Source organism: Embleya scabrispora DSM 41855 (genome assembly GCF_000372745.1).
GTDB classification, from domain to species: Bacteria; Actinomycetota; Actinomycetes; order Streptomycetales; family Streptomycetaceae; genus Embleya; species Embleya scabrispora.
In genome coordinates this window covers 1-113610 of the sequence record NZ_KB889664.1, presented here as the reverse complement: position 1 = coordinate 113610, position 113610 = coordinate 1, and the positions used below count along the sequence as shown (strand labels likewise).

The window sequence follows — 113610 nt, the reverse complement described above, 5'->3', positions numbered from 1 at the left end:
AGGCCGTGCCGCCGCCGTGGGTACCGGGTCGGGACGCAGCGGCGGTCCGGCCGGCCGGTGGGTGTGTGTCGATGCGGGTCCGGAGGGCATGTGATGACGTCGAAGGTGGGTACCACCGCGCGCGATACGTCGTGGCCGTCGCCGCGGGAGCGAGCCGATCGCGGGAGGGCCGCGCGGGCGAAGACCCCTCGGTCCAGTCATGGCGAGTACGCGCCGGATCGGCGGCGGCCGGATCCGGTGGATGTGATCGAGGCGCAGTCGGCGGCGCGGGTACCGGAGTTGGTGCCGATTCGCTATGGGCGCATGTCGGAGTCGCCGTTTCGGTTCTATCGGGGTGCCGCCGCGATCATGGCCGGCGATCTCGCGAATACGCCGGCCTCGGGACTTCGGACGCAGTTGTGCGGTGACGCGCACATGTTGAATTTCCGGCTGTTGGCCTCGCCCGAGCGGCTCCTGCTCTTCGATCTGAACGACTTCGACGAGACCTTGCCCGGCCCGTGGGAGTGGGATGTGAAGCGGTTGGCCACGAGCCTGGTCATCGCGGGGAGGGAGAACGGCTTCTCCACTCGGGAGCGAGCGGACGTGGTGCGCGCGACCGTGCGCTCTTATCGGGAGGGGATGCGCCGGTTCGCCGGGATGGGCAACCTGGACGTGTGGTACGCCAAGGCCGATGCGGACCTGCTCCAGGCGTTGGCATCGGGGCAGTTGCACAAGCGTGGGCGCAGGCAGGTATCCCGGGCGCTGGCCAAGGCGCGTAAGCGGGACAGCCTTCAGGCGTTCGGCAAGCTCACCCGCGAAATCGACGGCCGGCCGCGGATCGTCTCGTCGCCGCCGCTGATCACTCCGCTGTCCGAGCTGTTCCCCGACGGGCGGCACAGCGAGTTGCAGAAGCGGCTCGACAAGCTGATCGATCGGTATCGGAGCACGTTGCGAACGGATCGTCGTCATCTGCTCGGTGAGTACACCGTGGTGGACATGGCCCGCAAGGTGGTCGGCGTCGGCAGCGTCGGAACCCGTTGTTGGATCGTGCTGCTGCTGGGACGGGACGGCGGGGACCCGCTGTTCCTCCAGGCCAAGGAGGCCGACGCGTCGGTGTTGGCGGCGCACGCGGGCGCGAGCGAGTACCCGACGCAGGGAGAGCGGGTGGTCGCGGGTCAGCGCCTGATGCAGGCCGCGGGCGACATGCTTCTGGGCTGGGTACGCCAGGATGGCATCGACGGCCGGGAACGCGACTTCTACGTACGCCAGTTGCGCGACGGGAAGGGCGTCGCGGAGCCTTCGCTGATGGTTCCGCGAGGCATGCGCCTGTTCGGCGAGTTGTGCGGCGTGACGCTGGCCCGCGCGCACGCCAGGTCCGGGGATCGGATCGCGATCGCGGCCTACCTGGGCCGAGGTGATGCGTTCGACCGGGCACTGACGAGCTTCGCGGAGGCATACGCCGACCAGAACGAACACGACCACGCGGCCCTGCTGGACGCGGTGAAGTCGGGCCGGGTGGCCGCCCAGGACGCGTAACGGCCACGCTCCGGTCGCGGGCCCGGCACGGTGGGTCTGCCGGGGGCGTCGGCCGGCACCGGGACACCCTGGTCGGTTCGCGAGCCGAGACGCCGCCGCCCCTGCCATCCCGGGGGACGGCAGGGGCGGCGGCCGGCCGGGCCTGGTGGACGGTGTGGGCTATTCCTTGGCTCCGACCGCGTCGATCGGTTCCACGCGCAGGAGGCGTCGGGTGACCGGGGCGACCGAGAGGGGGGCCAGGAGCAGGGCGGCGGCGCTGATTTCGAGGAGCAGCGGGATCGGGATGTACGGGGTGCTCTCGCCGAAGGCGCCCTTGCCGAACGGGACGAGGGTGATCATCGCGATGGTCAGGCCGAGGACGAGGCCGATGACGCCGACCAGGACGGCCTCGCCGCGCATCACGCCGCGCACCTGGGCGTGGGTGCTGCCGATCATGCGCATGAGGCCGAGTTCGCGGCGTCGGGCGACGGTGGACACGATCATGGTGTTGACCGCGGCGATGGTGGCGAAGCCGGCCAGGATGACGAGCATCACCTGGTTGGTCCACTTGTTGGTTTCCCGGGCCTGGTCGCGTTCGGCGGCGTATCCGGCGCGATCGGAGACCGTGGCGGCGGGGTGTTGCCCGGTGACCTCGGCGAGCGCGGTGTCCACGGCGGCGGGGTCGGCCCCGTCGGCGAAGCGCACGAGCAGGCGGCCGTCCATGGCGGCGTCGACGTGGTGTTCCACGGTGGCGCGCGGGAGGGTGACCGCGGCGGTGCCCAGGCCGCGGTCGTAGGTGGCCACGAGCATCGGCTTGATCCTGGTGCCGTCGCCGAGGCGCATCTCGATGGGCTTGCCGACGCGTGCCTTGACCGCGTCGGCGGTGAGCCGGTCCATGGCGACCGCGCCGCCGGGGGGCTGCGCCGCGCCGGGGCGCAGGGCTTCGATGCCGCCCTTGCGGATGCCGAGGTCGAGGACCTTGGCGAGGTCGCTGTCGGTGCCGCCGACGGCCTGGGTGGGGTACTTCTCGAGCGCGTCGGAGGTGGCCATGACCACGCTGGTGGTCAGGATCGAGGTGACCGCGTCGACCCCGGGGATGCGGGCGACGTCGCCGGCGGCGCGGGCGGGGAATCCGGGGCCGGTGACCACGCGGTCGGCGGTCAGGGCGGCCTTGGACTGCTTTTCGCTGTAGTGGTCCTGGGCGGCGAACATGAACATCAGCGTGGTCGCGAAGGCGACGGTGAGGGTGATCGGGGTGATCGCGGAGGCGAGTCGGCGCGAATTGGTGCGGGCGTTGTCGAAAGCGAGTTGCCCGGGGGCGCCGAACAGCCGCAGGACGACCCCGGTGAGCTGGACGAACAGGTGCGCGACGAGTGGGCCGAGCAGTCCGATGCCCAGCATGAAGAGCATGATCACGCCGCTGGCCGCCGCGACCGCCTGGTCACCGCTGACCTTCATCGCGACGCCGGAGAGAACGCCGGCGCCGGCAACGGCGACGATGCCCAGGACGAGGCGGAACCAGCCCACACGGGCCCGTTCGATGCCGGCTTCGCCCAGTGCCTCGGTGGGCTTGGTGCGAGCACTGGCTCGGGCGGCCAGGAGTCCGGCAAGGACTGCGGAGAGGATGCCGGCGCCGACTGCGGCGAGCATCGGGATCGGGCCGATCGAGAGGGTCACGCCGTTCTCGACCATGCCGCGGTCGATCATCTGGTCGAACCACACCCGGGCGAGCAGTGTCCCGGGCAGCAGTCCGATCAGACCGGCGACCAGGGCCACACATCCGGCCTCGGTGGCGATCATCCGGCGGATCTGCCAGGGCGTGGCGCCCACGGCGCGCAGGAGGGCGAAGTCGCGGCGGCGCTGCGCCACGGACAGCGAGGTGGCGCCGGCGACGACGAAGATGGAGACCATCGCGACGACGCCGCCGAAGGATCCGCCGACCGCGGTGAGCATGACCTTGGTATCGCCCAGGCCGGGGTGGTCGACCTCGCCACGCCCGTCGCCGGTGCGGACCTTGACGTCGGCGTCTTTGAGAACCTTGCGCAGGTCGCCGGCGACCTTGCCGGTGGAGGCGCCGTCGGCGAGGAGTACGCCGAATGCGGTCACCTTGCCGGGGTTGCCGGCGAGTTTGCCCGCCTCGGCGTCGGCGACGTACAGGTGGGCTCCCCGGCCCGGGACCACCGCCGCGACCTTGAGGGTTGTCTCCCCCGAGGGGGTGGTCACGCGCAGCGTGCCCCCGGGGGCGATGCCGTTGCCGGCGCGGGCGGCGGCGTCGGTGGTCAGAACCGCCTCGCCGGCCCGTGGGGCCGTGCCGCCCTGGGGGGTGCCGGCCAGGCGGGCGGCGGACCAGGGATGGGCTTCGAGGACGGCGGTGGGGGTCTGTGCGGGGAAGGTGAGATCGGGCAGGACGGTGGCCACCCCGGGTACGGCGGCGATGCGCGAGGCGAGCCCGGCGTCGATGCGCGAGCGCTCGGGCAGCGCGATGGAGACCTCCTCCTTGTCCTCTCCGCTGCCGAAGGTCTTGTGCACGCTGTTCTGACCCGCGACCACGATCGGCGTGTCCGCGTAGCGGCCCGGCGGCACGTGGGCGCGCAGGCCGCTTTCGAGGAAGATCCCGCACATCGTCACCAACGTGGCGGCGAACAGCAGCGCGATGAAGGAGCCGGCGAAGGAGGCGGGCCGAAACCGCACGGAGGTGCGCGCCAGCCCGTTGGTGCGCGGCATCAGGCGGCCCGCCCCTGCGCTCGGGCCGGCTGCGACAGGGCGACCATGCGGGCGGCGACCGCTTCGGGAGTGGGCGCGTGCAGGTGGCCGGCGAGGTGGCCGGCGGCGAGGAAGACGACGCGGTCGGCGTAGGAGGCGGCGACCGGGTCGTGGGTGACCATGACGATGGTGGCGCCGCTCTCGTCGACGGACCGGCGCAGCAGCGAGAGCACGTCGCCGGCGGTGGTGGTGTCCAGCGCCCCGGTGGGCTCGTCGGCGAACAGCACGTCGGGGCGGGTGACCAGGGCGCGGGCGATCGCGACACGTTGTTGCTGGCCGCCGGAGAGCTGGGCGGGGCGGCGGTTGGCGTGCTCGTGCAGGCCGACCATCGCCAGTACCTCCGCGGCGCGGCGGCGGTCGGCGCGTTCGCCGGCCAGGCGCAGCGGGAGCAGCACGTTCTTCTCCACGGTGAGCGAGGGCAGCAGGTTGAACGCCTGGAAGACGAAGCCCAGCCGGGTTCGGCGCAACCGGGTGAGTTGGTTCTCGTTCATCGCGGTGAGGTCGTCGTCGCCGAGCAGCACGCGGCCCGAGCCGGGCTTGTCGAGTCCGGCGGCGCAGTGCAGGAAGGTGCTCTTGCCGGAGCCGGAGGGGCCCATGACGGCGGTGAAGGTGCCCTTGGGGATCTGCAGATCGACGCCGCGCAGGGCGTGTACCGTCTCCGCGCCGCTCCCGTAGGTCTTCACGACCCCTTCGAGCCGTACGGCGGGCGCGCCGCCGGCCGCGGGCGCCGGGCGGGTCGGCTGCACGGGGTGCACGGCATGCGCGGGGTGGTCGGCGTAGGTCGGGTGTCCCGGGTGCGCGGAGTAGTCCGGGCCGCCCTGGGGGTGGCCGTGGTGTGCACCGGCGGCGGGTGCGGCCGCGTACGGGAAGGCGGCGGGCTCGCCGGGGTGCGGTGGGAGGTGGTGCGGTCCGGGTCGGTCCGGGCGCGGGGAGGCGGCGGGCCCCGTATTCGCCCGTCGGTCGCCTCGTTTGCCTCGCCCGAACATGGTGCCTCCCGTAGATGTTTCGACCGTCGAGAAATTCGGCGACCACGACGCCTCGGGGTCTGTGCGACGGATGTCCGTGCCGACCCGGGTGCGGGGCGATCCCGCGTTCCGGCAGCGCGGGGCGCCGGTGGCTCGTCGTGGGTCCGGCGGCGCCGAAGTGGCGCGACCGAAGCTGGATTCGGAGACTCGATCGGTGCTCCGAACCGCCCCCGTGCCTTGTGATCACAACTCTGCCAGGGCATTCGGGGCCGGCCGTCGTGCGACGGGACGAGAATTCCGCGCGGAGGCGGTACCGGAGTACCAGTACCGGAGCCTGGGCCACAGGCCGCCCACGGGAGCGGGCCGGGCCAACCTCGCGGCCGGAGGCGGGGAGGTGTTCGGACACGGGGGCGACGAGGATGTGGGCCTGCTCGGGAGGGAGCGACGTACCGGGCGCGGGAACGGCGGTGCCGGCGAAGCGGTCGAACCGCTTCGCCGGCACGTACTCGTCGGTTATGCCCGGACGGCCGGCACGAGGACGTCGTGGCACCAGCGGCGGAAGTCGGTGGGTGCGGATTCCGGGGTACTGGGCGCGTCGATGCCGTAGCAGCCCTGCTCGTTGAGGGCCTGCACCATGTCGGCGAGTCCCTGGGCCCACGCCTCGCTCGCGCCGTATCGCATCGCCATCGCCTTGTAGTCCGCGGTGCCGGTCTGTTGGACGCGGATCGTCCGCTCCAGCACCTCGGAGGCCACCTGCGCCATGCCCTCCGGGGAGAGGTCGTCGGGTCCGACCACCGGGACGTCCTCCTGGCCGGTCCAGGTGTCGTCGAGCAACAACCCGGCCGCGGTGGCGGCGATGTCGCCGGTGGTGCAGGTGCGCAGGACGCGGTCCCGGGTCAGGGCCAGGTGGAACATGCCCGCATCGCGGATCGATGCGACCTGGCCCAGCAGGTTCTCCATCAGGAACGGTGCGCACAACGCCCGGTAGTGCACGCCGGTGGCCGCGATCGCCTCGTCCGCGGCGAGCGATGCCGATATCTGCCCGGCGTTCTCGGCCACGCCGCGGCCCAGGGTGGAGACGGCGACGACCCGCCGGATGCGCCCGCGCCCGATCTCCTCGCACAGCGGCGCGGTGAAGGCGCGGAAGTGGCCCTCCACGCTGTCGGCCCCCGGGGTCGGGGGCACCAGCCAGAACACGCTGTCCGCGTCCGCACACGCCTTGGTCAGCACGGCGGGGTCGGCGTGCGATCCCTGGACGACCTCCACGTGTGCGCGCACTCGCGGGGACAGGCGGGCGGGGTCGCGAACGATCACCCGGATCCCCGCAGGGGTGCGGTCGGGGGCGTCGAGGAGCCGGTCGAGGACCTGTCGGCCGATCTGTCCGGTCGGGGTGGTGACGACGATCATGAACAACTCCGAGGAGGGAGAGGGGAAGGGAAACGGCATGCTGCGCGGGCTGCTTCGAAGGAAGTGGAAGCCTCGCGGGATGACTTCGAGCCTGCCGCGTGCGGCGCCGGAACTGAAGGATCGTCCCGCTCCCGCTTGTTACCCTCAGGGCAATACCGTGGGCGGTACGGGCAAAGCCCCGGCGCCCGACGAACACTCGCGGCCATCCACACCATTCGCGGACACCCCACGACACCGACCGACACTCCGACGAACACGCCACGCCCCCGACGACCACCGAACGGACGGTCCCGAGCATGGAATCCCGCCCGCTGCGCTACTTCGTCGCCGTCGCCGAGGAACTCAACTTCGCGCGCGCCGCCCAGCGACTGGGCATCTCCGCACCGCCGTTGTCCCGCGCGATCCGCCGCCTGGAGAGCGAACTGGGCGTCACCCTCTTCGAGCGAACCACCCACAACGTGACGCTGACCCCGGCCGGCACCGTGCTTCTCGCCGAGGCGCGGATCGCCCTGGACGCCCTCCTGGCCGCCGGGCGCCGGGCCCAGCGCGCCGCCGATCCGGAGCCGAAACTGGTCCTGGCCGTCAAGGCCGACGGCGACGCGGGCCTTCTCGAGCCGATCCTGGACCGCTACGCCCGCGAGCCCGGCGCCGTACCGCTCGCCGTCCGGCTGTGCGGGTGGCACGAACAACCGCGGCTCCTGCGCTGCGGCGAGGCCGATGTGGCCCTGGTCCACGAGCCGTTCGACCGCACCGGCCTGGACGCCGAGACGCTGACCGCCGAACCGCGCGTGGTCGCCCTCGCCGCCGGCCACCCACTCGCCGACCGCGACCACCTCTCCCTCGCCGACCTCGGCCTGCACGCCGGCGAGCTGCACCGCTTCCTCGACGAGATCCGCCGGGAGACGCGTGACCTGGCCCAACTCCTCGCCCTGGTCGGCCTGGGCCGCGTGGCTCCCCTGCTCCCCGCCTCCGTCGCCACCCGCTACCCGCGCTCGGGCGTCGTCTACCGCCCGGTCGCGGACGCTCCTCCCGCGATCCTCGCCATCGCCTGGCCCCGGCAGTCCCGCTCCACCGCGACCGCCGCCCTCATCCGCACCGCCACCGCGACGGCCGCCACCATCGGCGACCGGCCGGCCGATCAGGGCTGACACCCAACGCGGCTGCCGAGACGAGTGGTTGCGGAATCCTCGACCCTCGCGTTCGAGCGGCCCGGCGGCGAAGGAGCGGTGCGGGCGGGCGCGGCGGGGCTCAGAGCCCGAGGTCTACCACGGGACGGTCTCGCCGTGGCGGTCCAGGAACTGCAAACCGGGGGCGCCGATCTGCGCTTCGAGGACGTCGACGACCGCCGGGATGCTCTCCTGGGGGATCAGTGGCGCGTCGAATCCGCCGAGCCGAGTCCGGTTGTGGCCGGGGTCGATCAGCAGCTTGGTGTGTCCGTCGTCGGCATGGCGGGTGGTGTAACTGCGCATCAGCTGGTTGAGCGCCGCCTTGCTGGCCTTGTAGAGCTCGTAGCCGTCCTCGGTGTTGCGCGAGATGCTGCCCTGGTCGGACGACATGACCGCGACGGTCCCGCCGGGCGCGACGAGTCCGCGAAGGGCCTCGACGGCACGCAGCGGGCTCAGCGCGTTGGTGATCATCACCTCGGTGAACATGTCGGTCGGGACCTGCCCGATGGGCAGATTGCCTCGGTCGATCGCGGCGTTGACGAAGAGCAGGTCGAGTCGACGGCCGTCCAGGCGCTCGCGCAGAGCGGACAGCTCCGCGGGGCTCGTCATCTCCAACGACTCGATCTCCAGCCGTCCGTTCCAGGTATCGGCACTCGCCTGCAACTCGCCGCCGCCTCGGCGCGTCGTGGCGATGACCTGCCAACCGCGTCGGGCGAGTTCGTCGACGAGGACGAGCCCCAATCCTTGAGAGGCTCCGATGACCAGGGCTTGGCGGTCGGACGTGACGGACACGGGAACTCCTTCGTGGTGGGGGGACTCAGTCTAGACGAGTCGTTGCGTCTAGACTAAAGCATGAGGGGCGGCGGCGGGTATCGTGTTTCCCATGTCCGTCACGAGTTCTCAGCCCCGCCGGCCGCACTCCGGCAGCCGGCGCGACGAGGCCGCACGTCTGGCCGTGCTTCATGCCGCGGACGATCTGCTCGCCGAACACGGCTTCGGCGCACTGACCGTCGAGGCGATCGCACGCCGTGCCGGCGTCGCCAAGCAGACGATCTACCGGTGGTGGCCCTCGAAGGTCGAGATCCTCCTCGACACGCTCATCGAAGACAGCACCAAAAGCCTCCCCGTCCCGACGGACAAGCCCACGGCGGAGAGCATCCGCGGCTACCTGCGCCGCTTCGCGCGATTCCTCACCCGCGACCCTGCCGGCAAGGTCCTGCTCGCGCTCATCGCCGAGGCACAGCACGACCCCGAAACGGCGAAGAGCTTGCACAAGCGCTATCTCGATCCACGCCGGCAGCAGGAGCGCGACATGCTCGCGCGCGCCATCGAGGCCGGCGAGGTCTCGCCCGGCCTCGGCCCCGATGCCACGATCGACGCCCTCGTCGGCCCGATCGTCTATCGCGCCCTGACGGGTGCGAGCATCCCCCGCGGTCTGGTGGACACCCTCGTCGAGGACCTGCTCAGACCCCGCTCGGATTGAGCGCCCACTCGGCCGTGCGCCGGCCCGACACGATCAGGAAAGCGCGAGGCCGCCCGGCGCGGCGGCCGAAAGTGCTCACCGGTCCTCGGCGTAGGGCCTGGTGATGCGTGAGCCGGTCGTGGTTGGCGGCGGCGTACTGCCACAGGTGGGGCGCGCGCGGGGCATCAAGCGTGGGCGGCGGCGGCAAGGAGTCCGACTCCGAGGGCACTTCGGGTGACGACGCACGGGGCGAAGCCGGTGACGCTTCCGGTCGGCGCCTGCTGTGACCGGCCGCCACGGAGCAGTTCGACCAGGTGCTCCGGAACCGGCCGTGGGATCCGTGCTTCGGCCGCGCCGGGGTACCCCGGCCGCTCGTCCATCGGGTCGATCCTGCGGACCACGTCGGTCCCCCGCCCGGGGGATCGGCCCGGCCGCGGAGGCTGATGTGGTCGACCGGCGGGCCGCTGGAGCATGAGTCGTCTCGTTTCCGGACCCGGAGGTCGCCGTGGCCGTCCCCGCAACAGCACGAACGGATCGCAGGAAGGCGTCGCCGAGGCCGGCCCGGTCCGGGTGGTCGCGGCGATGGCCCGGCTGGGCGCCCGGCGCGGCGGCGACGGGGAGCGTGGTGTACGCCGCCGTGCAGGCGACGTGGGCCGTGACCGGAACGACCGTGCCGTGGACCCGGCACACCGCGTACGCACCGCTCGCCCAATGGCTTCTGGCCGGCCTGGCCGTCATCGCCGGCGCCGCCGCCCAGGCCACCCGGCGGCCCCTGCGGGGGCGCGGCCGACGGGTGGTGGGCGGTGTGTTGGTCGTGGCGACGCCGGTGCTCGCGGTGGGCATGCTCGGCCTGCCCGCGTACTTCGTCACCCTGGTGGCGGGCTCGGGCCTGGAGAGCGCCACCGGCCTGGCCCACGAGTTGCTCGGTGCGGCCCTGACCGCCCTCCTGGTGCTCGTCGGCCTGGCCCATCGCCGGCGGTCGGCCGGCGCGTGTGCGCGCTGCGGGCTGCGGCACTCCGGCGGGTACGACGTCGCGCTCGTGCGTCCCGGTGCCTCGACCGCCGCCCGGCGCACCAGGAGGGCGGTTTACCTGCTGATGTGCGGGCTGTTGCCGTGGGCCGTGACCAAGACCGTCTGGACACTGGGCGGCGACGCGTTCGGCATCACGGCGGAGGAGTGGAGGCAGTCCGACTCCGACGGATCGAAGGTGGTGGAGGCGCTCGCCGCGGTGGGCATCGACGTCACCGTGTTGGCGGCGGGTGCCGGCGTCTTCCTGCTGACCGGGCTGCTGTACCCCTGGGGTCAGGTGTTTCCGCGCTGGATACCGGTTCTGCGCGGGCGTCGGGTGCCGCGGTTGCTGCCCCTGCTGCCCGCTTGGTCGACCGGCCTCGGCCTGTCGGTGTACGGGGTCTTCCTGACCGTCTACGCTCCGCTCGCCGCGCTCGGCGTGGTGCCGGCTCCCGAACCCGACGCGGATCTGGGCGCCAGCCGGTCCGACACCCTGTGGTTGGTCGCCTTCGGTGGCCTGGCCTTCGGCGGCCTGGGCCTCGGCCTCCTGACGGCTGCCCGCTCCTATGCCGCCCGAACCCGTCCCGTGTGCGCCACCGCGAATGTCTCGGCGTGAACGCGCCCGGCGCGGAGCTGCTCAGCAACCGCCGCCGGGGCCCTCGCCGACGTACACCGCGAGCTCGCCGTCCTCCGGGTCATAGCGGTCGGACAGTCCCTCGAAGCGCAATCCCGCCTTCTCGGCGACCCGCGACGACGCGACGTTGGCGGGGTCGATCAGCGCGACCAACCGCGGCAGGCGGTGGGCACGCGCATGGGAGATCGCGGCCTTGGCGATCTCCGTCGCGTAGCCCTTGCCCCAATGCGCCGCCGCGAGATGCCAGCCGATCTCGTACTCGTCGTCCCGATCACGGAACGGCCGTACGAACACGTCGCCGACGAAGGTCTCGGACCCGGATGCGCCGTCCGCGGCGAGGACCGCCCAGAAGCCGCAGCCGACACCGTGCCCGCTCACCGCACGCCAGCCGGGGATGTCCTGCGCGATGACCGCGAGGTCGGCGGGCGACTCGTCCCCGGTGAAGCGCGTCACCGCGGGGTCGGCCCACATCGCGAATGCCGCCGGGGCGTCGCCTTCCTCGAACTGCCTTGCGTACAACCGGGAACTGCGAAACACCACGGGCCCTCGGGGTGCCCTCACCGCGACCATGCGGGCAGTGTAATTGTCCTGTCTCGACAAGGCTGACGTAGCCGCTCGCGCCCGAGCCGGGGTGCGTCTGGTGGAGTGAGACAGCTTGGCTCCGAATCGTCCCGACGATCGTGACGCAGGTCGGGCCACGGGCTTGTCCAACGATACGACGCGGCTGTTCGGCCTGGTCGGGGTGGAGGTGGTCGGCGTCGAGGTCGGCGCCGACGACACTCGCCGAACCCTGATCTAGATGCATAAAGGATTCATATAAATCTGCTATGTTTCAGCCATGAGTCGCCGAGACGCCGCGCACGACGCTTCCGATGCCATCGGGTCAGCCCTCTACGGTCTGGCCACGAGGGCCGTGAGACGCCTTCCCCGCGACATGAGCCTGACGTCCGCCGCCACCTTGGCCACCCTGGACAAGACCGGCCCGCGACGGATCACCGATCTGGCGGTGGCCGAGGGCGTCACCCAGCCCGCGATGACCGTCCTGGTCCGGGTGATGGAGGAATCCGGGCTGGTCGAGCGGAAGGGCGATCCGTCCGACAAGCGGGTCACGCTGGTGTGCCTGACCGAGGCCGGCGCGTCGTACGTCCGGACGCGACGCCAGGCGGGCGTCGACGCGTACGCGCGGTTGATCGACGAACTCACCGGTGACGAGGTCGAGACCTTGGCAGCAGCCCTTCCGGCGCTGCTGCATCTGGCGGAGCTCGAAAGCCACGCCCGAGGGGAGTCGGACCGGTGACCGCGGCCCAGGCTCATGACCAGCCCATGAGCACTGCCCCGATACGTTCCGAGGCACGTCTGCTGGTCCCCGCCCTGATGTTCATCGCCCTGGTCGTGGCAGCCGTCGCCAGCCTCGGGACGCCGCTCATCACCAGCGTGGCGACCACGTTCCACGTCTCCCTCGACAGCGCGCAGTGGACGCTGACCATAGCCCTGCTCAGCGGCGCCGTCGCCACACCCGTCCTCGGCCGGCTCGGAGCCGGTCCGCACCGGCGGGCCACGATTCTCGCCACGCTGGCGATCGTCGTCGTCGGCAGCGCGCTCACCGTGCTGCCGCTGCCGTTCGCCTGGCTGCTCGTGGGCAGAGCGGCCCAAGGCGTCGGACTCGGTCTCACGGCGCTGTTGATGGGCGTGGCTCGCGACCATCTTCCCGAGGAGCGCAGCGCGGCCACGATCGCCCTGATCTCAGTGGTCTCCATCATCGGAGCCGGCGTCGGCTACCCGCTGGCCGCGCTGCTCGCCGAGTTCGGCGGACTGCGGGCCGCCTACGGCCTCGGCCTGCTCGTCACCGCCATCGCCTTCGTGACCGCGTGGCGCTCCATGCCCGCAGCTCCCGAAGGCCGCTCCGCGCACGTGAACGTGGCCGGTGCGCTCGTCCTGGCGGGTGGACTGCTCCTCGTCCTGTTCCTGGCCGGCGAGAGGAGCCTGTGGAGCCGACACCTCGCCGTGGCGGTGACCCTTGCCGTCGCCGCCGTAGTCCTGCTCTGCGTCTGGACCGTTTCCGAACTGCGAACCAAGACGCCCCTGGTCGACGTCCGGGCGGTACGGCACCCGGCGGTCGCCGGGGCGAACATCGCCATGTTCGTCGGCGGGAGCGGCATGTACCTCCTGCTCACGCTCATCACCCGCTACGCGCAGACGCCGCGCAGCGCCGGCTACGGCTTCGGACTGACCACCTTCGTGGCGGGGCTGGTCCTCATCCCGTTCTCCGTGCTGGGGTTCGTCGCCGGCAAGCTCACGCCGCGGGTCCGCGAACGGATCGACGGCCCCCTGCTCCTGGCCGGCAGCGCCGCCATCGTCGGCGGCGGGTTCGTCCTGTTCGCCACCGCCCGGTCCAACCTGGCCGAACTGCTCGCGGCCATGGGCGTGCTGGGCTTCGGCGTCGGCAGCTTCTCGGCCGCCATGCCCGGCGTCATCCTGGCCGTCACCCCCAAGAGCGAGACGTCGAGCGCGATGAGCTTCAACTACGTCGTCCGCAGCGTCGGGTACTCCCTGGGCAGCGCCATCGGCGGTCTGGTCCTGGCCACCGGCACCGCCACGGGCCGCCTCTTCCCGAACGACGACGCCTACACGACCGCGGCGCTGGTCGGCGTCGCCGCGATGGCGATCACGACGATGGCCGGCCTCGCCCTCGCCCTCCGACGCTCACCCGAGACCAATCCGATCACGGCCCCAGTCGGTGTGCCGGGCCCGGGCCGGTCGAGTCGAACCGGAAGCTGAGGATCGAAGCCGTCCGACTTCGACGCCCCGGGCGGCCCGTACCGCAGTCTCCTCCCCCGGCGGCGTCAGCCGGAGCAGCCGTCCCCGGCGGTCCTCCGGGTTGTCCTCGCGGGCCACCAGGCCCATCGCCTCCATCCGGTCCACCAGCCGGGTCGCCCTGCCGGTGGTGAGCACGCGTTCCTGGGCCAGGTCCCGCATCGACATACCCGGCGCACCGGCCCGGCCCAGAATCAGATCATGCCCTGCCTGACCTTCGAACCGGAGGCCCGGGCCGCGTGCGGCCGATCTGTCGGGCGAGTTCACCGAGCCGGCACGATCGCCGCATCGGCTGGACGCGAGCGGCCTGCGGATTCCCGACGGCTGGCGCGTACTGATCGACGCGTACGAGCGGGAGGGCCTCGAACTGGTCTCGCACGACCGGCGCTTCGCACAGCCAACGGTCGTCGCGCCACCCCCGCTGCCGACCTCGCCGGCTCAACCGGCGCCGACTCGGGTCGACCCCGCCACATCCGAACCGGCGCCACCGGCCCCGGCCCACGTCGATCCCACCGCATCCGAACCGGCGTGGGCACGGTCCGGCGATCACGACGACGAACTCGTCGATGCCGAACGCCGGTTCGTCGGCCTGTCCCCGACCGGTCGGCAGGCCGCGGCCAAGGCCGGTGGCGCGCCGGCCGTGCTCGTCGTCTACGCCCTGTTGTTGCTCGCGGTCCTGGCCGTGGTCGTCGTCATCGTCGTCGCGGTCGCCCGCGAATGACACCCGGCGGGACCGCTTCCCCGTTCCGCTTCGCGGTTCCCGCCGTCCTCGTCCGTCGATGGATTGCCGCCGGCCTCGGGGGCGCCTGGTCGGCCGGCTATCGCCCGATCGAGCCGGCCGCCTCCTCTTCGGGCAGCGCAGCGGCGGCGTTCGACGCGCGCGGCTTCGGTGTCACGCCGCAGAACGCCGACTCCAGGGTGTCGCCCAGGACCGTGTTCACGGTGCCGTTGTTGGTGGCGTTGGCCACCGAGGTGACGCTGCGTTTGCCGTCACGGGTGGTGAACGCGTAGGTGTAGTAGCCCTGCACGGTACCGGTGTGTCCGTAGACCGAGATGCCGCAGGAGAGGTCCCGTCGGCGCAGGCCCAGCCCGTAGAAGCGGGCGCCCGAGGAATCGCTGGGGGTCATCCGGAGCATCTCCTCCAGGAGATCGGCGCGCAGCAGTCGGCCCCCGAGCAGCGCGGAGACGAACCGGTCGAGGTCGCCCGGGCTGGAGATCATCGCACCGGCGGACTGTGCCCAGGAGACGGTCTGCTCGGTCGAATCGACGAGCGGGGCTCCCGCCTCGTCCGGGGTGAGATAGCCGCGGATCCGCTTCCCGGGAATGGTGGTCTCCGGGTGCACGTACGTGGTGTCCCGCAGGCGCAGGGGGCGGATGATGCGCCGCTCGTACTCCTGCTGCACCGACTGCCCGGTCAGCTTCTCGATGAGGGCGCCGACCACGACGAAGTTGGTGTTGGAGTACTGGTAGGTGGTCCCGGGCACCGCCGTCGCGGAATGGGCGGTGGACAGGTCGATCAGCTCACGGAAGCCGAAGACCTTGTCGCGTACCGCCTCGAACCCGGGGACGGTCCGAGCGAACATGTCGTTCGAGTAGTCCCACAGTCCGCTCCGGTGCGTCAGGAGGTGGCGCACGGTGATCCGGGTGTCCGGCAGGACGCCCGGCAGGTATCGATCGACGGGCGCGTCCAGGTCGACGGTGCCCGAGCCCACCAGTTGCATGAGCACCACGGTGGAGAAGGTCTTGGTCACGCTGCCGATGCGGAAGCGGGCGTCCGTGTCCATGCCCGCGCCGGAGGTGGTGTCGCTCACGCCGGCCGTCGCGCGATGGACGGTGCGGCCGTCGTCGATCCGGGTCATCGCCCCCGGAGCGCCGGCCGCGAGTGTCCGGGTCAGGGCATCGCGCAGTCCCGCCAGGTCCGGCGCGGGCAGCGTGGTCGTGCTCCCCGGCCGGGCGGATGTCCCGGCCTCCGCCCCCGGCGTCTCGGCCGCGGTCGCGGGCCCGGCGGTAACGACCAATGTCAGTAAGGCGGTTGCCGCGGCGGCACGTGTCACCGAAATGCGTCGCAAAGCATGACTCCCATGTTCTCCGGACATTCACGGCCGGGACTTCGACGCCCGCCGAGCGCGCCACGACGCGGCCGAGGCAGCACGAAGCGCACACGATCGATCGCCTGGGCTCACGAAATCCCGTCGACCCGAAGGTAGTCGATCGCATATCGACGCCCGACCACACGACGCGCCGAATCGAAGCCGAAGACGTCAGCGCGCCGACGCCACGCCGGCGACCATGGTCTGCGCCAACGCCCGGGTCGTCGCCGCGTTCACCGCGCCCGCCTGACCGGTGACCAGGGTGTACAGCGCACCGCCGAACAGCGTGATCAGCGTGGCGACGTCCTCACGTGTCGTGTGCAGGCCGAGCGCGCGGTGTTGGTCCAGCGTGAAGTCGACGGCTCCGGCCTTGATGCCGTCCAGTGCCTGTTGCAGGGCCGGGCGGCGGGTCGCCTCCAGGGTGAGTTCGTACACCGCGAGGTAGCGCGCGCGGTGGGCGGTGGCCGAGAACTCCAGCGACGCCCCGATCAGTGCGACGAGGCCGTCCCGGTCGATCGGCCCGAGAACGAGCCCGTGCGCGGCGGCCATGTCCGCCTGATGCAGTTCCACGACGCGCTCGGCGGCGGCGGTCAGGAGCGCGTCGCGGCTGCGGAAGTAGTTCGAGGTGGTACCCGCCGGCAGTCCGACGGCCTCGTCGACGGCGCGGTGGCTGAGGCCGTGCACTCCGGAGCCGGCCAGAACCTCGATCGCACCGTCGGCGATCGCACGCCGTCGTTCGAGGTTGGGTGGGGGTGCCATGCGGGCAGCTTACCAAGGCTCTGATAGTACTATTCACGTAGTGATAACTCGTTTACGAGGAGGCACACGTGAAGGTATTGGTGATCGGGGCCGGCATCGGCGGACTCGCGCTCGCCCGGGCACTGCTCGCGGACGACCACGACGTCACGGTCTTCGAACGCGCTCCCGCCCTGCGAGTCTCCGGCGCCGCACTGACCCTGTGGAGCAACGGCACCGGCGTACTCGCCGACCTGGGTGTGTCCCTGGCCGGCGTCGGCGCACCGATCGACCTGCTCGAACAGCGCGGCTGGGACGGGCGGGTGCTGATGCGCATCGACGTCTCTCGCGCCGCCGACGCCTACGGCCTCCCGCACATCGCGCTGCCCCGTCGCCGCCTGATCGAGCGCCTCGCCGACGAATTGCCGACCGGGACGGTGCTGTTCGACAAGGCGTGCGTGCGGGTCGCGCAGCACGCGGACGGCGTACGGGTCGACTTCGCCGACGGCACCACCGCGACCGGCGACCTGCTCGTCGGCGCGGACGGCCATCGCTCGGTGGTGCGCGACCACCTGTGGGGCGCGGACCCGACCAGGCCGAGCGGATGGGTCACCTGGCAGGGGCTGAGCCGGGTCGACATCGACGTCGCCTCCTCGCGCCGGGGCCTGATGATCGTCGGCCCCGAGGGCATGTGCGGCCTGATGCCCGCGGGCGAAGGGCTGCTCCAATGGTGGTTCGACGTACGCCGGAGGCCGGATGCGGCCCCGGTCACCGACCCGCTCGCCGCGCTCCGCGACACCTTCGCGCACTGGGCCTCCCCCGTACCCGACACGCTCGCCGCCGTGGCGGAGGGGGAGGTGGAGTTCTTCGCGCACTACCGCCACAAGGTCCCTCGCACGTGGGGTCGCGGCCGGGCGACGGTACTGGGCGACGCCGCCCACACGATGCCGCCGACCATGGCTCAGGGCGCCAACCAGGCCCTGGACGACGCCTGGGTCCTGGCCCGGGCGCTACGCCGTACGGCCGACCGCGATCCGGCCCTCGCGATACCCCGGGCCCTGGCCGAGTACGAACGCTCCCGCTCCCCCCGCGCAGCCCTCACCGCCCGACGGGCCGGACCGGAAACCACGAACAAATACCTGCCGACCCTGTTCCGCCTGATGCCCGACCCACTGATCAGCCGCTACTACACCCGCTGGCTGCGCCAGGTCAGCGCCTACCTCTCCGACCGCCCCACCCCGCCCCGATCCCGACCGACAAGGACACCGGCACCGGCACCGGCACCGGGCGGCACGAACGCGTGACCGGGCCGGGCCGGCGAACTCGCGGACCCGCGCCGCCGGGTCCGCGAGTTCGCCGGGCGCGACGACGACCCCGCGCCCCGCTCGGCGCCCCATCGTCCGTGCCCCGCTCGCGGCGCGGGCTGCCCGGGTGTGCTACTGCTCGGGGCGGGCGATGTGCGCCTTGGCGTCGGCGTAGGTGGCGTCGGCGGGCGACTCGGTCGGCGCGTAGACGAGGTGGAGCACGCCGGTCCGGAACGCCTCGGACGAGATCAGCCGCAGCGGGATCGAGGTCTCGCCCTCGTCGAACAGGCGCATGCCCGTGCGCACGGCGATCGGGTGAACCAGCAGATGCAGCTCGTCCAGGAGGCCGGCGGCCAGCAGGCGGCGGACGACCGAGATCGAGCCGCTCACCGTGATGTCCGCGCCCGGCCCGCTCTTCAGGGCGGTGACGGCCGCCACGAGGTCGCCGTCGAGTTGCTCGGAGTTGCGCCACGTGAACGCGAGTTGCCGCCGCGACACAACGATCTTGCGTACATCGCCGAGTGCCTTGGCGAAGCCCGCGTCCTCGCCGCCGGCCGCCTCACGCTCCGGCCACGCCCCAGCGAAGCTGTCGTAGGTCTTGCGGCCGAGCAGGACGGTGTCGGCCGTGTCGAACATCGCGCCGACGGCTGCGCCCATCTCGTCGTCGAAGTACGGGAAGTGCCACTGGTCGGGCGCCTCCACGACCCCGTCGAGGGAAATGAACAGGCCGGCGGTGATCTTCCTCATGACACTCTCCAGATCGATGTCACAGTGGGTGCTCCCGGCGGTGGGTGCCCGCGGTGAGTGAACCCCGTCACCGAATTGGACACCCCCGACGCCCGGAACTCATCGGTGGCACGCAGACGCATGCGCGCGCCACCGTGCGGCCCCGGTGCGGATGGGTGGGCCACCGCCGCGAGGCCCGCGCGTCGGCAGCCGTCAGCCGCCTCGCGGTCGCGTCGTGTCGGCCAGTCGGCGGCCTGCGGCAAGGTAGCGGGTGGTCACGCGGTGCTGGATCGCTCGGGCGGCGGGGCTGCCCAGGTACGACCACCACGTGCCGGGGCGGCTGAAGGCGCGGACGGTGAACCACACGACGTCGTCCGGGTCGCGGTCGACCACGAACGCCTCCTCGCCCGACTCGGGATGCCCCCGCAGCGTCCCGTACGCGAAGCCGGCCCGATCCGGTTCGTCGACCACGCCGACCACCCGACACGGCGCGCCGAAGCGAACCGGGCCCAGCCGAAGCGTCGACGTCACCTCGGCGCCTTCCACGACGCGGTCCGCGTCGGCTCGCACTTCCAACCCCGCCCCGCGCAACACTTCCCACCCCAGCACACCGTCCGCGACCCGCCGGAACACCTCCGACCCCACGCCGACCCGAACACGACGTTCGACGTGGTGGTATCCGCGCGGCATCGGCGCGGCAACACGCAACGTCGCACCGACCTCGGGGTATGTCAGGGGCTCAGGCATGCCCCCATTGTCCTCCCCCACCGCTCCCACACCGACGAGCGGCACCCGGCCGGGGGCTCACCGCCCCGTGGCCAGGTGAGTGAGCAGGTACTCCGCCGTGCGCGGGGCGGTGTCCTGTGGGTCTCCCGGCGTGGCCAGGACGGCACTGAAGCGTGTCGGCGCAGGCACCGACCGTGGTTCGCCCGGAATCCCGGACAAGCCGGGAGCGACTCCCCCGCCACCAGCGGGCCGTGCTCGTATCCCTTGATGTACACCGCGTATGCTTCGCAGCGGCCACCGACGGCTCGATCCGGTGATCGGTGTGCGGGTTCGGGCGGTTGCGGAACAGGGCTTGGAATTGTCGGGTCCCGGTGGAAGAAGGCGCCGTCTCGGAAGGCTCGTCGTGCCGTTGGACATCGATTTCGGTCAGCTCTCGGGGATCGTGGCCGAGCAGCCGGATCCGCTCGTGTTCGCCACCGTGTCCGGCGCGCACTTGTACGGGTTTCCGTCCCGGGATTCCGACGTCGATCTGCGTGGCGCGCACGTGTTGCCGCCGGCCGAGGTGGTCGGGTTGCGCGAGGGCGAGCAGACCCGCGGGCGGATCTGGATGGCCGACGGGGTGGAGAACGACCTCGTCACGCACGATGTCGGCAAGTTCGTGCGGTTGTTGTTGCGCCGCAATGGCTATGTCCTGGAGCAACTGCTCTCGCCGCTGGTCGTGCACACCACCACCGCGCACGCCGAATTGGTGGCGCTCGCCCCCAAGTTGACAACTCGGCATCACGCGCATCACTACGCCGGGTTCGCCCGCACCAGTCACGGCTGTTCCAGCGGACCGGTGAACTCAAGCCGCTGCTCTACACGTTCCGGGTGCTCCTGACGGGTATTCACCTGATGCGGTCGGGACAGGTGGTCGCCCATCTTGGTGAACTGGCCGACCTGTGCCCGGATGCCGCCCCCGCGTATCTCGGCGACTTGGTGGCCGCGAAGCGCGAGGCCGAACACCGGTCTCTGGGAGCGCTGGTCGCGATCGAGGCGGTGCGGGCGGATGTCGAACGCCTGCGTGCGGTACTCGACGCCGCGCAGGAGTCGTCTCCGCTGCCGAACCGCCCCGAGGGGCACGATGAGCTCCACGAACTGCTGGTACGGGTACGCCTGTCCGGTCTCTGAGCCGTCGCCGACTATTCGAAGCCGGTACCCGGGTGCGCGTTCTGTCCCAGCGGCTACGGCGCCGGGCCGCCGACGGTGGTGATGGTGCGTCACATGCCGGGGCGCGCAGCGGGTCGCGTGGTGGTGACGGCCATCGTCGTGTAGCGCATCGGGAAGCTGCCGCCCAGTACGTCGATGGCGGCGCCGACGCCCTCCGACACCTTCGCCATCGTGTCCGGCGGGAGTTGGGTGAAGGCGCCCAGAGTGGGCATCTGGTCCAGCCACATGTCCCGGCTGTAGGTCCACTCCCAGTCGTATCGCCACTGCTCCGGTTCGCCGAACCCGTCCCCCGCGCGGATTCCGTCGGCAACCTTGCCGGACATCACCCGGTATGCGTCGAGGGGTTCCTTCGTCATCGCCTCGATGTCGAACGGCGCGTCGGGCATCACCCGCCGACAGACGTCCACGACGGCATCGGCCACGTCGGGCGGGAACCCGAACACGTTCCAGAACAGCGCCAACACGCCTCCCGGGCGCAGCACTCGGGCGGCCTTGGCCGCCCCCGCGACCGGGTCGATCCAGTGCCATGCCTGGCCGGCGACGACCGCGTCGAACTCCCGGCCGCCCGGGTCCCAGTCCTCGAACGTGGCCACGTCGATCTCGCCGCCGAGTCGCCGCGCGAGGTCGGCCATCCGGGCGTCGGGCTCGACGCCGAGCACTCGGCAGCCGAGCGCCTGGAACTGTCGGGCGGCGATTCCGGTGCCGCAGCCCACATCGAGGACGTCGGGGCCGGGGGCGGCGGCGACGATCCGCTGCACCAGGGCGTCTGGATAGCGGGGCCTGGCCCGGTCGTAGCGTTCGGCGTCCGCGCCGAACGACCGTGCGACCCGGTGGCGTCCAGGCGACTCGGATCCGGGGAGCGGGGCTCGACCCGGCGGTATAGTGGGCATGCGCCCACTATGAGTGGGCGATCGCCCACTCGTCAACCGAGTGGGCCCACGATGGAACGAACGAGGGATGCACGGTGCCGACAGGGGTAGCCATCCGCGACGCGCGCGAGCAACTGTTCGACGCCGCCGAGCGCGTCCTGCTTCGGGACGGACCGAGCGCGCTGACCAGCCGGGCGGTCACCACCGAGGCGGGCTGCGCCAAAGGCGTCCTGCACCGGCACTTCGCCGACTTCGACGACTTCCTCGCCGAACTCGTGCGCGACCGCATCACCCGGCTCGACCACCGGGCCGCCACCCTGCACGACGCGGTCGGTACCGGCACCGTGGCCGACAACCTCACCGACACCCTGCGGGACCTGTTCGGATCGGTCGCCGTGGCGATCGTCGGCCTGGTCATCTCCCGCGACGACCTGCGCACCCGGCTCCGCCGAAGCACACCCACCGGCATCCCGATCCTGACGGAAGCCACCGCCGCGATCGCCTCCTACCTCACCGCGGAACGCGCCCTGGGCCGCATCGGGGCCGACACCGACGTCGACACCCTCGCCCCCGCCCTGATCGGCGCCGGCCACATGCTCTTCGCCGACCGAAAGGGCACCCCACCCGAGGCGGCAACCGTCCACAAGGTCGTGACCGCGGTCATCGCCGGCGCGCTGACCGACGCACCCCCGGGAACGACCGGCGCACCCGCTCGCGACGCCTTCGTGCGCCGCGCGCGGTAGGCACCCGCCACGACCGAGCATCGACGATCACGACCGCATCGCACACGGCGCGCCGCGCCGGCTGTGCCATGTTCCGCGCCACGGATCGCGAAGACCCCACCCGGCAACGCGACAGGCAGCGCCACGACGGCAACCACGATCGCAATGGACAACCCGCCCTTCATCGCGTACCCCGTCACCACCCGCATCGCAACCCCCGTGTCCGCGCCCCCCGATCGGCACACAACGCCAGTCGGACAACCGAGAAGTCCTCGCCGTTGAAGGGCGGTTCCCCCGCCGTCGCCACCCGTCCGTCGCGATCACGGCCATGATCGCGACCACGACCCACCAGGCCCGCCGGCGCCTGATCCCTGCTTCACCCGTCCCGACCATGCCGATGCGACGCACACTCCCCCACCCCGGCTCCCGACACCCCGATCGGCCCGATCGAGCCGGACCCGGCGCGCCCGAGCCGGCACCGACTGCCCGACGGCGCCCTTGGCGGATGGATCACCCGGCCGGCCCGGGCACCGGATCCGTGGTGCCCTTGCCCTTCCACCAGACGAAGACCTCGGTGCCGGGCAGGCGTTCGGAGAATCGGCCGGACGCGGACGCCTGCCGCAAAAGACGACGCAGGTCCGCCTCGAAGTCGCCACGGCGCGCCCCGAACAGGTGCGGAGCCGAGGACGACATCGAGAATACCCAGGCGACCACGTCGTCGCAGGTGCGTTCGAGCGCCTGTCCGCCGGGAACGACGAGGCGCCGACACCGGGCAAAGCCCGCGCGGGCGAACACCTCCGCCTCACCGCCGGGTGTTCCCTGCCGCAGTACCCCGCGGCCGGCCCGTCGGAGCGGTCCCAGGTAGTGCTTGACCAGCTCGTCCATCGCCGCATGGGGCACCGCCGGGTGCGACAGGCCCTCGACGGTGCGCGGTTCCGTCTTCAGATCGGAGATGTGCACCACCGCGCCGTCGGGCACGAGCATGTCCCGGGTCGTGGCGGCCACCCGGTCACGATCCATCCAGTGAAAGGACTGACCGAAGGTCGCGACGGTGAACACGCCGAGTCCGGCGGGCAGTTCCTCGGACCGCGCCCGTACCCACCGGGTCTTCCCGGCGATTGCGAGCTCGGCGGCATCGCGGCCGGCCCGGGCGATCATCCCGCCGTCCGGATCCACGCCGTCGTTCACCCGAGGAGTGGTCTTTCGCGAGCGGGTCGAGGTGGTGGGCGACCAGGTGTTCCCGGCGACGCACCGAACACGCCGGCCGCGTCGGCTACGCCTTCGTCGCCCGCAGGGAGTAGATCAGCGGAACACGTCGGTGGTCCGCGGGAAAGCGGTAGATGCCGTCGTTGCGTTCCAGGATCGGGAAGCGGGCGAAGAGTGAGAAGTCGTGCTCGTGCAGGAACTCCAGGCGCAGGCCGGCCGCCGTCAGCGCGCTGACCACGTCGCCGATGCCGTGTTGCCACTCGATCGTGACGTTCGCGGAGGTCGGCGCGGCCATGTCGGCATAGGTGCCCGGCTCGTCCCACGTCTGCGCGTCGCGGCGGAAGTAGTCCAGTTCGACGGTGCGGCCGTCCTCGGCCAGGACGTCGGCGAACGGGTGGAACTCGGCCAGGTAGAGGAAACCGCCCGGTGCGACCAGGTCCGCCACCGTACGGGCCCAGCGGTCGACGTCCGGGAGCCAGCACAACGCGCCCAGTCCGGTGTAGACGATGTCGAAGGTCCGGCCCTCGAGTGTGTCGACCGCGTCGTACACGTCGGAGGTGACGAACCGGGCCGTGTCGACCCCGATCCGCGCGGCGAGGTCGGTCGCGGCGGCCACGGCCGGCTCGGAGAAGTCCAGGCCGGTGACGACGGCCCCGCGGCGGGCCCACGACAGGGTGTCCAGGCCGAAGTGGCACTGGAGGTGGAGCAGTGTCCGGCCGGCGACGTCGCCCACCTCGGCGAGTTCGAAGTCGCGCAGTGCGTCCTTGCCCGCCACGAAGCCGGCGACGTCGTAGAACTCGCTCGCGGTGTGGATCGGGACACGCTCGTCCCAGTTGGCCCGGTTGACCACGCGCCAGTCCGCCGAGGCAGGCATCTTCGTCATGACCGGCCACGCTAATCGGCCGTTTCACGGCTCTCAACCGATATACCGCCGGCCGGCCGGCTCCGAGCCCGACCTACCTGGCCGGTTCCACCTTCGCGGGCCCCTCGGCCGGCTTCGGGATATCGGCCGCCGCCGTACCGGTCCCTTCGGTGACGGTGGACCGGGAGGTCGGCGTGGTCGGGCGGGGCTCGCGGGAGCGGGTGGCGACGATCAGGGCCACCGAGGCGACGATGACCGCGCCGCCGAGGTAGACGTTCAGACCGACCGACTCGCCCGCGATCGCGGCGCCGAGCAGCACCGCGATGACCGGGTTGACGTACGCGTAGGTCGCCACCGTGTCGTTGGGCAGCACGCTGTTGACGTACAGGTACGCGCTGAACGCGACGATCGAACCCGCGAACACGAGCCAGGTCAGGCCGAGCCACGAGGCCGTCGAGATGTCGGCCACGTGCAGCCGGCCGAACTCGCCGCGCAGCGCGGCCAGGACGAGCAGGGCCACGCCCGCGGTGATCATTTCCAGCGAGGCGACCACGAGCGGATGCCTGGGCAACGGCGCGGTCCGCGCGTACACCGAGCCGGCCGCCCAGAGCACGCACGCGATCAGGACCATCACCGTGCCGCCCGCGTGCACGTCGCCGCCCGGCCCGCCGACCAGGACCCCGATGCCGACGGTGCCCAGGAGCAGGGCGAACAGGACCGGGCCCGACACGCGCGTCCTGGTCACCAGCGCGTTGATCAGCACCATCCACACCGGCACCGTGGCCACGATCAGCGCGGCGAAGCCCGAATCGAGGTGTTGTTCGCCCAGACTCACCAGGCCGTTGCCGCCGACCAGGAGCAGACCGCCGATGATCGCCGCCGAGCGCAGGTGCGGCCAGGTCGGGCGCTGCGCGCCGCGCGCGTGCCGGGGCCCGACGACCGCGAACATCAACAGTCCCGCGATCAGGAACCTGGCGCCGGCCGCGAGCAGCGGCGGGATCGTCTCGATCGCGTACCGGATGCCCAGATACGTCGAACCCCACAGGATCCAGACGGTCACGAGCGCCACCCACGGCAACAGTCGATCCCTCATTAGAGGAGACAAGATGATCCCCATAGCTCAGTAAGTAAAGCGGAACTGGCTGCTAGCCTTTTTTAGAGTAGGTCCACCTCATTCACGGAAACAAGGGGATTCGATGACGCGGCCGCTGGACGACATCGACCGGGCGCTGCTTCGCGCGCTGAGCAACGACGGGCGGCGGACCGTACGCGCGCTCGCCAAGTCGGTGGAACTGTCCGAACCGGCGGTCCGCGATCGCCTCCAGCGGCTGGAGCGCGACGGGGTGATCACCGGCTACCACGCGGCCTTCGCCCCTGCGGCGGTCGAGGCTGGCACCGCCGCGTTCATCGCGTTGCGCTTCGATGCCGGAAGGGCGGCCCGTGACCAGGTGGAGGCGGCGATCCGACGCGAGCCGGCCGTCCTGGAGGCACACGAGGTCGCGGGCGAGGACTGCTTCTGGATCAAGGTCCGGGTCGCGTCCACGGCCGACCTGGCCGACACGCTCGACCGCATCCGAGCGGTCCCGGTGATCCGTGCCACCGGCACCACGATCGTGCTGCGCACGGTGTTCGAACGACCGCTGCTGTCCGCCGACTCGGCCGAGTTCGACGCACCGTCCTGATCGCCGCGCACCCGTCCTGGTCACCGCGTTGTGCCCGCCGTGCCGGCGGTGCCCATGGTGCGGGCACGGCCCGCGATGCTCATGAGACTGGTGAGACGCGTGCTTGGTCGATGCGCCCACGGTGTCCGCGACTGCCCGCGGTGCCCATGGTGCTCGTGTCTCCGAACGGCGTGACCGGCGGTCCGGTGCCGGCGGCGCGCCCGTCGTCGCCCGGCGGCGTCGTGGGGCCGCCGGGCGCGGCACGGAGGCGCTCGCGGAGAGACAGTGGAAGGCAGCACCGCGTTCGAGGCGGGATCCCCAGGATGATCGGGAGCTGTCATGACAACCGGACGTCGGCCCGTGGTGGTCGGAGTGGAGAATTCGGCGGCGGGCCTGCTCGCCGTCGGTTGGGCCGCGGACGAGGCCGTACGACACAGACTGCCGCTGCGGCTCGTGCACGCGTCGGAATGGCCGGCCGAGCCGGCGGAGGCGGAGGCCGCGTACCGGGCCGCTCGGCACGACGGCCGGTTGCACACCGCCCACGCGTTCGACTGGGCGGCCGACACGTATCACGAGGCCGGGGCCCGCGTCACCGTACCCCGCCTGAGTTGGTCCGAACGTCGCCGCGCGGCCGACGACGCGCTGTTGGAGAAGGCCGCGGCCGTGGCGACCACCGGCAGGACGGGACTGGAAGTGAGCGTGGCCACGGTCGAGGGTCGCCCGGTGGACGTGTTGCGCGGTGAGGCACCCGGCTCGTCCATGCTCGTGCTCGGCTCACGCCGCTTGTCGGCCCTGACGGAACTGCTCACCACGGGCAGCATCGCGATCCCGGTCAGTGCGCATGCGCCGTGCCCCGTGGCGGTGGTGCGCGGACCCGAGCCCGCCACGGGCGTGCCGCCGACGGTCGTGGTCGGCGTCGACGGCTCGGCCGGCTCGGAGCCCGCCGTCGGCTACGCCTTCCAGACCGCCTCGCTGCGCGGCGCCTCGCTGCGCGCCGTCCAGGTCCGACCGCCGACGCCGAACATGGTCGCCGCCTTCGGCAGCGAGTCCGAGGTCGAGGAGGGGCTGATCCGCCTGGGCGAGACGCTCGCCGGGTGGAGCGAGAAGTACCCGGACGTACCGGTGGAGCGCATCACGATCCTGGGCCACCGGGTCCGCGGACTCGCCGACGCCGCCCAGGACGCCCTGTGCCTGGTGGTCGGCGCCCGGGGCGTCGGCGGCTTCCGCGGCATGCTCCTCGGCTCGGTCACCCATGGCCTGATCCACCACGCACCCGGGCCGCTGGTGATCGTTCCTCGACAGGGGGAGGACACCAGGTGACGCTACGGACACGCGCACGTCACCGCGCGCGCGGGGCGTCGGCGACGGCGTGACGCGCGGGCGTCGCCGACGCCCCGGGCGGCGGACGGGTGCGACGGCGGGCGGCTCCGCCGAGCGCCGGCTGAGCCGGCCTGCCGGGCCGTGCTACGCCGCGGCGTACGCGCAGGCCCGTTGGGCGATCGTGACGGGAACGCCCTCGACCCCGGTGAGCAGGCTTCGACAGGTCGACCCGCCGGCCGGGCCGTTGCCCCCGTACTGGCAGGCGGTGCCGGTGATCATCGAGGTGTACCCCTCCACGGCGAGATAGGCCACGCAGGCGGACGGGGTGGCGTGTGCGGTCGGAGCGGCGGCGGCGAGACCGCCCAGGGTCAGGGCCAGTGTGCCAATTGTTGCGGCGATGCGACGGGAAATGCGCACGAGTCACCTGCTTCTTTCGGTCACGGACACGAACAAAGCGGAGCCGCCCGCGCGTTGGGGCGGCCGACCCGGACCGGCCCCACACCGACCCGCCCGTCACGGTAGGGCGGTCCCAGGGCCGGAACAAGCCCCGTAATCACGCCCCTTGTCGGCCGAAATCCGCGCCTGCTCCGCCCTGTTCGCCCACTCGCGTCGGACGGCGACCGGGCCGGCACCCGTCCCGGCGGCCGAGCCACGGGGCGAGGCGACCGCGCCTCGCGCGGGGTCTCCGATCGCGGTGGCGATCGAATGCCGCATGCAAAGGGGACGAATGCGCCGGCCCGGTTGTCCGATCTCCGACCCGCTTATACGTTCCATGGATGCACGCCAGGACGCGAACTGATCCCAGCGCGTCACCAGTTGGAAGGCAGGAGTGGCCGACGATGGTTCAGGTGGACACGACGGTTCCGCATTCGGCTCGGATGTACGACTACGTCCTGGGCGGCAAGGACAACTACCTCGCCGACCGCGAAGCGGCCGAGGAAGCCCTGAAGGTGTGGCCCGAGTTGTGGACGAGCATGCGGGTCAACCGGGCCGTGATGCGGCGGATGGCGCACTGGCTGGTCACCGAGGGCGGCATCCGCCGGTTTCTCGACATCGGTACCGGCATCCCCACGTCGCCGAACCTGCACGAGGTCGTCCAGGACGTCGCGCCCGAGTCGCACGTGGTGTACGTGGACAACGACCCCATCGTGCTCGTCCACGCCCGCGCCCTGCTCTCCAGTTCCCCGGAGGGCCGTACCGCCTATGTCGAGGCCGACATGCGCGACCCGGACCGGTTGTTCTCGACCCCCGAACTGCGCGAGACCCTGGACCTCGACCAACCGGTGGGCGTGACGGTGATCGCGATGTTGCAGTTCGTCGAGGACGCCGCCGGGCTGATCGAGAAGCTGACCGCGCCCCTGGCGCCGGGCAGCTACCTGGCGATAACCGCGGCGACGGCGGATCTGGCGGTCGGCTCCACCGCGCTGGCCGAGGTGTACACCCGCCGGGGCGTACCGATGTACCTGCGCTCGCGCGGCGAGTTGGAGGCCCTCTTCGCCGAACGCTGCGACCTGGTCGACCCGGGCGTGGTCCCCATGCAGCACTGGCGCCCGGCCGAGGGCGAGCAGCCGGTCGGCATCGAGCAGACCAACATGTTCGCCGGCATCGGCCGCATCCGCTGACTCCCACGCCGCCGTCGGCCCCGCCCGACGGCACCGAACTCGGCCGGCTCCGATCGAAGCTCGGCCCGGCGCGGGGTCCGAGCACATCCGCACGACGACGGCGGGCCGGCCGGACCGGGGACGCGCCGAGTGCTACCGAGCGGGTGTGAAACGGACCGGTTCGGAAGTGTTCCGGCGATGGAATCATGAAGGGAACGCCAAGGAGTCGATCGCATGGGATTCATCGTCTGGCCGTGCACGCTCGGTAGCCGAAGCGTCCTCGATCACGCGGAACACGTGCTGATCGGGCTCAGCCCCTGGAACAGCTACTACAAGCCGCGCACGGTCGAGGCATTGGTGCGGTGGGCGTGCGCGAACTTCGTGGCGGTCGACGTCTTCGTCCCCGGAGACGAGGCCGCGCATACGCTGACCGCTGCCGGCGTCCAGCCCTCGGAGGCCGTCCGCCGCGCCCGATACGCCGTCGGCCGGCTGCGCAGCCCCGCGCGGCGCGGCCTGCGCAACGCCGGTATGGCCGACCCGGATCGCCACCTGCACACCTGGACACAGTTGTCCGAACGCCCCGCGTACCAGCACTCGCTGAAGCGCGTGCGCCACGCCTATCTCACGGACGAGGCGGTGCGGGCCGCCTGTCGCCGTACCGCGCGCGGAGCGGTCCGACGCGTCGCCGGACAGGAGCCGAGCGAGGAGCAGATCGACCAGGCCGTGGGCTACGCCCTCGCCGAACTGCCGCTGGTTCTGGACGGGCCGGCGATATTCGGTACGACCTCGTCGTTGTTCGTCTACCACCGCGAGATGGATCTCCTGGCGCCGTTCATCAACGGCGAGTCCGCACACCTTCGTCCCGCCCCCGGTCAGGGCTACGCCGTGGTACGGCCGCCCGACCAGGACGCCACGCCGGCCGGACTCTCCCAGCCGTGGCCCGAGGGCCGGGCGACGCCCCCGGCAAGCGGCCGCACCGAGCCGACCCCCGATCCGCTGCCCCGTTTCTGACTCCGGGCCCGTCGGACCACAACCACATCGGCGGCCGGCGGTGGAAGGGCGGCGTGACCTTCACCCGCTGCTCGGCCTCCGGCTGCCGATTCAACCACCAGCCGCAAGACGGAGTACATCGCTCCGAACTCGCCGCAGAGCGACTGGTTCATCACCAGGAACCGCTGATCCGGGCGTCGGCGACCGGCCGCGGCACCGGTCGCCGACCCTCCGTGGCCCGCCGGCGCCCTCGCGCCGGCCGGCCGACGGCCTTCGAGTCGAACCATTGCTCCCGTTCCGCCCGTTCCGATGTCATGACGTCAACGGCTCGGCCCGGGGCGGGCCTTGCATCGCCGACGGCTCGGAACCGACGCCCGGCCCGGACAGGGCCCGGCCGTTCCTCCCGGTCGGCCGCCGAAGAGCCGGCCCGCGCCGTGGTCCGGGCCTTGTTTTCCACGCGCGTCAACAATAGATTCCGGCCCCCGCGGACGATCCGGTCGAATCTTCGGGCCGTCGGGCGGAAATCGGCTCTCGCCTCCCTCCAGGCCCGAGAAGGGACATCCTCGTATGACGGGGGCGCGCCGCTGCGGCGGCGGCCGTGCACCAGGGGGGCGACGATCGGGGTCAGGGGGACGCCGCGCGGGCAGGGGAGCGCGGACCGGCGTGGGCCACTACGGGTACTGCTCGTGGTGGACGACCTGCGCATCGGCGGCGCGCAGCGGCAAGTCGCGGGATTGGCGGTCGCGTTGGCCGCGTGCGGGCACACGGTGGTGCTGGCGTGTACCGAGGACGGGCCGGCCGGAGCCGAACTCGCCGCCGCGGGCGTGTCGGTCGTCGTGCTGGGCAGGCGCCGGGTGGCTCGCCTGGTCAGCCCGACGTTGGCGCTGCGGATCGCACGTCTGGTCCGGGTGGGCCGATTCGATGTGGTCCATGCGCACGTGCATGCCGCCACGATGGCCGCGGCCCTCGCCGGCCGCCTCGCCCGGGTCCCGGTGGTGGTGACCGAGCACAGCATGGCGTCCTGGCGTGGACCCCTGGCCCGCGCGTACAGCCGCCCATTGTACCGCCGATGCGCACTGGTCCTGGCCGTCTCCGAGCAGATCGCGGACCGGCTGCGTCGGGTCGACCGGGTCCCCACGGCGCGAGTCCGGGTGGTGGGCACCGCGGTGTTCGGCGCCCCGCCGGCGACGCTCCCAGGCCCGCGTGACGCACCGCCGGCGGTGGGGGTGGTGGGCCGGTTGGAGCCGGAGAAGGGTGTGGAATTCTTCCTGCGGGCCGCCGCTCGGCTCGCGGATCGCCATCCCGAGGTGGACTTCACCGTCGTGGGTGACGGCCGACTACGTGAGGAACTGCACTCACTGGCACGGCATTTGCGGCTCGGCGACCGGGTGCGGTTCGGCGGGATGCGGACGGACGGCCCGGCGGCGGTGGCCGCGCTGGACATCCTGTGCGTCCCGTCCCTGACCGAGGGTGCCCCGCTGGTCGTGCTGGAGGCGATGGCCGCCGGCGTACCGGTGATCGCCACCGCCGTCGGCGCCATCCCCCACCAACTGGGGCACGGTCACGCGGGCGTCCTGGTCGAACCCGCCGACGTGGCCGCCCTGACCCACGCCCTCGACCGCCTCCTGACCCACCCGCACGAACGCCGACGCCTGGGCCGAGCCGGCCGGCACCGCCTGACCCGCCTCGCGAACGCGGACGCGGTGACCGACGCCGTATGCACGGCCTACCTCGACGCACTCCGCCACCCGAGCAGCCCGAGGAGCCCGAGCAGCCCGAGCAGCCCGAGCAGCCCGAACGACCGAAACCGTCGCGGCCGGCGCAGCGACCACGACGGCTGAACGAACGGCCGGGTCGGGCTCGCCGGTACACCTCCACCGAGCCCCCACCCCGGCCGGGGTCGGCGCCGAATCCCGCGCAAGCGAGCACCACGGCCGATCCGACCCCGCGACCCCGCCGTACCCGAACCACGAGCGCTCACCGACCCGTTGCCCCGACGGGCGTGCCTACTCGACCCGGGCCGACGCGTGCGAGTCGCCGTCGGACAGGTGGATGTCGTCCACGGCCACGTTCACCTCGACCACCTCCAGCCCGGTCATGCGCTCGACGGTGTCGATGACATGCGCTCGTACCGCCTGGCCCAGTTCGGCGATCGGCACGCCGTACTCCACCACCAGGTTCAGATCGAGGGCACACTGCCGCTCCCCGACCTCCACGCTCACGCCGTGCGCCACGTTCGGCCGACCACCCGGAACCCGCTGCCGCACCGCGTCCAACGCCCGTGTCATCGAACCGCCCAGCGCATACACACCCTCGATCTCCCGGGCGGCCATACCGGTGATCTTCGCGACCACGCCATCGGCGATCGCGGTGCGACCGCGCGTTCCCGCGTCACTCGACACCGGTTGCGGTGAGCGTCCCGGCCCACCCGGCACGAGATGCGCTCCGCCGGCGGCGTTCGGTTGCACCGCCACCGTGTTCGTCACGTCCTTCGGATCAGACATCACACGCGACCCTTCCTCGGCTTCGGCCCGCGCCCACCGATCGCAGGCACTGTGCCCGGCCGTCTGCCCGGCAAGGGCCCGCTCAATCCTGCCGACGGGGATCGGCCTCGGAGCGCCCAACTCCGTTTCACGGAGCCCGACTTGACTGCCACATAGGCCGGGCCCGACCGTCGCGGGCGGGCGCGCCGGTCGGGCCTGATGCGGGCCGGCCTACCGGGCGACCCACGGGACGCTCCCCGTGTTCCCCGTGCGGCCGTTCTCGGTGCAGTGGGCCGGCGGCGTACTGCCGTACACATACTGAACGAAGTCGCGCAGGTCGTTGCGCCAGTAGTCCCAGCTGTGTTCACCAGGGCCCGTGCAGTAGCGCGGCGTGAACGATGTGCCGATGACCGCGCGCAGTTGGTCGTTCCATGTCTTGATGTCGGACTCCCCCTGACCGCTGGGCACGCCCCGGCCGTCGGCGCCGCCGGAGTACATCGCGAACTTGCGCGCGTAGCCCGCGAACTTGCCCGCCGCGGCCATGCCCACCGGGGTGATCTCCGGCCAGCCCGCCTGTGGCCCGTAGACCGCTTCGGCGCGCTCCAACGGGCTGCCGAACACCCGGTAGTTCGGATCGGCCAGACCGTTCCAGGAGGTCGCCGCCCCGTAGCCGAGCATCGAGTCGGCCACTCGGTTCAAGGCGCGGTCGTCGGCCAACGTGGTGCCGCCGGAGAAGGCCCCCACGGCCGAGAACCGGTCCCGGAGGTCGGCGGCGTAGCGCAGCGCGCCGAGTCCGCCCATCGACACACCGGCGATCGCGCGTCCCGAACGGTTGTCGACGGTGTTGAAGTTGGCGTCGATCCAGGGCACCAACTGCCGCGTGTGGAAGGTCTCCCACAGCGGCGCGAAGTTGCCCTGGGTGTGTCCCGCCCAGTCCGTGTACCAACCCGCCTTGCCACCCTCGGGCATGACCACGATGCCCTTGAAGGTGCGCCGGTCGATGGTGTTCAGGATGTCGCCCGCGTCGGACTCGGACCACTGCTCGAAGTCGCCGAACCCGCCGTGCAACAGATAGAGCACCGGATACGCCTTCGCGGGGTCGGTCACGTAATCGTCGGGCAGCCGGATCCGCACCTTGACCGGCACCGTGACCGGGTCGATCGAGGGCGTACCGCCGCGCGGCCGCATGATCGCCGAGGTGGTCATCGTGGCGTCGAACATCTTGCGGTCGCTGAGCAGGTTCGAGTTCGTCCACTGGGTGAGCGTGATGCCGTGCGAGTTCGCCGCGGGCAACGGCGGTGCCGGCGGCGGCGGAAATGCCTGCGCCTGCGTCGGCAGGCCCATCACGGCCGCCACCAGCGCCGCCGCGACCGCGAACACGGTCGCGACGCGACGGGCGCGTCGGCGGGTTCGCCCCGGTGCGCGTGTTCCGTTCGTTCTGCCTGTGCCGTCCACGAATACCCCCGACGGTTTCGCCGTATCGATGTGCCCCCACGCGGGCCCGACCTGGCGCAACCCTGGCCGAGCCGGGCTCCGACTGTCGTCCCGCGCCCGGTGGACATCGCGGGTAAACCTGCGCGGTAGCGCCCGGCCCGATCTCCGCCGACCGCGGTAGGACGACGACCCGCCGGCCGCGAACCCCCTCCCGAGCCCGACCTTGCCCTCACTCCCGCGTCAATGTCTACCGTCGTGCACACGCGGTGCGGAGACCGAGGCCGACCACGGCTCCACCGGCACCGATCCGTATCCCCCACACCCCACGATTCGAGGTCGTGCATGCCCTCCCTCCTGCACCTGGACGCCAGCATCCGACACAGCGGCTCGGTGTCCCGGGAACTGTCCGCCCACTTCGCCGCGCGCTGGCGCGACACCCACCCCGACGGCGGGTACACCCATCGCGACCTGGCCGCCGAACCCGTCCCGCACATCACCCACGAGGTCCGCGAAGCACTGCTGGACCCCAGCCGCGGACACGGCGAGCCGCCGCACGAACGAGCCCTGACCGAGGCGCTGAACGCCGAACTGCGCGCGGCGGACACCATCGTCCTGGGCGTGCCGATGTACAACTACTCGATCCCGTCCACGGTCAAGGCGTGGCTGGACCGCGTCGTCACCCCGGCCAACATGGTCACGCCCGACGGCGGCCCGGGTGCGTTGACGGGCACATCCGTCGTGGTGGTCACCACGCGGGGCGGGTCCTACGCTCCCGGCACGCCGCGCGAGGGCTGGGACCATCAGGAGCCGTACCTGCGCGCGGTCCTGCGCTCGATCGGCCTCGCGGACGACCTGGAGTTCGTCCATGCCGAACTGACCCTGGCCGCGTCCGTCCCGGCGATGTCCGCTCTCAAGCCGCTGGCCGAGAAGTCGCTGAACCAGGCGTACGACACACTCGAAGCGCTGGCCACCCGTGCCGGGTGACAGAATTCGGCACATGACGCACCAGGATTTGACGGATTCCATACCGAATGTCGAGGCGAACGCTCCGCTGGTCGTGGTCGCGGCGGCAATCGTGCACGCGCGGCGCCTCATGGTGGTGAGCAAGAAGGCGGCGCCCGACCTGTTCTATCTGCCCGGCGGCAAACCCGATCCGGGCGAGAGCCCGCTGGAGACGCTGCGACGCGAACTCGACGAGGAACTGGGTGCGCGGCTCGTGGAACCACGCTTCCTCGCCGACGTCGACTCCGTGGCCGTCCTGGAGGGTCTGCCGATGCGGCTGACGGTCTTCGCCACGCGACTGGACCGCGAGCCGGTGCCGGCGGCCGAACTGGCCGACCTGCGCTGGACGTCCGGACGGGACGACGACCTGCGACTCGCCCCGGCGGTCACCGACCACATCCTGCCCCTGCTGCGCCGCACCGGCGCACTCGCGGCCTGACGATCCGCACCCGCCACCAGGCCCGCGGCGGGCGGGCCCTACTCTCCCGACGGGCTGCGATACCGTCGATCGATGATCGACGCACAGTGGGACATCCTTCTCCTCGGCGGCGCCTCGGGCCTGGGCAAGAGTCGGGCGGCGGCCGAACTGGCCCGGGAGGCGGGGGCGTTCGTGGTGGAGTTCGACGACGTGGTCGGTGCGGTCCAAGCCATCACCGATGTGCGGACCCACCCCGATCTGCACCACTTCAATCGTCCCGACACCACCCCGCCGAGCCCCGACCGCGAGTTGGAACTCCAGATCGCCACCGCGACCGCGCTGGAGCCCGCGGTCGTCGGCGTAGTGAGCAACCGACTGACCGTTCCCGTACCGGCCGTCGTGGAGGGCGACTACATCACCCCGGCCGCCGCCGGTCGGGCGATCCGCGCGGGTGCCGCCGCCGGGCGCCGGATACGGGCGGTGTTCCTGCACGAAGACGACGTCGCCCAGGTCGTCGCCAACTACGCCGAGCGCGAGCCGGAACACGGCCACCAGACGCAGCGGGCCGAGGTCGGTGTGCGCTACTCCCACTGGCTCGCCGACCAAGCCGAGCAGCACGGCCTGCCCGTCGTCGCCTGCCGCCCCTGGCACACCCTCACCACACGCGTCACCCGAGCCGGCACCCCACGCACCGTGTCGTCGGCTCGATGAACTCGTTGGGCGGATAGACGGCGTCCACCCCGACGGCAATGGGCTTCCCGCTCTTGTACTTGTCGGGGAGCAGATGCAACAGCGGAGCGGGGCATCGGAGCCCGAACCCACCGGCGGCTGGGCGCCGTTCGCACCCGACGCAGCCCCCGCCGGCACTTTCCCCGACGAACTCACGCTCACCGAGGGCTTGATCGCCGCCACCCCGGTGTTCCCGCCATCCTCGCGAGTGAGCAGGTATGTGCTCCCACCCGCCGCGGCGGCCACCACCGAGCCGCCGATCAACAGCCGGCGGCGCGGTATCCCGGAACCCTTCGCGGGCGGCGCGAACGGCGAAGCCGGCGACGGCACGGAAGCCGCCGACCGCGCGGGAACCGGCGGCCGCACCGGCCTGGGCGGCGGCGGCACGGGCCCGACCGGCGACGCCGTCGCGGTGACCGCGGCCTCCGCCGGCCGAGCCGACGCGCCGAGCAGCCCCAGCAGCCGGCCGGGCGTCGGCCGCTCCGCCGGATCCTTGTGCAGACAGGCCGCGACCAGTGGCCGCAGCCCCATCGGCACGGCGTCCAGCCGAGGCTCCTCGAGGCCGACCGCGTGGATCGCCGCCGGCGACTCGGCCGGCCCCGCGGCCGGCAGCCGCGCGCTCGACTCGGGCAGCGGCCCGTGCGCGGTCACGGCCTGGGTCAGCGAGGGGCCGGTGATGTACGCGGTGGCCGGCCACGGCGTCTCGGCATCGGCGTCCGCGTCGACGAACGCGGCCGTCCGGAAGCCGCCGATCCGCCGCATCGCCGCGATCTCGCCCGCGAAGCGCCGCCGGAAGTGCGGGTCCGCGGCCAGTTCGGCATGCACGGTCTTGACCGCCACCAGCCGCCCGCCGGGCGATCGGGCCGGGAACACCTGCCCCATGCCGCCCGCCCCCAGCCGGCCCAGCACCGCGAATGAACCGATCCACTGCGGATCCTCTGCCCCGACTCCCGCCCGTCGATCCGTCGCACGCATCACCGTACGGGATCACCGATCGACCACTCGATCGCCCCGATCGGTGATCCCTCGACCTCTCGCATTACTCCGCCCGGCCCACAATGGACGTGGCTCGACGTGCAGGTGGGGAGCGCAGGCCATCGAATGTAGGGGCCAGTGTTCCCTGCCGAGGAGTCCGACGTGAAGCCCGTCGCCCTGTCGCCGAAGGCCCGCGAAGATGCCCTGACCGCCATGGGATCCGGCCAAGAGCTGGACATCCTGGTCGTCGGCGGAGGTGTCGTCGGTGCCGGGTGTGCGCTGGACGCCGTCACCAGGGGCCTGAGCGTGGGCCTGGTCGAGGGCCGGGACTGGGCCAGCGGCACCTCCAGTCGCTCCAGCAAGCTCATCCACGGCGGGCTGCGCTACCTGGAGATGTTGGACTTCCGGCTCGTCCAGGAGGCGCTGCGCGAGCGTGGTCTGCTGGTCCAGCGACTGGCCCCGCACCTGGTGCGCCCGGTGAAGTTCCTGTACCCGCTGACCCATCGCGGATGGGAGCGGCTGTACGTCGGCGCCGGGGTGCTCCTGTACGACACGATGGGCATGACCTCCGGCTATTCCCGGGGTCTGCCGCATCACCGGCATCTGACCAGGCACAGCGCGCTGCGCGAGGTGCCCGCGCTCAAATCGGACGCGCTGATCGGCGCGGTGCAGTACTGGGACGCGCAGGTCGACGACGCCCGGCACACCATGACCATCACCCGCACGGCGGCCGCGTACGGCGCGCACGTGGCCAACCGGACCAGGGTCACCGGCTTCCTCCGACAAGGCGAACGGGTCACCGGCGCGACGGTCGTGGACGTCGAGTCGGGCCGCGTGTTCGAGGTGCACGCCAAACAGGTGATCAACGCGACCGGCGTGTGGACCGACGACACCCAGGCGATGGCCGACACCCGGGGCCAGTTCCATGTGCGCGCTTCCAAGGGCGTACACGTGCTCGTGCCTCGGGATCGGGTGAACTCGCGGTCCGGGTTGATCCTGCGCACCGAGGCCAGTGTGCTGTTCGTGATCCCGTGGGGCCGGCACTGGCTGATCGGGACCACCGACACCCCGTGGGACCTGGACAAGCAGCACCCCGCGGCCAGTTCGCGCGACATCGACTATCTGCTGGAGCACGTCAACCGGGTGCTGGCCACGCCGCTGTCCCGGGACGACGTGGAGGGCGTGTACGCGGGCCTGCGACCGCTGCTGGCGGGCGACGCGGCCGAAACCAGCAAGCTGTCCCGGGAGCACCTGGTCGGCCATCCCGTTCCGGGCCTGGTGGTGATCGCCGGCGGCAAGTACACCACGTATCGGGTGATGGCCAAGGACGCCGTGGACGAGGCGGTGCGCACGCTCGACGGCCCGCGTCCGGGCCCGTCGGTGACCCACGACGTGCCGCTGCTGGGCGCCGACGGATACCAGGCGCTGCGCAATCGCCGACACAGCCTGGCCCGGACGTCCGGGCTGCATGTGGTGCGCATCGAGCATCTGCTCGCCCGGTACGGCTCGATGATCGGCGAGGTGCTCGAACTCATCGAGCGTGATCCGGAGTTGGCCATGCCCTTGCCCGGCGCGGACGACTACCTGCGGGCCGAGGTGGTGTATGCGGTCACCCACGAGGGCGCGCACCACCTGGACGACGTGCTCACCCGGCGCACCCGGGCCTCGATCGAGTCGTGGGATCGCGGGGTGGAGGCGGCCGAGATCGCGGCGCGGCTGATGGCCGAGCCGCTGGGCTGGGACGAGCAGCAGATCCGCGACGAGATCACGCACTACGGAAAACGGGTCGAGGCCGAACGAGACGCCCAGCGACAACCGGACGACCTGACCGCCGACGCGGCCCGTCTCGGCGCCCCCGACATCGTTCCGGCGCCATGAGCGCGGGCGCGGCGCCGGAGACCGGGGCACGCCGGGCGGACCCGGCCCCCGCACGGAGCGAACGGTGGCAGATCGGCGGCGAGATGGTCGCCGAGTTCGTCGGCACGATGGTGCTCATCCTGTTCGGCACCGGGGTGGTGGCGCAGGTCGTCGCGGGCAAGCTGGGCGATCACGACAGCATCGCGTGGGCCTGGGGCCTGGGGGTTACGTTCGGGGTGTACATCGCCGCGCGCACCTCGGGCGCGCATCTGAATCCGGCGGTGACGGTGGCGCTCGCGACCTTCCGCGGCTTCCCCTGGCACAAGGTGGCGCCGTACGCGCTCGCGCAGATCGCGGGAGCCTTCGTCGCGGCACTGCTGGTGCGCTGGAACTACACGGAGATCCTGGCTCAGGCCGATCCCGGGCACACGATCAAGACGCAGGTGGTCTTCTCCACGCTGCCGGGCAACGGCACATTCCCGGTCAGCGAGTGGGGGGCGTTGCGCGACCAGATCATCGGCACCGCGATCCTGCTACTGGTGATCATGGCGTTGACGGACGTGCTCAACACGGCGCCCAAGGCCAACCTCGGCGCGTTGCTGACCGGCCTGTTGGTGGTCGCGATCGGGATGGCGTTCGGTGCCGACGCCGGCTACGCGATCAACCCGGCCCGCGACTTCGGGCCGCGGCTGGCCAGCTTTTTGACCGGCTACGACGGGGCGTGGCGCGATCAGTACGGGAATCTGTACTTCTGGGTGCCGATCGTCGGGCCGTTCATCGGCGGCGTGATCGGGGCAGCCCTGTACCGGTGGCTGATCGCGCCGTTCCTGCCCACGGCGGAGCAGCCGGCGGGCAGAGTGCTCGAAGCCGACTGACCGCCGTACGGCACATCCGACTCGGCGCCACGTCCGGGCGTCGCCACAGTAAGGGTTCGAGATGGCGGATTTCGTCGCGGCAATCGATCAGGGCACCAGCAGTACCCGGTTCATGGTCTTCGATCACAGCGGCAGCGTGGTCGGGCGCCAGCAGTTGGAGCATGGGCAGATCATGCCGCGGGCGGGGTGGGTGGAGCACAGCCCGGTGGAGATCTGGGAGCGCACCCGTTCGGTGATCGCCAGTGGCCTCAACCACTACAACCTCACACCCGCCGACTTCGCCGCGCTGGGCATCACCAATCAGCGCGAGACGACGGTGGTGTGGAATCGGCACAACGGAAGGCCGTACTACAACGCGATCGTCTGGCAGGACACCCGCACCGACAGGATCGCCCGCGCGTTGGATCAGGACCATCGGGGCGAGGTGATCCGGGCCAAGGCGGGTCTGCCGCCGTCGACGTACTTCGCGGCGGGCAAGGTGCAGTGGATCCTGGAGAACGTCGACGGGGCGCGCCGGGACGCCGAGCGCGGCGACGCGATCTTCGGCACCATCGACACCTGGTTGTTGTGGAACCTGACCGGCGGGTCCCGCGGGGGTGTGCACGTCACCGACGTCACCAACGCCTCGCGCACGATGTTGATGGATCTGCGCACGCTGGACTGGGACGACGAGCTGTTGTCGTTCTTCGACATTCCGCGCGCCATGTTGCCCACCATCCGCCCGTCGAGCTATCCGGACGGCTACGGCAAGTCGCCCGACACGAGTCCGCTGGTGGGGATTCCGCTGACCGGCACGCTGGGCGATCAGCACGCGGCCACGGTGGGCCAGGTGTGCTTCGCCGAGGGCGAGGCGAAGAACACCTACGGCACCGGCAACTTCATGCTCCTCAACACCGGCAACCGGATCGTGCGCTCCCAGCACGGCCTGCTCACCACGGTGGCCTACCACTTCGCGGGGCAGGACCCGGTGTACGCGCTGGAGGGGTCGATCGCGGTGACCGGGTCGGCGGTGCAGTGGCTGCGCGACCAGTTGCACATCATCAAGAAGGCCGCGGACAGCGAGACCTTGGCCCGGCAGGTCGAGGACACCGCCGGGGTGTACTTCGTCCCGGCCTTCTCCGGCTTGTTCGCGCCGTATTGGCGCAGTGACGCGCGCGGCGCGATCGTCGGGCTCGCCCGGTACCACGACGTGGGCCACGTCGCCCGGGCCACGCTGGAGGCGATCTGTTACCAGAGCCGAGACGTGGTGGATGCGATGGCCAAGGACTCCGGTGTGGAGCTGAGCGTGTTGAAGGTGGACGGCGGTGTCACCGACAACAGCCTGTGCATGCAGATCCAGGCCGACGTGTTGGGGGTGCCGGTGATCCGGCCGACGGTCCCGGAGACCACCGCGCTGGGCGCGGCGTACGCCGCCGGTCTCGCGGTCGGTTTCTGGCGGGACACCGACGAGTTGCGGGCCAACTGGAATCAGGACGCCCGCTGGGAACCGGAGTGGGACCGCGAGCGCCGAGAGAGCGGCTACGCCGACTGGAAGCGGGCGGTGCAGCGCACGTTGGACTGGGTACCGAACGGGTGACCCGGTCGTGCCGGGGACGGAGTCGCTCCGTCCCCGGCACCGGCATCACGCCACGCGTGCGTCGGCGCCCACCTCCTCGACCGGCGCGATGCCCAGGTTCTCGCGCAGTGTGCCGCCGGTGTATTCGGCCCGCAGCGAGCCGCGTTCCTGGAGCAGCGGGACGACCTTGTCGACGAACTCGTCGAGGCCGGTGGGGGTCAGGTGGGAGCCCACGATGAAGCCGTCCGAGCCGTCCTGCTGGACGAACGTGTCGATCCGTTCGGCCACGTGGGCGGGGGTGCCGACGAACTCGGTGCGGCCGAACACGTGGATGGCCAAATCGCGCAGCGAGTACTTGGCGGCCTCCGCCAGCGCCCGCCACTCGGCGACCCTGCGGTGCGCGTCCTCGGCGATCCGGGCCCGGCCCTGCGCCAGCGGCGGGCCGTCGGGGTCCGGATCCACGTCGGGCAGCGGGCCGTCCGGGTCGTAGCCGGACAGGTCGCGGTTCCAGACCGTCTCCAGCAGGATCTGCGCGGTGCGTCCGCCGATCTGGCGCCGGGTGATGTCGCGGTGTCGCTCGGCGGCGTCGGCTTCGCTGTCGCCGAGGACGAAGGACGCGTGCGGCAGCAGTTTGACCGAGCCGGAGGGCCTGCCCAGGCGGTCGGCCCGGGCCTGGATGTCGCGGTAGAACGCCTGCGCCTCGTCGAGGCGGTGGTAGGGCGAGAAGATCGCGTCGGCTCCGCCGGCGGCGAAGTCGCGGCCCTGCGGCGAGACGCCGGCCTGGAGGATCACCGGCCGGCCCTGCGGGCTGCGCGGCGTGGCGAATCGGCCGGAGATGTCGAACTGCTCGCCGGTGAAAGCGAATCGACCGGCCTTGGCATCGCGTAGGAAGACGCCCGTGTCCCGGTCGGCGGCCACCGCGTCCACCGCCCAGGAGTCCCACAGTTCGCGGGCGGCGGCCAGGAACTCGCCGGCCCGGGTGTAGCGGTCCTTGCGGTCCAGGAAGCCGCCGCGGCGGAAGTTCGCGCCGGTGAACGCGTCGAAGGAGGTGACCACGTTCCAGCCGGCCCGGCCGCCGGACAGGTGGTCGAGGGTGCTCAACTGGCGGGCCAGTTCGTAGGGTTCGTTGAAGGTTGCGTTGACCGTGCCGATCAGGCCCAGGTGTTCGGTGACGGCGGCCAGGGCGCTGAGCACGGGCAGCGTGTCGGGGCGTCCGACCACGTCCTGGTCGAAGATCAGGCCCAGGCGTTCGCGCAGGGCCAGGCCCTCGGCGAGGAAGAAGAAGTCGAATCGGCCGCGTTCGGCGGTCTGCGCGACGTGTTTGAAGGTGGAGAAGTCGATCTGGCTGCCGGCCTGGGGATCGGACCACACGGTGTGGTGGTTCACGCCTCCCACGTAGGCGCCGAGGATGATCTGCTTGCGCGACGTGCTCATCGGGACGGTTCCCTTCGGATGGTTGCCGAGACGGCGGTGAGGCGGGTGGAGGCGGTGCGGGTCACGAGGCTGCCGCCGTGGGCGTGGCGTAGCGGCTGTCGGGGCGCGGCAGGCCGAGTCGGGCGCGCAGCGAGCCGGCTTCGTAGCCGGTGCGGAAGGCGCCGCGGCGTTGCAGTTCGGGCACCAGGTCGCGGGTGACGGCGTGCAGGTCGTGCGGCAACGCGGCCGGGCGCAGGCGGAATCCGGTCAGCCCGGCACGTTGCCAGTCCTGGAGGGTGTCGGCGAGGTCTGCGGCCGTGCCGGTGAACACGAGTGCGTCACCGGCGTATTCGGCGCCGTCGAGTGCGTCCAGACGGGCCTTGCGGTCACGGGCCGCGGCGGTGCTCTCGTCGAGGAGGACGACCAGGTCGGCGAAGACGTGCACGGTCTCCGACTCCCGCCCGGCGGCGCGTTGTTCGGCGCGGATCTCGGTGACGATGGCACGTGCGTCGTCGTGGTCGCGCGGTGTCACGTACACGACGTCGGCGGCGCGGGCGCCGAGCCGGTACGGCAGCGTGGCGTGTGCCAGTACGGTCACCAGCGGCTGGCCCTGCGGCGGGCGTGGCACGATCGAGGGCCCACGGACCCGGAACCTGGGTCCGACGAAGTCGATGTAGTGCAGCTTGCCGCGGTCGATGAACCGGTCGGTGGCCGCGTCGCGGATCTCCGCGTCGTCCTCCCAGCTGTCCCACAACCGGCGCACCACCTCGACGAAGTCCTGTGCCTCGGCGAAGCTTTCCGCGACCGCGGCCGCCACGTCGGGCCGGTCGAGGTCCTCGACGGTGAACGGCACGTGCTCGCGGCGGCCGAAGTGCGCGTTCTCGGCCGGCCGGGACACCTGGGCGCGCCACCCGGCACGGCCGAGGCTGACGAAGTCGAGCGTGGCGATCGCCTTGGAGACGTGGAACGGCTCGGTGTGTGTGACGGTGGCGGTCGGGATCAGTCCGATGTGTTCGGTCAGCGGCGCGACGCGCGAGGCGATCAGCACCGCGTCCAGTCGACCACGGACCTGGTCGGTGCGGGTGTCGGTGCCCTCGAATCGGGTGGATTGCAGCGCGAGTGCGTCCTCGATGGTGACGAAGTCGAGCAGGCCCGCTTCCGCCTCGGCGACCAGGTCGGTCCAGTAGCGGGCGGTGAACAGCTCGGTCGGGCGGGCGTCGGGTTCGCGCCAGGCGGCCGGATGCCAGCCGGCGCCGTCCAGCGCGACGGCCAGGTGCAACGGGTCGGGGGTGTTCGGGGTGGTCATGGGTGGGTCTCGCTTTCGGTGGGGCGCGGGTTCGAGGTCGCGGGTTCGGGGTCGCGGGTTCGGGGTTCGACGAGTGAGGCGCGTGTGGTCGGTGGGGCAGGCTCGGTCGCGGGCAAGACGGGCGGGCGTCACGGCACGGCGGACGTCGTTCGTCGTCGGATGCGAGCCGGCGTCCGCCGGCCCGGGCCGGTCGGGTGTCGATTGGGGTGGGCGAGCGACGGACGGGTGCCGGTTCCCGGGTGCTGCGTGGGGCGGTGAACTCGGCGGAGCCCGGGACCGGTTCGACCGGAGCGACGAAATCGCCGCGGGAGCGCGCACCGGGCGCGGCTCGCCGGTGGACCGGCATGACGACGCGACCGCGGGCGCGCGGTGCCGTGCTTCGGCCGCGGTTCGCCCGGGTGGTGGGTGCTAGTGGGTCAGCGACACAGGGAGCCGGCGGAGCGACGCAGGTCGATGAACAGCCGCCGGGTCAGTCGGGTCCGGGGCGAACTCGGGTTCCGTCCGGAGGTGTTCGTCCGGTGGGCGGCCCGGGTCGGCACGGCGGGTGCGGCGGCGCGGTGCCACACCGCGTTCACACACCTGCTCATGACATCGTCCCCTTGCCCCCTGGGCCCGTCGAGGCGGGCCCCGCGTTGCCACGCGAAAGACGCGCGGCCGTGTCCTCACCCGGGGCACCCCGTCGCGGAGGAGGGTTGCCGACCAACAAGCCGGGGCTGAACGTTGGCACTCGTGACACGTACTGCTGCGACGACCGATCCCGGCCGACGTCGCGACGCTAACGCAGCCCGCGGGCTCTTGTCCATCGACCCGCGGGGCGGCAACAGCCGGTCGGGACAGGCGCTTTACCGCCGCCGTGACCGGCGCCCCGAAGGGGCGGATCCGACCGGCCGGCGGATGGGTGGTGTGGATGCGTCGAGCCGTGGACACCCTTTGACGGGGCGCGATCCAGCTCGTAACCTGCCGATCATGCAGGCTCGGATCCGGTTGGCGACCCGCAGGCACATCGACCTGCTACGGGTGAGCAGTGCCGCGTGTCTATCCGCGCTGCCCGGCTCGTCCTGAGCCGTCCGGCCGATGCCGGGTGACCGCGCCGTCGATCGCGCCGTCCGGAACCGGTCGAGGAGACCGGCCCGATCGGTTCGCTCGGCCGGCCGCGTGCGCGGCGACCTTTTTCGGCAGGGCGGGAAGCGCGGTGTGACGCCGCCGAGTTCGGCGCGTCGGCACTCGTCCGGCCGCCCTCCTTCAGCCGACAGCAGAGCGGAGTGGATCGACGATGTCCCCATCCCGAGTGACGGCCGGCACGGCATGAACGACGTGCGCGTGCTGGACAACGTAGCCTATTCGTCCCTGACCGGCCCACACGCGGGGCTGGCCGAACACAGGGGCCGGGTCGTGCGCTACCTCCCCGATGTGGCGCCGTTCGCCGCCCTACCGGACGATCCCGGCCCAACGGACTGGGCGGACCTGGCCGCGCTGGCGGGTCCGGGCGCGGTCCTGCCGCTCGCCGACGGCGACGCGTTGCGCCCGCCCGCGCCGTGGGAGGTGGTGATGCGCATCGGCGGGGTGCAGATGCTGGGCGATGCGGTCGCCGGGCGGCCGGACGACTCGCTGGTTCGGCTCGCCGCCGCCGATGTGCCCGAGATGCTCGACCTGGTCGCGCGTACCCGACCGGGCCCGTTCCTGCCCCGGACCATCGAACTGGGCACCTACCTCGGGGTTCGCCGCGACGGTGCGCTGATAGCGATGGCCGGGGAACGACTGCATCCGCCCGGCTGGACCGAGATCAGCGCGGTGTGCACCGATCCGGCGTGGCGCGGGCACGGTTTGGCGAGTCGTCTGGTCCTGGCGTTGGTGGCCGGCATCACCGCCCGCGGCGAGACGCCGTTCCTGCACGCGGCGGCCGAGAACGTGACCGCGATCCGGCTGTACGAGTCGCTGGGCTTTCGACTGCGACGCACGCCGTGGTTCGTGGCGGTGCGGGTCCCGGCCGGTGAGCCCGTCGAATCGGCGGTCGCCGGGTAGGCGAGGCGGTGCCGGCGAGCCGCCCACCGCGGGCGCGGCTCGCCGGTCCGGGTCAGCCCGGCGGCGTCTCGGGCGCCTCCGCGTCCTGGTCCGCTCGGTCCGCTGCCTTCTCCGCCTCGTCGACGATCGACGCCGGATCCGACGGCAGGCCGCCGGGAGCCGCCCGGGTGCCCGCCGGAGCCGGGCCACCGCCGTTGTCGTCGTGCGATCCGTCGCATGCGGTCAGCGCGGGGCCGAAGGCGAGGGCCGCGACCAGGACGGCGGCGGCCCGGCGGCGGCGTGTACCGGTCACTTGCCTGCGGCGGGCTGCTGCGTGTCGCACCAGGTCTTCACGTTCGCCAGGTCGGTCCGACGCTTCTGGAGTTCGGGCAGCAGACGCTGCCGGGTGGTCAACTTGTCGTTCAGGTAGGTCTTCACCGCCGGGCGGTTCAGCTTGTCCGCGGTGGCGATCCGCTCCTGGAGGTGGGCGATGGACCCCTTCACGGCGGCGCCGCCGTTCAGCCGGTCGATCGCCTTGCCCAGTCGGGTGTCGATGGCGGGAACGCGCTTGCAGATGGCCGGCTTGTGCTTGTCGGCGCCGGGCATGGCGCCGGCCTGCGCGGCGGGTGCCGCGGCCAGGGCCGCGATCGTCGTCAGGGCCGCGAGGGCGCCGAGCGTCGCGAATCGTTTGGGTGCGGTCGTGCTACGGCGAGACATGGTGGTTCTCCCGAGTTTCACGGTTCACCGCCCCACTGCGGGGTGGCGTGCCGCGACGGTAGGACCCTGTCATGTGGGCTTCCTGTGGGCTGTCTGTGGGCTTCTTGTGACCCCGACCCCAGCGGCTGGTGCAGGCACCCGATCCGGTACCGGAGACGGGGACCGGCGGGGCCGGCGAGGGTCGGTTGGGCCCGGGCGGGGCCGGGGGTCGAGGCGGGACCGGGGGTCGAGGCGGGGCCGGGACAGAGCCGGCGAAGAGGGTCGCGCCGGGACGGAGCCGGCGGAGGGTCGGCGGGACGTGGGGCGAAGACCGAGGCGGGGCGGCGCCCGAGGCGGGACCCGCACAATGCCGCGTCGGGGCCCGCCGCAGCGTCGGCCGCTCGGCCGGCCCAGGCCCGGTCGCCCCTGCGGGCGGTTTCCGCCCCCGGGCACGCCGACTCGGCCGCCCCCACGTCCGGTCACCCCTGCGGGGCGGATCCCGCCGGCTCGCCGGTCAGCCGGTCGTACGGGATTCCCCTGGCCCGCACGCCGACTCGGCCGCCCCACGCCCGATCAACCCCGTAAGGCGGAATCCGCCGATTCACGGGTCATCCAGTCGCAACCGGATCCCCCAGGCCCGCCCGCCTACCCGGCCGCTCCCACGTCCGGTCAACCCGGTGGGGCGGATTCCGTCGGTTCGCGGGTCAGCCAGTCGTGTCGGATTTCCCCGGGGCCGTCCGTCGGCTCGGCCGGGTGCCGCATCGGCAGCAGTACCTCGACGCGGGTGCCGGGTCCGGGCGGCGCGGTGCCGATGGCGACCTGTCCCCGGTGCAGCGCCACCTGCTGGGCGACCAGGGTCAGGCCCAGGCCCGCCCCCGGGCTGTCCGGGCCGCGGCGGAAGCGCTCGAACACCTGCTCACGCCGCTCGACGGGTATCCCCGGGCCGTCGTCGTCCACCCGGATCCGGGCCCCGCCGGCGGCGTCGGCGTCGACACCGATGCGGATCGAGGCCCCACGGTCCGGCCCGCGTCCGTGCACGAGGGCGTTGCCGATCAGGTTGTCCAGGAGCAACCGCAGCCCCGGCCGCAGGCCGTCCACCCGGATCTCCTGCGGTGCGCACACCGCCACGTCCGCGCCCGGATGCCGCATCCGCGCGTCACGGGCCGCCTCGTGCGCCAGCTCGCCCAAGTCGACCCGCTCGAAGCCCTGCCCGTCGGCCAGGTCCCCCTGGGCGAGCGCGCGCAGCGACGCGAGCAGGGAAAGGATGCGCTCCTGCCCGGCCATGAGGTCGCCGAGGACCTCGGCGCGCTCCGCCGGCGCGAGGTCGGGATACGCCGCGAGCACGTCCAGGTCGGTGCGGATGCCGGTGAGCGGCCCGCGCAGTTCGTGGTCCACCGTCGCGGCGAACGCGCGTGCCGTCTCCAGTGCTTCGCGGGTGCGGGCGGTCTGCGCGTCGTAGCGACCGAGCACCGCCGCGAGCGTGCGACCGAGATCGTCCACCTCGGCCACAGCGGACGGCAGGTGTACGTCCGGGCGCGCGTCGTCGTCCGGCTCGATCGCGGCCGCGCGCCGACGCAGCGCGCGCAACGAGCGGGTCGCGCCGGCGCCGACGGCGAGGCCGGCCAGCGCCGAGATCGGTACGGCGAACGCGGCGACGACGAGCACGCGCCGACGCAGCAGCGCGGTCCGCTCGTCGGTCTCGGTGGTCGGCTGGAACACCCGCAGGGTGCCCGCGCCGCCGCGGGCGGCGCCGAGCGGGCGGGTGACCACGCGCCATGCCTTGCCGTCGGCGCGGACCGTGACCGGACCGCGGTGCCGGGGGTCCGGCAGCGGCACGTCCGGCGGCGGTTGCGGTCCCGCGGACACCGGTCCGCCGGGCAGTTCGACCCGCACGCCAAGATCGAGCGCGCCGTCGAACAGCTTGTTCTCCCGGGCGCGGACCGCGTTCGTCCGATCGTTCTCCACGGCGCGCAGCAGCGCCCGCCCGTCGGGTGCGAGGTGGTCGGCGCGCTGCCGCAGGGCCACGTCCTGACGGTGGGTCACGTCGGCGGTGACCCAGCGCACGACCATGGTTCCGGCGGCGATCACCAGGAGCGGGACGAGCACACCCACGGCCAGCGCGATCCGGGTGGACAGCCGCATGGTCGGTCGGCGGCGCGCGGTGGCCGACCACTCCTCGGAGAGGGTCATCCACGGCCGTCCGGCACCCGCAGGACGAAGCCGACCCCGCGCACGGTGTGCAGGAGACGCGGTCGGCCGCCGGCCTCCAGCTTGCGGCGCAGGTAGCTGACGAAGGTGTCGACCACGTCGGTGCGGACCTCGAAGTCGTAGCCCCAGACCCGAGCCAGCAGTTGATCGCGGGTCAGCACCTGGCCGGCGTTGCGCACGAACACGTCCAGCAGGGCGAACTCGCGCCTGGTCAGGTTCACCGGCTCGCCGTCGTTGGTGGCCAGGTGCGCGGCGGCGTCCAGGACGAGCGGGCCCGCCCGGAGCACGGCGTCGCCCGGCGCGGTCGGCGGTCGGCGGCGCAGCAGGGCTCGCAGGCGGAGTTCGAGTTCGCGCAGGTCGAACGGTTTGACGAGGTAGTCGTCAGCGCCCGATTCCAGGCCGGTGATCCGGTCGGCCGTCTCGTCCCGGGCGGACAACATCAGGACCGGCGTCTCGATACCTCGGGCGCGCAGCGTGGCGCAGACCTCGATGCCGGAGCAGCCGGGCATGGCCACGTCCAGGACGATCACGTGCGGCGCGCGGGGTGTGGGGTGCTCGGCGGTGCCGATCACGGCGAGGGCCGCGGCGCCGTCGGAGGCGAGCAGCACCCGATAGCCGGCCAGGCGCAGGCCGCGTTCGAGGGCGCGGCGAATGGCGGGGTCGTCGTCGACGACGAGAATGCGCGGCGGCTCGCCCGCGTCCCGGCCCCGCCCCTCGTCGTCGATTCCTGGAGTCGTGGTCATCGTGTGCCGTCCCGCGTTCGCCGGCCCCCCGGAGGTGGGGAGACTCTACGTCGATCCGCGGTGGGGGACGCGGCCGGACGGCCCGCAGTTCCACCCGGCCGGTCCGGACCCGGCGGCGCCCCGCACCGGATCCGCGGGATCCGGTGCGGGGCGCGGCGGGTTGCGGTCAGGCGCCGGCGCGGCGCGGCAGCTTCCAGCCGGGGCGTGGGAAGTGGCAGGTGTAGCCGTGCGGGTAGCGCTCCAGGTAGTCCTGGTGCTCGGGCTCGGCCTGCCAGAAGTCGCCCAGCGGCTCCAACTCGGTCACCACGTCGCCCGGCCACAGGCCGCTGGCCCGCACGTCGGCGATGGTCTCGACGGCCGTCGCGCGCTGCTGCTCGTCGGCGTAGTAGATCGCCGAGCGGTAGCTCCGGCCCATGTCGTTGCCTTGGCGGTCCCGCGTGGTCGGGTCGTGGATCTGGAAGAAGAACTCCAGGACGTCGCGGTAGGTCGTGACCGACGGATCGAAGAGGATCTCGATCGCCTCGGCATGGTCGCCGTGGTTGCGGTACGTCGCGTTCGGCACGTCACCACCCGAGTAGCCGACCCTGGTGGCCGTGACACCCGGTTGCTTGCGGATCAGGTCCTGCATCCCCCAGAAACATCCGCCGGCCAGAACCGCCTTCTCCACCTGTGCACTCATGTCACAACTCCTGACTGGTTCGCCTGCTCACCCGGCAAGAGAACAAGCGGCGCGGCACGGGTGTTCCCGCCGACCGCGAAGCCGGGGTTCGCGTCCCGCCGCCCTGTCGATGCCCGCACCCGCCGACCCGGCGCGGGTCCGAGGTGCGCGGCCCGGCGCGCCACCCGCGCCCCGGCGGTCGGCGGGCCGGTCAGCCGATCCGGTCGAACCCTTCGTCGGCGCCGGGGCCGGGGACGCGCGCCGAGCGGGCCACGGCCGGCGCGGTGGTCGGATCCGCCTCGTCGGCGCAGACCGTGCCTCGCGGCGGCAGGTTCAGGTCGGTCAGGTAGGCCGTCGCCGCCGCCTTGGCACAGGCACTGCGACCGAACGCGGTGTGCCCCTCGGCGCGAAAGGTGAGCAGCCGACCGTTGTCCAATCGTTCGGCCAGCGCGACCGCGTCCCGATACGGGGTGTCCGGATCACCGGTGGTGCCCAGGACCAGGATGGGCGCCGAACCATACGCCCGGTACGAGCCCTGGTGCCGGCTGACCCGCTCGCCGGTCCACTGCACGCAGGCCGGGGCGTGGTTGTGGTCGTAGGTGGGCGGGCCGAATCCGACGGCCGGACCGAGCAGCGGCGCGTCGCGCACATTGGCGCGCACGTTGCGCTCCAGCCGGGCCATGTCCTTCGGGTAGACGCGGTCGACGCACTCGACGGCGATGTTCGCGGTGAGGAAGTCGAAGCTCGCCGGTGACGGCGGCCGGAGCAGGAACGCGGTGCCGTCGCGCAGTTCCGCCTGGCGCAGCGCCGCCCCGAACGCGGGCCACACCGCCTTGCCCTCGTTGATGTTGAACATCAGGCGATAGGCCAGGGTGTAGCCGTTGGCGAGGGCTCCGGAGGGGGTGGGGACCGGATGGGCGTCGAGTGCGTCGATCAGGCGGTCGAACGCGCCACGCGCGTCGCCGCCGCCGAATCCACAGCCGGTCGGATCGGTGCCGCACCAGTCGAGGAAGCGGCCCATCGCGCCGTCCAGGGCAAGGTACTGCGGCCGGTCGTATTCGTAGGGGCGGCTTGCGTAGTGCACCGGGTCGTAGGCGCCGTCGAGCACCATGGCACGGACTCGTCCCGGATAGCGGTCGGCGTAGACGGTGCCGACGAAGCTGCCGAACGAGCGTCCGTAGAAGGAGAGCCGGCGCTCCCCCAATGCCTGGCGCAGCAGGTCCAGGTCGCGGGCGACGTAGTCGGTGCCCATGAAGGGCAGCACGTCGCCGGCCTTGGCCGCGCAGGCGGCGTCGAAGTCGCGCGCGGTGGACACCGCCCGTTGGTACCCGTCGGGGCCCGGGTGTCCCGGCGACTGTGCGATCTCCGCGGTGTAGCGGGCGTCGTCCCAGCACTCGTACGGCGCACTGCGCGCGATCCCGCGTGCGTCGAAGCCGAACACGTCGAATCGGTCTCGCAGTTCGGCGGGCAGCGCGGCGTGGTTGCCGCGGACGAAGTCGACGCCGGAGTTGCCCGGTCCGCCCGGCTGCATGACCAGCGTGCCCAGTCGTCGGGTCGGATCCGCGGCCTTGTGGCGGATCACCGCCAGGGTGAGCGTGCGGCCGTGCGGGTCGCGGTAGTCCAGCGGTACCGAGGCGTTCGCACAGTCGAAGGTCGCGTCCTGAGCGCAGGGGGCCCAGGCCAGGGTGGGCGTCGGCGGCGTGTCCGAGGCGGCGGCGGAGGCATCGGCCGAGCCGGCCCCGATGATCGACAGGCCCGCCACGGCGACCGCGGCGGCCCGCAGACGCAGCGTGCGCCGGCGGGCCGGGAAGACGGGTCGGGGGCGGCGGGCGGATTCGTGAGTCGGGTCGTGGGTGGCGCCTGAGGCGCGGCGGGCGGGCGTCATGGTCACCGATTCCGTTCCGAGGATGGGCGATCGGGCTCGCCCGCAATATCCCAGACCGACGCCCCTCACTTGGGCGAAACACACGGGCCGCCGGCCTCGATGCCTGGATCCGGTCCGGCGGAACCTATTGGATCGGGCCGCGCCGCCCGGCACCGTGCCTCGGCGTGCCGGCAAAGGGTTCCCACCCGGGTGTTTCTCCGGTACGACCGGACGAGCGCGGCGAGCGGCGGCCGGGCGGACGCGGCGCGGCGAGCCCGCCGGGCGAGCCCAGCCAAGCGAGCGCGGCGAGCCCGGCGCGGACCCCGCCGGACGAAGCCCGGCGCCCGTCAGCCGATGCCCGGGTCGACGCCCGAGTTTATCTGCACATGGTGTGTGTCCAGGCCGCAGACGACCCACTTCCCGTTCTCCCGCCGCAGGTCGACGGCATACGGGGACGCGGTGTGGTCCTGGCCCGTGACGTCCACGTTCACCACGGCCGAGTCGCCGTCCTGGGTGGAACTGTCCATCGAGAAGGTGAACCCACCACCCTCGCCCGCCAGCGCCCGCTCGGCGTTCCCGCCGTGCGTGCCGCCGCAGTCGCCGTAGAACGGTGCGGGCGAGGTACCGCCGGCGACGGCTCGCAGGTAATTCCGCGTGACGTCGTGTATCGGCCCGTCGAACATGTCCGGTGTCAACGAGCACGCGGCGACCACCATGGCCGCCAGGATCGGCGCGACCTTGGACACCTTCCGTGTTCGCGTTCTTCGTTTGCCGGCGCCACCCATCATGGTCCCCCCACTCGGTTGTCGAGACCAATGGAGAGTAGCGCGAACACGCTTGCGAACACTGGGGCTTGTCCCTCTGCTGTCGCCGTCGACGATCCGGTTCAAGCCACCCGGACGGACGAGTCGATCCGTGGCTGTTTCCATGGGTGTGCTCTTCCGGCAACGGCCGCCACCGTGCCCGTCCGGGCCGAGGGGACCTGGAATGCACGCTCCGAGTCGCGATGCCGCGTGCGCTTCGACGCGACGCCGTCGACGCCGGCCACGAGCGGCGCGTTCACCCCCGCCCGCCCGGGCGGATCCTCGTCCACCCGAGTGCGCCGCACCGCCGGATCGCGATCGACCGACCCGGACTCGCCGGCAGTAGGCAACTCACGGACCAGGAAGGGCAGTTCGACGGCTAAGGGCGGCTTCCGCCGACACCGGGCCGCCGAGCGCCGATCGCCCATAAGTGTTGTATAAAGCCGCCTAGGGTGATTTTCGCATCATAAGAGGCAACTTTCCGCTTTGCCGTCGCGTTCCCCATCGGACCGCCGATCACGCGCCGGCTGCTAAGGAGAGATCGTCCCTGATGCGTACCACTCGTGTCTTTTGCAGCACCGTAGCCGCCGGCCTATTGGCCGTAGCCATGGGAGGCACTGCGGTCGCCTCCGAAAACCCCGGCGGGCAGTCCAAGGACATCAAGGCCGAGGCGTCAGGCGCCAAGAGCGGATCCGCCGACGAGCAGGGCGCCATGAGGACGGGCGATGGCCCGAACTGCTCTCGCTCGGGAAGCGAGTGCTCGACCAAGCCCGCGCAGAAGCCTGCCAACAAGCCCATGGACAGGCCTGGCCCAAGTGACCAGAACGGCCGCAACGACCAGAACGGTCGCAACGACCAGAACGGTCGCAATGACCAGAACGGCCGTAACGACCAGAACGGCCGCGGTGACCAGAACGGTCGCAACGACCAGAACGGCCGTAACGACCAGAACAGCCGCGGTGACCAGAACGGTCGCGATGACCAGAACGGCCGCGGTGACCAGAACGGCCGCGGTGACCAGAACGGTCGCGATGACCAGAACGGTCGCCATGACCAGAACGGCCGCAACGACCAGAACGGCCGCAACGACCAGAACAGCCACCAGGAACAGAGCAGCAGCCACAAGGAAAGCAACTCTCACGTCAGCCACAACAGCCACAACGGCCACAAGTCCAACCACCGGCCGACCGTGGTCTTCGGTGACGTCACCACCATCGTCAAGAACACCCACATCACCAACAACCACATGACCAACGACCAAATGGCCAACGTCGAGAACAACCACAAGACCGTCATGGTCGACAAGACCGACAACAAGACCACCAACATGGCCGAAGCGGAGAAGCAGGTGATGGCCAACAGTCAGCCCGCGGCCCGCCCGGCGGCAGCGGCGGCGGCCATGCCCGCCACCCAGACCAAGACCGTCCCGGTCGGCGCCGTCGCCGGCGGCGCGGGTGGCACCACCGGGGCCGACAACGACCTGCTCGGCCTGGGCGCCGCCCTCGCCGTCGCCGGTGCCGGTGTCGGCGCGTTCGTGCTGCGTCGGGGCAGCCTGCGTGGCTGACACACCTCTCGTACACCGCGCCGGCCGTCGCCTCGTCCTGGCGGCGGCCGTCGCGGTGCTCGTATGTGGCATCGTGCTCGCCGTGATCGGTTTCCAGGAGCGGCGACCACCCGCCGCGGCCACGGCCGCGCCCAAGGTCGTGTCCACGGCAACCCCCTCCCCCGGCGACGCCGCCCCACCGGTCGCGGTCGAAGGCCCGCTCCTGGCCCGCTCCGAGCCGGCCACGGTCGACATCGCGCAGATCGGCCTGCATGCCCCCATCACCGCGGTCGGCCTCGACGCCGCAGGCGCCGTCCAAGTGCCAGCCCCCGACCAGGGCCGACGGGCCGGCTGGTACAACCAGGGACCGACCCCGGGCGAACTGGGCCCCGCCGTGCTGGTCGGCCACCTCGACTCGGTGTCCGGCCCCGCCGTCTTCTACGACGTGGGCACCGTACGCGCGGGCAGCACGGTCGAGATCCGCCGCGCCGACCAGAGCACGGCGGTGTTCACCGTCGATACCGTCGAACGTTTCGCCAAGGCCGACTTCCCCACGCAACGCGTGTACGGCGACCTGAACCGGGCCGAGTTGCGGGTGATCACCTGCGGTGGCGACTACGACCCCGGGCGCGGCGGCTACCAGGACAACACGGTGTTGTTCGCCCACCTGACCGGCTCCCGCTGACTCTCGCGGCTCGGCCCGCCCTCCAGCGACCGGGCCGCGATCAGGTGACCCGTCGTCGGATGCGCACGCTCACCACGGCCGGCGGCACGTGCCCGACCCGCGCAAGGCGCCCGGTCGTCGCAAACAGGGCCGGGGCACGCCGAGTTCGGGTGGCCGGGCGGTTGGCCGGATCGGCCCGCTGCCACACTGATCCGATGGGCGGCGGCAGGCCGGCGCCCCGCGTGCCGAGGGTCGGTGCGGACGGAAGGGGCCGAGGACCGTGCTGAGCAGGGCCATCTCGACACTGTGGCGGCACGCCGATCCGGGCCTGATCACCCGACTCGTGGCACGCTGCGACCCCGGCGGGCGCGGTCGGCTGCTGGCCGAACTGTCGGATGTTCCGGGAGTGGTCGAGCACGCGTTGGCCCACGGCGATCGCAGCGACCATCTCGCCCTCGCCCGACACGATCGACTGCGGCGCGCGCTGCTGGAGCGACTGGTGGCGCTCGACGACCCCGAGGTGGATCGGCACGTCTTCGTCAATCCACGTGCCGACACCCGCATCCGGCGCCGGATCCTCAGCCGCGACCTGGACCCCGCGCTGCACGAGATGTTGTCGTCCACCCGAACGCGGATCTACGCGCTGGCCCTCGTCCACGCGCGTGACCCGCGGCTGATCCGGCACGGGCTGATCGTGCTGGGCCGGTTGCCGAACCGGCCGCATGTCGAGCGGGCCCGGCTCCGGGGCCTCGCCGGGCTGTGGCGGGCCGAGGGACCGGAGGCGGCATCCGCCGCGCTGTCCGTCGGGCGATATCGCACCCGGGTGATCGCCCCGCTCGTACACGCGGCACTCGACGCGCCCGAGGGGTTGATGCTGTTGGAAATCGCCGCCTGCGCCGGGTCGGACGGCGACGAGTTGATCGCGCTGCTGCGAGCCCGCGGGTTGCGCCGCGCCGAGGCCCGGCACGTGCTCTCGATCATGGACGCGCCGCCCGACTGGAACGCCTTGGTGCGTGCGCATCGGGAGACCCCGTTCACTCCCGCCGTGGCCGCGGCGCTGGCCGGCACCGAGGGCTGCCCGCCGGAGGCGGTGGTCGAGTTGGACTCCGCCGTCGACCACAACAACCGCCCGCTGGAGCGGGCGCTGCTGGAGCAGGTGCTGACTCCCGAGCGCTTCCTGCACGCGGCGCGCCCCGCGTGGCGCGTGCTGCGCGCCGTCGACGACTTCGCCCCGCGCTCCGCGCAGACCGCCGCCTTCGGCCCGTTGCTGACGGCACTGAGCCCGCTGCTGCCCGCCGATGTGGACGGCTGGCTGCGCCTGGCCCGCCAGGGGCCGGAATATCCCGGGACGGTCCCCGACCTGCTGCGCCACGTCGCGCGGCCGGCCGGCGTACCCGAACCGAGAAGGGACACACCGAAACCGCCCACACCGGCGCGGCCGTGCCGGCCGCCCGCCGGCGCCTCCGATCTGCTCCGCGGCGCCGCCAGCCCGTTGTCGTTGTTGCTGAGCCGGGCCGACCCGGACCTGGCGGCCGAGGTGGTCTCCGCGCTGGATGCGGCGGACCTGCTCGCGTTCGGCGCCGGCCGGCACACCCCGGCCCCGGCGGTCGCGGTCGCGCTCGCCCGCCGTTGGCCCGGCGAACTGCCGCACCGGCTCGCCCGGCGGATCACCGCGCGCCACGACGCGGTCCGGGCCCTGGAGGCGGTGGGCGACGAGCTCGCGTTCGAAGTGGTCGAGGCACTCTCGCAGGCCGACGAGGGCATCTGGTTCTTCGATCCCCGCTACGGCCGGATCCACTACCGCGTCGAGGGCTGCGCGTCCGCGACGGACGTGGCGACGTGGCCGGCCCCGGGACCGCTGCGCGCGCTGCCGCCGCGGGTGCCGCCCGCGTTGTGGACCCGCCTGGCCGAGGAGCCGGACCCCGAGCCCGCTCCCACCCGGGACCCGGCCGTCGCGATCGCGGCGTATCACCCGGACTGCCCCGAGGCCCTGATCTCCACCCTCGTCCGGCGCCAACCGGGCTTCTTCTCCTACGGGTCGATCCGATCGCCCGCGGTCGCGCGCAGCCTGGTCGCCGACCCTCCCGTGCGCGACCTGCTCATCTGGGAGGTGGGCGACCTCCTGCGCGACGGCCTGTTGACCCCGACGGAAATCCTCTCCGGGGCCCGGCCGGCCGCACACGCCCTGCTCGTGTGCCGCGACTACGCCGGAGACCTGGTGCGCGCACATCTGCGCGAGGACGTCGACGCGTGGATCGTGGCGTCGAACCTGCTGTCCGACTTCGCCGGAACACCCGGAGAACTGCTCGCCACCGCCGCGGCCGTGGCCTCCTGACCCGACCGGCGCGACGGCGCCCGACCCATACCCGGAAACGGCCGCTCAGCGCGGGTCGGCATGGATCACCGGCGTGTGGTCGGGTTGCCGGCCGCGTGGATCGCGGTGTTCGCGCGGTCGGCACGCGGCTCGGGTCGCGATCGTGCCCGCGGCGATTGCCCGAGCCGTCGCGTTCGCGATCGAGCAGCCGGCGGATGTCGAGATGACAGAGATCGTGGTCCGACCCACCGTCCGGGTCTGATCATCCGCACACCGCGCGTCATTGGGGCCCCTCGCCCCGCTCGACCGACGCCCAGGCGTCGGCGAACAGTTCGGGCAGCGTGCGGTCGAGCACGACGCGACCGTGGACCTCGCCGCTGTGGCGCAGGACCGTGACGCCGAGAAAGGCCGCCTTCCAGGTCTCCATCGGCCGGTACGGCCTGTCCGCCGGCGCCCAGGGGCCCGGCAGGAAGACGCCGCGCCCGGCCCGGGCGCGCTTGTCCGCGACGGCCAGACCCGCGTCCACGAGCGTCGCGACGGCCTTGCGGTGCCGCGTCGGCGTCCATGCGTTCCAGGTCCGCACGCCGCGATCGGTGGGCGCCTCCAGGGCGAGCAGTTGCAGGTACAGGGCGGCCGGGTCCGGGGCCAGGCCGAGGGCCTTCGCGGCGCGTTCGACCACATCCGGCACGCTCGCCGCGGGGTTCGCCTCGTACGCGCCCACCGGCAGCGCGCCGGACTCCACGCGGGCGACGATGCGGGTGAAGTGGTCGCCGCGCAACCGTCGCACGGACGTGAGCAGGGCGGCGCCGCCGTAACCGCGCGTGTCGTCGAGCCGCTGCGCGCGGGCGTCGTCGCCGAGCACGGCGGGCCGGAAGAACAGGCGGGGGTGGTGCCGGTGTCGACCGTAGTAGGACGGCGGAGCGGCTTCGACGGCCACCGTCAGGCCGTCGTCGAACGCGGGTACGGTCAGCGGCTCCGGGCCGTCGTACGGATGCGGCCCGAACCACGCACGCAGGTCGTCGATCGTGGCCCCGTGGTAGAGATGGCAGCAGGAGAGCAGCAGCCCGGGGTGGTCCAGGCGGGCGCGCACGTTCCGCACCAGCGTGGGCAGGCCCTCGCGGATCGGGTCGCCCGCGGGAAGTTCGGCGTATACGGTCGGCACGAGTGCGGCCAGGTCCTCCAGCAGGTTCTGCATCCGGCGTGGCGCCTCGCCGAAGCCCGTGGCGTCGACCAGATGGATGCCGCTGTCGGGCGGCGACTCCGGCCACGTGTCGAGGTCCTCGGCGAGCAGCGGGTCGGCCGCGGAGTGGGCCAGTGCCTCGCACAGTTCGGCCGCGGGCAGCTTCGGCTTCTGCGCGGCGATCAGTGCGCGCGAGGTCTCCGGGATCGGGGCCCGCAGGCCGTTGCGTGCGTGCCACGCGGTGGCGATCCGGGCGGCGAGGTGTCGCGGGGCGTCCGGCGCCCACAGGTCGGCGGGATCAGCCGGGAGTACGTCCGCGAGCAGGTCGAGCCACCCCTCGGCTTCGAGCCGCCCCGACTCGACGCGTGCGGTCTCCGCTTCGGCGGCCTTCAGGCCCAGCAGACGGCGTTCTTCGGCGTCCAGGAACGGCTTGCGGAACATGTCCGTCCCGGGCGTGCCCGCGAGCGCCAGTGCGGCGGCACCGCGGGACATCCCGGTGTCGGCGGCGAGTCGCACCACCGCCTCCGGATCCCACGGCATCGGCCCCCGCGCGCGGACCAGGGCGACCAGGTCGCGGATCTGCCGGGCGTTGCCCCAGCCGGCGCGCGGCAGTTCCTCGACCTCCTCGAGTGGACCCAGACCGGGCGGTTCGGCGTCCCCGGTGCGCGCTTCGAGCACGCGGATACCGCCCCGGAGGTGGCAGACCAGGATCGTGGCGCCGCGCTCGTCGCGTACCGCGCCGCGTTGTGGCTCGCGCACGGTTCCCGTGCGCATCCGCACCGTCGGGTCGACGAACACGCTGTCCGCCCACATCTCCAGCAGCGCGAGCAGCCGTTCCCGACGTTCGGGCCGGGTCGACGGCGCCGCCGCGCGCAGCGCGATCGCCCCGGTCCGACCGATGAACCCGGTCCACTGGCCCGCACCGACCCGTTCCGGGGCGTCCCGCCCGGGAAGCGGGTCCGCGGTGCCGGCCAGGTATCCGCCGATCCGCTCGATCCCGGCGAGCGCACCGGGTTCCCAATAGAGGAACCCGCCGATCAGTCCGCAAAGAGCGGGCGGCACTTCCCGGTCGTCGAGCTCACCGAACCTCGTCGTCATGCCCCCTTCGTATCGGCCCACACCGACATCCCGACACCCGCCCCCGGTCATCAACTTTTGTTGACGCGCCGATTGATCATCAACTAAAGTTGATGCGTGATCGAGGCCAAAGACGTTCCCTCACCCGAGCATCCGGAGGATGCGTTCGCGGCCGTGGTCGCACTGCGCAACCTCGCGGCCGCGCTGGAGCGATCCGCAGTGGACCACGCACTCGCCCAGGGCTGGACCTGGAACCACATCGGTCAGGCCCTGGGCATGAGTGCCCAGGCCGCCCACAAGCGACTCGCACCCAACCGACGAGCACCACAACAGGACCGGTAACCGACCGGACCGCCGACATCCCTGAGGAACCACCATGGGTATTCGAAGCGCGATACACGACATGGGTGCGATGAAGCGCCTGTTCACCGGCGCCGAGGAGGAGGCTCGCGCACTCGGCGAGGAGTCCCCCGGCCCCGAGCACCTGCTGATCGCCGCCCTCACCCTGCCCGACGACTCCGCCCGCACGGCCCTGGCCGCCGCCGGCGCCGACGTCGAGGACGTGCGCCGCGCCCTCGCCGAATCCCATGCCGCGGCGCTGCGTTCGGTCGGCATCGACGCCGACGCGCTCCCGGCGGCCTCACCCGCGCCCGCGCCGCGTGGGCCCTACCGCGCCACCGGCAGCGCGAACGAGGTGTTCCAACGCGCCGTCGCCATCGCCAAGGCCGAGCGCCCCGGGAAACTGCGCACGGCACACGTCCTGATCGCCGTCGCCGAACTCGAACACGGCACGGCCGCCCGCGTGTTGCGCGACCTGGCAATCGACCGCCAGGCCCTGATCGCGACCGCCCACGCGAGCGTCCGCGACGACAACCGCAGCGATCGGTGAGGACCCGATGCCCGTCGTACATCGCACCATCTTCCGGCCCGTCCCCCGGCCATGGGACACCCTGTCGTGGGTGCGGGTCCCCGACGGACTGGAGTTCACCCTCTACGCCGTCATCGAACACGCGGGCGGCCGCAACCCCGTCGTCCCCGCCACCCACGACGAAGAGGCCCGTTGGCGGTGGGCCCACGACACCTTCGAGACCGAACTGCGGGCCGCCGACTCCGAGGTCCGCCGGGCGCACGGAATACGCACCAGGTCCGGCTTCATGGTCGACGTTCGCCAGGTTCGGCTGCGCCGCTACGACCTGATCCCGGGCCGCGGGAAACGCTCGCGGCGGGCATGGGAGCGGTGCGCGGCCCGCATGCACGCGGCCGACGCGCTCTACCGACCGGTCCGCGAGGAGATCGAGGCTCGCCTGGCCCGCGCCGCCGCGCCCGAGTCCTGATCCGGGCCGGCCGAAGCCCGGGCCCCGCCGCGATCGCGGCTTTCCCCGTCACGCCCCCGACCCCCGCCCACAGCTCGCCGGTTGCCCTTCTCGGCCGTCGACTCCGGTGGTCGCGAACCACCTTGCCGAACGCTCCTGTCCGATCCGCGACGCACCGCGGTCGGTACCGACAACCGCGTCGCCGCGGCCCGTCCGCTTCCGAGCCGACGAGCCGCCGGCGCACACGCCGGAGGCCGCCCTCCCCGGACCTCGGGGACGGCGGCCTCCGGTGCGAACACCCGCGTCAGGCGCGCAGACGGGCCATCCAGGACTCGATCTCGTCGGCCGCACGCGGCAGGCCGGCCGACAGGTTCCGGTTGCCGTCCTCGGTGACCAGGATGTCGTCCTCGATCCGCACCCCGATGCCGCGGTACTCCTCGGGCACGGTCAGGTCGTCGGCCTGGAAGTAGAGCCCGGGCTCCACCGTCAGGCACATGCCCGGCTCCAGCACACCGTCGACGTAGGACTCGGTGCGCGCCACCGCGCAGTCGTGCACGTCCAGGCCGAGCATGTGGCCCGTGCCGTGCAGTGTCCAACGGCGCTGCAGGCCCAGTTCCAGCACCCGCTCCACCGGTCCCTCCACGATGCCCCAGGCGACCAGGTGCTCGGCGAGCACGCGCTGCGCCTCGTCGTGGAACTCGCGGTACTTGGCGCCGGGACGCACCGCGGCGATGCCCGCCTCCTGCGCGGCGAACACCGCGTCGTGGATCCGCCGCTGGAACTCGGTGAACCGGCCCGTGATCGGCAGCGTCCGGGTCACGTCCGCCGTGTAGAGCGTGTGCGTCTCCACCCCCGCATCCAGAAGCAGCAGGTCGCCGGCGCGCACCGGGCCGTCGTTGCGGACCCAGTGCAGCGTGGTCGCGTGCGGCCCGGCCGCGCAGATCGAGCCGTATCCGACGTCGTTGCCCTCGACTCGCGCACGCAGGAAGAAGGTGCCCTCGATGTAGCGCTCGGAGGTCGCCTCGGCCCGATCCAGGACCCGCACGACGTCCTCGAAGCCACGCACGGTGGAGTCCACCGCGGCCTGGAGCTGGCGGATCTCGAACTCGTCCTTGACCAGCCGCTCGTCGGCCAGGAAAACGCGCAGTTCCTCGTCCCGCTCGGCGTTCGATCGCTCGCCCAGCGCGCCCTCCAGCCCGGCGTCGTGTCCACGCACGATGCGCACGTCCGCACCGTCCCGCGCCACCTCGGTCGCGACCTCGCGCACGTCGCGACACGGCAGCCCGTACAGCGCCTCGCCCTCGCGCAGACCGGGTCGCCGGCCGACCCACAGCTCGCCCTGGCCGTCCAGCCAGAACTCGCCGTTCTCCCGGTTCGAGCGCGGCAGCAGGTACAGCACCGCGTCGTGGCCGTCGGCGACCGGTTCCAGGACGAGGACCCCGTCCTGGGTCAGGTCGCCGGTCAGGTAGGCGTACTCGCTCGACGCCCGAAAGGGGTACTCGGTGTCGTTGGATCGGGTCTTGAGGTTGCCCGCGGGAATCACCAGGCGCTCGCCCGGGAAGCGAGCCGACAGCGCGGCCCGTCGACGGGCGGTGTTCGGGGCCTGTTCGATCGGCGCGAGGTCGGCGCGCTCGGTGTCGGCCCAGCCGGCCCGCATGTTCGCGGCCAGTTCCTCCGAGACACCCCGGTACAGGCCGTTCTTGCGCTGCTTGATCGGCTGCGCCTGCTCTGCGGACTGCCCGTTCTCGGCACCCACGCCTGCCTCCTCGGCTCGACTCTCGGCTACGTCTCGATCGCGCGTGCGTCGTGTGCACCTCGATCGTGTGTACGCGCCCATTGTTGCCGACTCGGGTTCGGCCGCCGGCACGGCGGGGCGCACCGGTCGCGCAGCAGGTGGGCCCGGTGGGTCCTGCGGCCGCCGGCCGAGCCGAGCGGAGCGCGCCCGCGCGCCGCCGGCGGCCGACGGGACGCCTGCGAGCCCGGATCGAACGAATGTCCTGGTTCGGATCGGGACGGTAACGGGCACCAGACGCCGCCATGGGCTGTGTGGATTCGACGGCGTCCCGGTCGCGGCGAGTGTTCATCCGCTGCGGTGTCGCACTGGGCCTGTGTCTGTGCCTCGCCGCCACCGGGTGCGCGGACTCGGGGACCGTGCCGATCAAGGCGGCGGCACCGGACCGGGCGGCGGCCGAGGTACCGGGGCAGGACGCCGCGCAGGTGCGGGGCGCGCGGCCGGACCTGGCGAAACGCGAGGCCGCCACGCGGCGCGAACGCGCCGCCGTGGCCGCCGCAGCGCGCAAGTGGGGCCTGGCGGCCGCCCCGATCGCCGCGCCCGCGCCGCCCGCCACCCGACCGGTGTTGCGGCCCGGCCCGGGTGTGAAGCTGCACGGCGACCTGCCGGCCGTGGTCCACCGGGTGCCCACCGACGAGCGGGTCGTCTTCCTCACCATCGACGACGGTACGGAGAAGGACCCGGAGTTCGCCCGGATGGTCCGCGAACTGAAGGTGCCCTTCAGCGCGTTCGTCAGCGGCTATCTGGCGCGTGAGGACTACGGCTACTTCCGCCGGCTGCACGAGCAGGGCGTGATGGTGAACAACCACACGCTCAACCACCCGGATCTGCGGAGACTGGGCTACGCGCGCCAGCAGCAGGAGATCTGCCGCCTACAGGACGAGTTGACCCGCGAGATCGGCAGCACACCCAGACTGTTCCGGCCGCCCTACGGCGAGTTCAACGAGGACACCCTGCGCGCCGCCCGCTCGTGCGGGATCGTCGCGTTCCCGATCTGGAACCAGGAGGCGTTTCCGGACCGGATGGACTATCGCTACGACCGGGTCTTCAGGCCGGGCGACATCATCCTCACCCACTTCCGCGGCCCCAGGGAGTGGAAGGGCGACATGACCCGGATGTTGCGCCGGGTCGTCGACACGGTCACCCGCCAGGGCTTCGCCCTCGCCCGACTGGACGACTACCTGTAGCCATCGGGCGGCGTTCGACCCCCGGGCCGGGTGGGGACCGGCCGGATCCGCCCTGGGCGAAACCCTCTTGGCCCCCCGGTACGCCCGATGCTTGGGTGGCGGGATGGAAATCCTGGTGCTCGGCGGTACGGCGTGGGTGGGTCGTGAGGTGTCCCGGCAGGCGGTCGAGCGGGGTCACCGCGTGACGTGCCTCGCGCGCGGCGAGAGCGGCGCGCCCGCCGAGAAGGCCGTGCTCGTGGCCGCCGACCGACGCGATCCCCGGGCGTACGCGGCACTGCTCGATCGCGAGTGGGACGCGGTCGTCGAGGTGTCCTGGCAGCCCGACTTCGTGCGCGGCGCGCTCGACGCGCTGGCGGATCGGGTCCGGCACTGGAGCTACGTCTCCTCGATCAACGTGTACGCCTCGCACGCCACGCCGAACGCGGACGAATCCGCCGAACTCCTGGCGCCGACCACCCTCGGCGAGGTCGATCGCGAGTTGTACGGCGAGGCGAAGGTGGCCTGCGAGCAGGCTTCGCACGCGGCGGTGGGCGAGCGGCTGCTGATCGCGCGCGCCGGCCTGATCGGCGGTCCGGGCGATCACAGCGGCCGATCCGGCTACTGGGTGGGACGGGCCGCCCGCGATCCGCACGGCCCGATGCTGGTGCCGGACTCACCGACGGCGCCGACCCAGGTTCTCGACGTCCGCGACCTCGCCGGGTGGCTGCTGGACGCCGCCCAGGCGGGCACCGTCGGCACCTACGACGCGGTCGGCCCCACGCTCGCGTTCGCGGATTGGCTCGCGCTCTCCCGCGGCGCCGGCGGGCACCACGGCCCGGTGGTCGCCGCCGACCCGCAATGGCTGCTGGCGCAGGGCGTGGCCGAGTACATGGGTCCGGATTCGCTGGCGATGTGGACGGTCTCGGCGGACTTGGCGGGCTGGTCCGCCCGCACCGGATCGGCCGCGCGCATCGCGGGGCTTCGCCACCGTGCGCGCTCGCAGGTGCTCGCCGACACCCTGCGCTGGGAGCGCGAACAGGGCTTGGACCGCCCCCGCCGCACCGGGCTCGACCCCGCCCGCGAACGCGAACTGCTGGACGCGTTGACGTAGCAGCCGGCCGAGGGGTCGTTCCTCGGAGCCGGCGCCGGGTTCACACCACGGTCACCGTGACACCCGCCTCCTCGATCGCGGCCAGTTCCTCCGGCGCGGCGCCCCCATCGGTGACCAGGTGGCCGATCCGGCTCAGCGGGCAGATCCTCGCCAGGGTCACCTTTCCGATCTTGGAGTTGTCCGCGACCACGACGGTGTGACCGCTGCGGTCGGTGAAGGCCCGGTCGGTGGCGGCCTCGAGCTGGTCGTGGGTGGTGCAGCCGTGCGCGGCGCTGATGCCGTCCACGCCCAGGAACGTCACGTCGGTGAAGTAGTCCGCGAGGGTCTTCTCGGCGATCGGGCCGACCAATTCGTAGCTTTCGTTGCGCGCGGTGCCGCCGATGACGACGAGCGTGACGTCCTTGTGCAGGACCATTTCGGCCGCGATGTTCACCGCGTTGGTCACGATGGTGACGGGTCCGCGGTCGGCGAGGATGCGGGCGATCTCGGTGGCGGTGGATCCGCCCGTCAGCCCGACCACGGCCTTGGCCGGCACCAGTGCGGCGGCGGCCCGGGCGATGGCCAGCTTCTCCGGTCGGCGGCGCTCGCTGCGGTACTGCATCGGCGTCTCCAGGCCGATGTTGCCCACGGACGCGCCGCCGTGGGTGCGGCGCAGCAGGTTCATCGCGTCCAGGTGCTGGAGGTCGCGGCGCACCGTGGCTCCCGAGACCGCCAATATCTCGGACAGCTCCTCGACGCTCACGCTCCCTTTCGCGGAGACGTGTTCGAGGATGCGCGCATGGCGCTCAGTTCTCAGCATCCGCGCAGCATATCCGTGCGCATTCGCGCAGTCACCGGATTCCCGGAGCGGGTTCGATGCGCACTATTTGGGCGCCCCGATGGCAACTCTCGTGCGCACCCCGCGCAAAGACGATCCCTTGACATGACGAATGTTGCTCGATTTACTGCTGCGACGCCGAGGGCAGTGCAATCGGCGTCAAAGGTACGCCCAGCCGGTAGGCGGCGCGAAGCCGCAAGCCCGGACAAAGTCGCCAGGAAGTCCGCGATCCCAGTGGACCTCCGAGGCGGGGACGTATCCTCCGCATCTGGAGTTCGATGATGAACACCTTCCTCCCGCGCAGATCGGCCCGACGCCTCGCCGCAGTCACGGCGACCACCGCGGCCATCGCGGGCACCCTGTTCCTCACGGCATCCGCCGACGCCAGTAGCGACCCGGACTCGAACACCGAGGCGAGCAGCCGGGCCGGTGCGAACGCGAGCACGAACGCCGCCGCGATCACCCTGCCGCCCACACACGCGAACTTCGACTACCAGATCGGCGGCGCGTACACCCCGCCGGCCGGGGTCAAGGTGGTCACCCGCGATCACGGCGCCACGCCGGCGCCCGGGCTCTACAACATCTGTTACGTCAATGCCTTCCAGGCCCAGCCCAAGGCCGAGGGCGACTGGCCCGCCGACCTGTTGTTGCGCCGCGGCGACGGCTCGATCGTCTACGACGGTCAATGGAAGGAAGCCCTGCTCGACCTGCGCACCGCCGACAAGCGCACCGCCGTCGCCCGGAAGGTCGATGCCCTGATCGACGAATGCGCGAGCAAGGGCTTCCAGGCCGTCGAGCCGGACAACTACGACAGCTACACCCGCTCCGAGGGCCTGCTCACCGGCACGAACGCCCAGGACTACATCGCGCTGCTCGCCGCCCACGCGCACCAACGCGGATTGGCGATCGCGCAGAAGAACACCGCCGAGCTGGCCGCGAACCGCAAGGCCCTGGGGCTCGACTTCGCCGTCGCCGAGGAATGCGGCCAGTGGAAGGAGTGCGGCGACTACACCGAGCACTTCGGCAACGACGTGATCGTGATCGAGTACACCGCCAAGGGCTTGTCCAACGCGTGCTCGAAGTGGGGCGACAAGCTCAGCATCGTTCGCCGTGACCTCGGCGTCAGTCCCGTCGGGGACGGCAAGTACGTGCGCAAGACCTGCTGATCCCCCACGGCCCGCGGCCCGGCACGCCGTTCGTTCGCACCCGGCGCCGGGCCGCGTACCCGGCCCGTCGCGCGCCGCCGCCGCAAGGGCACCCCGCCCGACCGGTGCCGGCGGCATGCGTCCCGGGGAGGCGTTCGCCCCCCGCTCGCCGTCCCCGGTTCCGCCCGCGCCCGCCGATCGGATCGCCCGCGCGGCCCCTCCTCCACCCGTATCCGCCCCGGCGTGAGTAGCCCTTCCCTCCGTCGCGGTGCGCGCCCGCGCGCACCGCGCGACCCGCCTCACGCGTCTTCGAAGTCTCCTGGAGGTCCAGTGGTTTTCGGCCGGCACCATCCCGCAGGTCTCTCCCGCCGCGGCGTGCTGCGCGTCGGCGCCGGTGCCGCGGTCGCCGCGACGCTGTCCGCGTGCGCCAGCACCGACGACGGCGTGGGTGCCGGCGGGCGCGTCACCATCGAGATGTGGCACGGCCAGACGGACACCGGCCGCGCGGCCCTGGAGGGCCTGGTGGAGAAGTTCCACCGCGCCCAGTCCGGCATCCGGGTCGACCTCGGCGGCGGCGTGCCGGCCGACGCGATGTTGCAGAAGATCACCGCCGCGCTCGCCTCCGGCTCCTACCCCGACATCGCCTACGTCTTCGGCTCCGACCTGGCCGGAGTGGCCCGCAGCCCCAAGGTCGTCGACCTCGGCGAGACCCTGCGCTCGGGCCCCACCCCGTGGGGGGACTACTGGGAATCCGCCCGGGCGGCGGTGACCGTCAACGGCAAGGTGCGGGCGGCGCCCGCCATGCTGGACGCGCTCGCGGTGATCTGCAACAAGCGGCTGTTCGAGGACGCCGGCGTCCCGCTGCCGCAGCCGGGCTGGACCTGGAACGACTTCCTGGCCACGGCGCAGCGGCTGACCGACGCCCGGCGCGGCGTCTTCGGCACCGGCTGGCCGGGTGTGGGCGACGAGGACACCGTGTGGCGACTGTGGCCGATGGTGTGGGACCTGGGCGGCGACGTGGTCGCCGAGGACGGTCGCAACATCGGCTTCAAGGACGTCGGGGTGCGCGCGCTGGAGACCGTGGACGCGCTCGCCCGGAGCAAGAGCGTCTACATCGACCCCAAGCCCGGCAGCGAGCAGATGTACCAGATCTTCGGGTCCGGCCGGATGGGCATGGTGCTGACCGGCCCGTGGCAGATCCCGGACATCACCCAGGCGGAGATCGACTACCACGTGGTGCCGCTGCCCACCTACAGCGGCCGGCCGCTGACCATCTGCGCGCCGGACACCTGGACGGTCTTCGACAACGGCAGCGCCCGGGTACGCGCCGCGCGCACCTTCGTGTCCTGGCTGAACCAGCCGGATCAGGACGTCGTCTGGGACGTCGAGGCCGGCAGCCTGCCGCTGAGTCGGGCCGCCGAGGCCAGGTCCGAGTGGCGTGAGCACGCCGCGCGGACCAACGGCCTGGAGGTGTTCACCAAGGCCCTGGAGACCGCGCGCGTGCGTCCCGTGCATCCCGCCTACCCGCAGATCTCGATGGCGCTCGGCGAGGCCATCGTCTCCGTGCTGCTCGGCAAGAGCAGTCCGACCCGGGCATTGAACCGCTGCGCCGCCGCGGCCAAGGCCGCCCTCGTGATACCGCGTTGAGGAGCCCTTCCATGTCATCACTGCCCGCTCCACTCACGCTCTCGGACCAGGACCGACAACGCCGCACGCTGCGCCGCAGACGCCGGCGCGAGTCGGCGACCGCGTGGACGTACATCCTTCCGGCCGTCGTGGTCATCCTGGGTCTGAGCGTGGTGCCCTTCGTCTGGTCGCTGCTGCTGTCCTTCCGGGCCGACGACCTGGTCACGCCCAGTCGCTGGGTCGGCCTGGACAACTACGACGCGCTGACCCAGGACCCGCACTTCAGCCAGGCCGTGCGCAACACGTTGCTGTACACGGTCTTGTACGTACCGCTGAGCATGGCGTTCGGGCTGTTCCTGGCGCTGGTGTTGAACCGGCGCATCCGGCTGGTCGGGCTGTACCGCACGCTGATCTTCGTACCGTTCATCATCTCGGCCACGGCCCAGGGGGTGCTGTTCTCCTTCATCCTGGACCCGGAGTTCGGCGCGGCCAACTCGGTCCTGCACGCGCTGGGGATCGGCCGGCAGGGCTTTCTCACCGATCCCGGGCAGGCCCTGCTGGTGCTGGTGGCGATCTCGGTGTGGAGCGGTACCGGGTTCTGTGTGGTGATCTACCTCGCGGCGCTCCAGGACGTACCGCCGTCGCTGCTGGAGGCGGCCCGACTCGACGGCGCCGGGCGCTTGCAGTTGTTGCGCCACGTGGTGCTGCCCACGCTCACGCCGGTCACCGTCTTCCTGTTGTTGTGGCAGACGATCAACGCGCTACAGGTCTTCGACCTGGTCTATGTGACCACCAAGGGCGGGCCGTTGGGCTCGACCACCGTCATCGTCTACTTCATCTGGGAGCAGGCGTTCAAGAACTTCACCGCCGGCTACGGCGCGGCGGCCGCCTACGTGCTCGCCGTCGCCCTGTTGGTGATCGGAGTGGGCATGCGGTTCGTGCGCGGCCGCAGGCCCGCCGTCGCCGCCGAGGGGGCCGCACGATGACCACGACGACCGCCGCACCCGTGGAGGCGGCCCGTCCGCGCGGCGACGCGCGTTCGACGTCGGGCCCGCGCCGGCGCCGGCTACTGCCGTTCAGCCCGTGGCATCTGCTGCTCGCGCCGCTGTCCCTGCTGTTCGCGCTGCCGCTGGTGTGGCTCGTACTCAGTTCGGTGATGACCAACGCGGAGATCAACCGGTTCCCGCCCGCGTTGTGGCCCTCCGGGATCCACCTGGGCGGCTACCGCTACGTTCTGGGCAACGCGATGTTCCCGCGCTGGTTCATGAATTCGCTGATCGTCTCGGCGGTCGCGGTGGCCTCCAACCTGGTATTCGGGGCACTGGGCGGCTACGCGTTCGCCAGGATGCGGTTCGCGGGCTCGCGTGCGCTGATGGTGGCGATGCTGGCCACGATGGCCATCCCGTTCCAGCTCACCATGATCCCGACGTTTTTGATCATGAAGCGGCTCGGGTTGATCGACACCCTCGGCGCGCTGATCATCCCGTCCCTGGTGACGCCGTTCGCGGTGTTCATGCTCCGGCAGTTCTTCCTGTCGCTGCCCCGGGAACTGGAGGAGGCCGCCTGGATCGACGGCTGTTCCCGACTGCGGGTGCTGATCCTGATCGTGCTGCCGCTGTCCCGGCCCGCGTTGAGCACCGTCGCGGTGCTCACCTTCCTGACCACGTGGAACGACCTGACCTGGCCACTGATCGCGATCAACCACGACACCCAGTACACCCTGCAGTTGGGCCTGACCACGTTCCAGGGGCAGCACCACACCCAGTGGGCGGCCGTGATGGCGGGCAGCGTGATCACCGTGCTCCCGGTGCTGCTGGCCTTCCTGGGCGCGCAGAAGGCGTTCATCCAGTCCATCACCTCCAGCGGGCTCAAGGGCTGACGGTGGCACGGGAGTTCGACCCTCCCGGGGACACCCGCCCGACCCACCGCACCACCGCCCGAGCCGGCCGGCCGGCCGCACCGCACCGCAGAGCCACCGCATCGCGGACCGCGCCGCGGACCGACCCGGCAGTTCGCCGGCACCACCCTCCGCACCCAGGAAGCCCGATGCCGCACACCTTCGACCTTCTCGTCATCGGCGACGCCAATCCCGATGTCGTCCTCGGTCCCCTCGACGAGCCGTTGGCCTTCGGGCAACGCGAACAACTCGTACCCACCGGCCTGCTCACCCTCGGCGGATCCGCCGCGATCACCGCGTGCGGCGCGGCCCGCCTCGGACTGCGCGTGGCCATCGCCGGCCGCGTCGGCGACGACGACGCGGGCCGCTTCGTGCGCGCGGCCCTGACCGCCCGCGGCGTGGACACCACCGCGCTGGGCACGGACGCGCACCTGTCCACGCCGTTGACCACGGTGCTCACCCGCCGCGACGGCGACCGCGCCATCCTCACCGCCGCCGGCACCCTGGCCGACACCGGACCCGAAGACGTACCTGAGGAGTTGCTCACCCACAGCAGGCACGTACACGCCGCGTCCTACTTCCTGATGCCCGAACTCGCCGCAGCCCTGCCCGAGTTGCTGGGCATCGCCCGCGCGCACGGCGCCGGCACCTCGCTGGACACCAACGACGACCCGTCCGGCCGCTGGGACCCCACCGGCCTCGCCGCCGTGCTGCCCGTCGTCGACATCCTGCTGCCCAACGCCCAGGAGGCGATGGCGCTGGCCCGACGCACCACCGGCACCCCCGAGGAGGCCGCCGCCCGACTGGCCGCGCACGGCCCCACGGTGGTGGTCAAGAACGGCGGCGAGGGCGCCTTCGCGCACGACGGCCGCACCGTGTCGCGCACCCGCGGCATCCCGGCCCGGCCGTTGGACACGGTCGGCGCCGGCGACAGCTTCGACGCCGGCTACCTCGCGGCCCTGCTCGCCGGCGAATCGCCCGAACGAGCCCTCGAATTCGCCGCCGCGTGCGGCGCCCTGTCCACCCGGGCGCACGGCGGAACGCCGGCCCAACCCACCTGGGACGAGGCTGTCGCAGCCCTCGCCCGCAACCGAAGGAACCAGTGATGACCCGCACCAAGATCGTCTTCGTCGGCGCCGGCAGCGTCGTGTTCACCCAGGGGCTGCTCGCCGACCTGTTCGCCTTCCCGGAGTTGCAGCGGGCGCACATCGCACTGCACGACATCGACGCGGAGCGGCTGGCCACCGCGCAGGGCGCGGCCCGTCTGATCGCCGCCGACCGCGGCGCGGACCCGCGGATCACCACCCACACCGACCGCCGCGAGGCACTCGCCGGCGCCGACTTCGTGATCAACATCATCCAGGTCGGCATGCGCGAGGCCACCCGCACCGACTTCGAGGTGCCCACCCGCTACGGCCTGCGCCAGACCATCGGCGACACCCTCGGCATCGGCGGCATCTTCCGGGCCCTGCGCACCTTCCCGGTACTCAGGGCGCTCGGCGAGGACATCGCCGAGATCTGCCCGAACGCCTGGCTGCTGAACTACACCAACCCGATGGCGATGAACGTCGGCTACCTCACCCGCGCCACCGGCCTGACCCGGGTGGTGGGCCTGTGCCACTCGGTCTACTGGACCATGCAGGGGCTGGCGGAAATGGTCGGGGTCCCCTACGAGGAGGTCGACTACCGCGCCGCCGGCGTCAACCACCAGGCATGGGTGCTGCGCTTCGAACACGACGGCACCGACCTGTACCCGAAGCTGGACGCGCTCATCGCCGAGGACGCCGAACTGCGACGCCGGGTGCGGGTGGACATGTATCGCCGGCTGGGCTACTACCCGACCGAGACCAGCGAGCACTCCAGCGAGTACGTGCCCTGGTACCTGGGCCACGACAGCGAGATCACCCGGCTGCGCCTGCCGGTGGGCGCCTATCTCGGCATCGTCGACGAGAACATGGCCGCCTACGAGGAGACCCGCCGGGCGCTGACCGCCGGCGAGCCGGTCCCGGTCGAGTCCACCATGGAGTACGCGCCGCAGATCATCCACAGCATCGTCACCGGCACCCCTCGCACGGTCTACGGCAACGTGCCCAACCACGGCCTGATCGACAACCTGCCCGCCGACGGCGTGGTCGAAGTCCCGTGCCTGGTGGACGCGTTGGGCGTACAGCCGACCCGGGTCGGCGCGCTGCCCGCGCAGTGCGCCGCGCTCAACCGCGCCTACCTGAGCATGAACGACCTGGTCGTGCGTGCCGCCCTCGAAGACGACCCGCGACACATCCGGCACGCCGCGATGGTCGACCCGGCCACCGCCGCCGCGCTGCCGGTCGAGCACATCTGGGACCTGTGCGACGACATGGCCCGCGCCCACGGCGACCTGCTCCAGCCCGCGCTGCGGGCCACGCTCGGGAACTGACGTGACGAGCGAGCTGCGCGTGGGCGTCGTCGGGGTCGGGCAGCGCGCCGCCCTGGCCGTGCAAGCGCATCGCCCGGGCCGGTCACGGGTGGTCTCCTGCGCCGACCCTGCCGCACGCGGACGGGCCGACGCCGTCGGCCTGTTCGGGCCGGACGTCGTCGTGCACACGGACTATCGGCGCATGCTCGACGATCGTCTCGACGCGGTCTTCGTGCTGACCCCCGACGATCGACACGTCGAGCCCGGCCTGTTCTTCCTCGCCGCCGGCGTGCCCGTCCTCGTGGAGAAGCCACTGGCCATCACGGTGTCCGACTGCGACCGACTGCTGCGCGCCGCCCGGGACTCGCGGACCCGGCTGTACGTCGGACACAACCTGCGCCACCTGCCGATGTTGCGGCGGATGCGCGAGCTGATCGACGAGGGCGCCATCGGCCGGGTCCGGTCGGTGTGGTGCCGGCACTTCGTCGGGCACGGCGGCGACTTCTACTTCAAGGACTGGCACGCCGAACGCGCGCGGACCACCGGCCTGTTGCTCCAAAAGGGCGCACACGACCTGGACGTGATCCACTGGTTGGCCGGCGGCTACTCGCGCGACGTGGTCGCCATGGGCGACTTGGCGGTGTACGGCGGCAACCCCCGGCGCGAGCCGGTGCTCGCGGGTGCCGGCCGAGACGCGGCGAGCCGAGGCGAGGAGGAGCCGCGGGCCCAGGACGGGTTCGCGCCGGAGGTGTGGCCGCCGGCGGCGATGACCGGCCTGAATCCGATCGTCGACGTGGAGGACATCAGCATGATGCTCACCCGACTCGACAACGGCGTCCTGGCCAGCTACCAGCAATGCCACTTCACGCCCGACTACTGGCGCAACTACACCGTCATCGGCGACGAGGGCCGCATGGAGAACTTCGGCGACGGCCTGGAGGACGACCAGCCCTCGATCAAGCTGTGGAACCTGCGCCGCTCCGGATACCGGGCCGACGCCGACCGCAGTGAGTCCGTGCCCGGCGGCGGCCTGCACGGCGGCGCGGACCGGAGCCTGGTCGCGGAGTTCCTGCGCTTCGCGGTCGACGGCGGGCCCACCCGCACCTCGCCGGTCGCCGCCCGCGAGGCGGTGGCCGCGGGCGTCGCCGCCACCGCCTCGCTGCGCGCGGGCGGCGTGCGCACCGTGGTCCCGCCGCTCGACCCGGACCTGGTGCGCTACTTCGCAGCGCACCAGAGCGAGCCGCCCGACCCGCCTTCGGGCACCGCGGCGACCCCCTGACAAGGGGATCGCCGGCGCCCCGGGTCCGCCCGGCCGCTCCACGCCGGCCGTGCGGACCCGGGTTCTCGCTCGCGCCCGACCCCCGCGCAATCGTCCGCGCTTGCTCAGTAGTCCTCGTGGGCGAACGGCAACAGGTCCGTGCGCAGCGCCGCGTCCAGGCGGGCCGCCGCGCCCGGCGTGTGCTCCACGACCAGTCCGGCCGCCACCAGCCGGGCCACCGGGGTGCCGCCGAGGTAGCAGGCCGCCAGTTCGCGTACGTCCAGGGTGAGTTCCGCCGGCGCCTCGGTCGGCGTGTAGGTCGCGCCCTCGGGGCCGGCGGTGAGGCGGAAGCGGCCGTCGTTGGCGGGTACCGCGGGGTCACGGACCGCCAGGACCACGTCGACGGGCGCCCCCCACGAGCGCGCGGTCAGCGCGGCGCGCACGTCCACCAGGCGCATCCACAACGCCGGGAACTGCTTGGTCACCCGCACCTGGTCCCGATCGGCCGCGAACAGCAGCAGCGGATCGTCCAACGGCCGGACCCGGCCCACCACCTTGTCGGTCAGGTCGATCGAGGCGAGGTAGTCCCACAACGCGGCGGCCACCGGCGCGCTGTCGGCCTCCAGTTCGTGCACCTCGACCGTCGGTGACGCACCGGTCACGGCCTCGACGTGGTAGATGACGTAACCGGCCGCGGCGGCGCCGGGCTCACCGAGAACCACGATCCGGACCGTGCCCCCGTCGTCGTCATCGTCGAAGGCCGGCACATTCCTGGCCCACCACTCCTCGTCCCGGGCGAAGCGGCCCGGGCGCAGCGCGCGGCCCGCCTCGTACACGGGTCCGAGCACGGCCGGTGCCTTGGCCGCGTCGATCAGCCGCAGCGGGCGCGGGTCCGGGGCGATGCGCAGGGCGAGCGGGCGTCGGCTGTCGATCTCCACGGTGCAGCCCTCGGTTCCGGGGGCATAGCCGAAGCGGCCGTAGATCGCGTCCTCGGAGGCCCACAGGCAGGACAGCGCCTGGCCGGCCTCGGCGCACCGGCGCCACTGTTCGGCCATCATCCGCGCGAGCAGCCCGCGGCGCCGGTGGGTCGGCGCGACGGCCACGAAGTCCAGTCCGGCGCAAGGCAGTTCACCGCCCGGCACGGACAGGGTGAAACGGTGTGCGGCGACCTGGCCGACCAGGGTGTCGTCGTCGTACGCCCCGATGCGGTCGCATCTGCTCAGCGACTCGCGAAAGCGCTCGCGTTTCTCGTCCGATTCCTTCTCGTGGAAGGCCAGATCGGCGAGATCCAATATCTGGTCCAGGTGTTCTTCGGGGATCTCCCGGATGTCGAGACTCACCGTCGTGACGCTAGTCGGGCCCGGTCGGCATCGCCATCGGGTTTCGACGGGTCCGTCGTCACACATCCCGTGACCGGCTCGCGTTCGGGTGAATGTCCACACCGACCGGTTGCCCCGAATGGTGCGCCTCGTTGCACAGCGAGAACGCGCCGCATCCGGGCGGCGCGAGGGTTGATACGGAGAAACTCAGTGAGTTCGTTCAAGAAGGCAACCGTGATGGCCGCCGGCACCGCCGCCCTGGTCATGGCCGGCGCGGGTGCCGCGAGTGCCGCCGCCGAGGCCGAAGGTGCCGCGGTGAACTCCCCTGGTGTGGCGTCCGGCCTCAACCTCCAGGTGCCGATCCACGTGCCGATCAACATCTGCGGCAACAGCCTCAACGGGGGCTTCTTCAACCCGACGTTCGGGAACTTCTGCGCCAACATCGACGGCGACGACAACCACGGCGACAAGCACGAGAACGGCCACCACGGCTGACCCGCCATCCCCCGGTTCGGTTCCTCCTCCCCGACCGGGTATTCGGGGCTCCGCGTGTGTGTCCGCGGAGCCCCGATCATTGTCCCGAACCCGCCGAGGGCCACCGACCATTGGATACAACCCACGGTTGTGCCGTCGTGGCCGATCGGTTGTTTGATCTCGCCGTCCGCCACTCGCTTTGATGCCGGTGGTCAGCGTGTTCGGGGTCGGCGGCGAGGGGTGCGTACGAGATGGCGGGTCGACGGCCGCTGGGACGGCGGTTCGGACGATTGTGGGCCGCGTATGCCGTCAGCGCGTACGGCACCTCCCTCGGGTTCGGTGCGTTTCCCCTGATCGCGGTCCTCGTGCTGGACGCCGGCCCGGCCCGGGTGGCGATCCTGGCCGCCGCGGGGCGGGCCGTGGGGGCCCTGGTGGCGGTGCCGCTCGGCCCGTGGGTGGAGTTCCGCCGCAAACGGCCGGTCATGGTGGCCATGGACCTGATCCGCTTCGCGGCGTTGCTGAGCATCCCCGCCGCGTTCGCGCTCGGGTGGCTCGGCTTCACTCAGCTGCTCGTCGTATCCGTCGTCGTCGCCGCGGCCGACATCGCCTTCAAGGCGGCCTCCGGCGCGTATCTGAAGACGCTCGTGCCACCGGAGGACCTGCTCGTCGCGAACAGCCGGTTCGAGTCCACGGCCTGGAGCGCGATCACGATCGGGCCACCGCTCGGAGGGGCCGCGATCACGCTGTTCGGCCCGGTGACGACCGTGGTCGCGGACGCGGTCAGCCATCTGCTCTCGGCCCTGGGCATCCGCTCCATCGGCGGGACGGAACCGCGCACCGACGCACCGCGGTTGCGCGCACGCGATCTGCCCGAGGGATGGCGCCACATCCTCGCCCACCCGGTGCTGCGCCCGCTGTTTCTCAACACGATCGTGGTCAACGGCCTGATCATGGCCTCCGAGCCGCTGATGGCCGTACTCCTGTTGCGTGATCTCGGCTACGCGCCCTGGCAGTACGGTCTCGTGTTCGCGACCCCCTGCGTCGGCGGCCTCATCGGCTCACGCCTGGCACGCCCGCTCGTGGCCCGGTTCGGGCGGCACAGGGTGCTCCGTACCGCCGGAACACTGCGCGCGTGCTGGCCCCTGGGGCTGGCGTTCGTGCAACCCGGCGCCGTTGGCATCGTTCTCGTCATCACCATCCAATTCGGCCTGGTGACCTGCTGCGGCCTGTTCAACCCGGTGCTGGCCACCCACCGGCTCGAGCACACCGACCCGGACCGGATCGCCCGCACCCTGGCCGCCTGGTCGATCAGCACGAGTCTCACCATCGCGGCCCTGACCGCCGCGTGGGGCCTGCTGGCCGCCGTCACCGGCCCGCGCGGCGCGCTCGCGGCCGCCGGGGTCCTCCTCCTGGCCACCCCGCTGCTGCTCCCCCGCCGCGAGAACGCGCCCACGAAAACCACGGAAGAGGCCGCGAACCTCACCTGACCGGCCGAGCGGGCGCTACCGGTATTCGTCCTCGTCGAGTTCGACGACCCGGGCCTGGTCGACGGCGTCGGCCTCGTCGGCAGCGTCCCAGTGGATGCGCGTGAGCCGGTCGTGGCGATCCCGCCGGACGTCGGTGTGCTGCTCGGCGGCGTCCGCTTCGGGCATCTCCCGGGAGAAATCCACCGCGTCCTCGTCTTCTTCCTGGAACGTTTCCGGGTCACTGGGGTCGACGGACACGTGGATCTCCTGGTTCTCCTCGGCGATGACGCGTGACGACCGTATCGGTGCGGCCGCTCGAAGTGGCGTCGGCGCGCAGGCCGCGATCACTTCCCCGTCCGCGGGTTACGCGCCCGGACGCACGCCCACCCGCCTGTCCGAACAAGCGTGCCCGTCGCGGTGGTTGACCGCGGAACCGAGATCACCTCCATTATTCTATCCGGAATCATATATGTTTCGAGATGGCATCGCTGATCCAAGGCGCAAACGGGTGGCGAGTGACGCACGACGCGGTGACCGCATCGACGGGGCGGCGACCCGGCAAGGTGCCGGCCGTACACCTCAACTATCGCTCCCGGGCACAACAACGCGGGCGCGTCCCCGACCATGCCTCGTACTTCCTCAAGCCGAGTAGCTCACTCACCGGATCCGGCCCGGTCGAGCGGCCGGCCGGCGTCGAACTGCTGGGCTTCGAGGGCGAGATCGCGCGCGTGATCGGCCGCACCGCACACCGCGTGTCCCCCGCCGAGGCATGGGCGCACGTCGGCTGGGTCACCGCGGCGAACGACCTGGGCCTGTACGACCTGCGCTACGCGGACCGCGGCTCCAACGTCCGGGCCAAGGGCGGCGACGGGTTCACCCCGCTCGGGCCGACCCTGCCGCCGGCGGCCGACCTGCGCCGACGGCTTCTCCTTCGCGCGCGAGGCGACCGGCGACGGATTCCGGATCGGCTCGCAGCAGTGAGTATTCGCCCCCGGTGTACGATCTGAAATCGTATCCGAAATAGCTGAGTGGAGAAGTAGGATGCGCCTGCGGCAGCCCCTCGCCGTCACCACCTACCCGAGCGCCGAGCGCTCCGAGCAGCCTCCGGTGCTGCTCGTGCACGGGTTCTGCTCCAGCGCGCGCCGCGCGTGGCTGGAGACGGGCATCGTCCAGGCCCTGCTCGACGCCGGCCGCACCATGCTCGCGCCGGACCTGCGCGGCCATGGCGCCAGCCCGGCACCCGAGAGCGCCGAGGAGGCGGACGCGATCGCCTCGGCGCAGGACCTGTTGGCCGTGGTCGACGCGTACGACGCGGACCGGTTCGACGTCCTCGCGTACTCGCTCGGCGCCCGACTGGTCTGGGAACTGGCCGAGTCGGCTCCGGAGCGGATCGGCCGGGCAGTGCTCGGCGGGATGAGCCCGATCGAGCCGTTCGCCGCCGTGGACGTGGCGGAGTTGCGTCGGGCGGTGCGCGACGAGGCGACCCCGCCCGCCGATCCGCTCACCGGGATGATCGCCGGCCTGATCCGCGCCGAGGGTGCGCGCGCGGACGGATTGGCGACCTGCGTGGAGGGTCTGCGCGGCACCCCGTTCGCACCCAAACCGTGGGCCGGCGGCACTCCGCCGCTGTTCGTGGTCGGCACGGAGGACCCGATGACCCGCGGCGCCGAGGATCTGGTCGCGCTGGCCCCGGGGGCCCGACTGGTCGCCGTGGCCGGCGACCACCACGGGGTCCTGGTCAACCGGCACTTCCACGGCCTGGCCGTGCAGTTCCTCGACCGCTGACCCACCGCGGCGCTTCACGCCCACCGGACCGCGCCGGAGACGCCGGGCCGGGACGCCTCGTCTCGGCCCGCGACCGTGTCCGGCCCAGATTGAGGAGACCGTAGTTGAGTCCCGCAAAGGCAACCGCCGCCGCGAGCAAGGCCGCCAAGGCGTCGAAGTCGGAGATGTGTTACGAGCTGTTGCGCAGCCGCATCCTCGACGGCACCTACGGGCCCGGGTATCGACTGGTGTTCGACCAGCTCGCCCGCGAGGCGGGGGTCAGCACCATCCCGCTGCGCGAGGCGGTGCGCCGGCTCCAGTCCGACGGCCTGGTGGAGATCGTGCGCAACGTCGGTGCCCGGGTGGCGGTCTTCGACCGTTCGCAGGTCGAGCACTCGCTGAACGTGCTGGCCCGCCTGGAGGGTTACGCGACCGCGATCTCGGCGCCGCTGATGAGCGCCGCGAACATCGCCGAGGCCCGCGCGATCAACGACCGCATGGTCGAGGCGCTGGCGGACTTCGATCCCACCGCGTTCACCGCGCTCAACCGCAAGTTTCATTTCTCGCTCTACGCGCATTGCCCCGACAAGCACCTGAACGCGCTGCTCGAATCGGAGTGGGCACGACTGGACCACATGCGCCGGTCGACCTTCACCTACGTGCCCGGACGGGCCCGCACCTCGGTGCGCGAGCACGAGAACCTGCTCGATCTGATCGACGCGGGCGCCGACCCACAGGTGATCGAGAAGGCCGCGTGCGCGCACAAGATCGCCACCGCGGCGGCACTGCACCAGGCCAAGGCGGGAACCCCGTAGCGGCCGGGACACGACGAAGGGCGGGCTGTGTCGAGCCCGCCCTTCGTCGTGGTCGGCGCCGTTCAGGCCGGCAGTTGACCGCCGTCCACCGGCGCGATGGTGCCGGTGATGTGCGCCGCGGCCGGCGAGGCCGGGAACACGCCGAGCGGCGCGATGTTTTCGGGCACCGCGATCCGGCCCAGCGGGATCCGCGCCCCCCTGCCTGCCGGGCCTGCGGGTCGGACATCAGGTCGGCGGTCATCGGCGTGTGCACCGGCCCGGGCGTGATGCCGTTGACCCGGATGCGGTGCGGGGCCGGTTCGATCGCGCCGGTACGGGTGAGCGCGTCCACCGCCGCCTTGGTGGCCTCGTAGTGCCCCGGGCCCGCGGTGGGTTGGCGGGCGCCGATCGAACTCATGTTGACGATGGCACCGCCGGCCCCCTCGGCGATCATCCGCCGGGCGGCGGCCGCCGTGACGGTGAAGGTGCCGCGCAGGTTGACCGCGACCATGGTGTCGAAGACCTCGATCGGCAGTTCGACGAGCAGCCCGCCGCCCGCCACCGACCCGGCATTGTCGACCAGCACCGCGAGCGGGCCGATCTCGGCGACGACCCGGTCCAGGGCCGAGGCCACCGACGCGGGGCACCAACGCCCCCGGCACGCCGGGCACACCGGGCGTGCCCGGCGGCGGGCCGCCGCGGGCGCTCGCGGCCCATCGGTCGGCCGGCGTGCCGCGTGGTCGCCGCGACACCGCGAGGCCGCTCGTCCCCTCCACCGGGCCCGGCCGCGCATCGCCGCGTCGGCTCCGCCGTTCAGGGCAGCCGCGAGGACCGCGACGCCGAACCGGCCTGCCAGGTCGCGTCCGTGCGGGTCGGGCCTCGGCCCACGCCGATCGCCGCCAACGCCCCGAGCAGACCCAATACGATCAGCACGATGCCGGCGAGCATGGCCAGCACCTTGGTGCTCGTCACCGGGGCGGCGATCAGCACGATGCCCGCGACGACGTCCAGGATCCCGAAGAACACCATCCAGCCCCGGCCGGGCAATCCGCCGGTGGCCGCCGCCCCCGCCAGTTCGGCGATACCGCGCACGAGCCAACCGATACCGATCCAGACGGCCAGCACGGTGACCGAGCGCGAGCCGCCGCCCAGACACAGGATGCCCAGCACCACCGACAGCAGGCCGCTGACGATCAGCACCACCCGCAGGCCGCCCGCGAACAGGCCACCCGCGCCCAGTGCGAGCTGCATCAGGCCGCTGACCAGCAAATACAAGCCGAACAGGACGGCGATCACGCGCACCGTCTGGGTCGGCCAGGCCAGCACGACCGCGCCGAGGATCACCGAGGCGAGCGCGAGCACGAGCAGTACGCGCGACACCCCCGACGACCCCCATGCGGATCCCGCCGACCGGTTCCCGAGGCCACGAGAGATCGGAGACATGTTTCCTCCCGGTGATCGACGCTCGCGCCCACCCGGATCCGGCGAGCGGCCCCGTGCACTCTCGTCCACCGTCGCACGCACGCCACGAGCGCGCCTCCGCGTCGGCGCCCGCTCCCGCGATCCGCGGGACGAACAAGCCCGGGCCGTGGCCGACGCGGGCGAAGCTCGCGGCAGCGCGCCCTACGGCGTCGGCGGCCCCCACGGCGCCGGCGGATGCGGTAGACGACAGGAGGCGCAGCTGTACGTGGGCGCCGCCTGCGGCATTTGGCGAGTGGTCCCGGCCCACTCGCGCACCAGCGAATCGAACACCGGTGTCGCGCCCACGCCGACCGGCCACATCCGCCGCGGCGCCCCGGGCGCGCACCCGTACGATCCCGCCCCGGGCCCGGGCGGGCGCGTCACCATCGAACTCGGCTCGTCGTTCATGCCTCCTTGATAGTTCGGGGGCATGGCTCGCTCGGGGCATCGGCGTGCGTTCCACCCGATCGGATGACGGTTGCACGCCCGAAGGTGTGGATGGCTCGGACCCGACCACGACCCCGATCCCGAGGTCGCCGGTCGGGTCCCGTCGTACCGCCACCGCCGGGTGCGGTCAGCTCCAGGTCGCGCCGGCGGGCTCCTGGATGGTGGTGTTGATGCGATTGAAGAAGTTCGTCACCGAGATCATCAGGATGATCGCGGCGAGCTGCTGCTCGTCGAAGTGGTCGGCCGCCTCGTCCCACAGCGCGTCCGAGACGGCCTGGCCGGAATGGTCGGCCAGCCGCGTCGACGCCTCGGTCAGCGCCAACGCGGCGCGCTCGGCATCCGTGAAGAACGGCGCCTCGCGCCAGGCGGCCACCGCGTGCAGCCGCTCGTCGCTCTCGCCGGACTTCTTCGCGCTCGTCACACCGGCGAACACACAGGCGCCGCAGCCGTTGATCTGGCTGGCGCGCAGGTGGACCAGCTCCAGGATCTGCGGCTGCACACCGCCCGCGTACATCGCCTTGTAGATGTTCTGGATCCCCTTCATCGCGTCGGGCAGCACCATCGCGGGGTTCTTCATCCGAGCGGTCATGACGTCTCCTCCAGTGCGTGGGCGAGCCGGTCGGCGATGCCGTTCCGGCCCTGCGGCGTCCTACACAGCACTGACGGAGCAACCCGCGAACGTGTGACAGGGAACAGGAGGAAATCTTTTGACCGCGCTCGTCAGCCCAGGACCTTGACCGCCTGGTAGTACGTCCAGGCCGTGCCGTTGCACGCGGTGCGGGTCGCCCCGCCGTACTGGGCACACACCCGCTTGAGGTCCTCGTACAGGGCGCTGTCCACCCGCGCCTTGTTGGCCGGGAACGTGCCTGCCGCCTTGTAGTTGCGGTATCCGAAGTCGTGCCGCGCACAGGAGACCTGGAACGGGAAGCCGAACGGGTTGTCGGGGGAGCTGGAGCAGTAGTCGGTGGACCAGTCGAAGCCGTAGGCCGCCCACGCGCCTTGGTTCTGCCGCGCCGAGTACCAGGCGTTGTAACTGCCGGCGCTCGTCTGGGTCCAACCGGACAACACTTGGGGCTTGTCGGCGGGCGCGGCCTGGGCCGGCGCGGTCGCGCCGACTCCGGCGGCGACCGCCATCGCGGTGGTGGCAAGAATTGTGGTCAGCCGACGCATCGCATACCTCCAGGATGCCGGCGTCCTCGTACGGAACGCCGAAGCAGGGGTGAGCAGCGGAACTCCGCCCGTCGAACTCCCCCACCGTCGATCCGGGTTGCGGGTCGAGCGAGGGAGGGACGAAGAGCGGAACCCATCTCACCGGACGAAACGGTCCACCGTCCATGCCTCGACGTCATTACGCCGAGAAGGCATCCGCCCGCTCCCTCCCGTTCGCCCACGATCGATGTCGGCGGCACGTGCCGGACGCGCACCCGAAGCGCGCGGCCCCGACGACCGGCTTGCGGCGATGGGCGCCGGAGATGTCCGGTCGGCTGGACAGGACGGGTCGACGGCGCGTGGGAGCCGGAGCACGGCGGGCGGCGCGATCCGGCGGGCGCCCTCCCCAAGTACCGCCCTCGTTTGGTAGGTTCCACCGACGCGCGATCACGCGTGCTCGCCACCGCGACAAGGGAGGTTGATGAATATGGCCCGCGCCGGGTTTCACCGTCATGCCCTTGTCCGGGTCGCGCACGCGTAGCAACTACGTGGCAGCCGACCCGGTCGTCTCGAACGACCCGGAGTGTTGCGTGTCTTCCTCTGTTTTTCCCACCGATACGAACCTGACCACCGAGCGCCTCGTGCTGCGGCCGTGGGCCGCCGGTGACATCGCCGCCGTACTGGCCGACGCGCGGTCGGCGCACTGGGCGGCCGACTTCCCCGCCGAAGGCGATCGTGTCATCGCCGGTTTCATCGCCGAACAGTTCGCCGACCCCACGGTGTCCGGCCACCGCCTGATCATCGAGCGGGAGACCGGCCAGGTGGTCGGCAGCATCGGCATGATGTGGCCGCCGAGTGAGGGTGCCCTGGAGATCGGCTACGGCGTCGTCGCCTCGCGGCGCGGCCGGGGCTATGCCACCGAGGCCACCCGGGCCCTGGTGGCATACGCGCTGACCCTCCCCGAGGTGCACACCGTGTACGCCGACGTGGAGTCGGCCAACCCGGCCTCGATCCGGGTACTGGAGAAGGCCGGCCTGCGGCGCCGAAGCGGCGACGCGGACATCGCGCGCTTCGACACCGCGGACGCGAACTCGCACCGGTCGTAGCACGCCCGGGAACGGGCCGGCGGCAGCCTGCCGCCGGCCCGTTCCCGGTCCTGCTCGGGGCGCCGACTCCCGGGCTGCGGGGCCGACTTCCCGGCGACTTCTACCGCTGCTCCGCGAGCCACTGGTCGAAGGTCGTCGGGGCGATGCGCGCGCCCTCGGCCGGCAGCATGACGTCGCCGGCCATCTCCGGACCGAACAACGACGACCACGTCGGCACCAGCTTCACCGCGTGCCCGCGCGCCTCGTTCGTGCGCCGGGCCATGTCGACCAGGTCCTGGGTCTCGGGCCCGGCGACGTCGGCATGCCGGCCCTGCGGCTCGCCGGTCACGATCTCGGCGAGCACGTCGGCCACGTCCGCCGGGGCGATCGGCTGCACCAGCAGCGGCGCGATCATGGCGACGCCGTCCTGCTCGGTCCAACTCGCCACCATCGCGGCGAAGTCGTGGAACTGCGTCATCGGAACGATCGTCCACGGCACCGCGCCCTCGGCGATCACGCGCTGCTGCTCCCGCTTGCCCGCGTAGTGCGCGTTGCCCTCGACCCGGTCGATCCCGACGATCGACAGCAGCACGTGGTGTCGGACGCCGGCCCGCTGCTCGGCGGCCAGCAGGTTCCGCGTGGTGGTGCCGAAGTACGCCACCGTCTCGTCCCGATCGGTGGTCGCCGGGCCGTTCGTCACGTCGACCACGGCGTCGACGCCGGTCAGGGCCTCGTCGAGGCCGTCGCCGGTGACCAGGTCCACGCCGAGCGAACGGCTGATCCGCACCACGTCGTGGCCGTTTCGCTCCAGGGCGGCAACGGTGAGCGCGCCGATGTTTCCGGTCGCGCCGGCAATTGCGATCCGCATGATGATCTCTCTCTTTCTTTCGCTGCGCCGGGAACGATATCATGGACTAAATAGGTCCACAATCTCTACGATAGACTGGGGCTCATGAAGCTGCCCGGGAGCACCGAATGGGTCTTGCACTGCGCCGCGTCGCTCGGCCAACTCGACCCCGGGGCCAGTGCGTCCACGACCCAGCTCGCCGAGTACTACGACCTTCCGGCGCCGTATCTGGCCAAGCAGTTGAAGGCCCTGGTCCGGGCCGGCGTGCTGACCGCGACCACCGGCCCCAGGGGCGGATTCCGGCTCGCCCGGCCCGCTGCCCGAATCACCCTTCTGCAGGTGGTCGAGGCCGTCGACGGCACGTCCTCGCCGTACGAGTGCCGCGAGATCCGGCAACAGGGACGCGGCGCGCTGCCGGCCGACGACTGCCGGGAGACGTGCGTCCTGGCGGCGAGGATGGCCGATGCGTACGAGGCGTGGCGCAGCAGTCTCGCCGGGGTCACGCTCGCCGACATCCTCGACTCGCTGCCGCCGACGGCTCCGGCGCGCACCCGGGCCCGCCTGACCGGAACGACCTGACACGCGGCGCGCACCGGGCGTACCGGGCGCGAACGAGCGTGATCCGGCGCCGACTTCCCGAACCGGCCGCAAGCGACACCGGCGGAGCGTCCGTGTCATCGCCCCGCCCGGCGCCGCCTCGCCCGCTCAGCCACCCGTGCCGGTGCCCCGCTCGCCCGCGCTCGCGGACGGGATCGGCGCACCCGCGACTCGGACCAGCGTGATCGTGTCGATCTGCGCGCCCGTGGCGCCGAGAGTGCGGACCGTCATCGTGGTCTCCCGCCCGGCGGCGGCCGGTCGCACGTCGACGGCGACGAAGGCATTGCCGCGAAACCGCACGCGCGACCACTCGACGGTCTCGTTCACCTTGCCGGCCCCGGTGTGGAAGCCGCCCTCGACCGCGTCGGTGACATCGGCGGGTCCGCCCGCGTACGTCTCCGGCGCGGAGAACTCGTAGCCGCTCTTCCCGCCGCTGCCCACGGTCAGGTAGGTGGTGCCGTCCGTCGCCGGCCGGATCCGGTCGCCGATGTCGGCACGCCGGGTGCGCACTCCACCGCGCATCGGATCGGCTCGCTCGTAGACGTGGTTGTGCCCGTTGATCACCAGGTCGACCTGGTAGCGGTCGAACAGCGGGATCCACTCCTCCCGGATCGCGCCGTCCGAGACGTGGTCGGTCGCCGTGCAGTAGGCGCAGTGGTGGAAGAAGGCCACCACGAAGTCGATCCCGGGCGTGCGCCGCACCTGGGCCAGATGCCCGGCCAGCCAGGCCGTCTGGGCGCCGGCGGTGTAGCCGCGGTTGTGCGGGATCTCGTGCGAGACGTCGTTGGCGTCCAGGCTGACCACCGCGACGTTGGCGTAGCGGAAGCCGTATGTGGCATGCGCGTTGCGCGGCCCGTTGCCGGGTAGGTGCCAGCGGGCGAGGTGGCCGCCGTAGCCGTCCGGCGAGTACAGCGCCTCCATGTCGTGGTTGCCCATCGCCACCATCCACGGCACCGACGCGGCCACGGGGTCGATCATCCGCAGATACTCGTCCCACACTTCCGGCTGGAGCTTGTCCGCGCCGTCGGCACTGTGGTGGCTCGACGGCAGACCCGCGCCCGAGGCGGCATAGGAGATGTCGCCCGCGAGCAGGTGGAACACCGGGTTCTGCCGGAGCATCAGCGTCTGGTTGGCGGCGGCGCCGAACTCCACGCCCTCGTCACCGAACGCCGTGAAGGTGAACGGTTCCGGTACGCCGTTCGCCGCCGGTGCGGTACGGAACCAACCGGCGGTCGCGGCGACCGAATTCGCGTCCAGCCCCTCGTGACCGAGCGCGTAGTGGTAGCGAGTGCCCGGATCGAGCCCGTCCAGGGCGGCGTGCAGGTGGTACTGGTCGTAGTCGAAGTAGGCCGAGGCGGGGTTGTCGGCGTACTCGATCAGGTGCGAGTGCAGGTGCCGAATCTCGGCCGGCACCACCTGGTCCAATTGCCCGGGCGAGGTGCCCAGACGCAGGTACGGTCGGCGCACCGGCCGGGGCACCTGCCAGCTCATCGCCGCCTGGCTGCGCGGATCGGCGCCCAGGGCGAGATGCCGCCCGGAGGGCTTGAGCGCGTTCCCGTCGACGTAGTCCGTGCCCGAGAGCAGCGACGGCGCTCGGCGGACGCCGGCCGACGAGGACGTGCCGAACAGCGGAACGGCCGCGCCACCGAGGCCGATCGCGGTGAGCAGGCCGCGGCGCGAGACGGTACGGCGGCGGCTGCGCAGGTACTCGTGCTGTTCGGCGATGCTCATCGTCGCGGCGAGCCGGTCGGGTACGCCCGAGCGGGGCAGGTGGGGATTCCGGTCGGGGGCGGGGCTCATCGGGTGCTCCTGGAACGTGCGGCGAACAGCAGGACGAGGCCGGCGCCGAGCGCGGCGGTGCCGAGGAGGACGGGCAGGACCACATCGGCTCCGGTGCGGGACAGGCTGCCGCCGGCACCGGTCGCCGTCTCCGGGACGGTACCGGAAGAGGAGCCTCCGATACCCGATTTGCCGGAAGTGTCGGAGCCGCCGGATTCGGTCGGCGTCGAGGAGTGGGTCGGCCCGCCGGATGGCCCACCGGTCGGCGGAAGCGTCGGCGGACCGGTGGTCGGCGGGACCGTGCTCGGCGGCGTGCTGGAGGGCGGGACCGTGCTCGGCGGGTTGGTGGAGGGCGGAGTCGTGCTCGGTGGCGCGGTCGTCGGCGGCATCGTCGGCCGCTCCCGGCCCAGCGCCCAGCAGCCGCCGGCGGGCTTGAGCGCCGCCTGCTTCGCGCTGTCGCCGCCGTGGTGGTCGGCGCTCAGCGCGACCAGGGTCCACGCGTTCGGCACGACCGCCGCGGCCTGCGCGGGTCGGGTGCCGACCACATGTGCGGCGGCCCCCTCGGGCCACGGCTGTCCCCGGATCGGCCCGGCGCCGGTGGCCACCTCGTGCCGGGCGCCGGCCTCGTCGGCGAAGGTGAACACCGCCGAGGTGATCGTCGGTGCGCGCACCCCGCCGTCGCCCAACACGGCCGTGAACACGGCTCGGTCGGCGGGCACCCGCCATTGCGCGGCCGTGACGCACGACTCGGGCAGGTCGCCCGCCTTGACCGCCGGGCCCGCCACGAGGCGTGCCGTACCGGGCCTTCGTCGGTCGGGCTCGGCGGCACCCCGGTCGCGGGGTCGGTGGGCCCGGAACTGCCGCCGCCGGGCGCGGGGAAGCTCCCCGCCCGGCCCTCGCCGTGGTCGCCGACCACGAGCACACCCTTGACGGGTGTCGCGCCCGACGGCACGGCGAAGGTGAGCGAGGTGCCGTCCGCGGCCACGTGCAGCGCGTCGCCGGTGACGCGCTCGGGCGAACCGTCGACGTACGCGCCGAGCCCGCCGGCGTCCAGGCCGGTCCCGGTCACCGTGACCGTGGCGCCCGGCCCCACTCCGGGCGGGTCGAACCCGGTGACGGTGGTCGTGGGCAGCGCCGGGGTCGCGAGGCGGCGGTGCGCGCGGATCTGGGCGCGGTGTACGGGGTCGACACCGCCGACTGGGAGCCGATCGCCACGTATACGACGCGTTGCCCGCGATGCCGCCGCCGTGGCCGCTGACCCGGACCTCCCGCTTCGCTCCGGGCCGCTACGTGTGCGGCGACCATCGCGCCACCGGCTCGGTCCAGGGCGCGCTCGCCTCCGGCGCCCGCGCGGCCCGCGAACTCCTCGCCGGCCACGCCGCCGGCCGCCCGGCCGGACCCGGCGACGCCCGGCGGTCGTAGTCGGACCGTGGGGATCCCACCGCCGAGCGGTGTGGGTCGCGTCGGGGCCGACTCCCTCCACACCCCGGTGTGACCCACGTCATACAACGCGGCCCGAAGGCCACCGTGTCACAGGGTTGTGAAGCGAACTCCTTGCGGGACCGAGTTGTCGGTCGTGATACCCGTGTTCAACGAGTCGCGGCGGCTGCCGGCGACACTGTCGGCCGTACTCGACCATCTCCGCGGCGCCGGGATCGACTGGGAACTGATCGTCTCCGACGACGGATCCACCGACGATACTCACGCCGTCGCCGCGGCCGCGGCCGGGCACGACCCGCGGGTGCGCGTGGTGCGGCATCCGGTCAATCGGGGCAAGGGGCACGCCGTGCGCCGGGGTGTCGCCATCACGCGCGGCCGGCGGGTGCTGGTGTGCGACGCCGATCTGGCCACCCCGATCGCCGAGTTGCACCGGCTTTGGGCGGCGTTGGACGACGGCGTCGACGCCGCGATCGGCTCGCGCGGCGAGGCGTTCACCGTGGATCGGCCGCCCGTACGGCGGATGTTGTCGGACGTCGGGGGCCGGCTCATCCGGGCTGTCGCGCTGCCCGGCACGGTGGACACCCAGTGCGGGTTCAAGCTGTTCGACGGCGCCAAGGCGCGTGCCGTGTTCGCGCTCGCGTGCGTGGACGGCTGGGCGTTCGACATCGAGGTGCTCCGGCTCTTCCTCGCCTCCGGCTGGAGCTTCGTCGAGGTACCGGTCGCGTGGACCCACCAGAGCGGCTCCAAGCTGCGGCCCGGACACTGCCTGGAGGTGCTCACCGACCTGGCCCGGGTCCGCCTGCGCCACGGTCGCCCGCAACGGCCCGGGACGGGGTCGGTACGCCCGGACGGAGGTTCGGACGCCTCCCGGGACCCTTTCCGCATCCCGCTGCCGCCGGGTCGGGTCGCGTGACCGCCGTACGCGAGGCCCTCGCCGCGCCGCGCGCGATCAAGCTCGCGCGCACCGGACGGGCCGCGGACACGCTCGCCTGCGCGGCCTACCTGGTGGCCGCGCTGCTGCTGTACCGCGGGCTGTGGGCCGGCGGCCCGGCCGGGCGCTACCTCGTGGACAGCGGTCAGGACCAGCGCCAGTGGGAGTGGTTCTTCGCGGTGACCGCACGCGCCGTGGCGCACGGCGAGAACCCGCTGACCACGACGCTGCAGAACCACCCCGCCGGGGTGAACCTGATGGCGAACACCTCGATGCCGGGACTGTCCGTCCCGCTCGCGCCGATCACCTGGCTCTTCGGGCCGGCCGCGACCTGGGCGATCGTGCTCACCGGCGGGCTGGCCGCGACGGCCGCCGCCTGGTACTACCTGATCTCCCGGCACCTGGTCGCCTCGCGGCCGGCCGCCGCCCTCGGCGGCGCCTTCTGCGCGTTCGCCCCGCCGATGGTCTCGCACGCCAACGCCCACCCCAACCTGGCCGTGCTGTTCGTGCTGCCGCTGATCATCGACCGGCTGATCCGGCTCGCCGCCGGCCGGCGGCCGATTCGCGACGGCATCCTGCTCGGCCTGTTGACGACGTATCAGATCTTCCTCGGCGAGGAGGCGCTGCTGCTGACCTCGACCGGCATCGCGCTGTTCGCGCTCACCTACGCGTGTGTCGCGCCGGCCGCCGCCCGCGCCGCGCTGCGCCCGCTGGCCCGCGGACTCCCGATCGGCGTCGCGCTGTGCGGCGTCCTGGTCGCCTATCCGCTGTGGTGGCAGTTCACCGGCCCGCAGAGCTACACCAACCTGCTGCACGGTCCGGCCGGCAACGACCTCGCGGCGCTGACCGCGTACGCCGACCGCTCGCTCGCCGGCGACATCGACGTCTCCGCGCGCCTGTCGATGAACCGCACCGAGGAGAACGCGTTCTTCGGCTGGCCACTGCTGATCCTGGCCGTCGCGATCACCGCGGCGCTGTGGCGCACGGCCCTGACCAAGGCCCTCGCCGGCGTGCTGGTCGGTGCCGCCTTGTTCTCGCTCGGTCCGGAGATCATCGTCGACGGCGAGCCCACCGGGATCTCCGGACCATGGCGATGGTTCGGACAACTGCCGCTGTACGAATCGGTGTTGGAGAGCCGGTTCACCATGGTGTGCGTGCCCGTGCTGGGCATCCTGCTCGCGCTGGGCGCCCAGGCGGTGCGCAACGCGGGCGATCGGCGGTTGTGGCTGCTGTGGTGCGTCGCGGTGCTCCAGGCGCTGCTGCCGCTGCTGCCGCAACCGCTGGCCACCGCGCCGCGTGAGCCGACCCCGGCGTTCTTCGCCGACGGGACATGGCGCCGCTTCGCCGGCCCCGGCCGGGCCATCGTGACGGTGCCGCTGCCCGATCCCTCCGACGCCCGCGCGCTGGGGTGGCAGGTCGACGCGGGGCTGGGCTTCCCGCTCGCCGAGGGCTACTTCGTCGGCCCGTTCGGACCGGAGCGGCTCGGCGGCTACGGCGCGGTCACCCGGCCCACCTCGCAACTCCTGCGCGAGGTGCGCGACGGCGCGGATGTGCCGGAGGTCACCGACACCGAACGTGCCCAGGCCCGCGCGGACCTCGACCACTGGCGTGCGGACGCGGTGGTGCTCGGCCCGCACGACCGCCAGGAGGCGTTGCGCGCGACGCTCGACCGGCTGCTCGGCCCGGGTGTGCCGATCGGCGGGGTGTGGCTGTGGGACGTTCGGGGAGGGGGTGCGGCCGGTGCCGGCTGAGCAGGCGGCCGCGTACCGTACCGGGGAGTTCGCCACCGGTACCGCGACGGAACGGGAAGGCGCTTCGACGGACGTCGGAGTACACGTGGAGGGTGGTCGGGTGCGGCGCAGCGACGAGCACGCGTACACCGAGTACGTGACCGCCCGCCTACCCGCCCTGCGCCGGGTCGCCCGACTGTTGTGCGGTGATCCGCACCACGCCGACGACATCGTGCAGAACACCATCACCCGGCTGTACGTGCACTGGCGGCGCGCGGCCGCCGCCGACGACCTCGACCGGTACGTACACCGCATGCTGGTGCGCGTGTTCCTCAACGAGCGCCGCCTCGCCTGGGCCCGGGTGCGGCTGATCGGCGCGCCACAGGACACCCCGGCGCCGCCCGCGCCGCCCGGGCCCGACGTGGAGACCCGGGACGCGGTGCGGATCGCGCTGTCCCGGGTACCGCCCAGGCAGCGGGTCGTTCTGGTGCTGCGCTTCCTGTGCGACCTGCCGGTCGCCGAGGTGGCCGAGATCCTCGGCTGCTCGCAGGGCACGGTGAAGAGCCAGACCGCGCAGGGACTCGCGCGACTGCGCACACTGCTGGACGGGCCGGTCGTGGCCCGCTGGGAAGGGGAGTAGGCCGGCCATGGACACCGACGAGCACGAGGGCGCCCGACTACTGGCCGCACTGCGCGCGACGCCGCAGACCGCGCCCGACGAACCCGGCGTCAACGTGGCCCGCGCGATCCGGGAGGGCCGGCGCACGGTCCGGGTCCGGCGTGCGCTCGCGGTGACGGGCGGCGCCGTCGCGGTGGCACTGGTGGTGCTGGCGACGGTGCTGATCGCCGCGCCGTTGCACAACGGCGCGATCGGCCCCGCCGCCGGCGGCACGTTCGACGTCGGGCAACGGGCCTTCAACGTGGGCTCGGGCGGCGGCTTCACACCGGTGCTGTACGAGACCGGCAAGTACCGCCAGCGGGTGGTCCTGGGCACGGAGAAGCCGGGTGGTCCGCCGGAGGTGGCGGCCACGCGGGCGACGGTGACGATGTACGCGCCGGACCGGCTGCCCGGTGGCGAGGCCGGCCTGGGCGCGCCGGCTCCACCCGTGAACGGGCGCCCGGCCGCGTGGTTGACCGGGCCGGATCCGGTCGAGGGCCGGATCCAACTGGCCTGGCAGTGGATGTCGGGCGCATGGGGGATCGCCTCGTTGGCCGGCCCCGCCGCCGATGCCGAGCGCGTGCGCGCGGTGGCCGAGAGCGTCGCCGCGGGCAGCCGCCGGCCGATCGGCGTGCCGGTGAAGCTGGATCGGGACCTGCTCGCCGCAGGCGAACACCTGACCTCCGTGGTGGCCTCGGTGGGCCGGCCGCCCGACGCCTCGGTGTACGCGCTGCGCTTCGGCGCCATCGACCCGCCGAACCTCGACGGCACCGACCCGCCCTGGTTCTCGGTCGGCATCGGCAAGCCGCCGATCGGTGACGACGGGCGCGGACCCGATCGGGTCACCCGCGCCGACGGCGCCTTCGTCGAGTCCGACCCGCCCCTCGACCGGACTCGCCTGTCCGCGATCCTGGCCGGCATCCGAACGGACGGTTACCCGTCGGCGGGCCCCACCGCACCGACGGACCCGCCGAGTAGCGCCGATTCGGAGTCGCCGTCGACACCGCCCTTCGGCCCGGAGACCAGCGCAACGTCCACAGGCCAGGCCGGCACTGCCCCCAACCCCACCACGAGCGGCACCCCAGGCCCGGGCACGAGCACCAGCACGAGCCCCGGCACGGTGTCAACCACCACAGACGGCCCGACAACGCACTCGTGAGCCCCCGGGCCCGGATCGCGCCGCCCCGGGCCCACCGGCGGGTACGTCGCCGTGCCGCCTCGGTGTCGCCGTCGCGTCGCCTTGATCAAGCGGTCCCGGACTGCGTCGAACGCACGTCATCACCATCAAGCGCGCGGTGGGCCGGAACGCGGAGCGGCTCACCGCGCTGGTACGCGCTTTCGGCACGTACGCGGAGAGTACGGTTCGATCGTCGCCGACCACGTCGTCGGTGCCGACCACATCGGGCGGCATCAGGTGTTCGCGGCCGTCGATTCGGCCGATCCGTCGCCGGCTCCCGGGTCACGCCGAGGTTGTCGCCGCATCGCCCCGGGCGTGGCCGGGGGCGGGTGCTCGCCGGTGCCCCCGGTCGCCGGGTTCGCCGTCGCCGAAGGGGGTTGCGCCCAGGTCGTGGAAGTCCTCCTCCCAGCGGTTGCGCGCGTAGCGGTGGCCGACCGGGGTCTCCCACCACAGCAGGTCCTTGGCCAGTCGGACGTGGTCGAGGGCGATGCACCTGCCGCGGAGCTCGGGCATCAGGCCATGCAGGCGGGCGACGAGTTCGTCCGTCGTGGCCGCCTCGACGGCGGCGTCGAAACGAGTGCGCCGGCGCCGTCGCACGAGGGTGCCCTCGGGCACGATCAGCAACGACAGGTCGCGGCAGGCGGCACCGATCGAGGTGCCGTCCGGACGATGCAGCGGCGTGGCGGTCCGCCCCTGGTGGAGCACGTACAGCGTGACCGCCTGTGCGATGGCCCGTGTCGCGCGCCGGCGTTCGAGGGTGTGCGGCAGGTGCGCGGTGATCGCCTCCAGGGCCGGCGCGCAGGGCCCCGCGTCGACGCCGGCCGGAAAACGCGCCGCCAGGTCCCGGTCGCCGTGGACGCGGACGAGGAACGTGTGCAACGCGTGCTCCCAGGGCGCCCAGTACGCGGAGACGCGCGGGATCGACGGCGCGGTCATCGTGCGCACTCGATCGGGAACGGCATGACGTGGTCCTTACTGCCGGCGTGCAACGAACGGATCCGGGTCGGCGTCGGCCCGGGCCGGTCTCCCCGCCCGGGCCGACGCCGCTCCGTCATGAATATGACGAATGAGGGCCGCCTTTTGTGACGGCCGGTGTCTCCGGGCCGCCGTCGACCGGGGCCGCGACGCGTGATGGACGCCCGCGCCGCGTCATGACGGCCCGCGCCGGGCAACGGACCGGACCTTCCACCGAGGCCGGCGGGCACTTCGTGGAGTCGGACGAGGCGGTGCGCGGACGCATTGTCGTCCGGTGGCGGCGATGCCCCCGCGCCGTCCAGGGCTGCGCGCGCGGTTGACCGACCGGCCTCGGCTCTCGACCCTGCCCGGCGCGCCATGTGCCGTCCCGCGCCACGAGCCGTACCGCGCCGCGACGGCCTGCGAACGCATGGCTCGCAACCTAGGATCGAAATATGACCGATTATGGGCGTCCGTTGGAGTTCGGTGTCTTTCCCACGCCCGACAGCTCACGGGTCGAGGAGATCCTCGCACTGGCGAGCATGGCCGATCGGGAGGGTCTGGATCTCGTCGGGGTGCAGGATCATCCCTACCAGAGCCGCTTCCTGGACACCTGGTCGCTGATGGCCGTGATCCTCGCGAACACCGCACGCGTGCACGTATTCCCGGACGTGGCGAACCTGCCGCTGCGTCCGCCGGCGGTGCTGGCCAAGGCGGCGGCCAGTCTGGATGTGCTCTCCGGCGGGCGATTCGAACTCGGCTTGGGCGCGGGCGCGTTCTGGGAGGCCATCGGGGCGATGGGTGGCCCCGCACGTACCCCCGGCGAGGCGGCGGGCGCGCTGGAGGAGGCGGTCGACATCGTTCGCCTGATGTGGTCCGCGGAGCGCTCCGTGCGCTACACCGGTCGGCACTACCAGCTCGCGGGCGTGCATCCCGGGCCCCGGCCCGTGCACCCGATGGGCATCTGGCTGGGCGTACTGGGCCCGCGCCTGCTGAACATGCTCGGGCGCAAGGCGGACGGCTGGTGCCCGTCCAACAGCTACGCGACGCCCGAGAGGCTGCCCGACATGCAACGCCGCATCGAAGACGGTGCGGCCGAGGCCGGACGCGATCCCGCCGACATCCGACGCGTCTACAACGTCTTCGGAGCCATCACCGACGGCCCCTCCAACGGCTTCCTGGTCGGCCCGCCCCGGCAGTGGGTCGAGGAACTGACCTCGTTGGTGGTCCAGTTCGGCATGGACACCTTCATCTTCGGCGCCGAATCCGACGACCCCACCCAACACCACCGCTGGGCCGCCGAAATCGCCCCCGCCGTCCGCGAATCGGTAACCCGCCACCGCGGCCACGCCGGACACACCCCTGCCGGGTGACCTCGAAGGACATGGGGCGCGTCAGATGTGCGCTCGAATCTGACGCGCGGGACACCCGAGGGCATCCGCGAGCACCGCCATCTCCTCGTCGCCGAACCACACGCGGCAGGAGTCGGTGTCAGGTCGTGCTCCGGAAGGGGGACGCGGCGTCGGCCCCGTGGAGCCATGTCGCGAGGGTGGCGAAGTCGGCTTCGGTCAGGCCCTGGCGGGCGTCGACGTGGTGGAGCAGAGCGGGGCCCTCGTGGTGGGTGGCGACCCAGGCCCGGTCGATGGCGGTGATCTCGTCGTCGACCCACACGAACGGGCGGCCCGCCGCCCGGACGACCAGGGCACGGGTCTTCCAATGCAGCCCGGCCCGCTCGTCCCGGTCGTCCACCTCGGTGTGCTCCGGCCAGACCACCACGGCCGACTCCGGCAGGCCGAGTCGGGGGGCGATGTACGTGTTCGCCTCCTCCATCCAGGCCGTGGCCCAGACCAGATCGCACCGCAGCCGCAACAGCCGGGGCCCGTGCCCGGGATCGAGCCTGGCCAACAGCGGGTTCGCGTCGGCGTCGCGGGCTTCGGGATCCGTGCCATGGGTGGGATACTCGGCCGCCCCGAACGGGAGCAGGGGTCCGTCGACGTCGAGAAAAAGCAGCGGACGCTGCACCGAACCGGTCACGCCCGCACCATAGCGGCCCGCCCTCGCACCGTCGGCGCGCGATGCGACACGTGGGCGCACGGTGGCTCGACGCACCGGGACTGCCGCGACACGGGCCTCCCCGGCGCCGGGCGCGCTACGTAGGACGCGTCGTCGCCGTACGCCTCCGGCGGTCGGATCACTCCGTCCCGAAGGAGGATGAGGTCTTCGGCGAGGACACCGCGCACGGGATCTCCATCGTCACCCGGGTCGGGCCGTTCGGCGGGCTGGTCACGGTCAGGACCCCGTCGAACGTGGCGAGCCGTCGCTCGATGCCGCGCAGGCCGCTCCCCCGGCCGGGATCCGCGCCGCCTCGGCCGTCGTCGGTGATCTCGACGCGCAACAGCCCGAGTTCGTGGCCGATGTCGACCCGGACCCGGTCGGCGCCCGAGTGCTTGGCCGCGTTGGTGAGCACTTCCGAGACGGCGAAGTACGCGGCCGACTCCACCGCCGCGTCCGGACGCCCCGGCAGGTCGACCACGACCTCCACGTCCAGGGGGCAGATCAGGGCGAGCGAGCGTACGGCGTCACCCAGACCCCGGTCGGCCAGGATCGGCGGATGAACGCCGCGAACCAGGTCGCGCAGTTCCTCCAACGCCTTGGACGAGGACTCGCGGGCCTGGACCAACAGTTCGCGCACGGCGGCGGGATCGCTCTCCAAGAGGTGTTCGGCCGCGCCGAGTGTCATGCCCATCGCGACCAGGCGGGCCTGGGCGCCGTCGTGCAGGTCGCGCTCGATCCGCCGGATCTCGGCGGACTGCGCGTCGGCCGCCTCGGCCCGGGTCGCGGTGAGCCGTTCGATCCGATACGCCGCCCGCGCCTTCCCGCTCGGCGCGAGCACGGCCCGGGTGTACCGGGCGTGCAGACGCACCGAACGCGGCGCCAACCACAGCGCCAGGGGCAGCTGGAGCAGACCGAGCACACCCGCCAGGGTGGCGGAGGTCTGATCCCGGACCGGAACGAACAGATACCAAAGGCCGTCCCACTCCCGCGACAACGAAACACCGTGGAACGCCAACCCGATCGCCCAGAAACCGCCGAGGACCAGCGCGACCGGCCCGAACACGAGCGTGGCACCGACGACCGGGTCGAGCGCCAACCACAGCCAGTCGCGCCACGTCTGCGGATCCCGGACGATCCACCGCAGCCGAGCGAAGAAGCCGCGCCCACCGGAAGCCGCCTCGGGCGCGGGCAGGTAACACGCCGGAATCCGCACACCGGACCACCGGTACGCCAACGCGCGTTGCCGATCCGCGAGCCGCCGCACCGCGCCCACGACCGGCGCCAGCAACACCAGACCCAGACCCGTACCGAGCAACAACACGACCACGGACGCCGCCAGCGACAGCAACATCGCCACGAACGACAGCCCCCACAGCGCCAACGACCGCCCCAACGCCACGAGTCCCGCCCGGAAGGAGAAGCCCCCACCCAACCCGCGCAGCCGCGCACCGCCCCCCGAGCCCGCATGATTCATCCGTCTTGTGCCCTTCTCTGCGGCTTCGGTACATCGGCCGCATGGGCCGCGTCGCCAGTATGCGGGGGGTCGGCCGGGTAAGTCGGTGGAGGTAGACCCCCTCTTTGGCGCGCCGATCGGGCGAAATATCCGAATCGACGCCGCCCGGCTCGGGACATGGCAAAGACGCGGTGGGCGCGAGGTACCGCCCGATTCGACGTGGGCCCAGGACCGGCGTGGCGCGGCGCCATGCGGTGCGGACCCGGTGGGTCGCCGACGGGGGTGTGGGCGCGGGCCGAATATCGCGGTCGGGCGGCAGGCCCGCTGCATGAGGCAGTCGCCCGACCCGGCCACCGCTACGTCGAAGGCGCCTGTGCCGTCGCCGCGTCGAGGATCGCCTCGATCGCCCGCTCGATACCGAGCCACCGACCGCGAACGGTCAGCAGGCGACGAGGGTGAGGTAGGCGAAGCCGAGTATGCCGCGATAGCCGAGCCACATACTCCGGTGCGCGTCGGCCGAGGCGCGGACCTCCTCCGCCTCCGGGTGGTCGCGGTGGGACGCCGGCCACTCCTCCTTGCCCGCGAGGTACCCGGATTCGAATTGCTCCCACTCGTCGAGGGTGGCCGCCTCGATCCACAACGGGCGGAATCCCGCACTCGTCGCGAGGTCGACGAGCGCCGTCAGGTCCATGTGCTCGTCGGCGGAGGCGCCCGGCCACATTCTCGCCAGGTCGTCGCCCGAGGGCGGCCGCTGCCAGAATCCCTCGCCGAACAACACCCGCCCGCCGGTTCCCACCATGCCCCGCAGGGCGCGCAGCGCCACAGCCGTGTGCGCGGGCGGCTTGGCGTCTCCGAACGCATGGCTGGATCCGACGCACAGAACGACGTCGCCGGGCCCACCGGAGAAGTCCGCCACGGGCTCCTCCACGAACGACGCACGATCGGCGAGCCCTCGGGAGGCGGCGTTCGCACGACCGGTGGCGAGGTGTTCCACGTTGATGTCGACCCCGGTACCGACCGCATCGGGCACCGCTGCCAACAACCGCAACATCAGTTCCCCCCACCCACACCCGAGATCCACCACCGTGCGCGGATTGCCCCTGGCGAGACGTTCGACCATGGCGGCCGATCGGGCAGGCGAGAGCGGCGAGTTGAAGTCGAGCCAGGCATGCATGGGCGGCGGCGAAACAGAAGACGCGGTCATGCCTCCGCAGGCTAGCCCCCATCCACCTCGCCCCGAACAACCGCCTCCACGGCCCACCACCCCCGCCGACCAGGCCGTGGGCACGAGTACGACTCCGCCGAAAACGCTCAGCCTTCCCCGACCCGAGACACACGCACGTCGGTCGACGGGCGTTGGGCAGCGGGCGACGGGTTCGAGCCACAGGGCCTATCCTCGAACACATGTCCGAACGCTTGCCCGATCGCCTGCTCCCGTTGCTCGACGTCCAGCTCGGGTTCGAGCGCGCCCACCTCGCCTGCCTGCACGCCGCCGAACTCGGCGACGAGGACGCGCTGCATCGGGGCCGTGCCGCTCGCCTGTCCGCCATGCGGGCCCTGATCACCGCCCGGGCCGCCGCCGGCGCGGACAGCGCGCCCGATCGCGACCTGCTCAGGCCGGCCGCGTTGGAGGCTCTCGCACGCGAGGCGGCGGACCCCGCCTGACGAAGGGCCCGACGGCCGACCCTGGCGGCGGCGTTCAGCCCGTCTTCCGGCGTGGCCGCGTCGTCGTGCTCTTCTTCGCGGAGGCACGGCCGCTCGCGGTCTTCGCCGCCGTCCGGCCCTTGGTCGTCGCGCGCGTCTTGGTGTCCGTCTCCTTCGCCGGCTTGGGGTGGTCCTTCTCGGCGGCCTTCACGCTCGCGGTGAGCACGGACATCAGGTCGACCACGTTGCTCTCGCCCTCGTCCTTGACGACCACCTCGTCGGGATGCGCGCCGGTGGCCTTGGCCTCGACCAGGGCGTCCATCGCCCGCTGGTAGTCGTCGTGGACGTCGTCCAGGTCGAAGTCCTCACTGAGGGTGTCCATCAACGAGGCGGCCATCTTCATTTCCTGAGGGCGGATGGTGACGTTCTCGGTGGGCGCGATGCCGTCCGGGGCGCGCAGTTCGTCGGGCCACAGCATGGTCTGGAGGGTGAGGATGTCGCCCTGGGCGCGGACCAGCGCCAGGCTCTCGCGCGTGGACAAAGTGATCTTCGTGACCGCCGCCCGGGACTGCCCGGCGAGCGCCTCGCGGATCAGCACGTACGGCTTGGCCGCCGCCGGCGTCGCGGGCCCCAGGTAGTACGGCTTGGACAACATCAACGGGTCGATCCCGGCCTCGTCCACGAAGGCCAGCACGTCGACGACCTTCTTGCTCGGCAGCGGCAGCTCGGACAGGTCCTCGTCGCTGAGGACGACCTGACGACCGTCCGCGGCCTCGTACGCCTTGGCGATGTCCGCGAAGACGACCTCCTCGCCGTCCAGCTCGCACACCCGCTTGTAGCGGATCCGGCCGCCGTCCTCACGATGCACCTGATGCCCCGGCGAGCGGTGCTCGGACGTCGCCGGATACAGCTGGACCGGGATGCTCACCAGTCCGAACGAGATTGCGCCCTTCCACGTAGCCCGCATACCAACCCCTGACCACTGACCGATTTGATCTGAAATGACCATCTTCAACGGTAGGCCACCCCGCCATCACACGCCTCGGCCGGGCGCGGGTGGTCGCCGGTCGCCCACCATGAGGGTTTCGGCCGGATCGCGACACGCGAGCCGAAACAGCGGCGGGTCCGGCTTTTCCGTATGGTGCGCACGGCCGTCGGCCAGGCGGGTCGGCGTGGGCGCGCCCACCGCGTACGGCACCCGGCGTTCCGGAGTCTGCGGCCGGGCGTGGAGCGCCTCGGTACCCGGCGCGGCCCGTGGCCCACCCGGTGGTGAAGGCGTGCCGGTGGGCCTTGCGGACACGTTCCCGGACCGCCGCGCCTCGATCACGCCGGGATCGAGCAGAGCGGCCTTGGGCCCGCTCGCCGCGCGGTGAGCGCGGCGAACATCGTCTCCGGATACCCGGCCGGCATGGGCGACATCCGGATCAACGGCATGGATTTGCTGCACTTCGAGGACGAAACGGGCCGCGTCGACGAGCTCACGGTCATGGTCCGCCCGAAATCCGCAGTGCACGCGCTCGGCAGGCGGTACTCACCGGGCTGATCGCCGCCGGCCCGGCCCCGGAAGCCGCCGCGCGACCGGCGCGGTAGAGCCGTGGAGCCGTAGGGGCCGGCGGGGCGCGGTCCGATCCGAGCAAGGGCGCAGGGGCGCAACGGTGCGGGGGGTCGGCACTCGGCCGAAGGCCGGCCTGTCTGGCGTGCCGCGATGAGTTTCGGGGCGACGGGGAGTCCAATCATGTGGACGCACTTCCCTACCGCCCAAGGAGATCACCATGACGTCGACGTCCGGCTCCCCCACCGTCGGATACGCCCCGGTGAACGGCATCGAGTTGTACTACGAGCTGCACGGCAGCGACGGGCCGCCACTGGTCGTACTGCACGGCGGCGCACTGACCATCGACCTGAGCTTCGCCGCGCTGCTGCCCTCGCTCGCCGCGAACCACCGGGTGATCGCCATCGAGTTGCAGGGCCACGGCCATACGGCGGACAACGATCGCCCGATGTCCTTGGAGGTCTTCTCCGACGACGTCGTCGCGCTGCTGGACCATCTGGGCGTCGAGCGCGCCGACTTGCTCGGCTTCAGCCTCGGCGGCCTGGTCGCACTGCGTACCGCCGTACGGCACCCGGAGCGGATCGACCACCTCGTGCTGCTCGCGACGCACTACCGCCACGACGGCTACCACGCGGAGATCACCGCGCCCGAACAGACCTCTGAGCGGCTGCCGACCGCGGCCGACTTCGCGGCGATGGTCGACGCCTACGCCCGGGTCGCCCCCGACCCCACCCGCTTCGAGGCCACCATGGCCAAGCTCCAGCCGCTGGCCCACGGCTTCGTCGAGTGGACGGAGGACGAGCTGCGTTCGATCGACGCCCCCACCCTCCTCGTCATCGGCGACACCGACTTCATCCGCATCGAGCACGCCGCACGCATGTACGAACTCATCCCCCACGCCCACCTGGCGATCCTCCCCGACACCACCCACATGAACGTCCCCGCCAACACCGACCTCCTCGTCCCGATGCTCGATGCCTTCCTACCGACAAAGGCGTGACGGGTCGTCGAGTACCGGGGCGCCGCGGGCGCGGGGCGAGAGAGGCCGCGGCGTACGTGTGGGAGTTGGTGACGACGCCGTGGGCGGAGAGGGCGATGGTCGACGGCTCGGCTTGGGTCGGCGCCGGCTTGGGGGCGTGGACGACAATGTGCGGGGTCGGTCGTCGGGGTGCCGTCGGCGGGTGGGGCGATGGGCTTGATCTCGGCCTGCGGAGTGGTCGGGGCGCGAAGGTGTTCGGAAGGGATGGGTGCGGTGTCACACGGACAGGTCGGAGTCCGCAGTTCGCCGGATCCCGCTGTCTCGGGGGCGAGTGGAACCGCCGTCGAGGTCCCCGGGCGAGGCCGGTTGCGGGTCTATCTGGGTGCGGCGCCGGGGGTGGGCAAGACATACGCGATGCTCGACGAGGCGCGTCGCAGACGCTCGCGCGGTACGGATGTGGTGGTCGGTGTGGTGGAGTGCCACGGCCGACCTCGTACCGAGGAGCTGCTCGACGGGCTGGAGGTCGTGCCGCGGAGGCAACTGGCCCCTCGGGGTGATTCGTTCGCCGAGATGGACGTGGACGCGGTGATCGCCCGTCGACCCCGGGTGGTACTGGTGGACGAACTCGCGCACACCAACGCGCCGGGTTCGCGCAACGCGAAGCGCTGGCGGGACGTCGAGGAGATCCTCGACGCGGGGATCGACGTGATCTCCACGGTGAACGTGCAGCACCTGGAGTCGCTCAACGAAGTGGTCGAGTCGATCACGGGCGTCCTGCAGCACGAGACGGTGCCCGACGCGGTGGTACGTCGTGCGGATCAGGTCGAACTCGTGGACCTGACACCGGAGGCGTTGCGGCGGCGGCTCGCGCACGGAAACGTGTACCCGCCCACGGCCGTGGGCGCCGCATTGGCGAGCTACTTCCGGCCGGGGAATCTGACCGCGTTACGGGAGTTGGCGCTGTTGTGGGTGGCGGATCGCATGGACGATCACCGGCGCGAGCACCGCCACGGGCGCGACCACCGGATCGACGCGACGTGGCCGGCGCGCGAGCGGGTGGTGGTGGCGCTGACCGGCGGGCCCGAGGGCGACACCCTGGTCCGACGCGCGGCGCGAATCGCCGATCGCGCGCCGGGCGGGGAAGTACTCGCGGTGCACGTGGCCCGCAGCAACGGCCCCTCGTGCTGCTCGTCGGCCGATCTGGCCCGGCAGCGCCGGTTGGTGGACACGCTGGGCGGCACGTTCCACTCCGTCGTCGGCGACGACGTGCCCGGCGCCCTGCTCGACTTCGCGCGCGGGGTGCACGCCACACAGATCGTCCTGGGCGGCAGCCGGCGCCGCCCCTGGCAGTACGTCCTGGGCCCCGGCGTCGGCCCCACCGTCGCCGCTCGCTCCGGCGACATCGACACCCACATCGTCGCCCACGAACACATCGGCCGCGGCCGGGAGACCACACCGAAACGTTCGACCACCGCCCGGGGACGAGCCGTCGCGAGCTGGTCGGTGGCGCTCCTCGGGCCACTGATACCGGCCGCCGTGCTCGTGCCGATGCGCGGCGGTGTGGCGCTGCCCGGAGACATGCTGCTGTTCCTGGCCCTGACCGTCGGGGTCGCCCTGTTCGGCGGCCTGTGGCAGGCGGTGGCCACGGCCGTGGTCGGATCGCTGTTGCTGGACTACTACTTGGCCGCGCCCACGCACACCCTGAAGATCGCCGCGCCGGGCAACATGCTCAGCCTCGTGGTCTTCGTCGTCATCGCCCTGGCCGTGGCATCCGTCGTCGACCTGGCCGCCCGGCGCGCCCAGCAGGCCGCGCGCAACCAGGCCGAGGCGGACACGCTGAGCTTTTTGGCCGGCAGCGTACTGTGCGGCGAAGGCGCGCTGCCCGCGCTGCTCGAACGGGTCCGGGAGACATTCGGCGTGGAGTCGGTGGCCGTGCTCCAACGGGACGGACCCCGCGAATGCTGGGCGAGCGTCGACTCGATCGGCCCCAATCCGCCGACCCGGCCCGACAAGGCGGACGTCGAGGTCCCGGTGGACCAGTCGCTCGCGCTGGTGTTGTCCGGCCGCGCGCTGCCCGCGGACACGCGTCGGGTCCTGAGCGCGTTCGCCGCGCAGGCCGCACTGGTCCTGGAACGACGCACGCTGGTCGCCGAGGCGGCGGAGGCACGCCGACTCGGCGAGGGCCACAGCCTCGACACCGCCCTGTTCGCGATCGTCGCCCGGGATTTGCGCGCGCCGCTGGCCGCGATCAAGGCCGGTGCGTCCGGCCTGCGTTCGCACGAGGTGAACTGGACGCGCGCGGAGCGGGCCGAGTTGCTCGCCACCATCGAGGCGGGCGCCGATCGGCTCGACCAACTGATCGGCAACCTGCTCGACATGAGCCGGTTGCGGATGGGCACGATCGAGCCGCTGCCGAGCGACATCGCGTTGGACGAGGTGGTCCCGGGCGCGGTGGCCCGGGCCGCGCGCACGGCGGTACGGGTGTCGGTGCCCGACACGCTGCCGACCGTGCGCGCCGACGGTGAGCTGCTGGACCGGGTGGTGGCCAACCTGGTCGAGAACGCCGTCCTGCACACACCGCCCGACACCCCCGTGATCGTCGCCGCGAAGACGGTTCGCGGCCGCATCGAACTGCGCGTGGTGGACCGCGGCCCCGGCCTGCCCGACGACGCCAAGGACCGCGTGTTCGAAGCCTTCGCCCGCCACGGCGACGCCCCCCGAAGCCGCGGCGTCGGCCTGGGACTTGCCGTCGCGCGCGGATTCGCCGAAGCCATGGGCGGCGCCCTCGCCGCCGAGGACACCCCCGGCGGCGGCCTCACCATGATCCTCACCCTCCCCGCCTCCACCGGGCCCGAACCGGGCGCCCGCCCCGGCCCGACTCACCTCCCGGGCGGGCGTCCCGAGATCCCACGACCCGAACCGGCGCCCTGAGCACCGGCGAGCCCTCGCGGCCGGGTGATGCCGCTCCGACCACCGAGTCGATCGCCGCCGGCCGTTCGATCCTCCTCAGGGGCCCTTTCGGTTGTTCAGGCGAAATCAGTTGGCGGGCTTGCCGAACCAGCGGGAGAGGTGCTCGTCCAGGTCCTGCTGATCGTCGCCGATCCAGGCGACGTGGCCGTCGGGGCGTAGCAGGACGCACGGAACATCCAGTACCGCAGTGGGATCCGCCAGGTAGTCGACCCGGTCCGACCAGCCGCCGACGGTCAGGCGTTCGGTGCGGTCCAGCAGCAGGCCGCGGCCGCGATGCAGCAGACCGTACAGGTGGCCCTGTCTCACGTCGATGTCGCGCAGGCGGCGGCCGAGCAGGTCGGGGCCTTCGCCGAAGTCGTAGCGGATGCCGATCGCGGTGATCTTCTCGATCAGATGGCGATTCACCGCGTCGAAGTCCATCAGTTCGGTGAGCAGCCTGCGCACGGCCTGCGGGCCCGGTTCGGTGGAATGCAGTTCCATCTGGGCGCGGGTGTTGTCCAGCACGTCCTCGGCGACCGGATGCCGTTCGGCCTGGTAGGTGTCCAGCAGTGTCTCCGGCGCCCAGCCGCGGATCTGCGCCGCCAGTTTCCAGCCGAGGTTGAATGCGTCCTGAACGCCCAGGTTGAGGCCCTGCCCGCCGGCGGGGGGATGGATGTGTGCCGCATCACCGGCCAGCAGCACCCGCCCGACCCGATAACGTTCGGCCAGCCGGGTGGCATCCCCGAAGCGGGACAACCAGCGCGGGGAGTGCACGCCGAAATCGGTTCCGGCGATGGCGCGCAGCTGTTGCCTGAAGTCCTCGACGGTGGGCGGTTCCGCGCGATCGCCGACTCCCGCGCCGGGGACCACGACGCGATAGACCCCTTCGCCGAAGGGCCTGAGACTGAAAATCTTGTCGGTCTCGTGGATTTCGGTCACCTTGGCGGCGATCTCCTCCTGCGGCACACCCACTTCCATCTCACCCATCAGCGTCTCGGTCCGCGAGGGCTCGCCGGGGAAGCCGACGCCGAGCAGCTTGCGCACCGTACTGCGCCCGCCGTCACAGCCGACGAGATAGCGCGAACGCAGCTGTTCACCGTCGGCCGCCACGACGGTCACACCCTCGTCGTCCTGCTCGAAATCGGCCACCACGCAACCGCGCCGGACCTGCGCACCCAGCTCGATCGCATGCTCTTCGAGCAGGTGAACGATGACCGGCTGCGGGATGCCCAGCAGATAGGCGTGCGCGGAATCCAGGCCCTCGGGCGCGGGTTTGGTGATGGCGGCGAAGAATCCGCCGGCCGGACGCCGTCTTCCGTGTTCGAGAATGCGCTCCAGCAGTCCGCGCATTGCCATCAGCTCGATACTGCGAATATGCAGACCGACGATGCGGACGAACGACACGGGCTCGGTTTCCTTCTCCAAAACGAGTACCCGCACATCGTGCAGCCGCAGTTCGGCGGCCAGCATCGCACCGGTGGGCCCGCACCCGGCAATGATCACGTCGAAATCGAACATGAGGGGCGCGCGATCGGCGCCGGAGGCCGACGACCGGAGTCCGGGGACGTCGCCCACGGTGAGGTCGTGCCCGACCGTATCGTTCGACGACGGCACGGCGGTGAACTGCGAAGAGGGCATGGGTGTTGCCTTTCGGGAGTGCCTTGTTGGCGAGGCGCTCCCGGCGACACCTACATCAATCGCCCGACCGTGACGGGAGGGAGAGCACCCACATCGATACAGCGTTCATGGGTCTCGCCTCCTCGGGCGGTGTCACGGTCCACCGCAAGCTACAAACCCGAGCATCATCCCGTCCAATCCTTTCCCGGCCAGGTGATCACAACTGACCGCACGGGCTTGGCCTTTGGGCGAGCGGCTCCGTGGCATCCGGTCACCGAGCGTCCGCGAAACCTGTTGGCGGACCATGGCGACCGCTGCTACGTTTCCGGAGGCCGTGCGAGAGAACGAGGAGGTGGTACCCGTGAACGCAGTATCGACATGGGTGCTCCCCTCCGGAGTCACGGTCGGACGATAGGTCGTCCGGGAGCGCCGTTCAAGAGCACTCCCGAAGGGCACGACCATGCGATTCACTTCCGAACAGCGCCTCGACGACGGCGTCCTCGAACGCGAATTCACCCTCGGCGAGATCCCCGGCGTCCTGTGGACGTCTGGATCCGCGCCTGCCCCGCTGATCCTGATCGGCCACAACGGCGGCTTGCACAAGCGGGAATCGCGGCTGGTGGGCCGGGCCCGGCAGTCCGCGGCGGAGTACGGCTACGCGGTGGCCGCCATCGACCACCCCGGGCACGGCGACCGGCCCCGTTCCGCCGTGGATGAGCAGGCTCGCGCCGATCTCCGCCGGGCGATGGCGGCCGGCGAGCCGGTCGACGAGATCTTCGAGTCCTTCATCGTCCCGCTGGTCGAAAAGGCGGTCCCGGAATGGCGGACCACCCTGGACGCCCTTCTCGCGCTGCCCGAGATCGGCGGCCCGGTCGGGTACTCGGGGATGACCGCCATCGGCATTCGGCTGGCGGCGGTCGAACCGCGTATCTCGGCCGCCGGATTCTTCGCCGGGGGTTACGTGCCCCGCGCCCAGCGCGAGGAGGCCCGGCAGGTCACCATTCCGCTGCTGTTCCTGCTGCAGTGGGACGACGAAGGGAACGACCGGCAGTCGGCCCTGGACCTGTTCGACGCCTTCGGCACCAAGGAGAAGACGCTGCACGCCAATCTGGGCGGGCACGCCGGCACCCCGTGGTTCGAGGTGGACGACGGAAACCGGTTCTTCGCCCGGCACCTGAAGTGAGGCGGGGCCTCCAGGCCGGCAGTAGACGATAGGCGGGCCGGCCAGGCCGCCGCCATCGAGGACGGGTCCCGGCCCTCCTCGATGGCGGTGACCGGCGGATCCACGACCACCCCGACCGCGGCGCTACCAGCCGGACGGGAGCATCTCCCCGATCTCGCAGGATCGTTCCCTTTGGGGCCGTGGCCCAACACGCCACGGCGTCCGCCGTCAGATCCGAACACCCTTTGGCAAAAGAAGATTTCGCCATGCCCGATCCCGCGGCCGACTGCTCATCGATGTCGGGGGGACGTACCGGAGCAGCCGCCCGGGGTGTGCACGGCGTATGACGGGGACGAGTTCGGCCGGGCCTGTTACTGGGGGAGCCCAAGTGCGCTCGCGTAACGGTGGCGGTACGCGGCGTTCTGCGAGGTCTGGCGGATCACCCGGTCCGGGCGGGGCGGAACTGTAGGAGGTAGCTGTCCGCCTGCGGATCCTTGGCCCCTCCGGTGGAGAGTTGCCGTCCCTCGTCCATCCCCCGGGCGCAGTACCGTACCCGGTAGTCGGGCCGGGTGAGATCCAGGTCCCAAGCTGCCTCGGCCGCCCACTGCGCCAACCGGGTTCGTTCCGATGTCGGACGGAAGGACACCTCCACCACGTCCTCCCAAACATGGTGGCGCTCTCCATGGTGTCGGCGATCCTGGCGGCGCTCGCCCACGCGCACAGCCGCCGCGTGGTGCATCGCGACGTCAAGCCCGCCCGACGTGGTGCTCGCGAAGACCATCGCGGCGTATCTCGGCTACGCCCCGGACCATATCCGCTTCATGAGCGTGGAAGTACGGCATCGGCCTGACCACAGAAGACAAGCCGCCGCGAACCGCCGTCAACGACGCCCGCCAGGACGCGTTCACCCATGGCCATTGGAAGCAGGGATACCAACAAACGCTCGGCGCGATGGGGATCCCCGCACCACCGATACCAACCTTGGAACGGTACTGGGCGAGCACACCGATCACGACCGTGATCCGACCTTGGTGCGGCCGCGGGTGGACTTCGGATCGCTCCTCGGAAAACGGCAACGCGGCCTGACGTCCGCTCACTTGCGGCTACGGGTATCGACGGTCGGGTGCCGTGTCGCCGGCGCTGCGCGAGCCGCGTTCGGCCAGACCTCGCGCGCCGGTGACGGCGACCACGATCAGCACGACCAGGGTGTAGCCCCCCTCACGGGGGCCGGCGGCGCGGTACTCGGTCTGGGCCCACCAGGCGGCGGCAAACGCGATCCACAGCAGGCCCGTCAGGACCGAGGGGTTGTGCCGACGGCGGACGAAGCCCGCGAGCGCGAACGGCACGAGCCCGAGGAACGGCAGCGCGTGGATCCAGGCCGGCGCCCCCAGGGCGGCGTAGTTGAGCGAGACGACGTATGCCCAACTGATCGTCACACTGAGCCGCGCCGACCACAGCAGCGCCAAGAGGGAAAGAACCAGTGCGACTTCGGCGGCGGGAATCAGGATGGGCGGGACCGGCCGCTCGAACCGGATGAGCGACATCGTGGAGATCAGCAGAAACACCCATCCCACGACGGCAATTGCCCCGGTTTCCGTGGGACGGTAGCGAATCGTCCACGGAGATCGGGGCCGCACGCTCCCGCCCCTGGGGTCGACCTCGCCAGGGTTGCCGGGCAGCGGAGCCGTGGTCCCGGCGCCTGCGTACGGCCCGACCCCGGGGCCGGCCCCGAACCCGCCACCGAATCCGACCTCGGCTCCGAATCCGACCCCGGGCCCGCCTCCGTTCCCGGCACCCGCGCCACCTCCAACCCCTGGCGGACTCCCCGCCGGCCAACCAGGCATCGGGCCCGGCGGCAGGAGTGTCACCGCTGCTGCGGGTCCGCCGGGCGTGAACCGCCCGTCCGCCTCCGGGGATCGCGGCGTACCGGTGGCGGTCGGTCGGCTGTGCGGCGCGACCGCCGTCGGGTCGGCGCTCAGGGCGCGTTGCGCCGACTCCAGCGCCGACCGGAACGTCGCCGCGTCGGCGTACCGCTGCTCCGGGGATTTGGCGAGGGCGGACAGGGTGAGGACATCGACATGGGCCGGGACGTCCGTCCGCAGCGCAGACGGTGGCGGCGGTTGTTTGGTCAGGTGCTGGTTCATCACCGCGAACGGCGAGTCACCGGTGAACGGCGGTTGTCCGGTGAGTAGTTCGTACAGCAGGCAGCCGAGCGAGTAGATGTCGGTGCGCGCGTCGACCGCATCGCCGTCGATCTGCTCGGGCGACAGGTACGCCGGCGTCCCGACCATGAGCCCGGTCGCGGTCAAGCGCGTCGTCGTCTCGGCGAGCGCCTTGGCAATGCCGAAGTCGAGCACCTTGACCGAGCCGGACTCGGTGACCATGACGTTCGACGGCTTGATGTCCCGATGGATCACACCCAGGCCGTGGCTGTGCACCAGCGCGTCGGCGACGTCGCGGGCCATCGCGACCGCCCGGGCGATCGGCAACGGGCCGGTACGCAGGGCGTCGGTCAGCGTGCGGCCGTCGATGTACTCCATGACCAGGAACGGGACGACGTCGGCGCCGTCGACGTCCTCGCCCACGTCGTGCAGCGTCGCCACGCCGTGGTGGGACAGGGCAGCGCTGGTACGGGCCTCACGGCGGAACCGCCGGCGGAACTCCTCGTGGCGGGTGAGTTCGGCGGGCAGCACCTTCACGGCCACGGTGCGCCCGAGTTCGCGGTCGACGCCCTTCCACACCTCCCCCATGCCGCCCCTGCCCACCAACTGCACCAGTTCGTACCGCCCCGCCAGAACCCGCATGTCCGAGTGCCCCCGCTGCTCGCTCGCCATTGCCGCAGACACCGTACCGGCCGGCCGGGTGCCGGCATGGTCGGCGACTACGGGTCACGCCATCGCGGGATACGCGATACGGATTCGAATGCGGATACGAGCGTGGCCGGTGGGTGGCGGGCGTCGGCGGTGAAGGCGGGCTCGGCGTCGATGGATCGAATCGGCTTCGGCTCCGCGCTGCCGCGCCCGCCGTGGACTTCGGCGGTGTTCCGTCGGGCGGTCAGGCGGCCTTGGCTCGGCCTCCGGAGATCTGGCGCAGGGCGTCGTCGAGGTCGGACTGGGCGCGTTGCAGCCAGGCTGTGGTGATGTCCACGGCGTCACCGGCTTCGCCGCTGCGCCGGTGCAGGTGCGGCTGCTCGCCCTCCTCGGCGGCGCGGGCGTGCTTGATCGCGTGGTGGATACGTCCCGCGGCGGCGAGTTCGCCACCCGCGACCTGGAGCCAGGCTCGGGTCGTCTCGTCGGCGACCTTGCCGGTGTTCGCGGAGTCGGACAGTACCCGCGCGATCGCCTCGATGCTCTTGCCCGCCAGCTTGCGCGGCGCCAACGCCGGTGGCAGACCGGCAAGTTGGTCCAGCTCGGCCAGGGCCACACTCTCCAGCAGGGCCAGGGTGTACGTCACTCGGCCCAGTTTCAACAGATACTCGTCATCCGGGATCATCGAGCCATTGTGCGATACGGGTCGGACACGATCGTGACACCACACGGCGTGTCGCAACCAATGCAGCCGGACGCGCGAAACCGGCGCCTCATGGACACAGCCGGGGGCGCCCCGCGCCACCGCGTCGGTGCCTCGGAACCGGCAGCGGTCACCGTTCCCACCCACGAGCGCTCCCGCGCTCGTGATCCGGTGGCCTCGACGACCGCGCCCTCCGGAGAGGACGCCGCCGAGCGGCTCGGGCGTCGCGGCGGCGGGTCGCGCGGCGGGCACGTACGCGGGCGCGGGCACTCGACCGCGTTGTCGCGGACCGAGCGGTGGGAGATGCGAGGCCGAGCGCACAGACGTTGTCGAGCCCGTCGTGGGGGTGGCGCGAGCACGCTGCGCGCCGACGGCCGGCACCGGTCGGTACGCCGTCAGTCAGCGCGTCGGCGTAGCGCCGGTAGGCGGCCCCGACGGAACACGTGAGCACCCGGGTCGTCGGCGAGGAGCCGCCCGACGATTGGGGGTGAGATCGCCGGGCGGCCCGGGCACCGACCACGGGGGTTGTCGGCGCATCCGCAACGATCCGCCGTACAGCCGCCCGTACGCAAGACCCGACGCGCCACCCGCGCAGCCCGCAAGCCTTGCGCAGGAACCCGGAAAGCTTGGGCCCGGCACGGGAGTTGCGCCAGCCTCACGCCCACGCGGGTGCAATCCCGGCTCGGACCGCGCCCCGGCTCGGACACCCCTGCCCCGGTTCGGACCAGCGAGGACCCGAGGTCGCCGGGCGCGACGCCCTTGAGCCGGTCCCAATACTGCATCGGCAACGAGTCGTTGAGGCCGAGTTGGTCGCGAACCGCGTGGTACTGCGCCTCCGTCGCGTGCTGTCCGACGATCGTGCGGGCCGGATCGCCCGGGACCGGGGAGACCGGCACGAATGTGAGCGCGGAGACGACGAACAGCAGGGGTATCGAGGAAAGCAGCCGTCGGGATATCAGTCGGAGAATTGCCATGCTCACCTCTTGGACGGTGCCGCGATGGGGCGGCGCGCGGTGACGTCGGCGACGTGGGTCGGCCGGGCGGTGCCGCAGTGGGGCGGTGGAGTCGGGGACGTGGGTCGGGCTGCAGGAGTGAGTGGGAGCGCGGTCGCAAGCGGGGTGAGGATGCGGACGTGGATGGATGCCGACGCGGCCGCGGGCCCGGGGTTCGATGGCGCGCGTGCAGCGGTGGTGCGCATGTCACCGGGTGGACAGCGGCTGCCAGATGCGCCGGGACGCGGCCAACGGGTCGCGAACCACGATTGGTTCCGCGTCCCGGATACGGACCTGCGGATTATCGGCCGCGAACCGCGGCGGTCGGTTGCGGGCCATCACGACCAGCATGGGCAACGACCGAGCCGCGGCCACGGCCACGGCCATGGCCATGCCGACAGGCTCGGCTTGAGCAGGCCACGTTGCAGCGACCACAGGCTGGCGATGTTCTCCCGCACCCAGGCAAGGGCCGCGATCTGGTCCAGGAGGCCCCGATTGGCGGGCGCTCCGGGGACGAACCCGAAGCCCTCGAAACCCACTCGGTAGTTGAACGTGACCAGGACCACCCCACCGGCGGCGAGCACGTCCCCGTCGTGGTTCGGATCGCCCGAGTACCCCGACTTCCAGGCACCGCCGTGGATCCACACCATCACCGGCAGCCGGTCGCCGCCGCCCGCGGGCGTCCACACGTTGACGCTCAGGCAGTCCATACCGTCCTGGGGCCGCCACACCCGGGGCATCCCGGGCACCAACGGAACCTGCGGCGGCGCCGCGCCGAAGGTGTCCGCCGGGCGCACACCGTCCCAGGCTTGCGCTGCCGGTGACGAAGGCCCCGCCGTGCAGCCAGACCAGCACCGGGCGTCGGGCGTCGTCGACACCGGGCGTCCACACGTTCAGGGTCGGACAGCCGGCCTCGTCGTGCACGAACGGCGGGTGGCCGAACATGCGCTCCAGGACGATGTCCCGATTCTGCGGCGCGGCCGGCCCGTACCTGGACGCGTCCCGGACACCGGTCCACGGCTGCGCGGGCTCGGGCGCACGGAAGCGGTTCGCGCCGTTTGGCGGCACGGCATACGGAACTCCCTTGAAGACGAAGGTGTTTCCGCGCGCGGTGGCACGGATCTCACCACTCGCGGTCGACACATGGGCGTGCGGGCGTGGTCGCGGACGCGGCCCGTTCACGACTGCTCCACGAGTCGCCGACGCATCCGGGCGGCGGGCCCTGCGGCGGTGGCCGCGTCGCTACGCCGCGGTATCCGCACAGCCGAGACCCGGACGGACGACGACGAACGCCCCGGGCGGATGCCTGCTTGGCAGATTCCAGGGGTCGTCGCAACACGTGGTTGGTTTTTCAGGCCGCGAGTAGTTTATGCAGGCGCTCGGCTGGGGTTGCCCAGTCGAGCGTTTTGCGTGGTCGGCCGTTGAGTTCGGCGGCGACGGCGTCGAGGTGTTCCCGGGTGTGGGCGGACAGGTCGGTCCCCTTGGGGAAGTACTGCCGGAGCAGGCCGTTGGTGTTCTCGTTGGAGCCTCGTTGCCAAGGACTCCCCGGGTTGCAGAAGTAGACCGGGATGCC

Annotated in this window: 104 protein-coding genes, 5 pseudogenes and 1 riboswitch; of the genes and pseudogenes, 56 read left to right on the top strand and 53 right to left on the bottom strand. The window is 72.1% G+C overall.

The window, feature by feature from the left end:
• Window positions 1-93 precede the first annotated feature (93 nt).
• A complete protein-coding gene (locus tag A3IC_RS0117850) occupies window positions 94-1515 on the top strand; it encodes a DUF2252 domain-containing protein (protein ID WP_020551412.1) in 1422 nt (473 codons plus the stop codon).
• A 159-nt stretch (window positions 1516-1674) separates the two neighbouring features.
• On the opposite strand, the gene A3IC_RS55070 is transcribed toward A3IC_RS0117850, so the two are convergent.
• From A3IC_RS55070 to A3IC_RS0117835, 3 genes are all read right to left on the bottom strand, one after another.
• Window positions 1675-4218, bottom strand: coding sequence for an ABC transporter permease (locus A3IC_RS55070; protein WP_020551411.1), 2544 nt, complete (start codon window positions 4216-4218; stop codon window positions 1675-1677).
• On the bottom strand, window positions 4218-5012 hold the full coding sequence (locus A3IC_RS55065; protein WP_040876810.1) for an ABC transporter ATP-binding protein: 795 nt from the start codon (window positions 5010-5012) through the stop codon (window positions 4218-4220). Before A3IC_RS55065 ends, A3IC_RS55070 begins: the two co-directional genes overlap by 1 nt.
• Window positions 5013-5735: 723 nt before the next feature.
• Window positions 5736-6629, bottom strand: a complete 894-nt coding sequence (locus A3IC_RS0117835) for an NAD(P)H-binding protein (RefSeq protein ID WP_026218397.1) — start codon at window positions 6627-6629, stop codon at window positions 5736-5738.
• Window positions 6630-6925: 296 nt separating this feature from the next.
• On the opposite strand from A3IC_RS0117835, the gene A3IC_RS0117830 reads away from it, so the two are divergent.
• Window positions 6926-7777: a LysR family transcriptional regulator gene (locus A3IC_RS0117830; RefSeq protein ID WP_020551408.1), complete on the top strand. Its 852-nt coding sequence runs from the start codon at window positions 6926-6928 to the stop codon at window positions 7775-7777.
• A gap of 114 nt (window positions 7778-7891) precedes the next feature.
• Here the strand turns inward: A3IC_RS0117830 and A3IC_RS0117825 are convergent, their stop codons facing one another.
• The gene (locus tag A3IC_RS0117825) at window positions 7892-8587 is read right to left on the bottom strand and encodes an SDR family NAD(P)-dependent oxidoreductase (protein WP_026218396.1); all 696 of its coding nucleotides are present in this window, start codon (window positions 8585-8587) and stop codon (window positions 7892-7894) included.
• Window positions 8588-8678: 91 nt separating this feature from the next.
• On the opposite strand from A3IC_RS0117825, the gene A3IC_RS0117820 reads away from it, so the two are divergent.
• Both A3IC_RS0117820 and A3IC_RS0117810 read left to right on the top strand, forming a co-directional pair.
• Complete coding sequence (locus tag A3IC_RS0117820; protein ID WP_020551406.1) at window positions 8679-9278, top strand: TetR/AcrR family transcriptional regulator; 600 nt, start codon at window positions 8679-8681, stop codon at window positions 9276-9278.
• Window positions 9279-9912: 634 nt separating this feature from the next.
• Complete coding sequence (locus A3IC_RS0117810; protein WP_158695988.1) at window positions 9913-10881, top strand: hypothetical protein; 969 nt, start codon at window positions 9913-9915, stop codon at window positions 10879-10881.
• Between the two features lie 21 nt (window positions 10882-10902).
• On the opposite strand, the gene A3IC_RS62390 is transcribed toward A3IC_RS0117810, so the two are convergent.
• Complete coding sequence (locus A3IC_RS62390) at window positions 10903-11469, bottom strand: GNAT family N-acetyltransferase (RefSeq protein ID WP_079026511.1); 567 nt, start codon at window positions 11467-11469, stop codon at window positions 10903-10905.
• Window positions 11470-11833: 364 nt separating this feature from the next.
• On the opposite strand from A3IC_RS62390, the gene A3IC_RS0117795 reads away from it, so the two are divergent.
• Both A3IC_RS0117795 and A3IC_RS0117790 read left to right on the top strand, forming a co-directional pair.
• Complete coding sequence (locus A3IC_RS0117795; RefSeq protein ID WP_020551401.1) at window positions 11834-12196, top strand: MarR family winged helix-turn-helix transcriptional regulator; 363 nt, start codon at window positions 11834-11836, stop codon at window positions 12194-12196.
• A 26-nt stretch (window positions 12197-12222) separates the two neighbouring features.
• On the top strand, window positions 12223-13677 hold the full coding sequence (locus A3IC_RS0117790) for an MFS transporter (protein ID WP_020551400.1): 1455 nt from the start codon (window positions 12223-12225) through the stop codon (window positions 13675-13677).
• Here A3IC_RS0117790 and A3IC_RS64920 read toward each other — a convergent pair.
• The 3 genes and pseudogenes from A3IC_RS64920 to A3IC_RS55055 form a co-directional block, all read right to left on the bottom strand.
• Window positions 13603-13911, bottom strand: a pseudogene (locus A3IC_RS64920) (MarR family transcriptional regulator); the annotation flags it as partial. The gene A3IC_RS0117790 and the pseudogene A3IC_RS64920 overlap by 75 nt on opposite strands.
• 620 nt (window positions 13912-14531) lie before the next feature.
• Window positions 14532-15809 (bottom strand): serine hydrolase domain-containing protein, encoded by a 1278-nt coding sequence (locus A3IC_RS0117780; protein ID WP_079026509.1) that lies wholly within the window; start codon window positions 15807-15809, stop codon window positions 14532-14534.
• Between the two features lie 165 nt (window positions 15810-15974).
• Window positions 15975-16562, bottom strand: a complete 588-nt coding sequence (locus tag A3IC_RS55055; protein ID WP_020551397.1) for a TetR/AcrR family transcriptional regulator — start codon at window positions 16560-16562, stop codon at window positions 15975-15977.
• 68 nt (window positions 16563-16630) lie between these two features.
• Between A3IC_RS55055 and A3IC_RS55050 the strand changes: the two genes are divergently transcribed.
• Window positions 16631-17842 (top strand): FAD-dependent oxidoreductase, encoded by a 1212-nt coding sequence (locus A3IC_RS55050; protein ID WP_020551396.1) that lies wholly within the window; start codon window positions 16631-16633, stop codon window positions 17840-17842.
• Window positions 17843-17974: 132 nt separating this feature from the next.
• Here A3IC_RS55050 and A3IC_RS0117765 read toward each other — a convergent pair whose 3' ends face one another.
• Both A3IC_RS0117765 and A3IC_RS0117760 read right to left on the bottom strand, forming a co-directional pair.
• Window positions 17975-18589, bottom strand: coding sequence for a dihydrofolate reductase family protein (locus A3IC_RS0117765; RefSeq protein ID WP_020551395.1), 615 nt, complete (start codon window positions 18587-18589; stop codon window positions 17975-17977).
• Window positions 18590-18781: 192 nt separating this feature from the next.
• Entirely contained in the window at window positions 18782-19315 is a 534-nt protein-coding gene (locus tag A3IC_RS0117760; RefSeq protein WP_026218393.1) for a DUF1990 domain-containing protein, read from the bottom strand.
• Window positions 19316-19703: 388 nt separating this feature from the next.
• Between A3IC_RS0117760 and A3IC_RS55045 the strand changes: the two are divergent.
• Window positions 19704-20464 (top strand): annotated as a pseudogene (locus A3IC_RS55045) (nucleotidyltransferase domain-containing protein).
• A gap of 89 nt (window positions 20465-20553) precedes the next feature.
• Here the strand turns inward: A3IC_RS55045 and A3IC_RS0117750 are convergent.
• Window positions 20554-21393 carry a class I SAM-dependent methyltransferase gene (locus tag A3IC_RS0117750; RefSeq protein WP_026218392.1) on the bottom strand — a complete coding sequence of 280 codons (840 nt, stop codon included), beginning with the start codon at window positions 21391-21393 and terminating at the stop codon, window positions 20554-20556.
• A gap of 74 nt (window positions 21394-21467) precedes the next feature.
• Here A3IC_RS0117750 and A3IC_RS0117745 point away from each other — a divergent pair, with 74 nt between their 5' ends.
• The gene (locus A3IC_RS0117745; protein ID WP_020551392.1) at window positions 21468-22115 is read left to right on the top strand and encodes a TetR/AcrR family transcriptional regulator; all 648 of its coding nucleotides are present in this window, start codon (window positions 21468-21470) and stop codon (window positions 22113-22115) included.
• Window positions 22116-22604: 489 nt separating this feature from the next.
• Here the strand turns inward: A3IC_RS0117745 and A3IC_RS0117740 are convergent, their stop codons facing one another.
• The 3 genes from A3IC_RS0117740 to A3IC_RS55040 form a co-directional block, all read right to left on the bottom strand.
• Complete coding sequence (locus A3IC_RS0117740; protein WP_020551391.1) at window positions 22605-23282, bottom strand: class I SAM-dependent methyltransferase; 678 nt, start codon at window positions 23280-23282, stop codon at window positions 22605-22607.
• An 85-nt stretch (window positions 23283-23367) separates the two neighbouring features.
• Complete coding sequence (locus tag A3IC_RS0117735; protein ID WP_020551390.1) at window positions 23368-24183, bottom strand: class I SAM-dependent methyltransferase; 816 nt, start codon at window positions 24181-24183, stop codon at window positions 23368-23370.
• Between the two features lie 73 nt (window positions 24184-24256).
• Window positions 24257-25255: an EamA family transporter gene (locus A3IC_RS55040; protein WP_052173577.1), complete on the bottom strand. Its 999-nt coding sequence runs from the start codon at window positions 25253-25255 to the stop codon at window positions 24257-24259.
• A gap of 103 nt (window positions 25256-25358) precedes the next feature.
• On the opposite strand from A3IC_RS55040, the gene A3IC_RS55035 reads away from it, so the two are divergent.
• Both A3IC_RS55035 and A3IC_RS0117720 read left to right on the top strand, forming a co-directional pair.
• Window positions 25359-25844, top strand: coding sequence for an Lrp/AsnC family transcriptional regulator (locus A3IC_RS55035; protein ID WP_020551388.1), 486 nt, complete (start codon window positions 25359-25361; stop codon window positions 25842-25844).
• A gap of 318 nt (window positions 25845-26162) precedes the next feature.
• The gene (locus tag A3IC_RS0117720; RefSeq protein ID WP_020551387.1) at window positions 26163-27143 is read left to right on the top strand and encodes a universal stress protein; all 981 of its coding nucleotides are present in this window, start codon (window positions 26163-26165) and stop codon (window positions 27141-27143) included.
• Between the two features lie 144 nt (window positions 27144-27287).
• Here the strand turns inward: A3IC_RS0117720 and A3IC_RS55030 are convergent, their stop codons facing one another.
• Complete coding sequence (locus A3IC_RS55030; RefSeq protein WP_020551386.1) at window positions 27288-27560, bottom strand: hypothetical protein; 273 nt, start codon at window positions 27558-27560, stop codon at window positions 27288-27290.
• A gap of 422 nt (window positions 27561-27982) precedes the next feature.
• On the opposite strand from A3IC_RS55030, the gene A3IC_RS0117710 reads away from it, so the two are divergent.
• The 3 genes from A3IC_RS0117710 (at window position 27983) to A3IC_RS68725 (ending at window position 31575) form a co-directional block, all read left to right on the top strand.
• A complete protein-coding gene (locus A3IC_RS0117710) occupies window positions 27983-28765 on the top strand; it encodes an SAM-dependent methyltransferase (RefSeq protein ID WP_040876777.1) in 783 nt (260 codons plus the stop codon).
• Between the two features lie 213 nt (window positions 28766-28978).
• Window positions 28979-29755 (top strand): tRNA-dependent cyclodipeptide synthase, encoded by a 777-nt coding sequence (locus tag A3IC_RS55025; protein ID WP_020551384.1) that lies wholly within the window; start codon window positions 28979-28981, stop codon window positions 29753-29755.
• 665 nt (window positions 29756-30420) lie between these two features.
• Window positions 30421-31575, top strand: coding sequence for a glycosyltransferase family 4 protein (locus A3IC_RS68725; RefSeq protein ID WP_020551382.1), 1155 nt, complete (start codon window positions 30421-30423; stop codon window positions 31573-31575).
• A 165-nt stretch (window positions 31576-31740) separates the two neighbouring features.
• Here the strand turns inward: A3IC_RS68725 and A3IC_RS0117685 are convergent, their stop codons facing one another.
• Entirely contained in the window at window positions 31741-32238 is a 498-nt protein-coding gene (locus tag A3IC_RS0117685) for an Asp23/Gls24 family envelope stress response protein (protein ID WP_040876776.1), read from the bottom strand.
• A 210-nt stretch (window positions 32239-32448) separates the two neighbouring features.
• On the bottom strand, window positions 32449-33597 hold the full coding sequence (locus A3IC_RS62380) for an alpha/beta hydrolase (protein ID WP_052173571.1): 1149 nt from the start codon (window positions 33595-33597) through the stop codon (window positions 32449-32451).
• Between the two features lie 396 nt (window positions 33598-33993).
• On the opposite strand from A3IC_RS62380, the gene A3IC_RS0117675 reads away from it, so the two are divergent.
• From A3IC_RS0117675 to glpK, 6 genes are all read left to right on the top strand, one after another.
• Window positions 33994-34635: an FMN-dependent NADH-azoreductase gene (locus A3IC_RS0117675; RefSeq protein WP_020551380.1), complete on the top strand. Its 642-nt coding sequence runs from the start codon at window positions 33994-33996 to the stop codon at window positions 34633-34635.
• 13 nt (window positions 34636-34648) lie between these two features.
• Window positions 34649-35092: an NUDIX hydrolase gene (locus A3IC_RS0117670; RefSeq protein ID WP_020551379.1), complete on the top strand. Its 444-nt coding sequence runs from the start codon at window positions 34649-34651 to the stop codon at window positions 35090-35092.
• A 72-nt stretch (window positions 35093-35164) separates the two neighbouring features.
• Window positions 35165-35782, top strand: a complete 618-nt coding sequence (locus A3IC_RS55015) for an AAA family ATPase (RefSeq protein ID WP_020551378.1) — start codon at window positions 35165-35167, stop codon at window positions 35780-35782.
• A 1206-nt stretch (window positions 35783-36988) separates the two neighbouring features.
• Window positions 36989-38653 (top strand): glycerol-3-phosphate dehydrogenase/oxidase, encoded by a 1665-nt coding sequence (locus A3IC_RS0117655; RefSeq protein WP_086018454.1) that lies wholly within the window; start codon window positions 36989-36991, stop codon window positions 38651-38653.
• Window positions 38650-39507, top strand: coding sequence for an MIP/aquaporin family protein (locus A3IC_RS0117650; protein WP_020551375.1), 858 nt, complete (start codon window positions 38650-38652; stop codon window positions 39505-39507). Before A3IC_RS0117655 ends, A3IC_RS0117650 begins: the two co-directional genes overlap by 4 nt.
• Window positions 39508-39568: 61 nt before the next feature.
• Window positions 39569-41083: a glycerol kinase GlpK gene (glpK, locus tag A3IC_RS0117645; protein WP_020551374.1), complete on the top strand. Its 1515-nt coding sequence runs from the start codon at window positions 39569-39571 to the stop codon at window positions 41081-41083.
• 45 nt (window positions 41084-41128) lie between these two features.
• Here glpK and A3IC_RS0117640 read toward each other — a convergent pair whose 3' ends face one another.
• The 3 genes from A3IC_RS0117640 to A3IC_RS68720 form a co-directional block, all read right to left on the bottom strand.
• Window positions 41129-42496: an NtaA/DmoA family FMN-dependent monooxygenase gene (locus tag A3IC_RS0117640; RefSeq protein WP_020551373.1), complete on the bottom strand. Its 1368-nt coding sequence runs from the start codon at window positions 42494-42496 to the stop codon at window positions 41129-41131.
• 61 nt (window positions 42497-42557) lie between these two features.
• Window positions 42558-43781 (bottom strand): LLM class flavin-dependent oxidoreductase, encoded by a 1224-nt coding sequence (locus A3IC_RS0117635; RefSeq protein WP_020551372.1) that lies wholly within the window; start codon window positions 43779-43781, stop codon window positions 42558-42560.
• A gap of 416 nt (window positions 43782-44197) precedes the next feature.
• Window positions 44198-44368 (bottom strand): hypothetical protein, encoded by a 171-nt coding sequence (locus tag A3IC_RS68720; protein WP_158695986.1) that lies wholly within the window; start codon window positions 44366-44368, stop codon window positions 44198-44200.
• Window positions 44369-44405: 37 nt separating this feature from the next.
• A riboswitch (SAM riboswitch) is annotated at window positions 44406-44516 on the bottom strand.
• Between the two features lie 231 nt (window positions 44517-44747).
• On the opposite strand from A3IC_RS68720, the gene A3IC_RS73045 reads away from it, so the two are divergent.
• Both A3IC_RS73045 and A3IC_RS0117625 read left to right on the top strand, forming a co-directional pair.
• A complete protein-coding gene (locus A3IC_RS73045) occupies window positions 44748-44843 on the top strand; it encodes a putative leader peptide (protein ID WP_321184152.1) in 96 nt (31 codons plus the stop codon).
• A gap of 243 nt (window positions 44844-45086) precedes the next feature.
• Window positions 45087-45803: a GNAT family N-acetyltransferase gene (locus A3IC_RS0117625; RefSeq protein ID WP_020551370.1), complete on the top strand. Its 717-nt coding sequence runs from the start codon at window positions 45087-45089 to the stop codon at window positions 45801-45803.
• Between the two features lie 52 nt (window positions 45804-45855).
• Here the strand turns inward: A3IC_RS0117625 and A3IC_RS0117620 are convergent, their stop codons facing one another.
• The 7 genes from A3IC_RS0117620 to A3IC_RS0117590 all read right to left on the bottom strand — a co-directional run bounded on the left by A3IC_RS0117620 (window position 45856) and on the right by A3IC_RS0117590 (window position 52697).
• On the bottom strand, window positions 45856-46095 hold the full coding sequence (locus A3IC_RS0117620) for a hypothetical protein (protein ID WP_020551369.1): 240 nt from the start codon (window positions 46093-46095) through the stop codon (window positions 45856-45858).
• The gene (locus A3IC_RS55005; protein ID WP_020551368.1) at window positions 46092-46499 is read right to left on the bottom strand and encodes a hypothetical protein; all 408 of its coding nucleotides are present in this window, start codon (window positions 46497-46499) and stop codon (window positions 46092-46094) included. Before A3IC_RS55005 ends, A3IC_RS0117620 begins: the two co-directional genes overlap by 4 nt.
• Before the next feature lie 648 nt (window positions 46500-47147).
• Complete coding sequence (locus A3IC_RS0117610) at window positions 47148-48668, bottom strand: sensor histidine kinase (RefSeq protein ID WP_020551367.1); 1521 nt, start codon at window positions 48666-48668, stop codon at window positions 47148-47150.
• The gene (locus A3IC_RS0117605) at window positions 48665-49429 is read right to left on the bottom strand and encodes a response regulator transcription factor (protein WP_020551366.1); all 765 of its coding nucleotides are present in this window, start codon (window positions 49427-49429) and stop codon (window positions 48665-48667) included. Before A3IC_RS0117605 ends, A3IC_RS0117610 begins: the two co-directional genes overlap by 4 nt.
• A 166-nt stretch (window positions 49430-49595) precedes the next feature.
• Entirely contained in the window at window positions 49596-50108 is a 513-nt protein-coding gene (gene msrA, locus A3IC_RS0117600; RefSeq protein ID WP_020551365.1) for a peptide-methionine (S)-S-oxide reductase MsrA, read from the bottom strand.
• A gap of 190 nt (window positions 50109-50298) precedes the next feature.
• Window positions 50299-51972 carry an alpha/beta fold hydrolase gene (locus tag A3IC_RS0117595; protein WP_020551364.1) on the bottom strand — a complete coding sequence of 558 codons (1674 nt, stop codon included), beginning with the start codon at window positions 51970-51972 and terminating at the stop codon, window positions 50299-50301.
• A 326-nt stretch (window positions 51973-52298) separates the two neighbouring features.
• A complete protein-coding gene (locus A3IC_RS0117590) occupies window positions 52299-52697 on the bottom strand; it encodes a YqhG/Tai3 family protein (RefSeq protein WP_020551363.1) in 399 nt (132 codons plus the stop codon).
• A 607-nt stretch (window positions 52698-53304) separates the two neighbouring features.
• On the opposite strand from A3IC_RS0117590, the gene A3IC_RS0117575 reads away from it, so the two are divergent.
• The 4 genes and pseudogenes from A3IC_RS0117575 to A3IC_RS67480 form a co-directional block, all read left to right on the top strand.
• Window positions 53305-54318, top strand: coding sequence for a hypothetical protein (locus tag A3IC_RS0117575; RefSeq protein ID WP_158695985.1), 1014 nt, complete (start codon window positions 53305-53307; stop codon window positions 54316-54318).
• A complete protein-coding gene (locus tag A3IC_RS55000) occupies window positions 54311-54982 on the top strand; it encodes a class F sortase (RefSeq protein ID WP_020551360.1) in 672 nt (223 codons plus the stop codon). Before A3IC_RS0117575 ends, A3IC_RS55000 begins: the two co-directional genes overlap by 8 nt.
• A gap of 259 nt (window positions 54983-55241) precedes the next feature.
• Window positions 55242-57296 carry a hypothetical protein gene (locus A3IC_RS0117565; protein ID WP_020551359.1) on the top strand — a complete coding sequence of 685 codons (2055 nt, stop codon included), beginning with the start codon at window positions 55242-55244 and terminating at the stop codon, window positions 57294-57296.
• Window positions 57297-57429: 133 nt separating this feature from the next.
• Window positions 57430-57537: pseudogene (locus A3IC_RS67480) on the top strand (oxidoreductase); the annotation flags it as partial.
• Window positions 57538-57555: 18 nt separating this feature from the next.
• Here the strand turns inward: A3IC_RS67480 and A3IC_RS0117555 are convergent.
• Entirely contained in the window at window positions 57556-59553 is a 1998-nt protein-coding gene (locus A3IC_RS0117555) for a hypothetical protein (RefSeq protein ID WP_020551357.1), read from the bottom strand.
• A 96-nt stretch (window positions 59554-59649) separates the two neighbouring features.
• On the opposite strand from A3IC_RS0117555, the gene A3IC_RS0117550 reads away from it, so the two are divergent.
• From A3IC_RS0117550 to A3IC_RS0117540, 3 genes are read left to right on the top strand one after another with little or no spacing between them, the layout of a single operon-like run.
• A complete protein-coding gene (locus A3IC_RS0117550) occupies window positions 59650-59874 on the top strand; it encodes a hypothetical protein (RefSeq protein WP_020551356.1) in 225 nt (74 codons plus the stop codon).
• Window positions 59875-59908: 34 nt separating this feature from the next.
• Entirely contained in the window at window positions 59909-60421 is a 513-nt protein-coding gene (locus A3IC_RS0117545) for a Clp protease N-terminal domain-containing protein (RefSeq protein WP_063744844.1), read from the top strand.
• A 7-nt stretch (window positions 60422-60428) separates the two neighbouring features.
• Complete coding sequence (locus tag A3IC_RS0117540; RefSeq protein ID WP_020551354.1) at window positions 60429-60866, top strand: hypothetical protein; 438 nt, start codon at window positions 60429-60431, stop codon at window positions 60864-60866.
• A gap of 283 nt (window positions 60867-61149) precedes the next feature.
• On the opposite strand, the gene A3IC_RS0117535 is transcribed toward A3IC_RS0117540, so the two are convergent.
• Entirely contained in the window at window positions 61150-62601 is a 1452-nt protein-coding gene (locus A3IC_RS0117535) for an aminopeptidase P family protein (RefSeq protein ID WP_020551353.1), read from the bottom strand.
• A gap of 320 nt (window positions 62602-62921) precedes the next feature.
• Between A3IC_RS0117535 and A3IC_RS0117530 the strand changes: the two genes are divergently transcribed.
• Together A3IC_RS0117530 and A3IC_RS0117525 are read left to right on the top strand one after the other, a co-directional pair.
• Complete coding sequence (locus tag A3IC_RS0117530; protein WP_020551352.1) at window positions 62922-63824, top strand: polysaccharide deacetylase family protein; 903 nt, start codon at window positions 62922-62924, stop codon at window positions 63822-63824.
• Between the two features lie 103 nt (window positions 63825-63927).
• Window positions 63928-64914 carry an NAD-dependent epimerase/dehydratase family protein gene (locus A3IC_RS0117525; RefSeq protein ID WP_020551351.1) on the top strand — a complete coding sequence of 329 codons (987 nt, stop codon included), beginning with the start codon at window positions 63928-63930 and terminating at the stop codon, window positions 64912-64914.
• Between the two features lie 40 nt (window positions 64915-64954).
• On the opposite strand, the gene A3IC_RS0117520 is transcribed toward A3IC_RS0117525, so the two are convergent.
• The gene (locus A3IC_RS0117520; RefSeq protein WP_026218380.1) at window positions 64955-65713 is read right to left on the bottom strand and encodes a DeoR/GlpR family DNA-binding transcription regulator; all 759 of its coding nucleotides are present in this window, start codon (window positions 65711-65713) and stop codon (window positions 64955-64957) included.
• A gap of 299 nt (window positions 65714-66012) precedes the next feature.
• Here A3IC_RS0117520 and A3IC_RS0117515 point away from each other — a divergent pair, with 299 nt between their 5' ends.
• The 7 genes from A3IC_RS0117515 (at window position 66013) to A3IC_RS0117485 (ending at window position 74073) form a co-directional block, all read left to right on the top strand.
• Window positions 66013-66897: an endo alpha-1,4 polygalactosaminidase gene (locus A3IC_RS0117515; RefSeq protein ID WP_020551349.1), complete on the top strand. Its 885-nt coding sequence runs from the start codon at window positions 66013-66015 to the stop codon at window positions 66895-66897.
• A 309-nt stretch (window positions 66898-67206) separates the two neighbouring features.
• Complete coding sequence (locus A3IC_RS0117510) at window positions 67207-68523, top strand: ABC transporter substrate-binding protein (protein WP_020551348.1); 1317 nt, start codon at window positions 67207-67209, stop codon at window positions 68521-68523.
• A gap of 11 nt (window positions 68524-68534) precedes the next feature.
• A complete protein-coding gene (locus tag A3IC_RS0117505; RefSeq protein WP_020551347.1) occupies window positions 68535-69488 on the top strand; it encodes a carbohydrate ABC transporter permease in 954 nt (317 codons plus the stop codon).
• Window positions 69485-70381: a carbohydrate ABC transporter permease gene (locus tag A3IC_RS0117500; RefSeq protein WP_020551346.1), complete on the top strand. Its 897-nt coding sequence runs from the start codon at window positions 69485-69487 to the stop codon at window positions 70379-70381. Before A3IC_RS0117505 ends, A3IC_RS0117500 begins: the two co-directional genes overlap by 4 nt.
• Window positions 70382-70548: 167 nt before the next feature.
• A complete protein-coding gene (locus A3IC_RS0117495; RefSeq protein ID WP_020551345.1) occupies window positions 70549-71505 on the top strand; it encodes a carbohydrate kinase family protein in 957 nt (318 codons plus the stop codon).
• Complete coding sequence (gene melA / locus A3IC_RS0117490; RefSeq protein ID WP_020551344.1) at window positions 71505-72815, top strand: alpha-glucosidase/alpha-galactosidase; 1311 nt, start codon at window positions 71505-71507, stop codon at window positions 72813-72815. Before A3IC_RS0117495 ends, melA begins: the two co-directional genes overlap by 1 nt.
• A 1-nt stretch (window position 72816) precedes the next feature.
• Entirely contained in the window at window positions 72817-74073 is a 1257-nt protein-coding gene (locus A3IC_RS0117485) for a Gfo/Idh/MocA family protein (RefSeq protein ID WP_020551343.1), read from the top strand.
• A 104-nt stretch (window positions 74074-74177) separates the two neighbouring features.
• Here A3IC_RS0117485 and A3IC_RS0117480 read toward each other — a convergent pair whose 3' ends face one another.
• Window positions 74178-75392: a GNAT family N-acetyltransferase gene (locus A3IC_RS0117480; protein WP_020551342.1), complete on the bottom strand. Its 1215-nt coding sequence runs from the start codon at window positions 75390-75392 to the stop codon at window positions 74178-74180.
• A 189-nt stretch (window positions 75393-75581) separates the two neighbouring features.
• Between A3IC_RS0117480 and A3IC_RS0117475 the strand changes: the two genes are divergently transcribed.
• Both A3IC_RS0117475 and A3IC_RS0117470 read left to right on the top strand, forming a co-directional pair.
• Complete coding sequence (locus A3IC_RS0117475) at window positions 75582-75866, top strand: chaplin (protein ID WP_020551341.1); 285 nt, start codon at window positions 75582-75584, stop codon at window positions 75864-75866.
• Between the two features lie 230 nt (window positions 75867-76096).
• Complete coding sequence (locus A3IC_RS0117470) at window positions 76097-77332, top strand: MFS transporter (RefSeq protein ID WP_020551340.1); 1236 nt, start codon at window positions 76097-76099, stop codon at window positions 77330-77332.
• A 15-nt stretch (window positions 77333-77347) separates the two neighbouring features.
• Here A3IC_RS0117470 and A3IC_RS0117465 read toward each other — a convergent pair whose 3' ends face one another.
• Entirely contained in the window at window positions 77348-77569 is a 222-nt protein-coding gene (locus tag A3IC_RS0117465) for a hypothetical protein (protein ID WP_026218379.1), read from the bottom strand.
• Window positions 77570-77841: 272 nt separating this feature from the next.
• Here A3IC_RS0117465 and A3IC_RS0117460 point away from each other — a divergent pair, with 272 nt between their 5' ends.
• From A3IC_RS0117460 to A3IC_RS0117450, 3 genes are all read left to right on the top strand, one after another.
• Entirely contained in the window at window positions 77842-78318 is a 477-nt protein-coding gene (locus A3IC_RS0117460) for a fumarylacetoacetate hydrolase family protein (protein ID WP_245599337.1), read from the top strand.
• A 34-nt stretch (window positions 78319-78352) separates the two neighbouring features.
• Window positions 78353-79096 carry an alpha/beta fold hydrolase gene (locus A3IC_RS0117455; protein ID WP_020551337.1) on the top strand — a complete coding sequence of 248 codons (744 nt, stop codon included), beginning with the start codon at window positions 78353-78355 and terminating at the stop codon, window positions 79094-79096.
• Window positions 79097-79200: 104 nt separating this feature from the next.
• Window positions 79201-79890 carry a GntR family transcriptional regulator gene (locus A3IC_RS0117450; protein ID WP_026218377.1) on the top strand — a complete coding sequence of 230 codons (690 nt, stop codon included), beginning with the start codon at window positions 79201-79203 and terminating at the stop codon, window positions 79888-79890.
• 214 nt (window positions 79891-80104) lie between these two features.
• Here the strand turns inward: A3IC_RS0117450 and A3IC_RS73535 are convergent.
• From A3IC_RS73535 to A3IC_RS0117420, 4 genes and pseudogenes are all read right to left on the bottom strand, one after another.
• Window positions 80105-80662: pseudogene (locus A3IC_RS73535) on the bottom strand (SDR family NAD(P)-dependent oxidoreductase); the annotation flags it as partial.
• Window positions 80663-80682: 20 nt separating this feature from the next.
• The gene (locus A3IC_RS54990; RefSeq protein WP_020551333.1) at window positions 80683-81249 is read right to left on the bottom strand and encodes an HdeD family acid-resistance protein; all 567 of its coding nucleotides are present in this window, start codon (window positions 81247-81249) and stop codon (window positions 80683-80685) included.
• A 655-nt stretch (window positions 81250-81904) separates the two neighbouring features.
• Complete coding sequence (locus A3IC_RS0117425; RefSeq protein ID WP_020551331.1) at window positions 81905-82366, bottom strand: carboxymuconolactone decarboxylase family protein; 462 nt, start codon at window positions 82364-82366, stop codon at window positions 81905-81907.
• A 131-nt stretch (window positions 82367-82497) separates the two neighbouring features.
• Window positions 82498-82947, bottom strand: a complete 450-nt coding sequence (locus A3IC_RS0117420; RefSeq protein WP_020551330.1) for a phospholipase — start codon at window positions 82945-82947, stop codon at window positions 82498-82500.
• Between the two features lie 569 nt (window positions 82948-83516).
• Between A3IC_RS0117420 and A3IC_RS0117415 the strand changes: the two genes are divergently transcribed.
• Entirely contained in the window at window positions 83517-84032 is a 516-nt protein-coding gene (locus tag A3IC_RS0117415) for a GNAT family N-acetyltransferase (RefSeq protein WP_026218376.1), read from the top strand.
• A 100-nt stretch (window positions 84033-84132) separates the two neighbouring features.
• Here A3IC_RS0117415 and A3IC_RS0117410 read toward each other — a convergent pair whose 3' ends face one another.
• Entirely contained in the window at window positions 84133-84879 is a 747-nt protein-coding gene (locus A3IC_RS0117410; RefSeq protein WP_020551328.1) for an SDR family oxidoreductase, read from the bottom strand.
• Between the two features lie 84 nt (window positions 84880-84963).
• Between A3IC_RS0117410 and A3IC_RS0117405 the strand changes: the two genes are divergently transcribed.
• Complete coding sequence (locus A3IC_RS0117405) at window positions 84964-85437, top strand: RrF2 family transcriptional regulator (RefSeq protein ID WP_020551327.1); 474 nt, start codon at window positions 84964-84966, stop codon at window positions 85435-85437.
• 126 nt (window positions 85438-85563) lie between these two features.
• Here the strand turns inward: A3IC_RS0117405 and A3IC_RS0117400 are convergent, their stop codons facing one another.
• Together A3IC_RS0117400 and A3IC_RS62370 are read right to left on the bottom strand one after the other, a co-directional pair.
• Entirely contained in the window at window positions 85564-87255 is a 1692-nt protein-coding gene (locus A3IC_RS0117400) for a purple acid phosphatase family protein (protein WP_020551326.1), read from the bottom strand.
• Window positions 87252-88019 carry a hypothetical protein gene (locus A3IC_RS62370; protein WP_020551325.1) on the bottom strand — a complete coding sequence of 256 codons (768 nt, stop codon included), beginning with the start codon at window positions 88017-88019 and terminating at the stop codon, window positions 87252-87254. Before A3IC_RS62370 ends, A3IC_RS0117400 begins: the two co-directional genes overlap by 4 nt.
• A gap of 451 nt (window positions 88020-88470) precedes the next feature.
• On the opposite strand from A3IC_RS62370, the gene A3IC_RS0117385 reads away from it, so the two are divergent.
• The 5 genes from A3IC_RS0117385 to A3IC_RS0117365 all read left to right on the top strand — a co-directional run bounded on the left by A3IC_RS0117385 (window position 88471) and on the right by A3IC_RS0117365 (window position 93152).
• On the top strand, window positions 88471-88656 hold the full coding sequence (locus A3IC_RS0117385; RefSeq protein WP_020551323.1) for an FAD-dependent oxidoreductase: 186 nt from the start codon (window positions 88471-88473) through the stop codon (window positions 88654-88656).
• Between the two features lie 163 nt (window positions 88657-88819).
• On the top strand, window positions 88820-89587 hold the full coding sequence (locus A3IC_RS0117380) for a glycosyltransferase (protein ID WP_158695984.1): 768 nt from the start codon (window positions 88820-88822) through the stop codon (window positions 89585-89587).
• A complete protein-coding gene (locus A3IC_RS0117375) occupies window positions 89584-91356 on the top strand; it encodes a hypothetical protein (protein WP_020551321.1) in 1773 nt (590 codons plus the stop codon). The genes A3IC_RS0117380 and A3IC_RS0117375 overlap by 4 nt, the downstream gene beginning before the upstream one ends.
• Window positions 91346-91975: a SigE family RNA polymerase sigma factor gene (locus tag A3IC_RS0117370; protein WP_245599336.1), complete on the top strand. Its 630-nt coding sequence runs from the start codon at window positions 91346-91348 to the stop codon at window positions 91973-91975. Before A3IC_RS0117375 ends, A3IC_RS0117370 begins: the two co-directional genes overlap by 11 nt.
• 7 nt (window positions 91976-91982) lie before the next feature.
• Entirely contained in the window at window positions 91983-93152 is a 1170-nt protein-coding gene (locus A3IC_RS0117365; RefSeq protein ID WP_026218375.1) for a hypothetical protein, read from the top strand.
• A 300-nt stretch (window positions 93153-93452) separates the two neighbouring features.
• On the opposite strand, the gene casB is transcribed toward A3IC_RS0117365, so the two are convergent.
• Window positions 93453-94106 carry a type I-E CRISPR-associated protein Cse2/CasB gene (gene casB, locus A3IC_RS0117360; protein WP_020551319.1) on the bottom strand — a complete coding sequence of 218 codons (654 nt, stop codon included), beginning with the start codon at window positions 94104-94106 and terminating at the stop codon, window positions 93453-93455.
• A gap of 473 nt (window positions 94107-94579) precedes the next feature.
• On the opposite strand from casB, the gene A3IC_RS0117355 reads away from it, so the two are divergent.
• Window positions 94580-95497 carry an LLM class flavin-dependent oxidoreductase gene (locus A3IC_RS0117355; RefSeq protein ID WP_026218374.1) on the top strand — a complete coding sequence of 306 codons (918 nt, stop codon included), beginning with the start codon at window positions 94580-94582 and terminating at the stop codon, window positions 95495-95497.
• 118 nt (window positions 95498-95615) lie between these two features.
• Here the strand turns inward: A3IC_RS0117355 and A3IC_RS54980 are convergent, their stop codons facing one another.
• The 3 genes from A3IC_RS54980 to A3IC_RS0117335 form a co-directional block, all read right to left on the bottom strand.
• Complete coding sequence (locus A3IC_RS54980) at window positions 95616-96158, bottom strand: HAD domain-containing protein (protein WP_020551317.1); 543 nt, start codon at window positions 96156-96158, stop codon at window positions 95616-95618.
• 157 nt (window positions 96159-96315) lie between these two features.
• Entirely contained in the window at window positions 96316-97653 is a 1338-nt protein-coding gene (locus A3IC_RS0117340) for a sensor histidine kinase (RefSeq protein ID WP_020551316.1), read from the bottom strand.
• Between the two features lie 418 nt (window positions 97654-98071).
• Window positions 98072-98836 (bottom strand): SAM-dependent methyltransferase, encoded by a 765-nt coding sequence (locus A3IC_RS0117335; protein ID WP_026218373.1) that lies wholly within the window; start codon window positions 98834-98836, stop codon window positions 98072-98074.
• Window positions 98837-99036: 200 nt separating this feature from the next.
• Here A3IC_RS0117335 and A3IC_RS54975 point away from each other — a divergent pair, with 200 nt between their 5' ends.
• The gene (locus tag A3IC_RS54975; protein WP_020551314.1) at window positions 99037-99297 is read left to right on the top strand and encodes a hypothetical protein; all 261 of its coding nucleotides are present in this window, start codon (window positions 99037-99039) and stop codon (window positions 99295-99297) included.
• 34 nt (window positions 99298-99331) lie between these two features.
• On the opposite strand, the gene ku is transcribed toward A3IC_RS54975, so the two are convergent.
• Window positions 99332-100204, bottom strand: a complete 873-nt coding sequence (gene ku / locus A3IC_RS0117325; protein ID WP_245599335.1) for a non-homologous end joining protein Ku — start codon at window positions 100202-100204, stop codon at window positions 99332-99334.
• A 441-nt stretch (window positions 100205-100645) separates the two neighbouring features.
• Here ku and A3IC_RS66750 point away from each other — a divergent pair, with 441 nt between their 5' ends.
• From A3IC_RS66750 to A3IC_RS0117305, 3 genes are all read left to right on the top strand, one after another.
• Window positions 100646-100819, top strand: coding sequence for a hypothetical protein (locus A3IC_RS66750; protein ID WP_020551311.1), 174 nt, complete (start codon window positions 100646-100648; stop codon window positions 100817-100819).
• A gap of 229 nt (window positions 100820-101048) precedes the next feature.
• On the top strand, window positions 101049-101828 hold the full coding sequence (locus A3IC_RS0117310; protein WP_026218372.1) for an alpha/beta fold hydrolase: 780 nt from the start codon (window positions 101049-101051) through the stop codon (window positions 101826-101828).
• A gap of 393 nt (window positions 101829-102221) precedes the next feature.
• The gene (locus tag A3IC_RS0117305) at window positions 102222-104738 is read left to right on the top strand and encodes a sensor histidine kinase (RefSeq protein WP_425387342.1); all 2517 of its coding nucleotides are present in this window, start codon (window positions 102222-102224) and stop codon (window positions 104736-104738) included.
• A 105-nt stretch (window positions 104739-104843) separates the two neighbouring features.
• On the opposite strand, the gene rox is transcribed toward A3IC_RS0117305, so the two are convergent.
• Window positions 104844-106394 (bottom strand): rifampin monooxygenase, encoded by a 1551-nt coding sequence (gene rox, locus A3IC_RS0117300; RefSeq protein ID WP_020551308.1) that lies wholly within the window; start codon window positions 106392-106394, stop codon window positions 104844-104846.
• 439 nt (window positions 106395-106833) lie between these two features.
• On the opposite strand from rox, the gene A3IC_RS0117295 reads away from it, so the two are divergent.
• Window positions 106834-107556: a dienelactone hydrolase family protein gene (locus A3IC_RS0117295; RefSeq protein WP_020551307.1), complete on the top strand. Its 723-nt coding sequence runs from the start codon at window positions 106834-106836 to the stop codon at window positions 107554-107556.
• Between the two features lie 418 nt (window positions 107557-107974).
• On the opposite strand, the gene A3IC_RS71105 is transcribed toward A3IC_RS0117295, so the two are convergent.
• From A3IC_RS71105 to A3IC_RS54955, 8 genes and pseudogenes are all read right to left on the bottom strand, one after another.
• On the bottom strand, window positions 107975-108148 hold the full coding sequence (locus tag A3IC_RS71105) for a hypothetical protein (RefSeq protein WP_245599334.1): 174 nt from the start codon (window positions 108146-108148) through the stop codon (window positions 107975-107977).
• A 490-nt stretch (window positions 108149-108638) separates the two neighbouring features.
• Complete coding sequence (locus A3IC_RS62360; RefSeq protein ID WP_020551305.1) at window positions 108639-110369, bottom strand: protein kinase domain-containing protein; 1731 nt, start codon at window positions 110367-110369, stop codon at window positions 108639-108641.
• A 220-nt stretch (window positions 110370-110589) separates the two neighbouring features.
• Window positions 110590-111027 (bottom strand): hypothetical protein, encoded by a 438-nt coding sequence (locus A3IC_RS0117280; RefSeq protein ID WP_020551304.1) that lies wholly within the window; start codon window positions 111025-111027, stop codon window positions 110590-110592.
• A gap of 413 nt (window positions 111028-111440) precedes the next feature.
• Window positions 111441-112019 (bottom strand): ABC transporter permease family protein, encoded by a 579-nt coding sequence (locus A3IC_RS73530; RefSeq protein ID WP_425387340.1) that lies wholly within the window; start codon window positions 112017-112019, stop codon window positions 111441-111443.
• A 225-nt stretch (window positions 112020-112244) separates the two neighbouring features.
• Window positions 112245-112376: a hypothetical protein gene (locus A3IC_RS72550; RefSeq protein WP_281174497.1), complete on the bottom strand. Its 132-nt coding sequence runs from the start codon at window positions 112374-112376 to the stop codon at window positions 112245-112247.
• Complete coding sequence (locus A3IC_RS73525; protein WP_026218371.1) at window positions 112376-112834, bottom strand: carboxylesterase family protein; 459 nt, start codon at window positions 112832-112834, stop codon at window positions 112376-112378. Before A3IC_RS73525 ends, A3IC_RS72550 begins: the two co-directional genes overlap by 1 nt.
• A gap of 238 nt (window positions 112835-113072) precedes the next feature.
• Window positions 113073-113180, bottom strand: a pseudogene (locus tag A3IC_RS73520) (hypothetical protein); the annotation flags it as partial.
• 208 nt (window positions 113181-113388) lie between these two features.
• The coding region (locus A3IC_RS54955; protein ID WP_020548772.1) for an IS30 family transposase at window positions 113389-113610 on the bottom strand (222 nt) is incomplete at its 5' end.

Bases quoted from the DNA above. Each gene is read 5' to 3' on its own strand.
- A3IC_RS0117495 (WP_020551345.1), top strand. From the start codon at position 70,549: ATGCCGCACACCTTCGACCTTCTCGTCATCGGCGACGCCAATCCCGAT.
- A3IC_RS0117385 (WP_020551323.1), top strand. From the start codon at position 88,471: ATGCCGCCGCCGTGGCCGCTGACCCGGACCTCCCGCTTCGCTCCGGGC.
- A3IC_RS0117295 (WP_020551307.1), top strand. From the start codon at position 106,834: ATGCGATTCACTTCCGAACAGCGCCTCGACGACGGCGTCCTCGAACGC.
- A3IC_RS0117720 (WP_020551387.1), top strand. From the start codon at position 26,163: ATGACAACCGGACGTCGGCCCGTGGTGGTCGGAGTGGAGAATTCGGCG.
- A3IC_RS0117400 (WP_020551326.1), bottom strand. From the start codon at position 87,255: ATGAGCCCCGCCCCCGACCGGAATCCCCACCTGCCCCGCTCGGGCGTA.
- A3IC_RS0117425 (WP_020551331.1), bottom strand. From the start codon at position 82,366: ATGACCGCTCGGATGAAGAACCCCGCGATGGTGCTGCCCGACGCGATG.
- A3IC_RS0117335 (WP_026218373.1), bottom strand. From the start codon at position 98,836: ATGACCGCGTCTTCTGTTTCGCCGCCGCCCATGCATGCCTGGCTCGAC.
- A3IC_RS0117635 (WP_020551372.1), bottom strand. From the start codon at position 43,781: ATGACCACCCCGAACACCCCCGACCCGTTGCACCTGGCCGTCGCGCTG.
- A3IC_RS0117670 (WP_020551379.1), top strand. From the start codon at position 34,649: ATGACGCACCAGGATTTGACGGATTCCATACCGAATGTCGAGGCGAAC.
- A3IC_RS0117780 (WP_079026509.1), bottom strand. From the start codon at position 15,809: ATGTCCGGAGAACATGGGAGTCATGCTTTGCGACGCATTTCGGTGACA.
- A3IC_RS0117655 (WP_086018454.1), top strand. From the start codon at position 36,989: ATGGGATCCGGCCAAGAGCTGGACATCCTGGTCGTCGGCGGAGGTGTC.
- A3IC_RS0117520 (WP_026218380.1), bottom strand. From the start codon at position 65,713: ATGCTGAGAACTGAGCGCCATGCGCGCATCCTCGAACACGTCTCCGCG.
- A3IC_RS0117515 (WP_020551349.1), top strand. From the start codon at position 66,013: ATGAACACCTTCCTCCCGCGCAGATCGGCCCGACGCCTCGCCGCAGTC.
- A3IC_RS0117365 (WP_026218375.1), top strand. From the start codon at position 91,983: ATGGACACCGACGAGCACGAGGGCGCCCGACTACTGGCCGCACTGCGC.
- A3IC_RS55025 (WP_020551384.1), top strand. From the start codon at position 28,979: ATGGGATTCATCGTCTGGCCGTGCACGCTCGGTAGCCGAAGCGTCCTC.
- A3IC_RS0117795 (WP_020551401.1), top strand. From the start codon at position 11,834: ATGAGCCTGACGTCCGCCGCCACCTTGGCCACCCTGGACAAGACCGGC.
- melA (WP_020551344.1), top strand. From the start codon at position 71,505: ATGACCCGCACCAAGATCGTCTTCGTCGGCGCCGGCAGCGTCGTGTTC.
- A3IC_RS0117610 (WP_020551367.1), bottom strand. From the start codon at position 48,668: ATGACCCTCTCCGAGGAGTGGTCGGCCACCGCGCGCCGCCGACCGACC.
- A3IC_RS0117405 (WP_020551327.1), top strand. From the start codon at position 84,964: ATGAAGCTGCCCGGGAGCACCGAATGGGTCTTGCACTGCGCCGCGTCG.
- A3IC_RS0117850 (WP_020551412.1), top strand. From the start codon at position 94: ATGACGTCGAAGGTGGGTACCACCGCGCGCGATACGTCGTGGCCGTCG.
- A3IC_RS0117455 (WP_020551337.1), top strand. From the start codon at position 78,353: ATGCGCCTGCGGCAGCCCCTCGCCGTCACCACCTACCCGAGCGCCGAG.
- A3IC_RS0117710 (WP_040876777.1), top strand. From the start codon at position 27,983: ATGGTTCAGGTGGACACGACGGTTCCGCATTCGGCTCGGATGTACGAC.
- A3IC_RS0117735 (WP_020551390.1), bottom strand. From the start codon at position 24,183: ATGACGAAGATGCCTGCCTCGGCGGACTGGCGCGTGGTCAACCGGGCC.
- A3IC_RS55040 (WP_052173577.1), bottom strand. From the start codon at position 25,255: ATGAGGGATCGACTGTTGCCGTGGGTGGCGCTCGTGACCGTCTGGATC.
- A3IC_RS0117575 (WP_158695985.1), top strand. From the start codon at position 53,305: ATGCGTACCACTCGTGTCTTTTGCAGCACCGTAGCCGCCGGCCTATTG.
- A3IC_RS0117310 (WP_026218372.1), top strand. From the start codon at position 101,049: ATGACGTCGACGTCCGGCTCCCCCACCGTCGGATACGCCCCGGTGAAC.
- A3IC_RS73530 (WP_425387340.1), bottom strand. From the start codon at position 112,019: ATGGCAATTCTCCGACTGATATCCCGACGGCTGCTTTCCTCGATACCC.
- A3IC_RS55005 (WP_020551368.1), bottom strand. From the start codon at position 46,499: ATGTCTCGCCGTAGCACGACCGCACCCAAACGATTCGCGACGCTCGGC.
- msrA (WP_020551365.1), bottom strand. From the start codon at position 50,108: ATGAGTGCACAGGTGGAGAAGGCGGTTCTGGCCGGCGGATGTTTCTGG.
- A3IC_RS0117545 (WP_063744844.1), top strand. From the start codon at position 59,909: ATGGGTATTCGAAGCGCGATACACGACATGGGTGCGATGAAGCGCCTG.
- A3IC_RS0117540 (WP_020551354.1), top strand. From the start codon at position 60,429: ATGCCCGTCGTACATCGCACCATCTTCCGGCCCGTCCCCCGGCCATGG.
- A3IC_RS0117650 (WP_020551375.1), top strand. From the start codon at position 38,650: ATGAGCGCGGGCGCGGCGCCGGAGACCGGGGCACGCCGGGCGGACCCG.
- glpK (WP_020551374.1), top strand. From the start codon at position 39,569: ATGGCGGATTTCGTCGCGGCAATCGATCAGGGCACCAGCAGTACCCGG.
- A3IC_RS0117420 (WP_020551330.1), bottom strand. From the start codon at position 82,947: ATGCGTCGGCTGACCACAATTCTTGCCACCACCGCGATGGCGGTCGCC.
- A3IC_RS0117280 (WP_020551304.1), bottom strand. From the start codon at position 111,027: ATGATCCCGGATGACGAGTATCTGTTGAAACTGGGCCGAGTGACGTAC.
- A3IC_RS0117830 (WP_020551408.1), top strand. From the start codon at position 6,926: ATGGAATCCCGCCCGCTGCGCTACTTCGTCGCCGTCGCCGAGGAACTC.
- A3IC_RS0117685 (WP_040876776.1), bottom strand. From the start codon at position 32,238: ATGTCTGATCCGAAGGACGTGACGAACACGGTGGCGGTGCAACCGAAC.
- rox (WP_020551308.1), bottom strand. From the start codon at position 106,394: ATGCCCTCTTCGCAGTTCACCGCCGTGCCGTCGTCGAACGATACGGTC.
- A3IC_RS0117595 (WP_020551364.1), bottom strand. From the start codon at position 51,972: ATGACGCCCGCCCGCCGCGCCTCAGGCGCCACCCACGACCCGACTCAC.
- A3IC_RS0117355 (WP_026218374.1), top strand. From the start codon at position 94,580: ATGACCGATTATGGGCGTCCGTTGGAGTTCGGTGTCTTTCCCACGCCC.
- A3IC_RS0117605 (WP_020551366.1), bottom strand. From the start codon at position 49,429: ATGACCACGACTCCAGGAATCGACGACGAGGGGCGGGGCCGGGACGCG.
- A3IC_RS0117820 (WP_020551406.1), top strand. From the start codon at position 8,679: ATGTCCGTCACGAGTTCTCAGCCCCGCCGGCCGCACTCCGGCAGCCGG.
- A3IC_RS62390 (WP_079026511.1), bottom strand. From the start codon at position 11,469: ATGGTCGCGGTGAGGGCACCCCGAGGGCCCGTGGTGTTTCGCAGTTCC.
- A3IC_RS0117555 (WP_020551357.1), bottom strand. From the start codon at position 59,553: ATGACGACGAGGTTCGGTGAGCTCGACGACCGGGAAGTGCCGCCCGCT.
- A3IC_RS0117305 (WP_425387342.1), top strand. From the start codon at position 102,222: ATGCTCGACGAGGCGCGTCGCAGACGCTCGCGCGGTACGGATGTGGTG.
- A3IC_RS0117790 (WP_020551400.1), top strand. From the start codon at position 12,223: ATGAGCACTGCCCCGATACGTTCCGAGGCACGTCTGCTGGTCCCCGCC.
- A3IC_RS0117640 (WP_020551373.1), bottom strand. From the start codon at position 42,496: ATGAGCACGTCGCGCAAGCAGATCATCCTCGGCGCCTACGTGGGAGGC.
- A3IC_RS0117760 (WP_026218393.1), bottom strand. From the start codon at position 19,315: ATGCCTGAGCCCCTGACATACCCCGAGGTCGGTGCGACGTTGCGTGTT.
- A3IC_RS62360 (WP_020551305.1), bottom strand. From the start codon at position 110,369: ATGGCGAGCGAGCAGCGGGGGCACTCGGACATGCGGGTTCTGGCGGGG.
- A3IC_RS68720 (WP_158695986.1), bottom strand. From the start codon at position 44,368: ATGAGCAGGTGTGTGAACGCGGTGTGGCACCGCGCCGCCGCACCCGCC.
- A3IC_RS55035 (WP_020551388.1), top strand. From the start codon at position 25,359: ATGACGCGGCCGCTGGACGACATCGACCGGGCGCTGCTTCGCGCGCTG.
- A3IC_RS0117470 (WP_020551340.1), top strand. From the start codon at position 76,097: ATGGCGGGTCGACGGCCGCTGGGACGGCGGTTCGGACGATTGTGGGCC.
- A3IC_RS0117675 (WP_020551380.1), top strand. From the start codon at position 33,994: ATGCCCTCCCTCCTGCACCTGGACGCCAGCATCCGACACAGCGGCTCG.
- A3IC_RS0117750 (WP_026218392.1), bottom strand. From the start codon at position 21,393: ATGCCCACTATACCGCCGGGTCGAGCCCCGCTCCCCGGATCCGAGTCG.
- casB (WP_020551319.1), bottom strand. From the start codon at position 94,106: ATGACCGCGCCGTCGATCCCGCGCGTCTCCGCGTACTGGGCGCCCTGG.
- A3IC_RS55015 (WP_020551378.1), top strand. From the start codon at position 35,165: ATGATCGACGCACAGTGGGACATCCTTCTCCTCGGCGGCGCCTCGGGC.
- A3IC_RS0117525 (WP_020551351.1), top strand. From the start codon at position 63,928: ATGGAAATCCTGGTGCTCGGCGGTACGGCGTGGGTGGGTCGTGAGGTG.
- A3IC_RS73045 (WP_321184152.1), top strand. From the start codon at position 44,748: ATGCAGGCTCGGATCCGGTTGGCGACCCGCAGGCACATCGACCTGCTA.
- A3IC_RS54975 (WP_020551314.1), top strand. From the start codon at position 99,037: ATGTCCGAACGCTTGCCCGATCGCCTGCTCCCGTTGCTCGACGTCCAG.
- A3IC_RS0117340 (WP_020551316.1), bottom strand. From the start codon at position 97,653: ATGAATCATGCGGGCTCGGGGGGCGGTGCGCGGCTGCGCGGGTTGGGT.
- A3IC_RS0117835 (WP_026218397.1), bottom strand. From the start codon at position 6,629: ATGATCGTCGTCACCACCCCGACCGGACAGATCGGCCGACAGGTCCTC.
- A3IC_RS0117505 (WP_020551347.1), top strand. From the start codon at position 68,535: ATGTCATCACTGCCCGCTCCACTCACGCTCTCGGACCAGGACCGACAA.
- A3IC_RS0117500 (WP_020551346.1), top strand. From the start codon at position 69,485: ATGACCACGACGACCGCCGCACCCGTGGAGGCGGCCCGTCCGCGCGGC.
- A3IC_RS0117765 (WP_020551395.1), bottom strand. From the start codon at position 18,589: ATGAGGAAGATCACCGCCGGCCTGTTCATTTCCCTCGACGGGGTCGTG.
- A3IC_RS55070 (WP_020551411.1), bottom strand. From the start codon at position 4,218: ATGCCGCGCACCAACGGGCTGGCGCGCACCTCCGTGCGGTTTCGGCCC.
- A3IC_RS0117410 (WP_020551328.1), bottom strand. From the start codon at position 84,879: ATGCGGATCGCAATTGCCGGCGCGACCGGAAACATCGGCGCGCTCACC.
- A3IC_RS72550 (WP_281174497.1), bottom strand. From the start codon at position 112,376: ATGGCCCGCAACCGACCGCCGCGGTTCGCGGCCGATAATCCGCAGGTC.
- A3IC_RS55055 (WP_020551397.1), bottom strand. From the start codon at position 16,562: ATGGCACCCCCACCCAACCTCGAACGACGGCGTGCGATCGCCGACGGT.
- A3IC_RS0117625 (WP_020551370.1), top strand. From the start codon at position 45,087: ATGAACGACGTGCGCGTGCTGGACAACGTAGCCTATTCGTCCCTGACC.